The organism is Kitasatospora sp. NPDC101157 (assembly GCF_044768255.1).
In the GTDB taxonomy this organism is placed as follows: Bacteria; Actinomycetota; Actinomycetes; order Streptomycetales; family Streptomycetaceae; genus Kitasatospora.
This window is the reverse complement of record NZ_JBIWPL010000004.1, coordinates 1-112,284: the sequence shown is the minus strand read 5'-3', so window position 1 is coordinate 112,284 and position 112,284 is coordinate 1. Positions and strand designations below refer to the sequence as shown.

Annotated in this window: 102 protein-coding genes, 1 pseudogene and 3 riboswitches (1 of these 106 only partly in view); of the genes and pseudogenes, 62 read left to right on the top strand and 41 right to left on the bottom strand. The window is 73.2% G+C overall.

Annotation, left to right across the window (positions count from 1 at the left end; genetic code table 11):
* Together ACIRVF_RS10240 and ACIRVF_RS10235 are read left to right on the top strand one after the other, a co-directional pair.
* Positions 1-823: the 3' portion of an ACP S-malonyltransferase gene (locus ACIRVF_RS10240; RefSeq protein WP_402815854.1), read on the top strand. The gene continues 125 nt to the left of window position 1, outside the view; the window shows 823 of its 948 coding nt (coding positions 126-948); the start codon falls outside the window, past its left edge; its stop codon occupies positions 821-823.
* Positions 823-1,221, top strand: a complete 399-nt coding sequence (locus ACIRVF_RS10235; protein ID WP_402815853.1) for a PPOX class F420-dependent oxidoreductase — start codon at positions 823-825, stop codon at positions 1,219-1,221. Before ACIRVF_RS10240 ends, ACIRVF_RS10235 begins: the two co-directional genes overlap by 1 nt.
* A 207-nt stretch (positions 1,222-1,428) precedes the next feature.
* On the opposite strand, the gene ACIRVF_RS10230 is transcribed toward ACIRVF_RS10235, so the two are convergent.
* The gene (locus ACIRVF_RS10230) at positions 1,429-2,190 is read right to left on the bottom strand and encodes a 3-hydroxybutyrate dehydrogenase (protein WP_402815852.1); all 762 of its coding nucleotides are present in this window, start codon (positions 2,188-2,190) and stop codon (positions 1,429-1,431) included.
* Between the two features lie 310 nt (positions 2,191-2,500).
* Here ACIRVF_RS10230 and ACIRVF_RS10225 point away from each other — a divergent pair, with 310 nt between their 5' ends.
* Positions 2,501-4,390 (top strand): regulator, encoded by a 1,890-nt coding sequence (locus tag ACIRVF_RS10225; protein ID WP_402815851.1) that lies wholly within the window; start codon positions 2,501-2,503, stop codon positions 4,388-4,390.
* Positions 4,391-4,569: 179 nt separating this feature from the next.
* Here the strand turns inward: ACIRVF_RS10225 and ACIRVF_RS10220 are convergent, their stop codons facing one another.
* Positions 4,570-5,901: an NAD(P)/FAD-dependent oxidoreductase gene (locus ACIRVF_RS10220; protein WP_402815850.1), complete on the bottom strand. Its 1,332-nt coding sequence runs from the start codon at positions 5,899-5,901 to the stop codon at positions 4,570-4,572.
* 473 nt (positions 5,902-6,374) lie between these two features.
* Positions 6,375-7,280, bottom strand: a complete 906-nt coding sequence (locus ACIRVF_RS10215; protein WP_402815849.1) for a TIGR01777 family oxidoreductase — start codon at positions 7,278-7,280, stop codon at positions 6,375-6,377.
* A gap of 65 nt (positions 7,281-7,345) precedes the next feature.
* On the opposite strand from ACIRVF_RS10215, the gene ACIRVF_RS10210 reads away from it, so the two are divergent.
* Together ACIRVF_RS10210 and ACIRVF_RS10205 are read left to right on the top strand one after the other, a co-directional pair.
* Positions 7,346-7,846 (top strand): GNAT family N-acetyltransferase, encoded by a 501-nt coding sequence (locus ACIRVF_RS10210; RefSeq protein WP_402815848.1) that lies wholly within the window; start codon positions 7,346-7,348, stop codon positions 7,844-7,846.
* 131 nt (positions 7,847-7,977) lie between these two features.
* Positions 7,978-9,054 (top strand): DUF2510 domain-containing protein, encoded by a 1,077-nt coding sequence (locus tag ACIRVF_RS10205; RefSeq protein WP_402815847.1) that lies wholly within the window; start codon positions 7,978-7,980, stop codon positions 9,052-9,054.
* Between the two features lie 7 nt (positions 9,055-9,061).
* On the opposite strand, the gene ACIRVF_RS10200 is transcribed toward ACIRVF_RS10205, so the two are convergent.
* The 7 genes and pseudogenes from ACIRVF_RS10200 to cobU form a co-directional block, all read right to left on the bottom strand.
* Positions 9,062-9,580 (bottom strand): DUF4240 domain-containing protein, encoded by a 519-nt coding sequence (locus ACIRVF_RS10200; protein ID WP_402815846.1) that lies wholly within the window; start codon positions 9,578-9,580, stop codon positions 9,062-9,064.
* Between the two features lie 126 nt (positions 9,581-9,706).
* Positions 9,707-11,512: a 2-oxoglutarate dehydrogenase, E2 component, dihydrolipoamide succinyltransferase gene (gene sucB, locus ACIRVF_RS10195; protein ID WP_402815845.1), complete on the bottom strand. Its 1,806-nt coding sequence runs from the start codon at positions 11,510-11,512 to the stop codon at positions 9,707-9,709.
* Between the two features lie 66 nt (positions 11,513-11,578).
* On the bottom strand, positions 11,579-12,967 hold the full coding sequence (lpdA, locus tag ACIRVF_RS10190; protein ID WP_402815844.1) for a dihydrolipoyl dehydrogenase: 1,389 nt from the start codon (positions 12,965-12,967) through the stop codon (positions 11,579-11,581).
* A gap of 445 nt (positions 12,968-13,412) precedes the next feature.
* Positions 13,413-14,918, bottom strand: a complete 1,506-nt coding sequence (locus ACIRVF_RS10185; RefSeq protein WP_402815843.1) for a leucyl aminopeptidase — start codon at positions 14,916-14,918, stop codon at positions 13,413-13,415.
* Positions 14,919-15,174: 256 nt separating this feature from the next.
* Complete coding sequence (locus ACIRVF_RS10180; RefSeq protein ID WP_402815842.1) at positions 15,175-15,966, bottom strand: adenosylcobinamide-GDP ribazoletransferase; 792 nt, start codon at positions 15,964-15,966, stop codon at positions 15,175-15,177.
* Positions 15,967-16,136: 170 nt separating this feature from the next.
* Entirely contained in the window at positions 16,137-17,252 is a 1,116-nt protein-coding gene (locus ACIRVF_RS10175) for a nicotinate-nucleotide--dimethylbenzimidazole phosphoribosyltransferase (RefSeq protein WP_402815841.1), read from the bottom strand.
* A gap of 11 nt (positions 17,253-17,263) precedes the next feature.
* A pseudogene (gene cobU / locus ACIRVF_RS10170) lies at positions 17,264-17,836 on the bottom strand (bifunctional adenosylcobinamide kinase/adenosylcobinamide-phosphate guanylyltransferase); the annotation flags it as partial.
* Between the two features lie 109 nt (positions 17,837-17,945).
* On the opposite strand from cobU, the gene ACIRVF_RS10165 reads away from it, so the two are divergent.
* Positions 17,946-18,146, top strand: coding sequence for a hypothetical protein (locus ACIRVF_RS10165; RefSeq protein ID WP_380415405.1), 201 nt, complete (start codon positions 17,946-17,948; stop codon positions 18,144-18,146).
* A gap of 19 nt (positions 18,147-18,165) precedes the next feature.
* Here ACIRVF_RS10165 and ACIRVF_RS10160 read toward each other — a convergent pair whose 3' ends face one another.
* A complete protein-coding gene (locus ACIRVF_RS10160) occupies positions 18,166-18,906 on the bottom strand; it encodes a class I SAM-dependent methyltransferase (RefSeq protein ID WP_402816255.1) in 741 nt (246 codons plus the stop codon).
* 179 nt (positions 18,907-19,085) lie between these two features.
* Entirely contained in the window at positions 19,086-19,685 is a 600-nt protein-coding gene (locus ACIRVF_RS10155) for a DUF3043 domain-containing protein (protein WP_402815840.1), read from the bottom strand.
* A 324-nt stretch (positions 19,686-20,009) separates the two neighbouring features.
* Here ACIRVF_RS10155 and ACIRVF_RS10150 point away from each other — a divergent pair, with 324 nt between their 5' ends.
* Both ACIRVF_RS10150 and ACIRVF_RS10145 read left to right on the top strand, forming a co-directional pair.
* The gene (locus ACIRVF_RS10150; RefSeq protein WP_402816254.1) at positions 20,010-20,804 is read left to right on the top strand and encodes a PspA/IM30 family protein; all 795 of its coding nucleotides are present in this window, start codon (positions 20,010-20,012) and stop codon (positions 20,802-20,804) included.
* A 40-nt stretch (positions 20,805-20,844) separates the two neighbouring features.
* Positions 20,845-21,144: a hypothetical protein gene (locus ACIRVF_RS10145; RefSeq protein WP_402815839.1), complete on the top strand. Its 300-nt coding sequence runs from the start codon at positions 20,845-20,847 to the stop codon at positions 21,142-21,144.
* Between the two features lie 100 nt (positions 21,145-21,244).
* On the opposite strand, the gene nadA is transcribed toward ACIRVF_RS10145, so the two are convergent.
* Positions 21,245-22,429 carry a quinolinate synthase NadA gene (nadA, locus tag ACIRVF_RS10140; RefSeq protein WP_402815838.1) on the bottom strand — a complete coding sequence of 395 codons (1,185 nt, stop codon included), beginning with the start codon at positions 22,427-22,429 and terminating at the stop codon, positions 21,245-21,247.
* A gap of 191 nt (positions 22,430-22,620) precedes the next feature.
* Between nadA and ACIRVF_RS10135 the strand changes: the two genes are divergently transcribed.
* The 3 genes from ACIRVF_RS10135 (at position 22,621) to ACIRVF_RS10125 (ending at position 25,709) form a co-directional block, all read left to right on the top strand.
* A complete protein-coding gene (locus tag ACIRVF_RS10135; RefSeq protein WP_402815837.1) occupies positions 22,621-23,544 on the top strand; it encodes an NADP-dependent oxidoreductase in 924 nt (307 codons plus the stop codon).
* A gap of 148 nt (positions 23,545-23,692) precedes the next feature.
* A complete protein-coding gene (locus ACIRVF_RS10130) occupies positions 23,693-24,157 on the top strand; it encodes an Lrp/AsnC family transcriptional regulator (protein WP_270147404.1) in 465 nt (154 codons plus the stop codon).
* A gap of 184 nt (positions 24,158-24,341) precedes the next feature.
* Complete coding sequence (locus ACIRVF_RS10125; RefSeq protein WP_402815836.1) at positions 24,342-25,709, top strand: pyridoxal phosphate-dependent decarboxylase family protein; 1,368 nt, start codon at positions 24,342-24,344, stop codon at positions 25,707-25,709.
* A 145-nt stretch (positions 25,710-25,854) separates the two neighbouring features.
* Here ACIRVF_RS10125 and ACIRVF_RS10120 read toward each other — a convergent pair whose 3' ends face one another.
* Positions 25,855-26,718: a GNAT family N-acetyltransferase gene (locus ACIRVF_RS10120; RefSeq protein ID WP_402815835.1), complete on the bottom strand. Its 864-nt coding sequence runs from the start codon at positions 26,716-26,718 to the stop codon at positions 25,855-25,857.
* A 248-nt stretch (positions 26,719-26,966) separates the two neighbouring features.
* Between ACIRVF_RS10120 and erpA the strand changes: the two genes are divergently transcribed.
* On the top strand, positions 26,967-27,320 hold the full coding sequence (gene erpA, locus ACIRVF_RS10115; RefSeq protein ID WP_030282750.1) for an iron-sulfur cluster insertion protein ErpA: 354 nt from the start codon (positions 26,967-26,969) through the stop codon (positions 27,318-27,320).
* 102 nt (positions 27,321-27,422) lie between these two features.
* On the opposite strand, the gene ACIRVF_RS10110 is transcribed toward erpA, so the two are convergent.
* Together ACIRVF_RS10110 and ACIRVF_RS10105 are read right to left on the bottom strand one after the other, a co-directional pair.
* Positions 27,423-28,118: a hypothetical protein gene (locus ACIRVF_RS10110; RefSeq protein WP_402815834.1), complete on the bottom strand. Its 696-nt coding sequence runs from the start codon at positions 28,116-28,118 to the stop codon at positions 27,423-27,425.
* 89 nt (positions 28,119-28,207) lie between these two features.
* Positions 28,208-28,420, bottom strand: coding sequence for a hypothetical protein (locus tag ACIRVF_RS10105; RefSeq protein ID WP_402815833.1), 213 nt, complete (start codon positions 28,418-28,420; stop codon positions 28,208-28,210).
* Between the two features lie 276 nt (positions 28,421-28,696).
* On the opposite strand from ACIRVF_RS10105, the gene ACIRVF_RS10100 reads away from it, so the two are divergent.
* Entirely contained in the window at positions 28,697-29,674 is a 978-nt protein-coding gene (locus tag ACIRVF_RS10100; RefSeq protein ID WP_402815832.1) for a carbohydrate kinase family protein, read from the top strand.
* Positions 29,675-29,696: 22 nt separating this feature from the next.
* On the opposite strand, the gene ACIRVF_RS10095 is transcribed toward ACIRVF_RS10100, so the two are convergent.
* Positions 29,697-31,076: a cysteine desulfurase/sulfurtransferase TusA family protein gene (locus ACIRVF_RS10095; protein WP_402815831.1), complete on the bottom strand. Its 1,380-nt coding sequence runs from the start codon at positions 31,074-31,076 to the stop codon at positions 29,697-29,699.
* Between the two features lie 395 nt (positions 31,077-31,471).
* Between ACIRVF_RS10095 and coxB the strand changes: the two genes are divergently transcribed.
* The 4 genes from coxB to ACIRVF_RS10075 all read left to right on the top strand — a co-directional run bounded on the left by coxB (position 31,472) and on the right by ACIRVF_RS10075 (position 35,947).
* Positions 31,472-32,326: a cytochrome c oxidase subunit II gene (coxB, locus tag ACIRVF_RS10090; protein WP_402815830.1), complete on the top strand. Its 855-nt coding sequence runs from the start codon at positions 31,472-31,474 to the stop codon at positions 32,324-32,326.
* Positions 32,323-34,098 (top strand): cytochrome c oxidase subunit I, encoded by a 1,776-nt coding sequence (ctaD, locus tag ACIRVF_RS10085; protein WP_402815829.1) that lies wholly within the window; start codon positions 32,323-32,325, stop codon positions 34,096-34,098. The genes coxB and ctaD overlap by 4 nt, the downstream gene beginning before the upstream one ends.
* Positions 34,098-34,514 (top strand): cytochrome c oxidase subunit 4, encoded by a 417-nt coding sequence (locus ACIRVF_RS10080; protein WP_402815828.1) that lies wholly within the window; start codon positions 34,098-34,100, stop codon positions 34,512-34,514. The genes ctaD and ACIRVF_RS10080 overlap by 1 nt, the downstream gene beginning before the upstream one ends.
* A gap of 179 nt (positions 34,515-34,693) precedes the next feature.
* Positions 34,694-35,947 (top strand): Ig-like domain-containing protein, encoded by a 1,254-nt coding sequence (locus ACIRVF_RS10075; protein WP_402815827.1) that lies wholly within the window; start codon positions 34,694-34,696, stop codon positions 35,945-35,947.
* A gap of 24 nt (positions 35,948-35,971) precedes the next feature.
* Here ACIRVF_RS10075 and ACIRVF_RS10070 read toward each other — a convergent pair whose 3' ends face one another.
* The 5 genes from ACIRVF_RS10070 to ACIRVF_RS10050 form a co-directional block, all read right to left on the bottom strand.
* Complete coding sequence (locus ACIRVF_RS10070) at positions 35,972-36,343, bottom strand: GntR family transcriptional regulator (RefSeq protein WP_402815826.1); 372 nt, start codon at positions 36,341-36,343, stop codon at positions 35,972-35,974.
* Positions 36,344-36,446: 103 nt separating this feature from the next.
* Entirely contained in the window at positions 36,447-38,105 is a 1,659-nt protein-coding gene (locus ACIRVF_RS10065) for a cytochrome bc complex cytochrome b subunit (protein WP_402815825.1), read from the bottom strand.
* Positions 38,102-39,154 carry a Rieske 2Fe-2S domain-containing protein gene (locus tag ACIRVF_RS10060; RefSeq protein WP_402815824.1) on the bottom strand — a complete coding sequence of 351 codons (1,053 nt, stop codon included), beginning with the start codon at positions 39,152-39,154 and terminating at the stop codon, positions 38,102-38,104. The genes ACIRVF_RS10065 and ACIRVF_RS10060 overlap by 4 nt, the downstream gene beginning before the upstream one ends.
* A gap of 8 nt (positions 39,155-39,162) precedes the next feature.
* On the bottom strand, positions 39,163-39,972 hold the full coding sequence (locus tag ACIRVF_RS10055) for a c-type cytochrome (RefSeq protein WP_402815823.1): 810 nt from the start codon (positions 39,970-39,972) through the stop codon (positions 39,163-39,165).
* A 187-nt stretch (positions 39,973-40,159) separates the two neighbouring features.
* A complete protein-coding gene (locus ACIRVF_RS10050) occupies positions 40,160-40,780 on the bottom strand; it encodes a heme-copper oxidase subunit III (protein WP_350515899.1) in 621 nt (206 codons plus the stop codon).
* Between the two features lie 396 nt (positions 40,781-41,176).
* Here ACIRVF_RS10050 and ACIRVF_RS10045 point away from each other — a divergent pair, with 396 nt between their 5' ends.
* The 3 genes from ACIRVF_RS10045 (at position 41,177) to ACIRVF_RS10035 (ending at position 44,460) form a co-directional block, all read left to right on the top strand.
* Entirely contained in the window at positions 41,177-41,602 is a 426-nt protein-coding gene (locus ACIRVF_RS10045) for a hypothetical protein (protein WP_402815822.1), read from the top strand.
* Positions 41,603-41,720: 118 nt separating this feature from the next.
* Positions 41,721-42,797, top strand: coding sequence for an anthranilate phosphoribosyltransferase (trpD, locus tag ACIRVF_RS10040; RefSeq protein ID WP_402815821.1), 1,077 nt, complete (start codon positions 41,721-41,723; stop codon positions 42,795-42,797).
* Between the two features lie 134 nt (positions 42,798-42,931).
* Positions 42,932-43,049, top strand: a riboswitch (SAM riboswitch).
* A gap of 52 nt (positions 43,050-43,101) precedes the next feature.
* Positions 43,102-44,460: an aminotransferase class V-fold PLP-dependent enzyme gene (locus ACIRVF_RS10035; RefSeq protein WP_402815820.1), complete on the top strand. Its 1,359-nt coding sequence runs from the start codon at positions 43,102-43,104 to the stop codon at positions 44,458-44,460.
* A gap of 7 nt (positions 44,461-44,467) precedes the next feature.
* Here ACIRVF_RS10035 and ACIRVF_RS10030 read toward each other — a convergent pair whose 3' ends face one another.
* Both ACIRVF_RS10030 and ACIRVF_RS10025 read right to left on the bottom strand, forming a co-directional pair.
* Positions 44,468-44,749, bottom strand: a complete 282-nt coding sequence (locus ACIRVF_RS10030) for an Lrp/AsnC ligand binding domain-containing protein (protein WP_030240061.1) — start codon at positions 44,747-44,749, stop codon at positions 44,468-44,470.
* Between the two features lie 42 nt (positions 44,750-44,791).
* Positions 44,792-45,574: a rhomboid family intramembrane serine protease gene (locus ACIRVF_RS10025; RefSeq protein ID WP_402815819.1), complete on the bottom strand. Its 783-nt coding sequence runs from the start codon at positions 45,572-45,574 to the stop codon at positions 44,792-44,794.
* A 201-nt stretch (positions 45,575-45,775) separates the two neighbouring features.
* On the opposite strand from ACIRVF_RS10025, the gene ACIRVF_RS10020 reads away from it, so the two are divergent.
* The 6 genes from ACIRVF_RS10020 to ACIRVF_RS09995 all read left to right on the top strand — a co-directional run bounded on the left by ACIRVF_RS10020 (position 45,776) and on the right by ACIRVF_RS09995 (position 53,036).
* Complete coding sequence (locus ACIRVF_RS10020) at positions 45,776-46,039, top strand: hypothetical protein (RefSeq protein ID WP_402815818.1); 264 nt, start codon at positions 45,776-45,778, stop codon at positions 46,037-46,039.
* Positions 46,040-46,351: 312 nt separating this feature from the next.
* The gene (locus ACIRVF_RS10015) at positions 46,352-47,665 is read left to right on the top strand and encodes an NYN domain-containing protein (protein ID WP_402816253.1); all 1,314 of its coding nucleotides are present in this window, start codon (positions 46,352-46,354) and stop codon (positions 47,663-47,665) included.
* Between the two features lie 210 nt (positions 47,666-47,875).
* Positions 47,876-48,913 (top strand): NlpC/P60 family protein, encoded by a 1,038-nt coding sequence (locus tag ACIRVF_RS10010; protein ID WP_402815817.1) that lies wholly within the window; start codon positions 47,876-47,878, stop codon positions 48,911-48,913.
* A gap of 339 nt (positions 48,914-49,252) precedes the next feature.
* Positions 49,253-49,406, top strand: a riboswitch (cyclic di-AMP (ydaO/yuaA leader).
* Between the two features lie 10 nt (positions 49,407-49,416).
* Positions 49,417-50,541 (top strand): NlpC/P60 family protein, encoded by a 1,125-nt coding sequence (locus ACIRVF_RS10005; RefSeq protein ID WP_402815816.1) that lies wholly within the window; start codon positions 49,417-49,419, stop codon positions 50,539-50,541.
* A 225-nt stretch (positions 50,542-50,766) separates the two neighbouring features.
* Positions 50,767-51,813, top strand: coding sequence for an NlpC/P60 family protein (locus ACIRVF_RS10000; protein WP_402815815.1), 1,047 nt, complete (start codon positions 50,767-50,769; stop codon positions 51,811-51,813).
* A 53-nt stretch (positions 51,814-51,866) separates the two neighbouring features.
* A complete protein-coding gene (locus ACIRVF_RS09995; RefSeq protein ID WP_402815814.1) occupies positions 51,867-53,036 on the top strand; it encodes a hypothetical protein in 1,170 nt (389 codons plus the stop codon).
* A gap of 22 nt (positions 53,037-53,058) precedes the next feature.
* Here ACIRVF_RS09995 and ACIRVF_RS09990 read toward each other — a convergent pair whose 3' ends face one another.
* Complete coding sequence (locus tag ACIRVF_RS09990; RefSeq protein WP_402815813.1) at positions 53,059-54,414, bottom strand: glycosyltransferase 87 family protein; 1,356 nt, start codon at positions 54,412-54,414, stop codon at positions 53,059-53,061.
* 215 nt (positions 54,415-54,629) lie between these two features.
* Between ACIRVF_RS09990 and ACIRVF_RS09985 the strand changes: the two genes are divergently transcribed.
* Positions 54,630-55,766, top strand: coding sequence for a glycosyltransferase family 4 protein (locus ACIRVF_RS09985; protein ID WP_402815812.1), 1,137 nt, complete (start codon positions 54,630-54,632; stop codon positions 55,764-55,766).
* Between the two features lie 52 nt (positions 55,767-55,818).
* Here ACIRVF_RS09985 and ACIRVF_RS09980 read toward each other — a convergent pair whose 3' ends face one another.
* Positions 55,819-57,612 (bottom strand): AMP-dependent synthetase/ligase, encoded by a 1,794-nt coding sequence (locus tag ACIRVF_RS09980; protein ID WP_402815811.1) that lies wholly within the window; start codon positions 57,610-57,612, stop codon positions 55,819-55,821.
* Positions 57,613-57,935: 323 nt separating this feature from the next.
* Between ACIRVF_RS09980 and ACIRVF_RS09975 the strand changes: the two genes are divergently transcribed.
* From ACIRVF_RS09975 to ACIRVF_RS09955, 5 genes are all read left to right on the top strand, one after another.
* Entirely contained in the window at positions 57,936-58,370 is a 435-nt protein-coding gene (locus ACIRVF_RS09975; RefSeq protein ID WP_402815810.1) for an SRPBCC family protein, read from the top strand.
* Between the two features lie 38 nt (positions 58,371-58,408).
* Entirely contained in the window at positions 58,409-59,581 is a 1,173-nt protein-coding gene (locus tag ACIRVF_RS09970) for an ArsA family ATPase (RefSeq protein WP_402815809.1), read from the top strand.
* Positions 59,582-59,674: 93 nt separating this feature from the next.
* Positions 59,675-60,088 (top strand): DUF5304 family protein, encoded by a 414-nt coding sequence (locus ACIRVF_RS09965; protein ID WP_402815808.1) that lies wholly within the window; start codon positions 59,675-59,677, stop codon positions 60,086-60,088.
* 192 nt (positions 60,089-60,280) lie between these two features.
* Positions 60,281-61,222 (top strand): ROK family glucokinase, encoded by a 942-nt coding sequence (locus ACIRVF_RS09960; RefSeq protein WP_402815807.1) that lies wholly within the window; start codon positions 60,281-60,283, stop codon positions 61,220-61,222.
* A gap of 184 nt (positions 61,223-61,406) precedes the next feature.
* Positions 61,407-62,159, top strand: a complete 753-nt coding sequence (locus ACIRVF_RS09955) for an endonuclease/exonuclease/phosphatase family protein (protein WP_402815806.1) — start codon at positions 61,407-61,409, stop codon at positions 62,157-62,159.
* Positions 62,160-62,168: 9 nt separating this feature from the next.
* Here ACIRVF_RS09955 and ACIRVF_RS09950 read toward each other — a convergent pair whose 3' ends face one another.
* Together ACIRVF_RS09950 and ACIRVF_RS09945 are read right to left on the bottom strand one after the other, a co-directional pair.
* Complete coding sequence (locus tag ACIRVF_RS09950) at positions 62,169-62,984, bottom strand: hypothetical protein (RefSeq protein ID WP_402815805.1); 816 nt, start codon at positions 62,982-62,984, stop codon at positions 62,169-62,171.
* A gap of 10 nt (positions 62,985-62,994) precedes the next feature.
* A complete protein-coding gene (locus ACIRVF_RS09945; protein ID WP_402815804.1) occupies positions 62,995-63,789 on the bottom strand; it encodes an alpha/beta hydrolase in 795 nt (264 codons plus the stop codon).
* 175 nt (positions 63,790-63,964) lie between these two features.
* Between ACIRVF_RS09945 and ACIRVF_RS09940 the strand changes: the two genes are divergently transcribed.
* The 3 genes from ACIRVF_RS09940 (at position 63,965) to ACIRVF_RS09930 (ending at position 66,833) form a co-directional block, all read left to right on the top strand.
* Positions 63,965-64,807 (top strand): lysophospholipid acyltransferase family protein, encoded by an 843-nt coding sequence (locus ACIRVF_RS09940; protein WP_402815803.1) that lies wholly within the window; start codon positions 63,965-63,967, stop codon positions 64,805-64,807.
* 122 nt (positions 64,808-64,929) lie between these two features.
* Positions 64,930-66,108, top strand: a complete 1,179-nt coding sequence (gene macS, locus ACIRVF_RS09935; protein ID WP_402816252.1) for a MacS family sensor histidine kinase — start codon at positions 64,930-64,932, stop codon at positions 66,106-66,108.
* 14 nt (positions 66,109-66,122) lie between these two features.
* Positions 66,123-66,833 (top strand): response regulator, encoded by a 711-nt coding sequence (locus ACIRVF_RS09930; RefSeq protein WP_402816251.1) that lies wholly within the window; start codon positions 66,123-66,125, stop codon positions 66,831-66,833.
* A gap of 42 nt (positions 66,834-66,875) precedes the next feature.
* Here the strand turns inward: ACIRVF_RS09930 and ACIRVF_RS09925 are convergent, their stop codons facing one another.
* Positions 66,876-68,834 (bottom strand): anthranilate synthase family protein, encoded by a 1,959-nt coding sequence (locus ACIRVF_RS09925; RefSeq protein ID WP_402815802.1) that lies wholly within the window; start codon positions 68,832-68,834, stop codon positions 66,876-66,878.
* A gap of 300 nt (positions 68,835-69,134) precedes the next feature.
* Here ACIRVF_RS09925 and ACIRVF_RS09920 point away from each other — a divergent pair, with 300 nt between their 5' ends.
* Complete coding sequence (locus ACIRVF_RS09920) at positions 69,135-70,484, top strand: class II 3-deoxy-7-phosphoheptulonate synthase (RefSeq protein ID WP_402815801.1); 1,350 nt, start codon at positions 69,135-69,137, stop codon at positions 70,482-70,484.
* A gap of 161 nt (positions 70,485-70,645) precedes the next feature.
* Positions 70,646-70,954: a bacterioferritin-associated ferredoxin gene (locus ACIRVF_RS09915; RefSeq protein ID WP_402815800.1), complete on the top strand. Its 309-nt coding sequence runs from the start codon at positions 70,646-70,648 to the stop codon at positions 70,952-70,954.
* A gap of 110 nt (positions 70,955-71,064) precedes the next feature.
* Here ACIRVF_RS09915 and bfr read toward each other — a convergent pair whose 3' ends face one another.
* Positions 71,065-71,544, bottom strand: a complete 480-nt coding sequence (bfr, locus tag ACIRVF_RS09910) for a bacterioferritin (protein WP_045692153.1) — start codon at positions 71,542-71,544, stop codon at positions 71,065-71,067.
* A gap of 242 nt (positions 71,545-71,786) precedes the next feature.
* On the opposite strand from bfr, the gene ACIRVF_RS09905 reads away from it, so the two are divergent.
* Positions 71,787-72,416, top strand: coding sequence for a sulfite oxidase-like oxidoreductase (locus ACIRVF_RS09905; protein WP_402815799.1), 630 nt, complete (start codon positions 71,787-71,789; stop codon positions 72,414-72,416).
* A 13-nt stretch (positions 72,417-72,429) separates the two neighbouring features.
* On the opposite strand, the gene pknB is transcribed toward ACIRVF_RS09905, so the two are convergent.
* From pknB to thiO, 4 genes are all read right to left on the bottom strand, one after another.
* Complete coding sequence (gene pknB, locus ACIRVF_RS09900) at positions 72,430-74,211, bottom strand: Stk1 family PASTA domain-containing Ser/Thr kinase (protein ID WP_402816250.1); 1,782 nt, start codon at positions 74,209-74,211, stop codon at positions 72,430-72,432.
* A gap of 79 nt (positions 74,212-74,290) precedes the next feature.
* Positions 74,291-75,097 (bottom strand): thiazole synthase, encoded by an 807-nt coding sequence (locus tag ACIRVF_RS09895; protein ID WP_402815798.1) that lies wholly within the window; start codon positions 75,095-75,097, stop codon positions 74,291-74,293.
* 3 nt (positions 75,098-75,100) lie between these two features.
* Complete coding sequence (gene thiS / locus ACIRVF_RS09890) at positions 75,101-75,340, bottom strand: sulfur carrier protein ThiS (protein WP_402815797.1); 240 nt, start codon at positions 75,338-75,340, stop codon at positions 75,101-75,103.
* A complete protein-coding gene (gene thiO, locus ACIRVF_RS09885; RefSeq protein WP_402815796.1) occupies positions 75,337-76,512 on the bottom strand; it encodes a glycine oxidase ThiO in 1,176 nt (391 codons plus the stop codon). The genes thiS and thiO overlap by 4 nt, the downstream gene beginning before the upstream one ends.
* 3 nt (positions 76,513-76,515) lie before the next feature.
* Positions 76,516-76,628: riboswitch (TPP riboswitch) on the bottom strand.
* A 103-nt stretch (positions 76,629-76,731) separates the two neighbouring features.
* Here thiO and ACIRVF_RS09880 point away from each other — a divergent pair.
* The 3 genes from ACIRVF_RS09880 to thiE are packed head-to-tail and all read left to right on the top strand — an operon-like array spanning position 76,732 to position 78,989.
* Positions 76,732-77,940: an NAD(P)/FAD-dependent oxidoreductase gene (locus ACIRVF_RS09880; protein WP_402815795.1), complete on the top strand. Its 1,209-nt coding sequence runs from the start codon at positions 76,732-76,734 to the stop codon at positions 77,938-77,940.
* Positions 77,941-77,973: 33 nt separating this feature from the next.
* Positions 77,974-78,339, top strand: a complete 366-nt coding sequence (locus ACIRVF_RS09875; protein ID WP_402815794.1) for an Rv2175c family DNA-binding protein — start codon at positions 77,974-77,976, stop codon at positions 78,337-78,339.
* On the top strand, positions 78,339-78,989 hold the full coding sequence (gene thiE, locus ACIRVF_RS09870; protein ID WP_402815793.1) for a thiamine phosphate synthase: 651 nt from the start codon (positions 78,339-78,341) through the stop codon (positions 78,987-78,989). The genes ACIRVF_RS09875 and thiE overlap by 1 nt, the downstream gene beginning before the upstream one ends.
* Positions 78,990-79,025: 36 nt before the next feature.
* Here the strand turns inward: thiE and ACIRVF_RS09865 are convergent, their stop codons facing one another.
* Positions 79,026-80,132 (bottom strand): polyprenyl synthetase family protein, encoded by a 1,107-nt coding sequence (locus tag ACIRVF_RS09865; RefSeq protein ID WP_402815792.1) that lies wholly within the window; start codon positions 80,130-80,132, stop codon positions 79,026-79,028.
* 184 nt (positions 80,133-80,316) lie between these two features.
* On the opposite strand from ACIRVF_RS09865, the gene metF reads away from it, so the two are divergent.
* The gene (gene metF, locus ACIRVF_RS09860) at positions 80,317-81,234 is read left to right on the top strand and encodes a methylenetetrahydrofolate reductase [NAD(P)H] (RefSeq protein WP_402815791.1); all 918 of its coding nucleotides are present in this window, start codon (positions 80,317-80,319) and stop codon (positions 81,232-81,234) included.
* Between the two features lie 184 nt (positions 81,235-81,418).
* Complete coding sequence (locus ACIRVF_RS09855) at positions 81,419-82,306, top strand: hypothetical protein (RefSeq protein WP_402815790.1); 888 nt, start codon at positions 81,419-81,421, stop codon at positions 82,304-82,306.
* Positions 82,307-82,328: 22 nt separating this feature from the next.
* Here ACIRVF_RS09855 and ACIRVF_RS09850 read toward each other — a convergent pair whose 3' ends face one another.
* Positions 82,329-83,828, bottom strand: a complete 1,500-nt coding sequence (locus ACIRVF_RS09850; protein ID WP_402815789.1) for a phytoene desaturase family protein — start codon at positions 83,826-83,828, stop codon at positions 82,329-82,331.
* An 11-nt stretch (positions 83,829-83,839) separates the two neighbouring features.
* The gene (locus ACIRVF_RS09845) at positions 83,840-84,457 is read right to left on the bottom strand and encodes a DUF4126 domain-containing protein (RefSeq protein WP_402815788.1); all 618 of its coding nucleotides are present in this window, start codon (positions 84,455-84,457) and stop codon (positions 83,840-83,842) included.
* A 577-nt stretch (positions 84,458-85,034) separates the two neighbouring features.
* On the opposite strand from ACIRVF_RS09845, the gene ACIRVF_RS09840 reads away from it, so the two are divergent.
* The 3 genes from ACIRVF_RS09840 (at position 85,035) to ACIRVF_RS09830 (ending at position 87,257) form a co-directional block, all read left to right on the top strand.
* Entirely contained in the window at positions 85,035-85,616 is a 582-nt protein-coding gene (locus tag ACIRVF_RS09840) for an SAV_6107 family HEPN domain-containing protein (protein WP_402815787.1), read from the top strand.
* A gap of 45 nt (positions 85,617-85,661) precedes the next feature.
* Complete coding sequence (locus ACIRVF_RS09835) at positions 85,662-86,414, top strand: methyltransferase domain-containing protein (RefSeq protein ID WP_402815786.1); 753 nt, start codon at positions 85,662-85,664, stop codon at positions 86,412-86,414.
* A 453-nt stretch (positions 86,415-86,867) separates the two neighbouring features.
* Entirely contained in the window at positions 86,868-87,257 is a 390-nt protein-coding gene (locus tag ACIRVF_RS09830; RefSeq protein WP_402815785.1) for a DUF3040 domain-containing protein, read from the top strand.
* Positions 87,258-87,393: 136 nt separating this feature from the next.
* On the opposite strand, the gene ACIRVF_RS09825 is transcribed toward ACIRVF_RS09830, so the two are convergent.
* The 4 genes from ACIRVF_RS09825 to ACIRVF_RS09810 all read right to left on the bottom strand — a co-directional run bounded on the left by ACIRVF_RS09825 (position 87,394) and on the right by ACIRVF_RS09810 (position 92,982).
* Positions 87,394-89,832, bottom strand: a complete 2,439-nt coding sequence (locus ACIRVF_RS09825; protein ID WP_402815784.1) for a transglutaminaseTgpA domain-containing protein — start codon at positions 89,830-89,832, stop codon at positions 87,394-87,396.
* Positions 89,829-91,151, bottom strand: a complete 1,323-nt coding sequence (locus tag ACIRVF_RS09820; protein ID WP_402815783.1) for a DUF58 domain-containing protein — start codon at positions 91,149-91,151, stop codon at positions 89,829-89,831. The genes ACIRVF_RS09825 and ACIRVF_RS09820 overlap by 4 nt, the downstream gene beginning before the upstream one ends.
* A gap of 1 nt (position 91,152) precedes the next feature.
* The gene (locus tag ACIRVF_RS09815; protein ID WP_402816249.1) at positions 91,153-92,124 is read right to left on the bottom strand and encodes an AAA family ATPase; all 972 of its coding nucleotides are present in this window, start codon (positions 92,122-92,124) and stop codon (positions 91,153-91,155) included.
* A 315-nt stretch (positions 92,125-92,439) separates the two neighbouring features.
* Entirely contained in the window at positions 92,440-92,982 is a 543-nt protein-coding gene (locus ACIRVF_RS09810) for a beta-class carbonic anhydrase (protein ID WP_402815782.1), read from the bottom strand.
* A gap of 539 nt (positions 92,983-93,521) precedes the next feature.
* Here ACIRVF_RS09810 and rsmH point away from each other — a divergent pair.
* The 16 genes from rsmH to ACIRVF_RS09730 all read left to right on the top strand — a co-directional run bounded on the left by rsmH (position 93,522) and on the right by ACIRVF_RS09730 (position 112,117).
* Entirely contained in the window at positions 93,522-94,496 is a 975-nt protein-coding gene (rsmH, locus tag ACIRVF_RS09805; protein WP_402815781.1) for a 16S rRNA (cytosine(1402)-N(4))-methyltransferase RsmH, read from the top strand.
* A 132-nt stretch (positions 94,497-94,628) separates the two neighbouring features.
* A complete protein-coding gene (locus ACIRVF_RS09800; protein WP_402815780.1) occupies positions 94,629-95,174 on the top strand; it encodes a cell division protein FtsL in 546 nt (181 codons plus the stop codon).
* Entirely contained in the window at positions 95,171-97,438 is a 2,268-nt protein-coding gene (locus tag ACIRVF_RS09795) for a penicillin-binding transpeptidase domain-containing protein (RefSeq protein WP_402815779.1), read from the top strand. Before ACIRVF_RS09800 ends, ACIRVF_RS09795 begins: the two co-directional genes overlap by 4 nt.
* Positions 97,439-97,444: 6 nt before the next feature.
* Entirely contained in the window at positions 97,445-99,097 is a 1,653-nt protein-coding gene (locus ACIRVF_RS09790; RefSeq protein WP_402815778.1) for a UDP-N-acetylmuramoyl-L-alanyl-D-glutamate--2,6-diaminopimelate ligase, read from the top strand.
* Entirely contained in the window at positions 99,094-100,497 is a 1,404-nt protein-coding gene (gene murF, locus ACIRVF_RS09785) for a UDP-N-acetylmuramoyl-tripeptide--D-alanyl-D-alanine ligase (protein ID WP_402815777.1), read from the top strand. Before ACIRVF_RS09790 ends, murF begins: the two co-directional genes overlap by 4 nt.
* A complete protein-coding gene (gene mraY, locus ACIRVF_RS09780) occupies positions 100,497-101,558 on the top strand; it encodes a phospho-N-acetylmuramoyl-pentapeptide-transferase (protein WP_380415546.1) in 1,062 nt (353 codons plus the stop codon). Before murF ends, mraY begins: the two co-directional genes overlap by 1 nt.
* Complete coding sequence (gene murD, locus ACIRVF_RS09775; protein WP_402815776.1) at positions 101,555-102,997, top strand: UDP-N-acetylmuramoyl-L-alanine--D-glutamate ligase; 1,443 nt, start codon at positions 101,555-101,557, stop codon at positions 102,995-102,997. Before mraY ends, murD begins: the two co-directional genes overlap by 4 nt.
* A 76-nt stretch (positions 102,998-103,073) precedes the next feature.
* Entirely contained in the window at positions 103,074-104,414 is a 1,341-nt protein-coding gene (gene ftsW / locus ACIRVF_RS09770; protein ID WP_402815775.1) for a putative lipid II flippase FtsW, read from the top strand.
* A 6-nt stretch (positions 104,415-104,420) separates the two neighbouring features.
* Positions 104,421-105,527 carry an undecaprenyldiphospho-muramoylpentapeptide beta-N-acetylglucosaminyltransferase gene (gene murG / locus ACIRVF_RS09765; protein ID WP_030282889.1) on the top strand — a complete coding sequence of 369 codons (1,107 nt, stop codon included), beginning with the start codon at positions 104,421-104,423 and terminating at the stop codon, positions 105,525-105,527.
* Complete coding sequence (locus tag ACIRVF_RS09760) at positions 105,520-106,296, top strand: cell division protein FtsQ/DivIB (protein ID WP_402815774.1); 777 nt, start codon at positions 105,520-105,522, stop codon at positions 106,294-106,296. The genes murG and ACIRVF_RS09760 overlap by 8 nt, the downstream gene beginning before the upstream one ends.
* A 363-nt stretch (positions 106,297-106,659) precedes the next feature.
* Positions 106,660-107,895 (top strand): cell division protein FtsZ, encoded by a 1,236-nt coding sequence (ftsZ, locus tag ACIRVF_RS09755; protein ID WP_402815773.1) that lies wholly within the window; start codon positions 106,660-106,662, stop codon positions 107,893-107,895.
* The gene (gene pgeF, locus ACIRVF_RS09750; protein WP_402815772.1) at positions 107,892-108,623 is read left to right on the top strand and encodes a peptidoglycan editing factor PgeF; all 732 of its coding nucleotides are present in this window, start codon (positions 107,892-107,894) and stop codon (positions 108,621-108,623) included. Before ftsZ ends, pgeF begins: the two co-directional genes overlap by 4 nt.
* Positions 108,623-109,435, top strand: a complete 813-nt coding sequence (locus tag ACIRVF_RS09745; protein ID WP_402815771.1) for a YggS family pyridoxal phosphate-dependent enzyme — start codon at positions 108,623-108,625, stop codon at positions 109,433-109,435. Before pgeF ends, ACIRVF_RS09745 begins: the two co-directional genes overlap by 1 nt.
* 296 nt (positions 109,436-109,731) lie before the next feature.
* Positions 109,732-110,340, top strand: coding sequence for a cell division protein SepF (locus ACIRVF_RS09740; protein WP_030282899.1), 609 nt, complete (start codon positions 109,732-109,734; stop codon positions 110,338-110,340).
* Between the two features lie 98 nt (positions 110,341-110,438).
* On the top strand, positions 110,439-110,720 hold the full coding sequence (locus tag ACIRVF_RS09735) for a YggT family protein (protein WP_030282903.1): 282 nt from the start codon (positions 110,439-110,441) through the stop codon (positions 110,718-110,720).
* 59 nt (positions 110,721-110,779) lie between these two features.
* A complete protein-coding gene (locus ACIRVF_RS09730) occupies positions 110,780-112,117 on the top strand; it encodes a DivIVA domain-containing protein (protein ID WP_402815770.1) in 1,338 nt (445 codons plus the stop codon).
* The last annotated feature ends 167 nt before the right edge of the window (positions 112,118-112,284 follow it).

The window sequence follows — 112,284 nt, the reverse complement described above, 5'->3', positions numbered from 1 at the left end:
CGACCTGCTGGAGGCCGGCCGTGACGCCGCCGCGATGGCCGACACCGCCGTCGCGCAGCCGCTGATCACGGCGACGGCGCTGCTGTCGCTGGAGCGGCTGCGGGCCCGGCTGGACGTGGACCCCGACCGGGTGCTGTACGCCGGGCACTCCGTCGGCGAGCTGGCCGCGGCCGCGGGTGCGGGCTACCTGTCCCCGGAGGCGGCGGTCGCCCTCGCCCGGGAACGCGGGAAGGCCATGTCGGCGGCGTGTGCGACGGCCCCGACCGGCATGGCGGCGTGCATGCCGTCCAAGCGGGACGGCGCGGCGGACGAGGCGATCGTCGACGCGATCCGGGCCGGGGGACTGTCCGTGGCCAACTGGAACGGCAGCCACCAGTTCGTGGCGGCCGGTCCCTCGGCCGCGGTCGAGGCCTTCGGCGCGAAGCCGCCGGCCGGCGTGCGGGTGGTCCGGCTTGAAGTGGCCGGGGCCTTCCACACCGAGGCGATGGCTCCGGCCCTGGAGCCCTTCGCCCGCGCCGTGGCCCGGGCGCCGTGGCGGTCGCCGGACTCCGCGATGCTGGGCAACGGTGACGGCGCCCTCGTCGGCGGACCGGACGACCTCCGGCAACGGCTGGTCGCGCAGCTCACCTCGGCCGTGCGGTGGGACCTGTGCGCGGAGTCCGTCGCCCGGCACTCCTCGGCGCGGACGCTCCACGTCGAGCTGGCGCCCGCGGGGCCGTTGACGAAGCTGGCCGAGCGGGCCCACCCCTGGATGCGGACGGTGGCCCTGCGTTCGGCGGACGACCTGGACGCGGTACCCGCTCTCGCCGGCAGTGGCGCCTGATGGCCCGCCAGGTGGTGCCGGCCGGCCACGAGGACCTGCTGATCCGGCCGCTCTTCTGCCATCTGGGCACCCTCCGGGCGGACGGCGCCCCGCAGGTCAACCCGATGTGGTTCCTGTGGGAGGAGGGTGAGTTGTCGTTCAGCACGTCCACCACCCGGGTCAAGTACGCCAACGTCCGGCGGGACGACCGGGTCTCCGTGTCGGTCAACGACCCGGAGCAGCCGTACCGCTACCTGGAGGTCCGGGGCCGGGTGCACCGGATCGTGCCGGACACCGAGGGCGAGTTCTTCCGGCGCCTGGCCGGCCGGTACGGCCGTGAGCTCAACGGGCAACTGCCCCCGGACGTCCTCACCCGGGTCCGCCTGGTCGTCCGGCCGGAGGTGGCCCGGTACCAGTGACTCCGGGGACCCGGCGGCCGTAGGGCCACTGATCGACCGCGACCGGCGGTGCGCCGGCGGTGGTCCCCGTGGACGAGGCGTCCGCGGGGGGCACCGCCGGTTCTTTCGTCCAGGGGCGCCGGTGTCGTGCGCGGTCTCGTCCGCGGTCGCGATGCGCCCCCGTGTCGGTGTGCCCGTTCGGTGGGCCCCGTGTCGGTGAGCCCCGTGTCAGTGCGCCGTCCAGCCGCCGTCGATGGGAAGGCTGGCGCCGGTGATGTACGCGGCGGGCGGGGTGCAGAGCCAGAGGGCGAGTTGTGCGACCTCGTCCGGTTCGATGAGGCGCTTGACCGCGGTGCGGTCGAGCATGATCCGTTCGACGACCTCGTCCTCCGGGATGCCGTGGGCCAGGGCCTGGGCGGCGATCTGCTTCTCCACCAGGGGGGTTCGGACGTACCCGGGGTTGAGGCAGTTGCTGGTGACGCCGTAGGGGGCGCCCTCCAGCGCGACGGTCTTGCTGAGGCCCTCCAGGGCGTGCTTGGCGGTGACGTACGCGGACTTGAAGGCGCTGGCGCGCAGGCCGTGGACGGAGGAGACGTTGACGATCCGGCCCCACTCCCGCTCGTACATGTGCGGGAGCGTGCGGCGCAGGATGCGGAACGGGGCCTCGACCATGACGCGTTGGATGAGGGTGAAGCGGTCGACGGGGAACTCGTGCACGGGCGCCACGTGTTGGAGCCCGGCGTTGTTGACCACGATGTCGGCGTCGGCCGGCAGGGCGTCCACGGCCCCGGGATCGGCGAGGTCCGCGACGATCGCGTGCCCGCCGATCCGGTCCGCGAGCTCCCGGGCCGGGCCGGCCGCGAGGTCGACGACGTAGACCCGGGCGCCTGCCCCGGCGAGGGCTTCGGCGCAGGCCCGGCCGATACCCGAGGCGGCCCCGGTGACCAGGGCCGTGCGGCCGTCGAGCGGGCGGGCAGTAGAGGTGTCCATGGCCGAGAACGGTAGGAATCCGGCGGCGCGGCTCCCATGTGGCGGACCGACACAGCAGGACCGCTGACCATGGCGTCAACCACTACGAGTGTCGATCGACGGTTCGACCCCGGAAGGCCAAACCCATCGTGACCTCGCTTCCCCACAATGGGCGCGGTTGCTTCACCCGTTCGGAGGATTGCTCGGTCAGATCCACCCATAGCGCCCGAATGCTCGCTACATTCACGCCGATTCCCGACAGGGGGCGCCGCCCCGGGCGAGCCGAAGTGCTGGTGGAGCCCGGTGCGACGTCCGAGAGGTGTTGACTGACATGCCCCAACGGCCTGCAACCGACAGCCCGGCGTACGGACCGCTCGACCCGCTCGGCCAGCGCCGAGGCCAGGTCGGCCGGGGCCTTCCGGACGCCCCCGACGCCCTGACCGCCGACACGCTGACCGGCGACACGCTGACCGCTGACACGCTGACCGCCGACGCCCCGACCGCCGACGAGCTGCGGCTGCCCGCGCAGACCACACCCGCCCGGCACGAAGCCACCGCCGCCCCCGCGACCACCAGCGGTCACGGCAGCCACACCGGCCACTCCGGCCCGTCGCCGCAGAACGGCCAGCTCGCCGCCCTGATCGAGGAGGCCGGCTTCTCGCACGCCGGGCTGGCCCGCCGGGTCGACCAGCTCGGCCTGGAGCACGGCCTCGACCTGCGCTACGACAAGACCTCGGTCACCCGCTGGCTGCGCGGGCAGCAGCCCCGCGGCGCCACCCCGGCGCTGATCGCCGAGGTCTTCACCCGCCGCCTCGGCCGCCGCCTCACCGCCCAGGACCTCGGCCTGGACGCCTGCGCCCCGGTCTACGCGGGCCTGGAGTTCGCCGAGACCCCGCAGGAGGCGGTGGACATCGTGGCGAGCATGTGGCGCAAGGACAACGGCCCGCAGTCCGAGCTGCGCCGGATCGCCTTCACCCCGGCCGGCCTGGTCGTCCCCAGCCGGGACTGGCTGATCGGCCGCACCGACGAGCGGGTCGCCCGGGACGGCTCCACCCTGGCCCGCCCGGACGCCGGTCCGCCCGGCGCCGCCCCCGGCGCACCGGCGCCCGCCGTCCCGGGCACGCCCGCCCTGAGCCCGGCGCGCCCCCAGCCCGTCGGCACCCCCGGAGCCCCGGGCAGCCCCGGCGCCCGCAGCACCGCCGGAACCACCGGCACCGCCGCCACCATCGGCCGGGTGCCCACCCAGAGCCGCCGCCCGCCCACCGCCGTCGAACCGCCGTACACCGACCCGACCCGCGAGGCCCGCCCCGCCCTGCGGGTCGGCCGCGGCGACATCGCCGCCATCCGCGCCGTCGGCGACCTCTTCCGCGCGCTCGACCACGCCTACGGCGGCGGCCACGCCCGCCAGGCGCTGGTCCGCTACCTGGAGAGCGAGGCCGAGCCGATGCTGCGCGGCCGCTACGGCGAGCAGATCGGCCGGGCCCTGTTCGGCGCCGTCGCCGACCTGACCAGGCTGGCCGGCTGGACGTCCTTCGACATCGCCGCGCACGGCCTCGCCCAGCGCTACTTCGTCCAGGCGCTGCGGCTCTCCCAGGCAGCCGGGGACCGCGCGCTCGGCGGCTACGTCCTGGTGACGATGAGCCAGCAGGCCGTCCACCTGGGCCACGGGCGGGAGGCCGTCCAGCTCGCCCGGGTCGCCCAGCAGGGCGTCGGCACCGCCGTCCCGCCGGTGGTCCAGTCGCTGATGCACGCCGCCGAGGCCCGCGGGCACGGCCTGCTGGGCGACGTCCGCTCCTGCACCACGGCGCTGGTCCGGGCCGAGCGCTCGCTCGCGGCCTCCCGCACCGGCGACGAACTGCCCTCCTGGGCGCGGTACTTCGACGAGGCCCAGCTCTCCGACGAGTTCGCCCACTGCTACCGCGACCTCCAGCAGTGGCGCACCTCCGCGCAGCACGCCGAGAAGTCGCTGCGGCTGCGCTCGCCCGCCTACGCGCGCAGCCGGATCTTCTGCCGGCTGGTGCTGGCCACCGCCCGGCTCGGCATGGGGGACCTCGACGAGGCCTGCACCATGGCCACCGACGCGCTGCGGGCGGCGGGGGAGATGCGCTCGGCCCGCTCGCTGGAGTACGTCCGGGACTTCCACCGCCGCCTCACCCCGTACCGGGGGAGCCAGGTGGCCCGCGCCTTCGAGGAGACGGCCCGCCAGGCGGGGGTGATCTGAACCGCGCACCCCGGCCGGACGACCCGGAAGGTGACCGGGCCGGGAGCCCACCGGCTCCCGGCCCGGAGCCTCGGGGTCCGTCGGTCCGTCGGTCCGTCGGTCCGTCACCCCGGCCGGACCGCTCCCGTGCTTGCACCGGGCGGAGCACGTCCCGGAGAACCGCTCGACGGACACGGCGCTCAGGCCGCCGCCTCCGCCTCCCGGGAACCGGCCGGCAGCCCCAGGTCGCCCAGCACCGCCTGCGCCGCCCGCCGTCCGGAGACCAGCGCACCCTGCACGGTGCTGGTGTCCCGGTGGTCCCCGGCGACGTACAGCCCGGCCAGCAGCCGCACCGGGCGGCGGAGGTTGTGCGGGGGCGGCATCGCGGGCACCGCGTCCGGGACGTGCCGCACGTTGAGGAACTGCCAGTCCGCCGTCGGGGTGCCGTACAGCTCCGCGAGCCGGGCCCGGACGGCCGGTTCCAGCCCGGCCGGGCCGCCCGCGTCGAAGGAGCGACGACCGAGCACGGTGGTGGCGATCAGCGCCTGCCCGGCCGGGGCGTAGGACGGGTGCAGCTCGCTGAGCACCAGCGAGTGCGAGACCAGCGGCGGGTTCCCGTTCGGCCGGTCGGCGTCGAGCAGCAGCACCGCCTCGTTCAACGGGGCGCGGTCGGCGGCGTGGAAGAAGGTGGTGACCGGGTGGAAGTCCGGCAGCCGCAGCCCGGGCAGCAGTTCGGCGGCGGAGCGGGCGTCGGTGGCGACCACCACGGCCTGGGCGCCGATCCGCCCGTGGGCGAGGGTCTCCACGCCGTCGGCGCCGATCGAGGTGACCCGCACCCCGGTCCGCACGGTGCCGGCGGGCAGCGCGGCGGCCAGTTGGGCCGGCACGGCCGCGATCCCGTCGGCGGGCAGACAGAGCCGGCCGCGCGCGTAGGAGCGCAGCACCAGCTCGGCGATCCGGCTGCTGGTGCCGAGGGCCGGATCACCGAGCAGGGCACTGAGCAGCGGCCGCAGGAAGCCGTCGATGCTGCGCGGGGCGAGCCCGTGGCCGGTCAGTGCGCGGGCGGCGGTGGTCTCGGGCCGGGCCTTCAGCCGGCCGGCCGGGGCGGTGGCGATCCGGCCGAGCCAGCTGCCGAGGCGCGCCTTGTCCAGCGGGCTGCCGAGCGGGGCCCGGAGCGCGGCCTGCCGGGCGGCGGTGAGCTGGGGGTCCCCGGCGCGGTAGCGGCGGCCGGCGCTGTGCACGAGTACTCCGGGCGCGAGCGGGCGCAGGTCCAGGCGGTCGAGGTCCAGGGCCCGGCGCAGCTCCGGGAAGGCGGTGTTCAGCAGGTGGCTGCCGTCGTCGAGGCGGAAGCCGTCCACTGAGCGGGTGGCCATTCGGCCGCCGATCCGGTCGGTGGTCTCCAGGACCTGAACGGTGAGGCCGCGGCCGGTGAGTGCGCGGGCGGCGGCCAGGCCCGCGAGTCCGGCGCCGACCACGACGACGTCCGGGTCGGACGGTCGCCGGGCGCGGCGGGTGAAGTCGTACGTGGGCACTGGCGTGCTCCCTCCCTGGTCCCGGGGCTCCGGCCGACGCAGGCAGCGGGGTGCCGGGACACGGTCCGAGGAAGGTGATGCCCAGTCAGTGTGAGCGTCAGACAAGTGCGATGAGCCCGATGCGGGGGTCGGAAGGGGTTGTGCGGCACCGGGTGGGGGCGCGGTCACGGACAGTGCGCCGTACTGGCCGGGTTGCCCGGCAGACGGGCGCGCACGGTCACCGGGGGCGTGCGACGCGCCCGCTGTGTGCTCCCGTGCGCCCCCTCCCGGAGCCCCTCCCGGAGACCCCTCCGACCCCGCCCGGCATATGCCCCTGGCCAGGGCGAACGCCGTAGTCGGACTACGCAGGACGACGCCTCACCGCCGTGGCGGGCGAGCCCGCCGTCGCGCGCCAACCCGCCCCGCCCGCGAGGCCCACGCCGTGCCGCCCGCACCCGGCACGGCGCCCGCGCCCGGCACGGCGCACGGGCCCGTCACAGCGCCGCCCGCACCGCCGAGTCCAGGTCCGGGTGGGCGAAGCGGAAGCCCGCGTCCAACAGCCGCCGCGGCACCACCCGGTGGCTGCCCACCACCTCGACCGCCAGCTCCCCGAGCACCAGCTTGAGCACGGCCTCCGGCACCGGGAACGGCGTCGGCCGCCCCAGCGCCCGGCCGATCGCCGCGGTCAGCTCCGCGTTGGTGGCCGGCTCGGGCGCGGTGAGGTTGAAGGCGCCGGAGAGGTCCTCGCGGTCGATCAGGAACCGCAGTGCGGCGACCTCGTCGGCCAGTGAGATGTAGCTCCAGTACTGCCGGCCGCTGCCGAGCCGACCGCCCAGGCCCAGCTTGAACAGCGGGAACAGCCGGCCGCCCGCCCCGCCCGCGGCGGAGAGCACCATCCCGGTGCGCGGGTGGACGACCCGGATCCCGGCCCGTTCGGCCGGCCGCGCGGCCGCCTCCCACTCCAGGCAGACCTCGGCCAGGAAGTCGTCCCCGGCGGGGGAGTCCTCGTCGATCACCCGATCGCCGGTCTGCCCGTACCAGCCGACCGCGGACGCGCTGACCAGCACCCGCGGCGGCTCCTTGAGCGCCGCCAGTGCCACCGCCAGGGTCTCGGTGCCGTACACCCGGCTCTCCCGGATCTCCCGCTTGTAGGAGTCCGACCAGCGCCGGTCGCCGACCCCGGCCCCGGCCAGGTGCGCCACCGCCTCGACCCCGGCCAGCCCGTCCCGGTCGACCTCGCCGAGCAGCGGGTTCCAACCGATCGCGGTGCTGCCGTCGGGCTGCGGGCCCGTCCTGGAGCGGTGCCGGACCAGCCGGACCACCTCGTGGCCGTCCGCCAGCAGGGAGCGGACGAGCGCCGAACCGATCAATCCCGTGGAGCCTGTGACAGCGATGCGCATGGGCTCATCCTCGCAGTACTTATCAGCTGTCACCTTTCGCACGCGCCCTATTAGCATCACGCGGCATGACCCGCGATGACGATCTGACCATCCGCCCGGCCCGGCCCGAGGACGAGCGCGGACTCGCCGAGCTCAACCGCGCCGCCTGGTCCACACTGTCCGACGTCTCCCCGGAGCCGTCCGCCGAGGAGGGCGTCTTCGACGAGCGGCACACCCCCGACCAGTACCTGCTCGCCGTCCTGGACGGACGGATCGTCGGCTACGTCCGCCAGGTCCCCGCGACCCCGCTGGCCGCCAACCGGCACGTCCGGCAGATCCAGGGCCTGGCCGTCGACGGCACGGTGCGCGGCCGGGGCATCGGCCGACGGCTGGTCGAGGCCGCCTGCGCGGCGGCCCGGGCCGCCGGCGCCCGCAAACTGACCCTCCGGGTGCTCGGCTGGAACACCCCGGCCCGCCGGCTGTACGAGAGCTGCGGCTTCGTGGTCGAGGGCTCGCTGGCCGAGGAGTTCCTGATCGACGGCCGTTACGTGGACGACGTCTGGATGGCCCGCCGACTCACCGCCTGACTCCTCCCCAACCCGGCCCGAACCCCCGCCCCGGCCGCCCGAAAGACCTGACGGACCGTCAGGTCGGGTGCTGCAGAGTCGTGACGTACCCGCCCTGTCTGGAGCGGCACGCCGCCGGGTACCGTACGCCCGTGAGCAACTCGACGCCTCCCGGGTGGTACCCGGTCCCCGGTGCGGACGGCGCGCCCGGTCACGAGCGCTGGTGGGACGGCAACGCCTGGACCAGCGAGGTCCGGCCGCTCCAGGGCGGCGCCGGACAGGTCGCCGACGCGCCGACCCAGACCTGGCAGCCCCCCACCCCGCACCAGCAGCAGCCGGGCTACGGCTACCCGGCGCAGAGCGGCTCACCCGCCCCCGGCAGCTACGGCTACCCGGTGCAGGACGCGGCCCAGGGGCCCGGCTACGGCTACCCCGGCCAGGCACCGTACCCGGGCCAGTCGCCGTACCCCGGCCAGGAGGCCTACCCGGGCGCCGCCTACGGCTACCCGCCGCCGGCCGGCCCGGGGCGCAACAGGACCGGCGTGATCGCCGGCGTCGCCGTCGCCGTGCTGGTGGTGGGCGGGATCATCGCCGGGCTGGTGCTCGGCAACGGCGGGGACCCGAAGGCGGACCCCACCCCGAACCCCACGGTCACCGTCACCCGGAGCGACAGCCCCTCGCCGAGCCCCACCCCGACCCGGTCCGCCCCGACCCCCAAGCCGGTGCCGTCCCTCAAGACCACCGTGCCGGACCCGCAGCACGCGATCACCGTCCCGGTGTTCGACGGCTGGGACGCGGCGGCCAACTCCGCGCACTCCACGGTCTACCTCGGCAGCGGCCGCTACACCTGCGCCGACGGCAACTCCTGCATCCGCGGCCAGTTCTCGATCGAGAAGGACACCGTCCAGGGCGACACCCCGAAGGGCGCCGCCGACGCCGCGATGCCGGCCTACGCCGGGACGATCTTCAGCGGGATCTCCTCCCACACCGACTCCGGCTCCGGCTACGTCAGCGTCGCCGGCGTGCTCGGCTACGCCACCCGCTGGCACGTCCGCACCTCGGACGGCACCCAGGGCTACGTGCTGCTGGCCGCCGTCCCGGCCAAGGGCGGCGGCTACGTGGTCTTCGAGGGCGGCGTGGACGACGACCCGGCCGCGCCGGACGCCTCGGTGCTGGACCAGATCCTCAAGGGCATCAAGCAGGACAGCTCCTCCGGCAGCAGCACCTGAGCCGCTCCTACTGGTCCCCGTAGCGCTCCCAGAGCTTGGGGAAGCGTTTCGCCATGACCTCCGGGTCCTCGAAGTCCAGCGGGGCCCCGGACGGCTCTCCCGCCTCCCGGCCGCCGACGTCCGGCAGCGGCAGGCCGGTCAGCTGCTCGTACGCCTCGTCGGCGGCGTAGCCGAGGTCCTCGGCCTCGCCGTCCTCCTCCTCGTCGAACTCCGGCAGCAGGTCCGCCAGGTCGTCCGGTTCGGCCAGCCCGCCCTCGAAGACCTCCCGGCCCTGGCCGATGAGCCAGCAGCGGAAGTAGTCGAAGGTCTCCTCGGAGGCGCCGTCCAGCAGCAGGTGGGCCGCGCCCCACAGGTCGTAGCGGTGGGCCCGCTGGAACCGGGCCTCGAACAGCCGGGCGAAGTCGATCACGTCGTCCGGGGTCAGCTGCACGAGGCGCTCCACCAGCCGCTCGGCCTGTTCGTCGGGATCGCCGGCGGCGGCCTCCCAGGTGTCGTCGATGATCTGCCAGAAGTCGGTCTCGTCCATCACCGCTCAAGCATCCCTGTTCCGCCGCCTCCACGCATGCCATGACCCGGCGGAAAGCGCACCCGGAACGGCGGGAGCCCCGCGCCGTCCGGGGACGACGCGGGGCTCCCGAGGTGCTGGGACGCCTTACAGGCCGAGCTCGACCTCGAACTCGCCGGCCTCCAGGATCTCCTTGACCGCGACCAGGTAGCGGGCGGCGTCGGCGCCGTCCACCAGGCGGTGGTCGTAGGAGAGCGACAGGTAGGTCATGTCGCGGATGCCGATGGCGGTGCCGCCGTCGGCCTCGATGACCACCGGGCGCTTGACGGTCGCGCCGATGCCCAGGATGGCGGCCTGGTTCGGCGGCACGATCACGGTGTCGAACAGCGCACCGCGCGAGCCGGTGTTGCTGATGGTGAAGGTGGCGCCGGACAGCTCGTCCGGGGTGATCTTGCTGTCGCGGACCTTGGCGGCCAGCTCGGCGGTCTTCTTCGAGATGCCGGCGATGTTGAGGTCGCCCGCACCCTTGATGACCGGGGTCATCAGACCCTTCTCGGAGTCCACGGCGATGCCGATGTTCTCCGAGTCGAAGTAGGTGATGGTGCCCTCGGCCTCGTTGATCCGCGCGTTGACGACCGCGTGGACCTTCAGCGCCTGGGCGGCGGCCTTGACGAAGAACGGCATCGGGGAGAGCTTGACGCCCTCGCGGGCGAGGAAGCCGTCCTTGGCCTTGGCGCGCAGCGACATGATCTTGGTGACGTCCACCTCGACCACGCTGGTCAGCTGCGCCTGCTCGTGCAGGGCCTTCATCATGTTGTCGCCGATGACCTTGCGCATGCGGGTCATCTTGACCGTCTGGCCGCGCAGGGCGGACGGCGCGGCGGCGGCCTTCGGCGCGGCGGCCGGGGCGGCAGCGGCGGCCGGGGCCGGGGCGGCCTTGGCGGCCTCAGCGGCGGCGATGACGTCCTGCTTGCGGATGCGGCCGCCGACGCCGGTGCCGGCGACGGAGGACAGCTCGACACCGTGCTCGGCGGCGAGCTTGCGCACCAGCGGGGTGACGTAGGCGTCACCGTTGTCGGCCACCGGGGCGGCCGGAGCGGCCGGGGCGGCGACGGGGGCCGGAGCGGCAACCGGGGCGGGGGCGGCAACCTGGGCCGGAGCCGGAGCCGGAGCCGGAGCCGGAGCCGGAGCCGGAGCCGGGGCGGCCGGGGCAGCGGCCGGAGCCGGAGCAGCGGCAACCGGAGCCGGGGCCGGGGCGGCCGGAGCCGGAGCGGCAGCGGGAGCCGGGGCAGCGGCCGGGGCCGGGGCGGCAGCCGGGGCCGGAGCGGCAGCGGCGGCACCCGGGGCACCGATCAGCGCGAGCTGGGCGCCGACCTCGGCGGTCTCGTCCTCGCCGACCAGGATCTTGACGACGACACCGGCGACCGGCGACGGGATCTCGGTGTCGACCTTGTCGGTCGAGACCTCCAGCAGCGGCTCGTCGACCTCGACCGTCTCACCCTCGGCCTTCAGCCAGCGGGTGACGGTGCCCTCGGTGACCGACTCGCCCAGGGCGGGCAGCAGCACCGGGGTGGCGTCGCCGGCCGGCGCGGCCGGGGCGGCAGCCGGGGCAGCGGGGGCGGCAGCCGGAGCAGCCGGGGCCTCGGCGGCCGGAGCCGGAGCGGCGGCCGGAGCGGCCTCGGCGGCCGGGGCGGCGGCAGCGGCCGGAGCGCCCGAGCCGTCGTCGATGATCGCCAGCTCGGCGCCGACCTCGACGGTCTCGTCCTCGCCGACCTTGATCGAGGAGAGGATGCCGGAAGCCGGGGCCGGGATCTCGGTGTCGACCTTGTCGGTCGACACTTCGAGCAGCGGCTCGTCGACCTCGACACGCTCACCCTCGGCCTTCAGCCAACGGGTGACGGTGCCCTCGGAAACGCTCTCGCCCAGCGCGGGCAGTGTTACTGAGACCGCCATGGTTTCAGCGACTCCTATCAAGTCTTGCGTACGGGAAGTACTGGAAACGGGGGGAGGTGGGCGCGATCAGTCGTGCGCGTGCAGCGGCTTGCCGGCCAGCGCCAGGTGCGCCTCGCCCAGGGCCTCGGACTGGGTCGGGTGGGCGTGGATGAGCTGCGCGACCTCGGCCGGCAGGGCCTCCCAGTTGTAGATCAGCTGGGCTTCGCCGACCTGCTCGCCCATGCGGGCGCCGACCATGTGGACGCCGACCACGGCGCCGTCCTTGACCTGGACGAGCTTGATCTCGCCGGCGGTCTTCAGGATCTTGCTCTTGCCGTTGCCGGCCAGGTTGTACTTCAGGGTGACGACCTTCTCCTTGCCGTACAGCTCGACGGCCTTGGCCTCGGAGATGCCGACGGAGGCGACCTCCGGGTTGGAGTAGGTCACGCGCGGGACGCCGTCGTAGTCGATCGGCATCGGCTTGAGGCCAGCCAGGCGCTCGGCGACCAGGATGCCCTCGGCGAAGCCGACGTGGGCGAGCTGCAGTGTCGGGACGAGGTCGCCGACGGCGGAGATGGTGGGCACGTTGGTGCGCATGTACTCGTCGACCAGGACGTAGCCGCGGTCCATCGCGACGCCGTTCTCCTCGTAGCCGAGGCCGGCCGAGACCGGGCCGCGGCCGATGGCGACGAGCAGCAGGTCGGCGTCGATCTGCTTGCCGTTCTCGGTGGAGACGCGGACACCGGTCTCGGTGTACTCGACGCCCGAGAAGCGGGCCTTCAGCTCGAACTTGATGCCGCGCTTGCGGAACGCGCGCTCCAGCAGCTTGGAGGAGTTCTCGTCCTCCAGCGGGACGAGGTGCGGCAGCGCCTCGACGATGGTGACCTCGACGCCGAAGGACTTCCAGACCGAGGCGAACTCGACGCCGATGACGCCGCCGCCCAGGATGACGGCCGACTTCGGGATCCGGTCGAGCTTGAGGGCGTGGTCCGAGGAGATCACGCGGTTGCCGTCGATCTCCAGGCCCGGGATCGAGCGCGGCACCGAACCGGTGGCGAGGACGATGTGGCGGCCTTCGATGCGCTGGCCGTTCACGTCCACCGAGGTCTGCGAGGAGAGCTTGCCCTCGCCCTGGATGAAGGTCACCTTGCGGGAGGCCACCAGGCCCTGCAGGCCCTTGTACAGGCCGGCGATGACGTCGTCCTTGTACTTGTGGACGCCGTTGATGTCGATGCCCTGGAAGGTGGCCAGAACGCCGAACTCGGCGGCCTCCTTCGTCTCGTCCGCGATCTCGGCGGCGTGCAGCAGAGCCTTGGTCGGGATGCAGCCGCGGTGCAGGCAGGTGCCGCCCAGCTCACCCTTCTCGACCAGGGCGACGCTCAGACCCAGCTGAGCGGCGCGGAGCGCCGCGGCGTAACCGCCGCTTCCGCCTCCGAGAATGACTACGTCGAAAACGGTGCTGGCGTCGTTCGCCACGTCACGTCCTCCATGCAATGGGGTGGGTCGCCGGGCCGGTCGCGGTCCGGTGGGTCGGAAGCCTTTGTGGGGCGCCCAGTCGTGCCGGAAATACATCTTCGCACTTGTTCGCGGTGGCTGATGTCCGGGTCCGCCCCAGGGGTGTCCCGAGGAGTGGTCACCGGGGCGGTAACACCCTCGACGGAAGGGCATCATCGCAGCTCAAGGCCTTGTTGACAGCCGCCGGACGGGCGTCTTCCGCCCCCTGCGGGGCCGCCGCTTCCGCAGTGCGGAACAAAGTTTCGCCCGTGGCGAACAGAGGTGCGGTGGGCCGTCCCGGCCTACTCGCAGGTAACCCGCGCGGGAACGCCGACGGGGGCCCGGCGCACACGCGCCGGGCCCCCGTCCGGGCTCGGGTCCGCAAGGACCGGGCCATGGATCAGGCCAACCGGTCGGCCCTGCGGGATCAGGCCTTGCCGTTGGCCGCCGTCTGCTCCGCGAAGCGGACCAGGGTGCGCACCGCGCTCGCGGTGCCGCCCTTCGGGGTGTAGCCGAACGGCGCGCTCTCGTGGAACGCCGGGCCGGCGATGTCCAGGTGCGCCCAGTCGATGCCCTCGGCCACGAACTCCTGCAGGAACAGGCCGGCCACCAGGCCGCCGCCCATCCGCTCGCCCATGTTGGCCAGGTCGGCGATGGTCGAGTCGGTCATCCCCTTCTTGAGATCGGCCGGCAGCGGCATCGGCCAGGACTGCTCGCCGACCTCGCCCGCGAGGGCGTGCAGGTTCTCCCGCAGCTCGTCGCTGTTGGCCATCACGCCGAAGGTGCGGGTGCCCAGGGCCAGCACCATCGCGCCGGTCAGGGTCGCCACGTCGATGATGACGTCCGGGTTGTCCTCGCCGGCCTTCACGATCGCGTCGGCCAGCACCAGGCGACCCTCGGCGTCCGTGTTCAGGACCTCGACGGTCTTGCCGCCGTACATGCGCAGCACGTCGCCCGGGCGGGTGGCCGAGCCGGACGGCATGTTCTCGGCCAGCGCCAGCCAGGCGGTCACGTTGACGGTCAGGCCCAGGCGCTTGGCGGCGACCACGGCGGCGAACACGGCGGCGGCGCCGGCCATGTCGCACTTCATGGTCTCGTTGTGGCCGGCCGGCTTCAGCGAGATGCCGCCCGAGTCGTAGGTGATGCCCTTGCCGACGAAGGCCAGCGAGGCCTTCGCCTTCGGGTGGGTGTAGGCCACCTTGACCAGCCGCGGCGGGTTGGTCGAGCCGTTGCCGACGCCCAGCAGACCGCCGAAGCCGCCCTTGGTCAGCGCCTTCTCGTCCAGCACCTCGACCTTGAGGCCGTGCTCCTTGCCGGCCGCCTGGGCGATCGCGGCGAAGCTCTTCGGGGTCAGGTCGTTCGGGGCGGTGTTGACCAGGTCGCGGGCCCGGTTCATCTCCTCACCGATCGCGGTGGCCCGCTCCACGGCGGCCTTGGCGTCCTTGCTGCCCTTGCGGACGGTCAGTACGACCAGCTCGCCGACCGGCTCCTTGCCGTTGCCGTTGCCCTTGTAGGTGCCGAAGGCGTACGAGCCGAGCAGGCCGCCCAGCGCGACCGCCTCGACCTCCTCCGCGGACTCGGCCGGCAGGGCCAGCGCGGCCTTCTTGGCACCGGCCAGGGCACGGGCGGCGACACCGGCGGCGCGGCGCAGCGCCTCCGGCTCGTAACCGCCCTCGGCCGCCTCGCCGAGGCCGACCGCGAGCACGAGCGCGGCCTTCAGGCCTGCGGGGGAGGCCACCTTGACGGTCTCGCCCTCGGCGCCGGTCGCGCCCAGGGTGCCGAGGACCTCGGCCAGCTTGCCCTCGAACGCCTCGTTCACGGCCTCGGCGCCGGGGGCCAGCACAATGCCCTTGGGGCCCTTAGCGACACCGACCACCAGGGCGTCCGCGCGCAGCGAGGCGGCGGAGGAGGTGCTCACAGACAATGCAGTCACGTAATGCGTCCTGTTCTTTCGCGGTCCACGGCCGGTCGCGGCGTGACTGCCGCACCGGCGCAACCCGCCGTCGCAGGCCGTCCGCCGGCGGGCCCTGCGGTTCCGGGCCCCCTGGCGCGCGCGTCCGCCGGCAGCGGCCGCGCACACCAGAGGCCCCGGCTCCTCGGCGCGCCGGGCGGGCAGGACCTGCCACGGTGCAGGGCTGCGGTGCTTCACGCATGGTAGTCCGCATGGTGGGATCACGCGCCGCCCGGTGTCAGCCGAGCAACGCCAGGGCGAACAGCGTTCCGGTCGCGGCGGTCTCCGCCATGGCGCCGAGCACGTCCCCGGTGATCCCGCCGAACCGGCGGACGCACCGTCCGAGCAGCAGCCCGGCGCAGCCCGTGCCGAGCACAACCGCCAGTGGCAGCCGCAGGGCTGACCACCCGTCGAACGAGCCGGCCGCGGCCAGGCCGAGCGCCGCGAGGGCCGTTCCGGCTGCGGCCCCGACGGGCCGGACGGTGCCCGCCACCATCGCTCCGAGCCCGCCCGGACGGGCGGCCGGCACCGACCGCAGGCAGCCCCGGGCGAGCGCGCAGCGGGCGGCCACCGCCGAGGCGAGCACCGCGAGCGCGCCGCGCGGCACCGAGTGCCCGAACTGACCGGCCAGCGCGGCGACCTGGGCCAGCAGGACCAGGAGCAGGGTCAGCACGCCGAACGGCCCGATGTCGGACTGCTTCATGATCCGCAGCGCGTCCTCGGCCGGCTTGCCGCTGCCCAGCCCGTCGGCGACGTCCGCCAGACCGTCCAGGTGCAGGCCCCTGGTCAGCGCGGCCAGGACGCCCACCGCCGTCACGGCCCCGAGCAGGCCGCCCGCCCGCCACGCCACCAGCGCCCCCGCCCCGGCCGCGATCCCGCCCAGCACGACCCCGACGACCGGGGCCGCCGTCATCGCCCGGCCCCCCGCCGCCCGGTCCCACCGCTCCACCCGCACCCGCAGCACCGACAGCGTCCCGAACGCGAACCGCAGCCCCTCGCCCCAGGTCGCCCGCTCGCCGCCGTCGGCCATCACTCCCACTCCTTCACCGCACCGCACCCCACAACAGAAGACCCCGGGCCCCGGACAAGCAGAATCCCCGCGCCCCGAAAGGGGGCGCGGGGACCGCGCGGGGCGGAAGGCCACGGGCCCGGAGCCCGAACGGCGACGCCCGGTCGCCGGATCGTCCGGCCTTCCCGCCGCTACAGCCGCCGCAGCAGATCGGCCGCCGAGGGCAGCTTCGGCTGCTCCTTCGGCGCCGACGGCACGAACGGCCGCGGCGCCTCCTCGGCGAGCGCGTCGCCCGCCGCCTGGAGCAGCGGCAGCGCGAGCACCGCGCCGACGCCCTCGCCCATGGTGATCCCCTGGTCCTGCAACGGCGTCAGGGTCAGCCGGTCGTACGCCTTCGCCTGGGCCGGCTCGGCGCTGGACTGACCGGCCCGCCACCACTCCGGCGCCCGGAAGGCGATCCGCTGCGCGACCAGCGCGCAGGCCGAGGACACCACGCCGTCGAGCACCACGGGCAGCCGTCGGACGGCCGCCTGCAGCAGGAACCCGGTGATGGCGGCGAAGTCCGCCCCGCCGGTGGCGCCGAGCAGTGCCAGCTGGTCGCCGAGCACCGGCCGGGCCCGCCGCAGCGAGTCCCGGATGGTGGCGCACTTGACCATCCACACCCGGTCGTCGATGCCGGAGCCGCGTCCGCAGACCGCCGCCGCGTCCGTCCCGCACAGCGCGCCGACCAGGACGGCGGCCACCGTGGTGGAGCCGACCCCGAGGTCGCCGAGCAGCACCAGGTCGGTGCCGGAGTCGGCCTCCTCGTCGGCCACGGCCATGCCGGCCCGGAAGGCCCGTACGGTCTCCTCCGGGGTGAGCGCGTCCTCGACGTCGATCCGGCCGGAGCCGCGCCGGATCCGGTGGGCGACCACCTCGTCCGGGAAGTCCGCGGGGTCGGTGTCCACCGCGACGTCGACCACCCGCAGGTCCGCGCCGTAGCGGGCGGCCAGCCGGGCGACCGGCGCGCTGCCGTCGAGCACCGCCCGCACCCGGGCCGCGGTGCCGCCCCGGGCGGGCAGCCGGGAGACCCCGAGCGCGGCCACGCCGTGGTCGGCGGCGAACAGCAGCACCTTGGGCGCCGACACCGGCCGCACGGGGGAGCGCCCCTGCACGGACGAGAGCCAGCTGCCCAGCTCCTCCAGCCTGCCGAGGCCGCCGCGCGGCCGCCCGGCCTCCTGCCAGCGCTCCTCGGCGGCGCGCCGGGCGCTGTCGTCGGGGCGCTCGACGAGCGAGGAGAACGTATCGAGATCCACGGTCGTGTCCATCGACCGGAAGGCTACACGCCGCAGGTGTGCGGGCCGGGCTTGACCGTCAGAACCTGTCCCGCGACGACCAGGAGCACCCGTTCCGAGGCATCCGCCACGGCCATGTTGAGCCGGCCCAGGGTGTCGCGGAAGCGCCGCCCGGCGGCGGTGGCGGGGACGACGCCCATGCCGACCTCGTTGCTCACCGCGACGGCCGTGCGCGAGGTGGCCGCCCAGGCCGCGGCCAGCGACCGGCAGCGGCGCTGCACCGCCTCCTCGGCCCCGTTCGCCCAGGCCTCGTCGTCCCAGGCGTCGCACTCGTCCATCACCGCGGTCAGCCACAGCGCCAGGCAGTCGATCAGCACCGGCGCCGGGTCGGCGGTGTCGGCCAGTACGGCCTCCAGCTCGCAGGTCTCGGCGGTGCGCCAGCTGTCCGGCCGGCGGTCCCGGTGCAGTGCGATCCGCTGGGCCCACTCGGCGTCGCCGTCCCGGGTGCCGCCGGTGGCCACGTACAGGACGTCCGGCCGGTCGGCGAGCAGCTGCTCGGCGCGGGTGGACTTGCCGGAGCGCGCGCCGCCGAGCAGCAGCGTGCGGGGGAGCGGGGGGTGGGTCGCCATGGCGACCATCCTGCCGGACAGGCATACGGAAGATCGGGCCGGGCAAGCTATGGTGCGCAGCACACAAGGCAGGCAGCGTCAGTGGGAGGAGCCGGGCATGGTCTGGACGTGGCGGTACGAGAAGGCGGACGGCAGCGCGGTGACGTCGAGCCTCGGCCAGGAGGAGTTCGCCGGCCAGGGCGACGCCGAGACCTGGATCGGGGAGACCTGGAAGCAGCTCGCCGAGGAGGGCGTGGACACCGCGGTCCTGCTGGAGGACGGCGGCAAGGTCTACGCGATGAGCCTGCACGAGGGCTGAGCCCCCGGGGCCCCGGGCCCTACTTCGACCCGATCACGTGCAGCAGCGCCGCGACCTGCCGGTAGGGGTCGGTGCGGCCGGCCCGGTCCTCGGCCTCCAGCAGCTGGGCCAGCTGCCGCCCGTCCACCGGCGGGGCGGCGTCGTCGGGCGCGTTGTCGGTGAAGACCCGGACGCCGTACCAGTGCCGCAGCGGCACGGACACCTCGGAGAGGGTGACGGACAGGTCGGCGAGCCGGTCGGCGCGGGCGGCCAGCCCGAGCCGGTTGTAGTACCGGTCGCTCTCGAAGGCGTGCAGGGCGGCCCGCCAGTCCCCGGCGGCGGCGGGCCGCAGCGCGAGCGCGTCGCGGTTGCGGACCAGCAGCGAGAGCAGTCCGCCGGGCGCCAGCAGCCGGGCCAGCGAGGCGATCATCGGGTCCGGGTCGGGCAGGTACATCAGGACGCCGTGGCAGAGCACCACGTCGAAGCTGCGCGGGCCGAACCAGCGCCCGCACTGGTGGCCGTCGCCGCTGAGCAGCTGCATCCGGCCGCGCACCTCGGGCGGCTCCTCGGCGAGCGCCCCCTGGGCGACGCCGAGTGCGACCGGGTCGGAGTCGATCCCGGTGACGTAGTGGCCGGCCCGGGCCAGCCGCAGGGCCTGGGTGCCCTGCCCGCAGCCGATGTCGAGGACGCGCTGCGCGGTGCGGCCTGCGAGCTGTTCGGCGAGCTGCCGGGAGACGAGTTCCTGCCGGACGAAGTTGCGCAGTCCGCCGAGCCGGTCCAGCCAGGCGCCGGTGCCGCCGGCGAAGGAGCCGCTGCGGGAGGGCAGCCGGCGTTCCTGGCCGAGCCGGTCGTGCCCGCCGTCGCCCTGGCCGGGGAGCGTGCCGCCCTGCCCGGGCAGGGCGTAGAGGCCGGGCCCCTCCCAGGACGGCGGGGCCCAGCCGGAGTCCACCGGTTCGGCGGTCAGGGCTTCTCCCCGCGCCGCACCTGCGGCTTGGGCAGGCGCAGCCGGCGCATCTGCAGCGTGCGCATGATGCCGTACGCGACCACGCCGCGGGTGTTCTGCCCGGCGAAGCGCTCGCCCAGCTGCTTGCGCAGGCCGAAGCCGAGGCGCGCGAAGTCGAGGATCACCATGACGAAGAACAGCAGGAACAGCAGCGTGGACAGCAGCTGCAGGGTGGGCACCTTGATGATGCTCAGCACCAGGATGACCACGGCGGCCGGCAGGAAGAACTCGGCGAGCGACCAGCGGGAGTCCACGTAGTCCCGGGCGAACTTGCGCACCGGGCCCTTGTCACGGGCCGGCAGGTGGCGCTCGTCGCCGTCTATCAGCGCCTGGCGCTGCTTCTCGCGCTCGACCCGCATCCGGTCGCGGGCCTGGCGGGAGGCCTCCTTGCGGTCCTTGGGCACCGTGACCCGGGTACGCCGGTTGGCCTCGGCCTCGCTGCGCTTGGGGGTGGGGCGGCCCTTCTTGGCCTGCGGGTGGCGGGCCTGGGGCGTCTCGTCCTGCTTCTCCAGCACGGTGGCGGAGGCGGCGGCATCATCTGAACGGCGTCGGAACACACCCCCAGCGTACGGGGTGCGGCGCGGCGACCACGGGTCCCCTCGGACCCAAACGCATATCGATCCGTCCGGCCGAGTCGCGAACCGGGGTTCCCGGCCCCTTCCCGTAGGGGATCAGTCGGATGGACCATGGGGAGGATGAGAGGCGGATCCACCCCGGGGATGAGGAACTGCCGCTGGTCGCTGTAGCAGTCTTGTTGCAGGCAGGTGCACTGCGGCGACGGGCTCGCTGCACATACACTCGTCGTGTCTGGTAACGAGATTAAGACCGCAGGCCGGAGAAGGGGGCACCCGAGGCCCATGAGCGACGGAATCATGAAGCGTATGGGGCTGATCTTCCGCTCCAAGGCGAACAAGGCCTTGGATCGGGCGGAGGATCCCCGTGAGACGCTCGACTACTCCTACCAGAAGCAGCTCGAACTGCTGCAGAAGGTACGGCGTGGTGTCGCGGACGTCGCGACCTCGCGCAAGCGCCTGGAACTCCAGCTGACCCAGCTCCAGCAGCAGTCCGCGAAGTACGAGGACCAGGGCCGCAAGGCGCTGTCCCTCGGCCGCGAGGACCTCGCGCGCGAGGCGCTGACCCGCAAGGCCAACATGCAGTCCCAGATCAACGACCTGGAGACGCAGTACCAGCAGCTGCAGGCCGAGGAGGAGAAGCTCACCCTCGCCTCCCAGCGCCTCCAGGCCAAGGTGGACGCCTTCCGCACCAAGAAGGAGACCATCAAGGCCACCTACACCGCGGCGCAGGCGCAGACCCGCATCGCCGAGTCCTTCTCCGGCATCTCGGAGGAGATGGGCGACGTCGGCCTGGCGATCCAGCGTGCCGAGGACAAGACGGCGCAGATGCAGGCCCGGGCCGGCGCGATCGACGAGCTGCTGGCCTCCGGCGCGCTCGACGACGCCAGCGGTCTCGGCCGCAAGGACGACATCGAGGCCGAGCTGGAGCGGGTGGCCGGCGGTTCCGACGTCGAGCTGGAGCTGGCCCGGATGAAGGCCGAGCTGTCCGGTGGCCCCGCCGCCGGTCCGGCCGCGATCGAGCAGGGCAAGCCGGCCCAGCAGCCCCAGCAGCCGCAGGACGCGCAGTCGCAGGACACCCCGCGCATCAACTACAACAAGTGACCTCAGCTCGACCCCCACGAGGACCAGGGAGACGCACGGCATGATCATGAGGGTCATGGGTGAGGGGCAGTACGAGGTGGGCGACGACCACCTGAACCTGCTCAACCAGCTCGACGACGAGCTGCTCACCGCGGTGGAGTCGGGCGACGAGGAGAACTTCCGCCAGGCCTACGGGAAGCTGCTGGACGCCGTGAAGCTGCACGGCATCCGGCTGCCGGACGACTCGCTGGAGCCGTCCGAGCTGATCCTGCCGAGTGCCGAGGCCACTCTCGACGAGGTCCGCGCCCTGCTGCTCTCCGAGGGCGAGGGCGTGATCCCGGGGTTCCCCGAGTACGAGTAGGCCGCGCGGCCGCTGCCAGACGAAAGGGCGGGTCCCCTCCGGTGGGAGGGGACCCGCCCTTCGTTCGCGCGGTGCGCGCGACCCGCGCGGCGCGGCCGGACTACGGCAGGGCCAGCATCCGGTCCAGCGCGGCCTTGGCGTACTTCTCGGTCTCCGGGTCGACGGTGATCACGTTCGGCACCCGGCCCTCGACCAGCGACTCCAGCGCCCAGACCAGGTGCGGCAGGTCGATCCGGTTCATGGTCGAGCAGAAGCAGACCGTGCGGTCCAGGAAGACGATCTCCTTGTCCGGGTGCGCCTTGGCCAGCCGGCGGACCAGGTTCAGCTCGGTGCCGATGGCCCACTTGGAACCGGGCTCTGCGGCGTCCAGGGCCTTGATGATGTACTCGGTCGAGCCCACCATGTCGGCGGCCGTGACGACCTCGTGCTTGCACTCGGGGTGCACCAGGACGGTCACGCCGGGGATCCGCTCGCGGACGTCGTTCACCGAGTCCAGGCTGAACCGGCCGTGCACCGAGCAGTGGCCGCGCCAGAGGATCATCTTGGCGTCCCGCAGCTGCTCGGCGGTCAGGCCGCCGTTCGGCTTGTGCGGGTTGTAGAGGACGCAGTCGTCCAGCGAGAGGCCCATGTCCCGCACGGCGGTGTTGCGGCCGAGGTGCTGGTCGGGCAGGAAGAGCACCTTCTGGCCCTGCTCGAAGGCCCACTCCAGGGCGCGCTGGGCGTTGGAGGAGGTGCAGATGGTGCCGCCGTGCTTGCCGGTGAAGGCCTTGATGTCGGCGGAGGAGTTCATGTACGAGACCGGGACGGTCACGTCGGCTATGCCGGCGTCGGTCAGGACGTCCCAGCACTCCGCGACCTGCTCGGCGGTGGCCATGTCGGCCATCGAACAGCCGGCGGCGAGGTCGGGCAGCACGACCTGCTGCCGCTCGCTGGTGAGGATGTCCGCGGACTCGGCCATGAAGTGCACGCCGCAGAAGACGATGTACTCGGCCTCCGGGCGGGCGGCGGCGTCGCGGGCGAGCTTGAACGAGTCGCCGGTGACGTCGGCGAACTCGATGACCTCGTCGCGCTGGTAGTGGTGGCCGAGGATGAAGACGCGGTCGCCGAGCGCGGCCTTGGCCGCCCGGGCGCGCTCGACCAGGTCGGGGTCGGAGGCCGGGGGGAGGTCGCCCGGGCACTCGACTCCGCGCTCGCTGTTCGGGTCGGCCTCCCGGCCGAGCAGCAGCAGAGCGAGCGGCGTCGGGGTGGGGTCGACGCCGTAGGTCTCGGTGATGGTCGTGGTCACGGGCGGGTGCCCTTCTGTGCGGCCGAGCTAGCGGTGGGGCCTTTTCGTCTATCTGACGCTATCTATTCTAACCGGTTAGCGTCAGAGTGACGATGGCCATCCTGTCGATGTGACGAGAACCGCTCGGCGAAACGGATGCTTCCCGCCGTCGCCGAATCGATATTTCGAAGCCCACGGGTATGGCTGGGCCCATGAAAGCAATCGCGATCAACCACTACGGCGGTCCCGAGGTCGTCGAGTACACCGACCTCCCGGACCCCAAGGTCGGACCCGACTCCGTGCTGGTGCAGGTCCGGGCGGCCGGGGTGAACCCGGTGGACTGGAAGGTCCGCGACGGCGCCCTGGACGGCCTGCTGGACGTGCACTTCCCGCTGGTCATGGGCTGGGACGTGGCGGGCGTGGTCCGCGCCGTCGGTGGCGGGGTGACGGAGTTCGCCCCCGGCGACGAGGTGTACGGCTACGTCCGCAAGGACGCCGTCGAGCACGGCACCTACGCCGAACTGGTCTCCGCCCCGGTCCGCACCCTCGCCCGCCGCCCCGCCGCGCTGGACTGGGCGCAGTCCGGCGGCCTGCCGCTGGCCGGGCTCACCGCTCTGCAGAGCCTCAACGCCCTGCGGATCGGGGCGGGGGAGACGGTCCTGGTGCACGCCGCGGCCGGCGGGGTCGGCCACCTGGCCGTCCAGATCGCCCGGGCCCGCGGTGCCCGGGTGATCGGCACGGCGGGCGAGCGCAACCACGACTACCTGCGCGGCCTCGGCGCCGAGCCGGTGACGTACGGCGAGGGCCTGGCCGAGCGGGTCCGGGCGCTCGCCCCGGACGGTGTGGACGCGGCCCTGGACCTGGTCGGCCACGGCGCCGTCCAGGTCTCGACGGACCTGGTGGCCGACCCGGGACGGATCGCCTCGATCACCGACTTCGGGGTCAAGGCCCTCGGCGGCCACTACGTCTGGGTCCGCCCGGACGCGGCGGGCCTGGCGGAACTCGCCGCCCTCGCCGACGACGGCCGGCTCACCGTCACCGTCGCCTCCACCTTCCCGCTGGCCCAGGCCGCCTCCGCCCAGGCCCTCAGCGCCGAGGGCCGCACGAGGGGGAAGATCGTCCTCCTGGTGGAGTGACCGCCTCCTCGCCGTCATCCGTCGGCGATGAACTCGTTCAACTCATCCGCCAGAATGGGTGGCGAACCGTTTCGGCAGCGGCGCCGACAGCACCGGCCGCCGGGACGCCCCCTCGATCCCCCCGCACGACCCGTGGAGCCCCGCACCGATGACCAGCAGCCGAGCGCACGAGGTGATCGGGGCCGACCTGGACGAGACCGACCGGCAGCTCCTCGCCCGCCTCGGCAGCGACGGCCGCGCCTCCTACGCCGAGATCGGTCTCCAGGTGAACCTGTCCGCCACCGCCGTGCGCCGCCGGATCGACCGGCTCCGGGCGCGCGGCGTGGTGCGGGGCTTCACCGTGGTGCTCGACCCGGCCGTGCTCGGCTGGCAGACCGAGGCCTTCGTCGAGGTCTACTGCCGCGAGCGCACCGCCCCCGAGGAGATCCTGGCAAGCCTGCGCCAGTTCCCCGAGGTGGTCGCCGCCTGGACGGTCACCGGTGACCCGGACGCCCTGGTCCACCTGCGGGCCGCCGACATGCGCCACCTGGAGGCCGTCATCGAGCGGATCCGGCGCGAGCCCGGCGTCCAGCGCAGCCGCTCCTCGGTGGTCCTCTCCCAGCTGATCGGCTGACCCGCGCAGGGGTACGCAGGAATCCTGCGCGGTCCCCTCCGAAGACGCTCGAAACCTGCCTGACCAGCCGCGTTCCGACGCGCGGCGGAGCGCCGCCGCTGCCTACGCTGATCACGTCCGGTCAGCGCGGTGAGGCGTCCCGCGGACCGGATCCCCCCGACACCCACAGCCGAGAGGGACAGCCGTGTCCGCAGCACCCGACCGCATGCACCGGCCCGACAACGAACTGGTCGACCTGGTTTTCGACTACATGCGGGAGCGGCTGCAGTACGACCCCGTTCCGCTCGACCACCCCGGTGACGGCGAGCACCTGCGCACCCAGCTGGCCGGCCTGCTCAACCAGGACGGCAACGACCCGGCCGACGTGCTCAAGCTGTACGACCACGAGCTGTCCCGCGCGGTCATCTCTGCCGACAGCCCCCGCTACCTGTCCTTCATCCCGTGCGCCCCGACCAAGGCCGCGCTGCTGTTCGACATGGTCGTCTCCTGCGCCTCGCTCCAGGGCATCTCCTGGCTGGAGGCGGCCGGCGCCATCGCCGCCGAGAACCAGGTGCTGCGCCTGATCGCCGACCGGGCCGGACTGCCCGCCTCGGCCGGCGGCTGCTTCGTCTCCGGCGGCTCGGCGGGCAACCTCTCCGCCCTGGTGGTCGCCCGCGACACCGCCCGCCGCCGCCTCGGCGTCGGCCCCGAGGCCCGGCTGCGGATCGCCGTCGCCGACCAGGTGCACTCCTCGGTCAAGAACACCTTCAACATCATCGGCGTCGAGGCCTTCAAGGTGCCGACCGTGAACCGCCGGTTCACCGGCGAGGCGCTGCGCGCCGCCCTGGCCGCCGACCCGAACCCCGAGACGGTGATCGCCGTCGTCGGCACCGCCGGCACCACCAACGAGGGCATCGTCGACGACCTGGCCGGCCTGGCCGAGGTCGCCCGCGAGCGCGACCTGTGGTTCCACGTGGACGGCGCCTACGGCGGCGCGGGCCTGTTCGCCCCGTCGGTGCGCGAGCGCTACAACGGCATCGAGCACGCCGACTCCTTCGTGGTCGACCCGCACAAGTGGCTGTTCGCCCCCTTCGACTGCGCCGCGCTGATCTACCGCAACCCGCAGCTCGCCCGGGCCGTGCACACCCAGGACGCCTCCTACCTGGACGTCCTGCACACCGAGGGCGACGAGTGGAACCCCACCGACTACGCCTACCACCTGACCCGGCGCGCCCGCGGCCTGCCGCTCTGGTTCTCGCTGGCGGTCCACGGCGTCCAGGCCTACACCGACGCCATCGAGACCGGCCTCCAGCTGGCCCGGGACACCGCCCAGCTGATCCGCGACACGGAGCACCTGGAGCTGCTGTTCGACCCGCAGCTCTCCGCCGTCTGCTTCAAGCGCACCGGCTGGACCAACGACGACTACTACCGCTGGTCGCAGCAGCTGCTCGCGGACCAGATCGGCTTCGTCACCCCGACCGGCTGGGACGGCGAGACGGTCGCCCGCTTCGCCTTCCTGCACCCGGGCACGACCATGGCGATGGTCAAGGAGATCCTGGACACCATGGCCTGATCGAGGCCCCGTCGTCCGTACGGCCCCCACCGGTCCGCCGGTCGGGGCCGTACGCGTTCTCAGCCGTACGCGTTCTCAGCCGTACGCGCTCAGCCGTGCGCGCTCCGAGCCTTACGGACCGCCGACCGTTCGCCGGCCGTTCGCGCTACAGGAACGCCCCGCTCGGCAGGTACGGGCTCGGCGGCCGCATCCCGCGCACCCCGACGAAGCCGCTGCTCTCCGGGGTCAGCCCGACCTCCAGCCCGACGTCCAGCGCCCACTCCTGCTCGGCGGTCAGGTACTCCACCCGCGCCTCGACCCCGTCCGGCACCCGGGCCAGCGCCTCCCGCAGCAGCCGGGCCCCGATCCGCTTGCTGGTCGCCGCCAGCAGCCGCACCGTGCCGCCGTCCCGGTAGCAGTAGCCGCTGCCGGCCAGCGCGTCGGCGACGAGGAGCTCCTCGAAGTGCCCGAGCATCAGCTCGTGGTCGGGCCCGTGAGCGGACCCGCGCAGCCGGCGGTCCACCGAGTCCAGCAGGTGCAGGTGACGGGCGGTGCCCGGGTGCACCGGTATGTCGCCCGGGTCGACCAGCCCCTCCCGGTCCACCCGCCCGGTCAGCCGCATCGCCGGGTGCAGGGTGAACCCGGCCAGCCGGTAGCGGCGGGCCGCCGCCGGGGAGTCGGCGGCGCAGACCATCCCGCGCAGGCAGCCCCGGGCGTGGGCCAGCGCGCGCTCGAACAGCAGCCGTCCGACCCCCTGGCCCTGCGCCGAGGGCCGGACCGCGAACAGCGAGGGCGTCCACAGGCCCTCGCGGCGCATCGACAGCACCACCCCGACCGCCTGCCCGCCGCTCTCCGCCAGCCAGCAGCCCCCGGGATCGGTGCGCGCCAGGTGCCTGGTCCTGGCCAGCTGCAGCGGCGTCGGCGTCGGCGGCCGCGCGGGGTCGGCGGACGGTGCGGCGAACGCGGCGAGGGACAGCTCCGAGACGACCTCCGCGTCCGCGGCGGTGTCCCTGACCTGGCGAAGGATCATGCCGACCATCCTGGCGCCCGGGGCGCGGCCGCGGGGGCCGTTCAGCCGGATCCACGACCTGGGCGGTGACCCGTCCTCCCGGGTTGTGCGAGCATGGGAAGCGTATGGGGACACGGGTGGCATACCCGGCCCACGGAAGATCCGCCGTCGAACAGGCCGAAGAATTCCATCGCCGTCCGGGAAATGAAACCGGAGGGTCGTTGGTTGGCACTGGCGGCAGACCGTCGTCAAAGACCGGGAGAAAGCAGATGACCGTCCAGGACGAGACCACCGTCGAGAGTGGCATCCTCCTCACCGATGCCGCCGCGGCCAAGGTCAAGGCCCTGCTGGAGCAGGAAGGCCGCGAGGACCTCGCGCTGCGCGTCGCCGTCCAGCCCGGCGGCTGCTCCGGCCTGCGTTACCAGCTGTTCTTCGACGAGCGTTCGCTCGACGGCGACGTGGTGAAGGACTTCGGCGGCGTCAAGGTCGTCACCGACCGCATGAGCGCCCCGTACCTGGGCGGCGCCACCGTCGACTTCGTCGACACCATCGAGAAGCAGGGCTTCACGATCGACAACCCGAACGCCACCGGCTCCTGCGCCTGCGGCGACTCCTTCAGCTGAGCCGAAGGCTCACTGAGCGGGAAGCGGTGAGGCGGCCCCCGGGACATCCCGGGGGCCGCCTTTCGCGTTCCAGCGGTTCCAGCGGCACCACCAGGGCCTGTCCTAGCGCGCCGCGCCGTCCGGGGTCACCGGGTCCAGGCCCGCGTGCGGGTCGCCCTCCATCGGCACCTCCTGGCCGCTCGTCCGGTCCACCACCGTCCGCCCCGCCAGCGGCGAGCGCAGGTCGACGGAGACGGCCTGCCGCTTGGCCATCGCGGTGCAGACGTGGCCCGGCTGGACGGTCGGCGGACCGGGCACGACCGTGACGCCCACCTGGCCCTGCTGCGACTCGTCCGCCTTCACCGCGTAGGTGGTGCAGACCCCGCCGAAGAAGTAGACGGTCAGCTTGTTGCTGCCGTCCAGCCGGTAGCTGACCGGCGGCCGCACATTGGGGTTGGCCGTCCCGTTACCGGCCGGGTCCGGCTCGCCGGGCGCGATCCCGTTGACCGGGGGAGTGGCCGCCGTGGAGGGCCGCCCGGGGGCGGGCTCGGCCGGCGTCGGGGACCAGCCGGTCGGCGCCTGGCCCGACGGGCTCGCCGTCGCGGCCCCCGCGGACGGCGAACCGGAGGCGGTCGGGGCCTGCGGGGAGGCGCTCGCCGGGGCCGGGGAACTCGCGGAGGCCGTGGCGCTGCTCGCCGCCGAGTCCCCGGAGCCCTTGCCGGCCCCGCTGCAGCCGGCCAGGGTCACCACCGCCGCCAACGCGGCCACTGCCAGGGCAACCGCCCGCCGACCGCGGCGGGGCATCGTCTCCAGATCCATCTGCACATCCTCCCGAGGGCTCAGCGGCGCCGTCCCGGCCGTTCCGCGCGGATGTGACGTGCCCCGGTCGGATCCGGTTCCCCCTCCCCTCAGAGGCCGTACTCGGCCATCCCGGCGACCAGCCGCTGCGCCCCGGTCGGCACCCGGACGCCGACGGAGACGGGGGCGGCGGCGGGCTCCGGCCCGGCCGCGACCTGGGGCCAGAACCGGCGCAGCCGTCGGGAGGAGCTGACCAGCGCGTCGAGGGTCTCGCTGTCCGCGTCGGACCGGAGGGCGGTCAGCGGGGAGTACTTGGACATCATCGGGCATCGCTCCGATCCAGAGCCGTGGCCGCAACCGCCACGGTCGCCGACGGCCCCACCGGTCCGGCGGGCCTCCTGCGGCCGACCCTAGGCCCGGCTCCGGGGGCCCACCAGTGCTACCCGGAGGTAGTACACGTTCGAGGGTCCGGGGTGCCACCCGCCGCGGGACCGGTGGCGGCAGCTTGCCGGACTCTTGCTGGCGGGCCGTCCCGGACGGGTACCGTGGGTGGGTTCATCCGTGCCCGCTGGCCCTGTTGCCATCCTGAGGAGACCTCCGTGCGTATCGCCGTCGCCGGCTCGATCGCCACCGACCACCTGATGACGTTCCCCGGTCGGTTCGCCGACCAGCTCGTCGCCGAGCAGCTGCACACCGTGTCGCTGTCGTTCCTGGTCGACGCCCTGGACATCCGCCGCGGCGGGGTCGCGCCGAACATCTCCTTCGGCATGGGCGTGCTCGGGCTCCGGCCGATCCTGGTCGGTGCCGCCGGCGCGGACTTCGCCGAGTACCGCAGCTGGCTGGAGCGCAACAACGTGGACTGCGAGTCCGTCCACATCTCCGAGACCCGGCACACCGCCCGCTTCATGTGCACCACGGACGAGGACCACAACCAGATCGCCTCGTTCTACACCGGTGCCATGGCCGAGGCCCGCAACATCGAGCTCAAGCCGATCGCCGACCGCGTCGGCGGCCTCGACCTCGTCCTGGTCGGCGCCGACGACCCCCAGGGCATGGTCCGCCACACCCAGGAGTGCCGCACCCGCGGCTACGCCTTCGCCGCCGACCCCTCCCAGCAGCTGGCCCGCCTCGACGGCGACGACATCCGCGAGCTGGTGGACGGCGCCTCGTACCTGTTCACCAACGAGTACGAGGCCGCGCTGATCGAGACCAAGACCGGCTGGGACGCCGAGGAACTGCTCACCCGCGTCGGCACCCGGGTCACCACCCTGGGCAGCAAGGGCGTCCGGATCGAGCGCAAGGGCGAGGCCCCGATCGTGGTCGGCTGCCCGGTCGAGGAGGCCAAGGTCGACCCGACCGGCGTCGGCGACGCCTTCCGGGCCGGCTTCCTGGCCGGTCTGTCCTGGGAGCTCGACCTGGAGCGCGCCGCCCAGCTCGGCTGCATGCTCGCCACCCTGGTGATCGAGACCGTCGGCACCCAGGAGTACGAGCTGCGCCCGACCGGCTTCCTGAAGCGCTTCGAGGCCGCCTACGGCGCCGAGGCCGCCGCGGAGATCCGCGCGCACCTGGTCAAGTAGTCCTCCGTACCGCCCGCTCCGGTCAGGAGCGGCGCAGCACCAGGTAGGCCGAGCCCCGGTCGCCGCCGTAGTCGGCGGCCGGGGCCTCGCCCGCGTACTCCTGCCCGCGCATCCCGCACCAGGCCGGGACGTCCAGCCGGGCCGCCTCGTCGTCCGACAGCACGGCGACCGTGCCCCCCACCGGCACCTCGCCGATCCGCTTCGCCAGCTCGATCACCGGCAGCGGACAGCGCTTTCCGAGCGCATCGATGACCAGCAGCGACTCCGTGGCGCCCGCCGGCGCGGGCAGGTCCAGCCCGAGCGGTGCCCGGACGCCGGCCACCAGGTCCGGGAGCACGGCGAGGAAGCGCTCCACGTCCGCCTCGGCCGTCCCGTACGGCAGCGAGACCCGGACGTTGCCCTCGGTGAGCACGCCCATCGCGGCCAGTACGTGGCTCGGCGTCAGGGTGGAGGAGGTGCAGGAGGAGCCGGAGGAGACCGCGAAGCCCGCCCGGTCCAGTTCGGTCAGCAGCACCTCGCCGTCCACGTAGAGGCAGGAGAAGGTGACGATGTGCGGCAGCCGCCGCACCGGGTCGCCGACCACCTCCACCTCGGGCACCAACTGCGGTACCCGGCCGCGGATCCGCTCCACCAGCGCGTGCAGCCGGGCGTTCTCCCGCTCGGCCTCGGCCCGTACGGCGCGCAGCGAGGCGGCCGCGGCCACGATCGCCGGGACGTTGACGTAGCCGGGCACCCGCCCGCCCTCGCGCTCGTCGGCCGGCAGCGGGGAGGCGTACCGGACGCCCTTGCGCACGGCGAGGACGCCGACGCCGGGCGGCCCGCCCCACTTGTGCGCGCTCGCGGTCAGCAGCGACCAGCCCGCCGGGACGTCGACCCGTCCGGCGCTCTGGGCGGCGTCCACCAGCAGCGGCACCCCGGCCCCGGCGCAGAGCTCGGCGACCTCGGCGACCGGCTGGACGGTCCCCACCTCGTGGTTGGCGCTCTGCAGCGCGGCCAGTGCGGTGTCGGTGCGCAGCAGGGCGCCGAAGGCCGCCGCGTCCACCCGCCCGGCGCGGTCCACCGGGGCGACCGAGACCTCGCCCCCGCCCGCCTCGTGCCGTTCGGCGACGTGCAGCACGCTGGAGTGCTCCACCGCGGAGTGCACCAGGTGCCCGCCGCGGCGCCGGTTGCCGGCGAGCGCCCCCAGCAGGCCGAGTTGGACGGCCTGCGTCCCGCTGGCGGTGAAGGAGATCTCGTCGGGCCGCGCGCCCAGGACGGCGGCGACCGTCTCGCGGGCGGCGTCCAGCAGCATCCGGGCCTGCCGGCCGGAGCGGTACAGCCGGGCCGGATCGGCCCAGCCCTCGTCCAGGGCGGCGGTCAGCGCCTGCCGCGCGACGGGGTGCAGGGGGGCCGTCGAAGCCACGTCGAAATACACGGTGACATTTAACGGCACGCGTTCGACGACACACCCGGGAGCGCGCTGCTCCGCCCGGATTGCTCACCGGCCGTCAGTCGATCACCCCGAATGTCCGCTTCGTCCGGTACCGACGGGCCGTCAGCCACGTTGTTCGAGGTCATCCCCCGATCGGGCGTATGGACCTCGAATGCCTACGATGACCTGCGGCGCAGCCGCTGCCGGGCCTGATCGGGCGACCGGGCGGCGCGTTACCGGGGGCTGCCCGTCAGGAGCGCATAAGGCTGGAGTAGGGTTTGGCCCGCATAAGCATTCAAACCGTGCCCGTGGACGGGTCGCCGGAGGGGCTCACACTCCCCTCCCGGTGCGACGCGAAGGCGGGCGAGACTTCGGGAAGGCGCTACGTGAGTCCCAACGGCTCCGACCGCTCGCCGCGGCGCACGATGCGGCGGAAGCTGCCTCAGGCGCTGGCACTGGGCCTCGTCATCGCGACCGCCACCGGCTGCTCGGCCAACGACCTCCCCAGGCTTGGCCTCCCGAGCCCCGTCACCAAGGAAGGACCCATGGTCCTCCAGATGTGGCAGGGCTCCTGGATCGCGGCGCTGGTGGTCGGCGTACTGATGTGGGGTCTGATCATCTGGAGCGTGATCTTCCACCGGCGCAAGCGCACCGGTGTGGAGATCCCCCCGCAGACCCGGTACAACGTGCCCATCGAGGCGCTCTACACCGCGGTCCCCATCATCATCGTCTCCGTCCTCTTCTACTTCGTCGCCCGCGACGAGGCGAAGCTGACGCAGGTCTCCGCGAAGCCGCAGCACTACGTCAACGTGGTCGGCTTCCAGTGGAGCTGGGCGTTCAACTACGAGAACACCGAGACCCCCGACCCGGCCAACAAGGACGCCGCGTACGACGTCGGTACGCCCAAGGACGCTCCGACGCTCTGGCTGCCGGTCAACGAGACGGTGCAGTTCCGGCTCACCTCTCGTGACGTCATCCACGACTTCTGGCCCGTCAACTTCATGATGAAGATGGACGTCGTGCCGGGCGTGGTGAACAAGTTCGAGGTCACCCCGACCGTCAAGGGCGACTACATGGGCAAGTGCGCCGAGCTCTGCGGCGTCGACCACTCGCGCATGCTGTTCAACGTCAAGGTCGTCGATCGCGCCGACTACGACAAGCACCTGGCCGAGCTTCGCGCCAAGGGCCAGAACGGCGCGGTGCCCTCCGGCGTCATCACCATGGGAAGTGAAGCGAAGTGACCATCCTCAACGAGCCCGCCGCGGCCGGCGGGGGCGCCGAGGCCGTCACGGTCGGGGCGCAGCGGACCCGGAAGCCGGGTTCGACCATCATCAAGTGGCTGACCACCACTGACCACAAGACGATCGGCACCCTGTACCTGGGCACGTCGTTCGCGTTCTTCCTGATCGGCGGCATCCTCGCCCTGGTCATGCGTGCCGAGCTGGCTCGTCCCGGGACCCAGATCCTGTCGAACGAGCAGTTCAACCAGGCGTTCACGATGCACGGCACGATCATGCTGCTGATGTTCGCGACGCCGCTGTTCGCCGGTTTCGCGAACTGGATCATGCCGCTGCAGATCGGCTCCCCGGACGTGGCCTTCCCGCGTCTGAACATGTTCGCGTACTGGCTGTACCTCTTCGGTTCGAGCATCGCGGTCTGCGGCTTCCTGACCCCGAACGGCGCGGCCGACTTCGGCTGGTTCGCCTACTCCCCGCTGTCGGACGCGGTGCACTCGCCCGGCGTCGGCGGCGACATGTGGATCATGGGTCTGGCCTTCTCCGGCTTCGGCACGATCCTCGGTGCGGTCAACTTCATCACCACGATCATCTGCATGCGCGCTCCGGGCATGACGATGTTCCGGATGTCGATCTTCGTCTGGAACGTCCTGCTGACCTCGGTACTGGTCCTGCTGGCCTTCCCGGTGCTGGCCGCCGCGCTGTTCGCCCTGGAGGCGGACCGCAAGTTCGGGGCACACGTCTTCGATCCCGCCAACGGCGGGGCGATGCTGTGGCAGCACCTGTTCTGGTTCTTCGGCCACCCCGAGGTGTACATCATCGCGCTGCCGTTCTTCGGCATCGTCTCGGAGATCGTCCCGGTCTTCAGCCGCAAGCCGATGTTCGGCTACTCCGGCCTGATCGCGGCCACCATCGCGATCGCCGGTCTGTCCGTGACGGTGTGGGCGCACCACATGTACGTCACCGGACAGGTGCTGTTGCCCTTCTTCTCCTTCATGACCTTCCTGATCGCGGTCCCGACCGGTGTGAAGTTCTTCAACTGGGTCGGCACCATGTGGAAGGGCTCGCTGAGCTTCGAGACGCCGATGCTCTGGACGGTCGGCTTCCTGGTCACCTTCCTCTTCGGTGGTCTGACCGGTGTCCTGCTGGCCTCGCCGCCGATCGACTTCCACGTCTCGGACTCGTACTTCGTCGTCGCGCACTTCCACTACGTGGTCTTCGGCACCGTCGTGTTCGCGATGTTCGCCGGCTTCCACTTCTGGTGGCCGAAGATGACCGGCAAGATGCTGGACGAGCGTCTCGGCAAGATCACCTTCTGGACGCTGTTCTTCGGCTTCCACACCACCTTCCTGGTGCAGCACTGGCTCGGCGCGGAGGGCATGCCCCGCCGTTACGCCGACTACCTGGCCTCGGACGGCTTCACCACCCTGAACACCGTCTCGACCATCGGCTCCTTCGTGCTCGGCCTGTCGATCCTGCCGTTCCTCTACAACGTCTGGAAGACCGCCAAGTACGGCGAGAAGGTCACCGTGGACGACCCGTGGGGCTTCGGCCGCTCGCTGGAGTGGGCGACCTCCTGCCCGCCGCCGCGGCACAACTTCCTCACCCTGCCCCGGATCCGCTCCGAATCCCCGGCCTTCGACCTCCACCACCCGGAGATCGCCGCGCTGGACTACCTGGAGAACCACGGCGAGCCGGCCAAGCACCTCGCCGGTGTGACCCCGGCGAAGTACGACGCCCCGAAGCTGGGCAAGGGCAAGCAGGAGGGTGACGCCTGATGAAGGAACAGGGAAAGATCTTCCTGGGCCTGTCGGTCTTCGTGCTGGCGATGGCCATCACCTACGGCCTGTGGACCAACCATTCGGGCCCGGGCCTGGAGGCCGCCGGCACCACGGCGCTGTTCCTCGCCTTCGGCCTGTGCGCCTTCATCGGGTACTACCTCGCCTTCACCGCCCGCCGGGTGGACAGTGGCGCGGGTGACAACCCCGAGGCCGAGGTCGCGGACGACTCCGGCGAGCTGGGCTTCTTCGCCCCGCACAGCTGGCAGCCGCTGTCGCTGGCGCTCGGTGGCGCGCTCGCCTTCCTGGGCGTGATCTTCGGCTGGTGGCTGATGTTCTGGGCCGCCCCGATCATCCTGATCGGCATCTTCGGATGGGTCTTCGAGTTCTACCGGGGCGAGAACCAGAACCAGTAGGTTCCCGCTTCCGACCACAGGGCCGGTCCTCCCGCACGGGGGGACCGGCCCTGCTGCGTCCCCGGGGTGACGGCCTCACTCACCCGGGTCAACGGAGGGTCGCCCGGATGTCGCCGGCTCCGGGCCGTTCCTACGATCTGAGCAATCGTGCGAATAGTGCAGACCCCTCGGAGGCGGTCATGGGCGACAGGCGCGGAACCGCAGGCATCGGCAGCATCTCGCTGGCCCTGGCAGTGCTGGCCCCGCTGGCCGCCTGCTCGTCCGGGGACGAGTCCTCCGGGCCGCACCGGATCGACGCGGGACCGCTCGTCCACCTCTCGGCCGAGGGCAAGGTCGACCCCTCGAAGCCGGTCACCGTGACGGCCGTGGAGGGCAGCCGGCTCACCGACGTCACCGTGGTCGGCCCGGACGGCCGGGTGGTGGCCGGCAAGCTGGCCGACGACCAGCGCAGCTGGCAGACCACGGGACGGCTGAAGGCCAACACCGCGTACACCGTGCGGATCGCCGCCGACGACGGGAAGAACGGCCGCGGCGACACCACCGAGAACTTCAGCACCCTGGCCGCCCAGCGCCTGCTCACCGCCAAGCTCGGCCCGGACTCCTCCGGCAGCGGCGTCTACGGGGTGGGCCAGCCGCTGACCGTCCAGCTCTCCGAGGCGGTCAAGGACCCGCAGGCCCGTCAGGCGGTCGAGAGCGCGCTGACCGTGACCTCCCAGCCGGCCGTCACCGGCGCCTGGTACTGGGTGGACGACAAGAACCTGCACTTCCGCCCGCAGGAGTACTGGCCGGCCGGCACCACCGTGTCGCTGGCCTTCGACGACACCGGCAGCCGGATCGCCGACGGCCTCTACGGGGGCGACCGCAGCTCGCTGCGGCTGCGGATCGGCGCCCGGGTGGAGACGGTGATCGACGCGGCCGCCCACGAACTCACCCTCAAGCGTGACGGCCAGCCGGTCCGGAGCATCCCGGTCACCACCGGCAAGCCCGGCTTCGACACCCGCAACGGCATCAAGGTGGTGCTCGGCCAGGAGCGCTCGGTCCGGATGAGCGGCGAGACGATCGGCATTGCCGCGGGCAGCTCGGAGTCCTACGACCTGAACGTCGAGTGGGCCACCCGGGTGACCTGGAGCGGCGAGTACGTCCACGCGGCACCCTGGTCGGTCGGCTCGCAGGGCGTGGACAACGTCAGCCACGGCTGCACCGGCATGAGCACCGAGAACGCCAAGTGGTTCTACGAGAACACCCGGGTGGGGGACCTGGTGACGGTGGTGAACAGCCACGGCGCCACCATGGAGCCCTTCGGCAACGGCTTCGGGGACTGGAACGTCTCCTGGACCGACTGGGTCAAGCACAGCGCCCTCGGAAAGCCCCTCAGCACCACCACGCCCGCCGCCCAGGCCCCGGCCGCGGGGATGATGCGCCCCGAGCTCTGAGGCCGCTCCCTCCCCTCCGGAGGGTCAGGCCTCCGGGTAGGCCACGCCCAGGGCGGTGACGGCGGCGGCCAGGGCGTCCGCGTGGGACAGGCCCAGCCGGCTCGCGCGCTCGGCGTACTCGGTGGCGGCCTCGGCGGCCAGCCGGTGGGCGGCGTCCCCGGTGGCGGCGATCAGGGTGCCGCGCCGGCCGTGGGTCTCCACCACTCCGTCCGCCTCCAGCTCCTTGTAGGCCCGGGCGACCGTCCCGGCGGCCAGCCCCAGCTCCTCGGCCAGGGCCCGTACGGTGGGCAGCCGCAGCCCGGTGGGCAGCGCGCCCGAGCGGGCCTGCTCGGCGATCTGGGCGCGGATCTGCTCGTACGGGGGAGTGGCGGCGGCGGGGTCGACGGACAGCTGCACGGGGGGGCTCCTGGAAGCGGTGCGGGTACGAGAAAGCCCGAGGGCCGCCGACCAGACGAACTCTGGTCAGCGGCCCTCGGGGTGACGCGGGGTGCGTACGGGATCAGTGGTGGCCGTGGCCGCTGGTGATCTCGTGGTGCTCCTCGGCGGTGGGCTTGGGGATCTGGCTGCCCTCGCCGTAGAAGCCGCGGGAGAGCTTGGCCCGGGTGCGGGTCAGGGCGCCGGCCTTGCGGGCCACGCCGTTCCCGTCCGTCTGGGCCGGCAGCTCGATCGGCTGGTTCTGCTCGTGCGCCGTGAGCGTGTGCAGGTCCTTCTGCGGCAGCTGGGCGTGCACCTCGACGTACTCACCGTGCGGCAGGCGCTTGATGACGCCGGTCTCGCGGCCGTGCAGCACCTTCTCCTTGTCACGGCGCTGCAGGCCGAGGCACCAGCGCTTGGTGACGATGAAGGTGATGACCGGCACCACGAAGAAGCCGGTGCGCACGAAGTAGGTGATCGAGTTGAGCGACAGGTGGAAGTGCGTGGCGAACAGGTCGTTGCCACCGCCGACCAGCAGGACCAGGTACAGGCTGATCCAGGCCGCACCCAGGGCGGTGCGGACCGGGGCGTTGCGCGGGCGGTCCAGGATGTGGTGCTCGCGCTTGTCGCCGGTGATCCAGCCCTCGATGAACGGGTAGACCGCGATCGCGACCAGGACCAGCGGGAAGATCATCAGCGGGATGAAGACACCCAGGTTCAGGGTGTGGCCCCACAGGCTGATCTCCCAGCCCGGCATGACGCGGATCAGGCCCTCGGAGAAGCCCATGTACCAGTCGGGCTGGGCGTCGGTCGACACCTGGTCCGGACGGTACGGGCCGTACGCCCAGATCGGGTTGATCGTGGCGATCGCCGAGATGGCGGCGATGATGCCGAAGACCAGGAAGAAGAAGCCACCGGCCTTGGCCATGTAGACCGGCATCAGCGGCATGCCGACGACGTTCTTCTCGGTCTTGCCCGGGCCCGCCCACTGGGTGTGCTTGTGGTAGAAGACCAGGATCAGGTGCGCGACCAGCAGGCCGAGCATGATGCCCGGGATCAGCAGGACGTGGATGGTGAAGAACCGCGGCACGATGTCGTGGCCGGGGAACTCGCCCCCGAACAGGAACATCTGGATGTAGGTGCCGACCAGCGGGACCGCGAGGATCGCGCCTTCCATGAAGCGGATACCGGTACCCGACAGCAGGTCGTCCGGCAGCGAGTAGCCGAAGAAGCCGTCGAACATGCCCAGGACCAGCAGCAGGAAGCCGAAGACCCAGTTGATCTCACGCGGCTTGCGGAACGCGCCGGTGAAGAACACGCGCATCATGTGCACGAGCATCGCGGCCACGAAGACCAGCGCGGCCCAGTGGTGGATCTGGCGGATCAGCAGACCGCCGCGGATCTCGAAGCTGATGTCCACCGTCGAGGCGTACGCCTCGGACATCCCGATGCCCTTGAGCGGCACGTACGAGCCGTTGTAGACGACCTCGGCCATCGACGGCTTGAAGAACAGCGTCAGGTAGACACCGGTCAGGATGATGATGACGAAGGTGTAGAGGCAGATCTCGCCCAGCATGAAGGACCAGTGGTCCGGGAAGATCTTGCGCAGGTTGGCCTTGGCGAGGGAGTAGATCCCCAGCCGGCCGTCCGTCCAGTCAGCCGCGGCCTCCCACTTGTTGGCGGGGTTGGCACGCGTGCTGGAGGGCTTGGCGGCACCGGTCGTGGTGCTGCTCGCGCTACTCATCGAGCACGCTCCCAGAAGCTCGGGCCGACAGGCTTCTCGAAGTCGCCGGTGGCGACCAGGTTGCCCTTGTCGTCAGTGGTGATCTTCAGCTGCGGCAGGGGGTGGCCGGCCGGGCCGAAGATGACGCGCGCGCCGTCCGCCAGGTCGAAGGTCGACTGGTGGCAGGGGCAGAGCGCGTGGTGGGTCTGCTGCTCGTACAGGCTGATCGGGCACCCGACGTGGGTGCAGATCTTGGAGTAGGCGAGGATGCCCTCGAAACCCAGCTCCTTGGACTTGTCGTCCTTGATGTCCTCCGGCGCGATGCGCACCAGCATCAGGGCGTCCTTGGCGATGCGCTGCTGGAAGTCCTCGTCGTGGGTGGTCAGACCCTCCGGCATGGCGAAGGTCAGCGAGCCGACCACGAGGTCCTCGGGCTTCATCGGCTGCATGGTGCTCATGTTGACGAGCGCCAGCGGCTTGGCCGGGGTGGCCTCGCTCCAGCCCGTCTCCTGGAGCTTCTTCTCCGGCAGCGGGCCCAGGTCGCGGAGCAGGACCACGCCGGAGAGCGGGACCAGCGCCATCGACCCGATGAGGGTGTTGCGGATCATCTTGCGGCGACCGAAGCCGGACTCGGCGGCACCGGTCTTGAACTGGTCGATGACGTCGTTGCGGACCTCGTCGGAGGCCTCGATCGGGTGACGCTCGGACGGCATCTCGACGTCCGACATCAGGGTGCGGGCCCAGTGGACCGCGCCCGCGCCGATCATGAACAGCGCGACGCCCAGGGTCAGGCCGAGCGCGAAGTTCAGCGCGCTGACGTGACCCAGCGGGAAGATGTAGACGATCTTGTCCGGGTCGATGGCCACGTACGAGGCGATGAAGCCGATGGTGGCGAGCATCGAGACCACGAACATCAGCGAGACCTGGCGCTCGGCCCGCTTGGCGGCCCGCTCGTCGATGTCGGTGCGACGGGGCTCGTGGGCCGGCAGGCCCGGGTCGGCGAACGGGTTGCCGTGGTCGGCCACCTCGCCGGCGGAGCCGTGCGGCTCGGGGAGCTTCTCTTCTGACATGTCGTGGCTCATGACTTCTTGGCCTTGGTGGTGTGGGCGGCGACCCAGATCGCGACCGCGATGAGCGTGCCGAGGCCGAAGATCCAGCCGAACAGACCCTCGGTCACCGGACCGAGGCTGCCCAGGGTGAGACCGCCGGGGTTGGGCTCATCGTTGGTGGTGTGGCGGACGAAGGCCACGATCTGCTTCTTCTGCTCCTCGGGCATGGTGCTGTCCGGGAACGACGGCATGTTCTGCGGGCCGGTCTGCATGGCCTCGTAGATGTGCTTGGCGTCCACGCCCTCCAGCGACGGGGCGTACTTGCCCTTGGTCAGGGCACCGCCCTGGCCCGCGAAGTTGTGGCACTGGGCGCAGTTGGTGCGGAACAGCTCGCCACCCTTGGAGATGTCCTGGGGGTCGGTCGAGTTGTACTGCTCCGGCTTCGGCGCGATCGGGCCGGGGCCGAGCGAACCGATGTACGCGGCGAGCTGGTCGATCTCGCCCTGGGTGTAGATCTTCGGCTTGCGCGGCACCTGGGCGCCGGGCTGCTGGGCCGGCATGCGGCCGGTGCCGACCTGGAAGTCGACGGCGGCGGTGCCGACGCCGACCAGGCTCGGACCCTCGCTGCCGCCCTGGCCGTTGATGCCGTGGCAGGAGGAGCAGCCGACGGCGAAGAGCCTCTTGCCCTCATCGATCGCGAGCGACTGCGCGGCGACGTCGGCCTGCGCCTTGTCGGCGGGCGCGAACGCGGCGTACAGCCCCCCGGTTGCCGCCAGGGCGAGAAGTAGGACGACCAGCGCCGCCAATGGGTGGCGCCGTCGTGCGGAGAGCTTTTTCACGGAATAACCCCGGTGTCAGGATCTGGTCGACTGGTGGGTGCACCCGGCGGCCGGTCTGGCCGGCACGAGGCTGCCTGTCCAAGGCTGCGCGCGCGGTCGGTCGGTGGGAGCGTCGGCACCGGCAGAAGCGGCCCGTCGCCGGTGAGGGCGGGGGCCGCAGCCGGTGGCCAGCGACCTGATCAGCTGGTTACTTGATCAGGTAGATGGTCGCGAACAGGCCGATCCACACGACGTCGACGAAGTGCCAGTAGTAGGACACGACGATCGCGGCGGTGGCCTGCTCGTGCGTGAAGCGCTTGGCTGCGTACGTCCGCCCCAGGACCAGCAGGAAGGCGATCAGACCGCCCGTCACGTGCAGACCGTGGAAGCCGGTGGTCAGGTAGAACACCGTGCCGTACGGGTCCGAGGACAGCGAGAGGCCGTCGTTCTTGACCAGCTCGGTGTACTCGTAGACCTGGCCGCCGATGAAGATCGCGCCCATGAAGAACGTGAGGGCGAACCACGCGCGGAGCTTCTTCACGTCACCGCGCTCGGCGGCGAACACGCCGAGCTGGCAGGTGAGCGAGGAGAGCACCAGGATCGTGGTGTTGATCGAGGAGAACGTCACGTTGAGGGCGTGCGCCTTCTCGGCCCAGAACTCGGCTCCCTTGACGGAGCGGAGCGTGAAGTACATCGCGAAGAGCGCCGCGAAGAACATCAGCTCGGAACTGAGCCAGACGATCGTTCCGACGCTGACCATGTTCGGTCGATTGACCGATCCGTGCGCGTGCCCGGTTTCTGTTGCTGTTGCTGTCGCCACGACGGACATTATGTCGGTCCCTTATTCCGTCTTCACGTCGGGGGGTGTCCCTCGGAGTGTCCGGTGCGTGCGGTATGCCCGCTTGGGGGGCGACGGGGTGCCCGTACGGGGGCTGAGCAGCGGCGTGTCCCTTTTCTGACGGTTCCTCGGGCGGGTGTGCTACCCCCTTGCCCGGTGCGTCGTTGCACGGACGGCGCAGCGCCGGGGTGTAGGGGAGAGGATGCCGTGTCCGCCGTCCGGGTGGACCGACGGGGTCCGGGTGACGGGCCGTCCTCCGGGTGGGTGAGCCGCGGGCGGGGCGGCTCGGGGAGGAACGTGCGCGAGGGGGACCGGCGACGGGGGAAACGGGAGTAGCATCCGGGTCAGGTGAACGTGGTCCGGATCACACTTGAGGGAGCAGGGTCCATGGCGTACACGACCGACGAGACGCTCACCGTCCTCGTCTACAGCGACGACCGCAACACCCGCGAGCAGGTGCTGACGGCACTCGGCCGTCGGCCCGCCGAGGATCTTCCGGAGCTGTCCTACCTGGAGTGCGCGACCACCCCCGCGGTGATCAAGGCACTGGAGAAGGGCGGCATCGACCTCTGCGTGCTGGACGGCGAGGCGGTCCCGGCCGGCGGGCTCGGCCTCGGGCGCCAGCTCAAGGACGAGATCTACGGCTGCCCGCCGGTGCTGGTGCTGATCGGCCGGCCGCAGGACTCCTGGCTCGCGGCCTGGAGCCGGGCCGACGCCGCGATCTCCCACCCGGTCGACCCGGTGGCGCTGGCCGGGGCGGTGGCCACCCTGCTGCGGGCGCGGCTGGCGAAGCGGGCCCCGGTCGCACGCTGAGCGGTGTCGTCTCACTACGGGAGAGACCGGGGCCCGGGCGCCCCACCGGTCGATAGGCTGGCTCCATCCGTACGGACGTCCCCCGGTGCGGGGGAACCGACAACAGCTGGAGTCAGCCATGGTGAACGTGAACCCTGCGAACGGTGGTACCGACCCCGCGCAGGTGGTCCGCACCTGGCCGGACCTCCTGGCGGCACTGTTGAAGGGGGAGGACCTCGACCGCTCGTCCACCGCGTGGGCGATGGACCGGATCATGAGCGGCGAGGCGTCCCCCGTCCAGGTGGCCGGGTTCATGGTGGCGCTGCGGGCCAAGGGCGAGACGGTCGACGAGATCGCCGGTCTGGTCGACGCGATGTACGAGCACGCCGAGCCGCTGGACATCCCCGGCCCGGCGGTCGACATCGTCGGCACCGGCGGCGACCGGGCGAAGACCGTCAACATCTCCACCATGTCGGCGATCGTCGCGGCCGCCGCCGGCGCCAAGGTGGTCAAGCACGGCAACCGGGCCGCCTCTTCCTCCAGCGGCTCCTCGGACGTGCTGGAGAAGCTCGGGGTGGCGCTCGACCTGTCGGCCCGGCGGGTGGCCGAGGTGGCCGAGGAGGTCGGGCTCACCTTCTGCTTCGCCGCGAAGTTCCACCCCTCGATGCGGCACGCGGCCACCGCGCGGCGCGACCTCGGTGTGCCGACCGCCTTCAACATCCTCGGCCCGCTGACCAACCCGGCGAAGGTCACCTCGCACGCCATCGGCTGCTTCGACACCCGGCTCGCCGGGCTGATCGCGGGCGTGCTGGCCCGGCGCGGGGCGACGGCGCTGGTGTTCCGCGGTGACGACGGACTGGACGAGCTGACCGTCACCACCACCTCGCGGGTGTGGGTGGTGCAGGACGGGGCGGTCACCGAGACCGGCTTCGACCCGCGGGACGTCGGCATCGAGCTGGTCGGGATCGAGGCGCTGCGCGGGGCCGACGCCGCGTACAACGCCGAGGTCGCGCGCCGGCTGCTGGCCGGGGAGCGCGGGCCGGTGCGGGACGCCGTCCTGCTGAACACGGCGGCGGCGCTGGTCGCTATGGACCTCGGCGACGCGCCGCTGACGGATCAGCTCGCGGCGGGGATGGTCCGGGCGGCCGAGGCGATCGACTCGGGTGCGGCGCAGGAGCTGCTGCGGCGCTGGTCGGAGGCCACCAGCCGGATCTGAGACGGCAGTTGAGGGCCCGTGCCGTTCGGTCGGCACGGGCCCTCGGGCTGCCGCCCGCCGCGGGGGCGGGAGCGCCGTCCGGATGGTGGATGCCTGTTTGACCGTCCGACGCACCCGACCTAGAGTCTTCGCCAGGTCATGAGTGACAGCGCCAAGCCCCAGCTGGCTGTCCGGCAACCCTCCGTCCGTGGCGGGGTGCCCTGGGTGAGGACCGGGTCGCCGGGCAAGCCGTCCGCGCGACAAGCGCGGACGCCGGACGACGAGCACTCCCGGGGTCCCTTACCCCCAGAAGGAGTGCATCCTCATGTCCCTCGCAACCGAGACCTCCGCCCCGCTCGCCGTCCTCGGCCACGACGTCCAGGTGCCGCTCGCCAGCGGTGAGAAGGTCGGCTACGCGGCGCTCGACTACGCGGCCAGCGCGCCGGCGCTCCAGCGGGTCTGGGACGACGTCGCCGCCTACGCGCCGTACTACGGGAGCGTGCACCGCGGCGCCGGGTACCTGTCGCAGCTGTCCACCGACCTGTTCGAGCAGAGCCGCCGGACCGTCGCCGAGTTCCTCGACCTGCGCGAGGGCGACCAGGTGGTCTTCACCCGTGCCACCACCGACTCGCTCAACCTGCTGGCCTCGGCCGTGCCGGCCGGCACCCGGGTGTTCGCCTTCGAGACCGAGCACCACGCCTCGCTGCTGCCCTGGGCGCACGCCGGGCTGGAGGTCGGCTACCTGCGGGCGCCGCGCTCGCGGGCCGAGGCGGTGGCCGCGCTGGAGGCGGCGCTCGCCGCGGCGCCCGAGGGGCCGAAGCTGCTGTGCGTCACCGGCGCCTCCAACGTGACCGGCGAGCTGTGGCCGGTCGCCGAGCTGACCGAGGCCGCGCACCGGTACGGCGCCCGGGTGGTGCTGGACGCCGCCCAGCTGGCCCCGCACCACCGGGTCTCGGTGCGCGAGCTGGGCGTCGACTGGATCGCCTTCTCCGGCCACAAGCTGTACGCGCCGTTCGGCGCCGGGGTGCTGGCCGGGCGGGCGGACTGGCTGGATGCGGCCGAGCCGTACCTGGCCGGCGGCGGGGCGACCCGGACGGTGGCCCGGGAGCAGGACGGCTCGGTGGCGGTGCAGTGGCACACCGGCCCGGCCCGGCACGAGGCCGGCTCGCCGAACGTCATCGGCGCCTACGCGATCGCCTCGGCCTGCCGGGCGCTGACCGAGGCCGGCTTCGACGCGCTGGAGGCCCGGGAGCGGCAGCTGGTCGAGCGGCTGACGGCGGGGCTGGCGGAGATCCCCGAGGTCAAGGTGCTGAACCTGTTCGGCGAGGGCTCCGCGAGGGTCGGCGTGCTGTCCTTCGTCGTCCGGGGCTGGAACAGCTCGCACTTCTCGGCCGCGCTGTCCGCCGAGTACGGCATCGGCGTGCGCGACGGGCTGTTCTGCGCCCACCCGCTGGTGCGGACGCTGCTGGGGGACGAGGACGTGGCGCCGTCCGAGTGCGGGGCTCCTGAGCCGTCGCTCCCGGGGGAGCGCAGCCTCAACGCGATCCGGGTGAGCTTCGGGGCCGGCACGCCGGACGAGCACGTCGAGCGCTTCCTGACCGCCGTCCGCGAGCTGGTCACCGAGGGCGCGGCGTGGAACTACCGCAACGAGGGCGGCCGTTGCGTCGCCGACAGCCGCCGCTAGGGCGGGACTACTCGTCCAGGCCGAGGGCGAATGCGGCTTCCAGGTCGTGCTGGGAGTAGGTGCGGAAGGCGATCTGGGTCTCGGTGTGGGCCACGCCCGGGACCTTGTTCAGCCGGCCCGGGATGACCTCGGCCAGGTCGTCGTGGCGGCGCACCCGGACCATCGCCACCAGGTCGTAGCCGCCGGTCACCGAGTAGACCTCGCTGACGCCCTCGATGGCGGCGATGGCCTCGGCGATCTCCGGGATGCGGTCGACGCTGGTCTTGATCAGGACGATGGCGGTGATCACTGTTCAGGGCTCCTTCGTGGGGTGCGGCCAGCGTATCGGGCCTCAGCCGGGCCGTCTCGGGGGGTGGCCGACGACGGTGCAGGCGTAGAGGAAGCCGGCCGAGAAGCCGATCACGTGCACCAGGTAGGCCACCCCGGGGCCGGCCGAGTGCACCGACCACCACTGCAGGGCGAACCAGAGGCCGAGCACCAGCCAGGCCGGGAAGCGCAGCGGGAGGAAGAGGAGCAGCGGCACCAGGGTGGTCACCCGGGCCCTCGGGTGGAAGCGCAGGTACGCCCCGAGCACGGCGGAGATCGCGCCCGAGGCACCGATCAGGACCCGGGTGGAGTCGGGGGAGTGCGCCTCGGCGAGCGCGAAGCCGTACGAGGCGAGGCTGCCGGCGGCCAGGTAGAAGAGGAGGTACCTGGCCCGGCCGACCCGCCGTTCGACGGTGGGGCCGAAGACGTGGAAGAAGAGCAGGTTGCCCAGCAGGTGCAGCCAGCCGGCGTGCAGGAACAGCCCGGTGAGCGCGGAGACCGCCGGGTGTTTGCCCGGGGTGGGGGAGGCGGGGCAGCCGGGGACCGGGTCCGGGCCGGCGGCCAGTTGCTCGGCGGTGAGCGGGTGGCCGGTCAGCAGCTCGGCGGGGACGGCGCCCCAGCGCTGCTCGTACCGCTGCTCGGCGCAGACCCGGGCCTGGCCGGTGCCGTACAGCGGGTTGAGGCCGGCGGCCGGGCCGAGCAGGAAGACCAGGGTGTTGACCGCGATCAGGGCGTAGGTGACCGCCGCTGCGGGCACCGCCGGGCGGTCTCCCCGCGCTTCCGCGTACTGGGGGGCCGCGAGCGCCATGCGGCCAAGCATCCCTCCGCGCGCGGCAGGTGACACGGCGGTTTACGGCAAGTGGACCAGCCGCCGTGTTCCGGCAACCGGTGGTCGGGGTGGTTGCCCCAGGCAATAGGCTTGGGCCGGGCAATCCCGTCTCCCGCCGCCGACGCCGGGGCTCCGGGGGGAGCGCCTAGCCCACCCAGGGACCAGCCGAGAGGATCCCCGATGACCGTCCCCGCACTGACCGCCGAGACGCGCTGGCGCTGCACGCTGTGCGGCAACCTCACCCGCTTCGACGTGACCCGCACCGCGCGGGTGACCGAGTTCCTGCACTTCGACCTGGCCGGGGAGTCCAAGGTCGAGGAGACCGAGGTGCACAGCGAGACGATCGAGTCGGTGCGCTGCCGCTGGTGCAACGCCGTGGACCAGGTCGAGCTGGTGGCCCGCCCGGGCGCCGAGGGCGCGGAGGCCCCCGCCGAGCAGGGCTGACCCCGCCGGTGGCGGTGGGCGGTGCGCGACGCGGCCGTCCACCGCACGGGACAATACAGACAAGACGCACGGAGCGTGACGACAGGGGCGGCCGCGGGCCGCACCCGCTGGACCAGGATCGGAGCCGAGGACGTGGTGGACGCAGCGAGGGAGCCCGGCGAAGCGCAGGGGCTTCAGCCCGCTGCGCAGGCACCGGAGCAGGCCGCCGGGGCGGTCCCGTCCGAGACCGCCGCGGCGGAGGAAGCCGCCGGTTCCGGCGCTGCGGGCTCCGACACCGCCGGCTCCGGCCCCGCCGGTGCCGCCGCGGAACGCGTGGTCGAGAAGCTGGACCGGCCGCTGCCGGAGGGGGTGCGCCGGCGCGTGGTCGGGCTGGCCTCCGACGCGCTGGGCGGGTTGCCACCCGCGGAACTGCCGCAGAGCCTGCGCCAGTACGTCAAGTTCACCCCGGTCCGGCGGGCCAAGTACGCGGCCACCGCGCTGGCGGCGGCGCTGGAGTCCGAGCCGGCCTTCCGGGTGCGGATAGCGGAGCGGCTGCGGCTGGGCCAGCCGGACCTGGTGAAGGCGCTGGAGTCGGGCACCGTCCCCGGCGCCGCCGATCCGATGGACGTCGCGGCCGCCGCCTACCTGGTGCGCTCGGCAGGCTGGAGCCGACTGGTCACCGAGGCCGGCGAGGAGGCCGAGCGGGCCGGCGCCGAGGACGCGGCGGCGGAGGCAACCCGGCTGGTGGAGAAGCTGCAGGCCGAGCTGGCCGAGGTGCGGGCCGCGGCGCGGGCGGACCTGGACCGGCAGCGCGCGGAGTTCGAGGGCGTCCGGCGGGAGGTCGAGTCGCTGCGCAAGAAGGTGCGGTCGCTGGAGAGCGACACCCGCCGGGCGCAGGCCGAGACCCGGCGGGTGACCGGGGAGCTGGAGGCCGCGAAGGCGCAGGCCGCGGGCGAGCGCAGTGCGGCCGAGGGCGAGGCCCGACGGCTGCGGCACCGGGTGTCCGAGCTGGAGACCGCCGCCGAGCAGGGCCGCCGGTCGGCCCGCGAGGGGCGCAGCGTCGAGGACATGCGGCTGCGGCTGCTGCTGGACACCGTGCTGCAGTCGGCGCAGGGACTTCAGCGCGAGCTGGCGCTGCCGGTCTCCCAGATCCGCCCGGCGGACCTGGTGGAGGCGGTGGTCCCGGGGGCGGCCTCGCCGCACGACGTGGCCCGGCGCGGTCTGGCCGAGGACGATCCGGCGCTGCTGGACCAGCTGCTGGCGATCCCGCAGGTGCACCTGGTGGTGGACGGCTACAACGTGACCAAGACCGGGTACCCGACGCTGCCGCTGGAGCAGCAGCGGATCCGGCTGCTGGGCGGTCTGGCGATGCTGGCCCAGCGCACCCAGGCGGAGGTCACCTGTGTGTTCGACGGGCAGGACCTGGACGTGCCGGTCATCATGGCGCCGCCGCGCGGGGTGCGGGTACGGTTCAGCCGGACCGGGGAGACCGCGGACGAGCTGATCCGCCGTCTGGTCCGGGCCGAGCCGCAGGGCCGTCCGGTGGTGGTGGTGTCCACCGACCGGGAGGTCGCGGAGGGCGTGCGGAAGGCGGGTGCGCGCCCGGTGGCCTCGGTGCTGCTGCTGAACCGGCTCGCCCGTCCCTGATCCGGGCCGGTGGCCGTGACCCCTGGTCAGTGCCCTTTTCGGGCGCTTTCCGTGGTGGTGTGCGGATCCGGTGAAGCCGGCGTGGGAAGCGGAGTTCACGCCTTCGGGGGAGTGGCAAAACGGATAGATCTTCACTAGGGTCTGGCGTCAAACCTATTTTCCGGAACCTCACCCGAACAGGTGAGTCCATTGGAAGAAGGAGCCGGTCACTTGGCCTCCCACCGCCGTCCCAAGCAGCCGAGCCGCGCGCGGGTCTCCGTGCTCACCGCTGCCGCTGCGACCGCGGTCGCCCTCTCCGCCCAGGTGGCCGCGCACGCCGCGCCGCAGCCGAACACGTCCGACGTCAAGGCGCAGATCGACCAGCTCCAGCAGGAGCAGGAGCAGGCGGCGGAGAAGTACAACGGCGCCAAGGAGCGGGCCGACCAGCTCCGCAAGCAGGCCGACCAGCTGCAGGACCAGGTGGCCCGCAGTCAGGACCAGATGAGCCAGCTGCAGACCGGGCTGGCCCAGGTCGCGGGCGAGCAGTACCGCACCGGGGGCATCGACCCGTCCGTCCAGCTGATGCTCTCCTCCGACCCGTCCGGCTACCTGGACAAGGCGTCGAGCGTCCAGCAGGCCAGCCAGAGCCAGACCGAGGCGCTCAAGGGGCTGCTCGACCAGCAGCGCCGGCTGGACCAGGAGAAGGCCGAGGCGGCCGCCGTGCTGGCCTCGCTGGACTCCACCACCAAGGACCTCAACCAGGCCAAGTCGGACGTCAACCAGAAGCTGAAGGCCGCGCAGGACCTGCTGAACTCGCTCAGCGCCACCGAGCGGGCCGCGCTGAAGGCCCAGCAGCAGCAGGACGACCGCGCCTCGCGCGGCGCGGCCCGGGTCGACCTCAGCAGCCTGCCGCCGGCCAGCGGCTACGCGGCCGTGGCCGTGGCCAAGGCGATGAGCAAGCAGGGCTCGCCGTACGTGTGGGGCGCCACCGGGCCGAGCACCTTCGACTGCTCGGGCCTGATGCTCTGGTCGTACGCCCAGGCCGGCGTCTCGCTGCCGCGCACCTCGCAGGAGCAGGGCGACGTCGGCACCCGGGTGCCCTCGCTGGACCAGGCCCAGCCGGGCGACCTGGTGATCTACGGCAGCGACCGGCACCACGTCGGGATGTACATCGGCAACGGCATGGTGGTCCACGCGCCGCACACCGGTGACGTGGTGAAGGTGATGAAGGCCGACGCGATGCCGATCAACACGATCCGCCGGGTCTGACGGCCCGACACCCTCCTCGGGGCCCGACTCCGGCCCTGTGATACGCGCCACCTCCCGATCGGGGGTGGCGCTTCGGGTTTTGCCCGCTACCGGCCAACCGATGAGTGTTGATCAGCTTTGCGTACAGCGGCGATCACGATCAGTCATTTTCACAAGAGAACATGGGTAATCTTCCGTCTTTTTTCTGACAAGGATTTGAACGGATCACGGTTCAGTTACTAGGGTCGTGCCCCGAACCACCGCACTGTCGATCACCCAGCCTGGGTGGCGGCGGTGGTTTCCGTCGAGTTCGCGAAACAGCGGGGCAGGTCGAAGCGACTGCCCGACAGGGGAGCCCAGTGGTCGGGGGCGCTGCGGAGCGGAGCCGGGGAACCACGTTCCTCCGGGGTGAATCGGCGCCAGGTCGGCCGTTGGTGAGGCCGTGAGGCGTCGTAGGGCATGCTTCCGGCCCGAACCCGTCAGCTCACCCGGTAGGCGGAGGTAGGAAGAAGGAGTCCGCCTTCGTGGCGTCCCATCGTCGTCCCAAGCCAGCCAGCCGCGCTCGTGTCTCGATCCTGACCGGTTTCGCCGCCGCGGCCGTCGCCCTCTCCGCGCAGACCGGCGCGCACGCCGACCCGCAGCCGACCAAGGAGCAGGTCAAGGAGCAGGTCGACCAGCTCAACGAGCAGGCCGAGCAGGCGACCGAGAAGTACAACGCGGCGCAGGAGAAGCAGCAGGAGCTGGAGAAGCAGGTCTCCGGCCTGCAGGACCAGGTGGCCCGTCAGCAGGCGCAGGTGACCGACCTGCAGGGCGGCCTCGCCGAGATCGCCGGCGAGCAGTACCGGAACGGGGGCATATCCCCGACCGTCCAGCTGATGCTCTCCTCCAGCCCGGACAACTTCCTCAACCAGGCCGGGGCGCTGAACCAGGCCGGTGACACCCAGAAGAACCAGCTGAAGCAGCTCCAGGAGCAGCAGCGCAAGCTCGACCAGGACCGTACCGAGGCCCAGGGCAAGCTCGCCGAGCTGGAGTCCACGACCACGCAGCTGAAGGCGTCCAAGGAGGACGTCCAGAACAAGCTGAAGGCCGCCCAGGACCTGCTCAACACGCTGACCGAGCAGGAGCGCCAGGCGATCAAGGCGGCCGAGGAGAAGGCCGCCGCCGACGCCAAGGCCAAGGCGGACGCCGCCGCGCAGGCCTCCCAGTCGGGCTCCGGTGACCGCGCCTCGCGTGACAGCGGCCGCTCCGACCTCGGCTCGGGCTCCTCGAACGCGCCGGTCAAGATCGCCCCGGGCAGCTCGCACGGTGCCGCCGCGCTGGCCGCCGCCGCCACCAAGGTCGGCAGCCCGTACGTCTGGGGCGCCACCGGCCCCAGCTCCTTCGACTGCTCCGGCCTGATGGTCTGGGCGTTCAACCAGGCCAACGTGTCGCTGCCGCGCACCTCGCAGGAGCAGGCCGGCGCCGGTACCCGGATCGGCACGGACCTCTCCCAGGCCCAGCCCGGCGACCTGCTGATCTTCTACAGCGACGCCCACCACGTCGGCATCTACGCGGGCAACGGCCAGGTGCTGCACGCGCCCAAGCCGGGCGCGTCGGTGCGCTACGAGGCCGTCTCCAACATGCCGCTGGCTTCCATCGTGCGGGTCTGATCCCCGCCCGGTCCGACGGGCCCGGTCCTCCACCACGGAGGGCCGGGCCTGCGGCTTTTCCGGCGACGCGCTCTGGTGTCCGAATAAGGGTCAAATATTCGGGTCGGGAGGGGTTTGGACTCACTTGCCCGGACTCGCTAACGTCTGCCACCGGACTCCCGCTCGACGGCCGCCCACCGGGGCGCGGCCGCGGGGCCGCGCCGCAGGACTGGAGCCGCTGCCGCCATGCCCGTGCACCGCCGTTCCCAACTGCTCGTCCGTGCGCTGGTACTGACCGCTGCCGCCACCACGGCCCTGGGTGTGGCGACCGGCGGCAGCGCCCAGGCCGCCCCCGGGGCGCCGGACAAGCCCGACCGCAAGGACGTCAAGGCGCAGGTCGAGCAGCTGTACGACGAGGCCGAACAGGCCTCGGAGAAGTACAACGCCGCTCAGGAGGCGCAGAAGCGGCTCCTGAACGAGACCGCGAACCTGCAGGGCGAGGTCGCCGCCGCCCAGGACCAGCTCAACCAGCTGCGCGGAGACCTGGCCACGGTGGCCGGGGCCGAGTACCGGGGCGGCGGGATGGCCCAGACCGCCCAGCTGATGCTCTCCAGCGACCCCGAGGCCTACCTCGCCCGCGCCCGTACCCTCGGCCAGGCCGCCGAGCGGCAGCAGGAGACCCTGCACGAGCTGGTCACCCGTCAGCGCAGGCTCGACCAGCGCCGCACGGAGACCGCGGCCAAGCTCGCCGAGCTGGACCAGGCCCGCCGCTCGCTGGCCGAGAACAAGCAGCAGATCCAGCAGCGGCTGGCCGCGGCGCAGAAGCTGCTGAACGGTCTGGGCGCCGCGGAGCGGGCCAGGATGGCCGTCCAGGACGCCCGGGAGGCCGAGCAGCGCGCCACCCGCGGCACCGACCGGCTGGACCTCGGAACCACCCCGCCCGCCTCCGAGCGCGGAGCGGCCGCGCTGGCCGCCGCGGTGCGGATGATCGGCTCGCCCTACGTCTACGGATCCACCGGACCCCGTGCCTTCGACTGTTCCGGTCTGATGTACTACAGCTGGCGGCAGGCCGGAGTGACCCTGCCGCGGACCTCGCAGGCCCAGGCGTACGCCGGGCAGCGGATCAGCCTCTCCGAAGCACGGCCGGGAGACCTGGTGATCTTCTACCGGGACATGCACCACGTCGGGATGTACGCCGGCGGCGGGGTGATGGTGCACGCCCCCTACCCGGGCGCCAAGGTCCGCTACGAGAGCGTCAACTCGATGCCGGTCTCGGGGGTGGTCCGGCTCTGAGCGCGACGCCTTCCGGCGCGGCCGAGCCGCACCCGATAGACGCGGCCGGCCGCGTGCTGTCCCGGCGCGGAGCGCTGCTGCTGGCGGCCGGCGGGCTGGTCCAGCTGTCGCTGCCCCCGGCCGCCCCCGCGGCGGCGCCGGACGCGCGGGACGCCGACCGGCGCACCGAGGTGGCCGCGGTGCTGGCGGAGCGGGCGCGCTCGCTGCCCGTCTGGTCCGGGCTCACGGGGGCCGGGGCGACGTACCGCAACCTGGTGCTGTCGCCCGGGCCGGCGGCCCCGACGGCCGACGGGCCGGAGCGGCTGACCGCGTCCGTCGAACTGGAGGTGCGGATCGCCGGGTACGACGAGTACCCGGCGGTGTACCCGCGCCGGATCGAGCTGGTCCGGGACCGGGGCGGCTGGCGGGTCGAGCACGAGGAGGGCACGGCCGGACCCCCGGCGTTGTGGGACCTCGGCCCCGCCCGTACCGCCCCCGGCACCCGGTGCCTGGTGCTGGGCCTGGCCGCAGGGCCCGACCCGGCCGAGCTGGTCGCGGTGGGGGACCAGGCGGTGCCGGCCGTCAGCGCGGTCTGGGGCGGCGGCTGGCCCGGTCGGCTGCTGCTCGAACTGCCCGCCACCGAGCCGGAGTTCGCCCGGCTGCTGGAGGCCGACCCGGCGGGCTGGACGGGCATGGCGGCGGTCACCGTCGCCGCCCCCGGCGCCCCCTGGCACACCCCGGCGGACCGGGTGGTGATCAACCCCGAGGCGTTCGGGCGGCTCAGCGACTTCGGCCGGCAGGTGGTGGTCACCCACGAGGCCACCCATGTCGCGACCCGGGCCGACACCCGGGCCTGGACCCCGCTGTGGCTCTCCGAGGGCGTCGCCGACTGGACCGCCTACCGCGGGTCCGGCCGCCGCCCGCAGCAGATCGCCCCCGAGCTCACCCGGGACGTCGCCGCCGGGAAGCTGCCGACCGCCCTGCCCGCCGACGGGGACTTCGCCGCCGGCGCCACCGGCATCGCCCAGGCCTACGAGCAGGCCTGGCTCGCCTGCGAGCTGATCGCCCGCCGCTACGGGACGGACCGGCTGGTCGCCTTCTACCGGGCGGTCGGCGCGGCCGACGGGCAGGGCGAGGACCGGGACCGCCGTACCGACCGGCTGCTGCGCGCCGAACTGGGCATCGGACTGGCCGAGTTCACCACGCTCTGGCTGGCCGAGGTGCAGTCGCTGAAAGCCGGCTAGGGCGGCCCTCGTCGGGCGGGCCCTAACGACCGGCCGGGTGGTCGATGCCGTCCAGCAGGTCCTGCTCGTAGGCGATGCCCGGGCGGACGGGGTAGGCGGAGGCGGGCGGCAGCGCGGCGGGCTCGGACAGCACCACGGTGGGCGGCAGGGGCGCCGCGGCGCGGGTGGAGCGCCAGAGCCGGACGGCGGAGAGCACGGTGGCGGTCAGCAGCAGCAGGTTGCGCAGGCCCAGCACGGTGATCGCCAGCGGATCGCTGTTCAGGACCTGGGTGAACATGGTCGGGAATTCGAGCAGGGTGAGCGGGCAGGCGACCAGGATCAGCAGCGCCACCGGCCGCTGGCTGGTGCCGCGCACGGTCAGGCAGACCGCCGCCACGCCGACCAGCCAGACCAGGTACTGCGGGCTGATCACCCGGCTGGTCACCACGAACACCAGCAGCGCGCACAGCGCCGCGTCGTACATGGTGGCCGCGTTGCGGCGGCGGGCGGTGAAGCGCCACAGCAGCAGCCAGAGGAAGCCCAGCACGGTGCCGGCCATCATCACCTTGCTGATCACGCTGACCCACGGTCCGAGCATCTCGGGGGAGCCGTAGTTCATGGTGACCCTGCCGTTCCAGCCCCCGGCGATCCGGGCCAGGTGCAGCGGCAGGGCGCCGACCGACTCGACCTCGATGCCGCGGTCCTTCTGGAAGGCGAGGAAGCCGAAGGCGCCGTTCATCCCGGCCGCGAGCAGGAAGCCCACCGAGACGGCGGTGGCCGCGGCCAGCGTCCAGGAGCGGCGGGTGCGGCGGCCGGACGGGGTGCCGATCAGGCCGAGCAGCGGCCACACCTTGACGATGCCGCCCAGGCCCAGCAGCAGCCCGCCGACCGCCGGGCGGCGGATCAGCGCGAGCAGGCCGGCCAGGGCGAGCGCGGTGACCAGCAGGTCGAAGCGGTTGTAGATCATCGGGCCGAGCAGCGGCACGCCGACCACCCACATCCAGGCGCCGGTCAGCACCCGGCCCCTGCGCAGGCCGGTGCGGATCAGCAGCGCGGCCGCGGCGGCGTCGGCGATGCCGCAGATCACCCAGAACGAGGTCAGGTACGACCAGGGCAGCAGGCCCGGCAGCAGGATCACCAGGGCGGCGCCGGGCGGGTACTGCCAGGTCACGTCGTCGAACGGGAAGGTGCCGGTCTGCAGCACGCCGTACCAGGCGTGGTAGATCATCCAGACGTCGGCCGTGACGTCGCCGCCGGGCGACTTCAGCACGCCGGTCATCAGCAGCACCAGTACGGTGCGGGTGGCCACCCAGGTCGCCCCGAGGGCGGCGAGCGCCCCGAGCGGGCGGCCGAGGCGGCCGCGCGAAGTACCGGACTCGGTGGCCGGGGCCAACTCCACTGCGCTCCCTCGTTCGTCTCGACGTCCTCACCGGAGGCGTCGTACTGACGGACGCCCGGGCCGCCGCGTCCGCAGCAGCCTAGGTACTAGGACTGACCCGGGGGTCAAACGGTTGCCGTGTGCGGTTCCGTTCCCGGCGGGTCATGGTGTTGACCTATCGTACGGATCACCCAGCGGTACACCGAGCACCCCCCGACCGAGCGAGCCGTGGCCTGATGCACAGAACCTTGATCGTCACCAATGACTTCCCGCCCCGCCCGGGAGGCATCCAGGCCTTCGTGCACAACATGGCCGTCCGTCAGCCCGCAGGGAGCGTCGTGGTGTACGCCTCGACCTGGCGGGACGGCACCGAGGTGCGGCGCTTCGACGCCGAGCAGCCGTTCCCGGTGATCCGGGACCGTACGAAGGTGATGGTTCCCACACCGCGGGTCACCCGGCGGGCCGCCGAGATCCTGCGCGCGGAGAAGTGCGACTCGGTCTGGTTCGGCGCCGCCGCCCCGCTCGGCCTGATGGCGCCCGCGCTGCGCCGGGCCGGGGCCGGGCGGCTGCTCGGCATGACCCACGGGCACGAGGCCGCCTGGGCGCAGCTGCCGGGCTCCCGGCAGCTGCTGCGGCGGATCGGGGCGGGCACCGACGTGCTGACGTACCTGGGCGAGTACACCCGCTCGCGGATCGCCGCCGCGGTCGGGCCGCGGGCCGCGGCCCGGATGGTGCAGCTGCCGCCGGGTGTCGACGAGTCGACCTTCCACCCGGCCTCGGGGGGTGCCGAGGTGCGCCGGCGGCTGGGGCTGGCGGACCGGCCGGTGGTGGTCTGCGTCTCCCGGCTGGTGCCGCGCAAGGGCCAGGACACCCTGATCGAGGCGATGCCGCAGATCCTGGCGGACGTGCCGGACGCGGTGCTGCTGGTCGTCGGCGGCGGACCGTACCGCGCGGACCTGGAGAAGCTCGCGGAGGCGAGGGGCGTACGGGCCTCTGTGCGGTTCACCGGCTCGGTGCCGTGGGAGGAGCTGCCCGCCCACTACGGGGCCGGGGACGTCTTCGCCATGCCCTGCCGGACCAGGCGCGGCGGGCTGGACGTGGAGGGCCTGGGGATCGTCTACCTGGAGGCCTCGGCGACCGGCCTGCCGGTGGTCGCGGGGGACTCCGGCGGGGCTCCGGACGCGGTGCTGGAGGGCGAGACCGGGTACGTGGTGCCGGGCGGCTCGGCCGCGGCGGCCGCGGAGCGGATCGTCCGGCTGCTGGGGGACGAGGAGCTGCGGCGGCGGATGGGTGAGGCCGGGCGGCGCTGGGTGGAGCGCTCCTGGCGCTGGGACCTGCTGGCCGGGCGGCTGACCTCGCTGCTGGCGGGCTGAGACGCGGACGGGCCCCGCCCCCCCTCTCGGGGGCGGGGCCCGTCCGCATCCACTACTTCTTGTAGAGCGCCTCGATCTCGGCGGCGTAGTCCTTGAGCACCACGTTGCGCTTGAGCTTGAGCGAGGGCGTCAGGTGGCCGCTCTCCTCGGAGAACTCGGTGTCCAGCAGGCGGAACTTCTTGACCGCCTCGGCGTGTGAGACGGCCGCGTTGCCGTCGTCCACCGCCGACTGGAGGGCGGCCAGCAGGTCCGGGTCGTCGGCGAGCTCGGCGACGGTGGCGGTGGCGGGCTTGCCGTTGAGCTCCTTCCACTTCGGGAAGAAGTCCGGGTCGACGGTGATCAGGCAGGCGATGAAGGGCTTGCGGTCGCCGACCACCATGACCTCGCCGACCAGGGCGTGGGCGCGGATCCGGTCCTCGATCACGGCCGGGGCGACGTTCTTGCCCCCGGCGGTGACGATGATCTCCTTCTTGCGGCCGGTGATGGTCAGGTAGCCCTCGGAGTCCAGCGAGCCGAGGTCGCCGGTGGCCATCCAGCCGTCCTTGAGGGTGTCGGCGGTGGCCTGCGGGTTGTTCCAGTAGCCGGTGAAGACGTGCGGGCCCTTGAAGTAGACCTCGCCGTCCTCGGCGATCCGGACGGAGGCGCCGGGGACCGGCTGGCCGACCGTACCGATCTTCGGCTTGTCCCACGGGTTGAAGGCGGTGGCCGCGCAGGTCTCGGTGAGCCCGTAGCCCTCCAGGACGGTGAAGCCGATGCCCCGGTAGAAGTGGCCGAGCCGCTCGCCGAGCGGGGCGCCGCCGGAGATCGCGTGGGTGGCCCGGCCGCCGAGGGCGGCGCGCAGCTTGCTGTAGACCAGCTTGTCGAACACCGCGTGCTTGAGCCGCAGGACCAGGCCCGCGCCGCCGGCGTCCAGCGCCCGGCTGTAGGCGATCGCGGTCTCGGCGGCCTTGTCGAAGATCTTGCCCTTGCCGTCGGCCTGGGCCTTGGCGCGGGCGGTGTTGTAGACCTTCTCGAACACTCTGGGCACGCCCAGGATCAGGCTCGGCCTGAAGGCGGCCAGCTCGGCGGTGACGTCCTTGATGTCGGAGACGTGGCCCAGCTTGATCGGGGCCATCGCCGGGGCGATCTCGGCGATCCGGCCGAGCACGTGGGCCAGCGGCAGGAAGAGCAGGACCGAGCTGTCGCCGGTGCGGAACAGCGGGGCGAGGCGCTCGACCACGTTGCCGCACTCGGCGAGGAAGTTGCCGTGGGTCAGCTGACAGCCCTTCGGGCGGCCGGTGGTGCCCGAGGTGTAGACGATGGTGGCGATGTCGTCGGGGCCGGCGATCGAGCGGCGCTCCTGCACCGTCGCGTCCGGGACGTCCCGGCCGGCCTCGGTCAGCGCGGCGAGCGCGCCGCCCTCGATCTGCCAGGTGTGCTTCAGCTCCGGCAGCCGGTCGCGGACCTCGGCGACCACCTTGACGTGCTGGTCGGTCTCGGTCAGGACGGCGACCGCGCCCGAGTCCCCGAGGATCCACTCGACCTGCTCGGCGGAGGAGGTCTCGTACACCGGCACGGTGATCGCGCCGGCCGTCCAGATCGCGAAGTCCAGCAGCGTCCACTCGTACCGGGTGCGGGACATGATGCCCACCCGGTCGCCGGGCTCGATGCCCGCGGCGATCAGGCCCTTCGCGGCGGCGTGCACCTCGGCGAGGAACTGGACCGAGGTCAACTCCTGCCAGCGGCCGTCCACCTTCCGGCTGAGCACCGCGACGTCCGGGTGCTCCTCGGCGTTCCGGTGCACAGGGTCGGAGAGGTTACCGCCGCTCGGTACCTGGTAGAGGGCCGGAAGGCTGAAGTCGAGCAAGACTGCTCCTCGTTCGCGACGCTGCGGGACGGCAGGACGTTACTGCCCGGTAGGCAGCTTCGACCAGGGGGGTCGGCCCCGGTGTTCGAAGTGTCACACCGGGGCGGGTCGGACCAGGCCGTGACCGGGTCGTTCGACTGGCACCCTACGGCAGCCCCCGGTGACCGGCCGGTAGCATGCCCCGCCGCCCGCCCCGCAGCGCCCGCGCCCGGTGCCCGCGCGGCCGAGCCGATCGCCGGTCGCGATAGCCTGCTCCGGGCGGATCGGGTCGAGCGTGCCTCGGCCGGGCCGGCAGGCAGCGGGACGACGCGGAGGGTCATTCCATGGCGGAGCACACCAGGTCGAGCATCACCATCGACGCGACCCCGGCCGAGGTCATGGCCGTGATCGCCGACTTCGCCGCCTACCCGGCGTGGACCGGCGAGGTCAAGGAGGTCGAGGTCCTGGGGACCGCCGAGGACGGCCGCGCCACCGAGGTCCGGCTGCTGCTGGACGCCGGCGCCATCCGCGACGAGCACACCCTCTCCTACGCCTGGGACGGCGACCGCGAGGTCCGCTGGACCCTCGTCCGCAGCCAGATGCTCCGCTCGCTGGACGGCTCCTACACCCTCGTCCCGCTGGCCGGCGGCCGCACCGAGGTCACCTACCAGCTCGCCGTGGACGTCAAGATCCCGATGCTCGGCATGATCAAGCGCAAGGCCGAGAAGGTCATCATCGACCGTGCCCTGGACGGCCTGAAGAAGCGCGTCGAGGGCTGACGGGAACGGCACGGCACGGCGGAACGGGGGCAGACGGCATGACGGCGACGCGCACCATCCTGGTCAGCGGTGACGCGGGCGCGCCCACCGTGGCCGCTGCCACCGCCCTGCACGCCGCCCAGAGCGGCCACCGCACCTGGCTGCTGGCCGCCGACGACCCGCACCGCACCCTGGACGCCGTCCTCGACACCCGCCTGGAACCCGAACCGATCCGCTACGCGCCGGGCCTGACGGTCTCCCGGATCGACGAGCAGGCCGCCTTCCGCTACGCCGTCGGCGAGCTCACCGGCCGGCTCAAGCCCGCCCTCGACCTGCTCGGCGCCGAACAGCTCGACCCCGAGGAACTGAGCGCCCTCCCCGGCATCGCCCGGCTCGCCCTGCTGCGTGCCCTGCCCGCCGCCGACCAGGACGTCCTGGTGGTGCTCGCCCCGCCGCCCGCCGAGCTGATCGCAACCCTCGCCCTGCCCGAGCAGCTGGCCCGCTACCTGGACCGCCTGGTGCCCGAGCAGCGGCAGGCCGCCCGCGCGCTGCGCCCGCTGCTGGCGGGGCTGGCCGGCGTCCCGATGCCCGCCGAGTGGCTGTACGAGGGGCGCACCAAGGCCGCCGCGGTGCTCGCGGAGTCCCGCGCCGCGATCAGCGACCCGGGAACCAGCGTGCGCCTGGTCGTGTCGGCCGACGGCCACCCCTACGAGGAACTGCGCCGGATCAGGGCCGGGCTCGCGCTGTACGGGCACCGGCCGGACGCCGTCGTGGTGCACGGTGCGCTGCCGCCGGCCGCCCTGGCCTCGCCCGACGCCTGGCTGGCCGCGCTGGCCCGCCGCCGCCAGGAGGAGCTGGACCGGCTCACCGCCGTGACCGACGCCCCGGTGCTGGTCACCGGCCTGGCCGAGGGCACCCTGGAGGCCGTCGCCGACCGACTGTACGGCGACGGGCCGGGGCCCGAGCGGCTGGACCCGGAGCCCTGGGCGGTCGAGGACCGGCTCGCCGGGGACGGCCTGCTGGTCTGGCACCTCGACCTGCCCGGCGCCGACCGGGCCGGGCTGGACCTGGTCCGCCGGGGCGACGACCTGGTGGTCGGCCTCGGCGCCCACCGCCGGGTGCTGCCGCTGCCCGCCGCGCTGCGCCGCTGCACCGTCGCCGGGGCGGGGCTGCACGAGGGCGTGCTGTCGGTGCGGTTCGCGCCCGACCCTTCGCTCTGGCCGCAGGGCTGACGGGTTCTCCGGTCTTTTCGGGGGCCGCCGCCGGTCGGGTAGCGTCGGGCCGGAGGGCCGCGGGGTGCGGCCACGGCTGAGGAGGCGCCCGCGATGACCAGCACCGACGACCGTACCGAGCCCGGCGCGGAGCAGGGGAGCGGGCAGTCCCACCCGTTCGGGCCGGAGCTCGGCCCGCTGGTCGACGAGGTGCGCAGGTTCGCCACCGCCGTCGGCGAGAAGGCGCAGGAGACCAGCGCCACCACCCTGATCGCCCTCTCCGGGCTGGCCGACCGCCTGCGCACCCAGCAGCCGGAGGTCTACTCCCACCTCGCCGCGGCCGGCTCCGGGCTTGCCGCCGCGGGCGCCGAGCTGCTGGCCGCCTACCGGGCCGCGGTGGCCGGGCACGAGCAGCGCTGGACCGCGGGGGAGGGCGCCCCGGTGGAGAAGATCGACCTCGACGGGCCCGGCCGGGCCGGGGACGCCGACGGGGCGGACGGGACTGACGAGACGTCCGCCAAGCAATGAATCCGTAACCTTCGGAGGGTGATCGCGCTGCTCTCGTACGTCACGAAGCCAGAGATTAGATAAGACTTTTGAAGCTTCGCGGCCCGGTTTTCCCAGAATTGTCTTCGGATAATGTATGCGAGGCTGTGTACGGGGGCTGGGTTGGACGGTACCGTTCCGTCCAGCGGGAACGAGTGAATAGCTGAGGGACACATGGCTCTGACCATCGGCGTCGATGTCGGCGGGACCAAGATCGCGGCAGGCGTGGTCGACGAAGCGGGTGCGATCCTGGCGCGGACCCGGGTCCCCACCCCGGCAGACCCCCAGTGGGCGGTCGACGCCATCGCGCAGGCCGTGCGCGAGCTCAAGGAGCAGCACCCCGACGTCACGGCGGTCGGCGTCGGCGCCCCCGGCTTCGTCGACAGCAACCGCTCCACGGTGATCTTCGCTCCCAACATCGACTGGGAGAACGAACCGCTGCGCGGCCGGATCGAGGAGCTCACCGGCCTGTCCACGGTGGTCGAGAACGACGCCAACTGCGCCGCCTGGGCGGAGTTCCGCTTCGGCGCGGCCGCCGACCACCAGGACATGGTGCTGATCACCGTCGGCACCGGCATCGGCGGCGGCATCGTCCTCGACGGGCGGCTGCACCGCGGCCGCTTCGGCGTGGCCGGCGAGATCGGCCACCTCAACATGGTCCCGGACGGCCTGCAGTGCGGCTGCGGCGGCAAGGGCTGCTGGGAGCAGTACGGCTCCGGGCGCGCGCTGCGCCGCTACGGCCGGGAGCGGGCCGCGGCCGACCCGGTGCGCGGCCGGCGGATGCTGGAGCTCAACGACGGCGTCGCCGAGACCATCCGCGGCATCCACATCACCGAGGCGGCCGAGGGGGGCGACCCGCTCGCCCTGGAGTGCTACGCCGAGCTGTCCGACTGGCTCGGCCGCGGCATGGCCGACCTCGCCGCGCTGTTCGACCCGGGCGTCTTCGTCCTCGGCGGCGGCGTCTCCGACTCCGGCCGACTGCTGCTCGACCCGGTCGCCAAGGCCTTCGAGCACTACCTGACCGGTGGGGTGCACCGCCCGCGCGCCGAGGTCGTACTCGCCTCGATGGGCTCCGCTGCGGGCATCGTCGGCGCCGCGGACCTCGCCCGCACCTGATAGCCGCTCTCCTGCACAGACCCGCCGGCGGCGGTGCGACCGGGCCCCGACCGATCCCGGACGCGCCGCCGCCGTCGTCGTCGCGCCTGTCCGACCGACCCCGCCGCGCGCGCTGGTCCTGCGCGAACGGTCGGACACGCCCTACCGTCCTTCCCAGTGACACCGCACAGGGGAGGACCGTGAGATGACCGCCGCGCCCATCGCTCCGCCGCCGGGCGGCCCGCGCCGGCTGCGCCTGCTCAGCTACAACATCCGCTCGTTGCGCGACGACCGGCGTGCGCTGGTGCGGGTGATCCGGGCCTGCGCGCCCGACCTGGTCTGCGTCCAGGAGTCGCCGCGCTACTGGCGCCCCGAGGGACAGGCCGCCTGGCTGGCCCGGAGCACCGGGACGGTGGTGCTGTCCGGCGGCGGCCGGACCGCCGCCGGGCCGCTGCTGCTCGGCCGGCCCGGCGCGGTGGAGGTGCTCGGCCGGTACGACCGGCTGTTGCCCAAGACCCGCGGCCTGCACGCGCGCGGCTTCGCCACCGCGCTGCTGCGGGTGTCGGGCGCGGCGCCGTTCACCGTCACCAGCTGCCACCTCAGCCTGGACGCCGAGGAGCGCCGCGGGCAGTTCGAGCTGCTGCTCGACCAGCTCGCGATCGCCGAACAGGGCGTCGTGGCAGGGGACTTCAACGAGCATCCGGACGGGCCGGGCTGGCGGCTGCTGGCCTCCCGGATGTGGGACGGATACCCGACGGCGCCCTGGGGCGGCGAGTTCACGTCCGTCCCCGAGAACCCCTACCAGCGGATCGACGCAGTCTTCGCCACACCCGGGATCACCGTCCTCGGCTGTGGGGTGCCGCACGGCCTGCCCGGCGTCACCGAGGCCGACCTGCGGGCCGCTACCGACCACCTGCCGGTGCTGGCGGTCGTCGAACTGCCCGAGGCCGGCCGATGAGCAGGCCGGTCAGACCACGGCGCCGTGGTCCGGGTCCTCCGGCTCGTCCTCGTCGCGGTCCTTCATCCGGGCGACCAGGGTGACGAAGCCGCCGAGGAAGGCGGTGACCCCCACCCAGGCGGGCCAGCCGGAGATCTCCCGCCACACCACCGCGTCGATCAGCAGCAGGGCGGGGCCACCGAGCACCGCCAGCCACGCGAACTTCGCGGTGGTGTCGGCGGGCGGCAGCGGCGGGGGCTCCGGCGGGACGTAGTGGCCCTCGTCGGTCTCCTCGGCCAGCTCGAAGTCGCGCGGACCCGAGGTGGCGGCCGGGAGCACGGGGCGGCCGGAGCGGGAGCGGGGCTGGGGGGCGAGGTCGGAGAGGTCGTCCGGGGCGCCCCGGTCGGCCCTGGGGCCGGTGCCGTCCTTGAGGCCGCCCTTGAGCTCGTTCTGCGCTCGGAGGTTCTCGACCTCGGGCCAGTTGGGGTTGGTGAGGTCGACCGGGTCGTCGAACTGGGCGACCAGGGCGGCGAAGATCGCGTCCTGCTCGGCCTGGCTGCGCTCGGGGGCGCTGCGGCGCGGGCGGGGCTCCACGGGTGCGGGGGCGTCCGCCTCGGTCGGCTCCCCGGCCGGGACGGTCGGCGCGCCGCCGGCTGCCGCACCTCCCGAGGCCGGGCCGCCCTGGACGGTGCCGTCCCCGTGGACGGTGGCGTCACCCGGAGGGTTCGGGGTTCCCTCGGCGCCGGCGTCCCCCCGGCCGGTGGCGTCCGTCGGCGCTCCGTCCGTCCGCGCGCCGTCCTCGCGGGGCTTCTCGTCCCCGCTGCCCGCCGTGCTGCTCTCGTGCACTTCCGGCCCTTCAGCCATGGTGATCGTCGGATTCGGCCAAGTCCGCCCCCGCCACATGCGCGGGAGCCAGCCGTCGGATGAAGTCCTGGCTCGCCGCGAATATTTCCGCCGCGTCGTGGTCCAGCGTCGCGACGTGGAAGCTGCGTTGGCACAGCCGCTCCGTCACGTCGGTCGAGGATATCCGGGCCAGCACCAGTTCCGAGTTGGCCGGCGAGACGACGTGGTCCTGCGGGCTGTGGAAGAGCAGCACGGGCTGGGTCACCTCGGGCAGCCGCCGCTGGACCTCCCGCCACAGCCGGCCCAGCGACCAGGCGGCGTGCAGCGGCGTCCGGTCGTAACCGACCTCGCGGGCGCCCGGCTTGTGGATGTCGTTCGCGACCCCCGCGATGCTCGGGACGAGGTGCCGGAGCACCGGGAGCAGCACCCCCGCGGGGTTGTCCGAGCGCACCGACGGGTTGACCAGCACCAGCCCGGACACCGTCGGGCCGTGCAGCGCGGCCAGCCGCAGCGCGAGGGCACCGCCCATCGACAGCGCGCAGACGAAGACCTGCTCGCACTCCTCGGCGAGGGCCAGCAGCTCGCGCTCGACCTCCGCGTACCAGTCCTCCCACCGGGTGACCTGCATGTCCTGCCAACGGGTGCCGTGCCCCGGCAGCAACGGCAGCGAGACGGTGAACCCGGCCGCCGCCAGCTCCTCGGCCCAGGGCCGCATCGACTGCGGCGAGCCGGTGAAGCCGTGGCAGAGCAGCACCCCGACCGGTCCGCCGCGGTGGCGGTACGGTTCGGCACCGGGCAGCAGCGGCATGGCGGACTCCTTCGCGGGCGGGTGACGCTGGGGGAGGGACGCTGGGAGGGGAGCTGCAGGAATCCGCATCGTCCCATGCCCCGAGCCGGGACGTACACCCCCTACGGCGGGCCCGGGCACAGCCGACGGCCGCGGGGCATTAGGATCGACCGGTCCGCATAACAGGAGGCCCGGGTTGTTCTACCGACTGATGAAGATGATCGTCGCGCCACTGCTTCGGATCTTCTTCCGGCCGTGGATCGAGGGTGAGGAGAACATCCCCACCGAGGGTGCGGCGATCATCGCGAGCAACCACCTGTCCTTCTCGGACTCGTTCTTCTTCCCCGCGCTGATCAAGCGCCGGGTGACCTTCATCGCGAAGGCCGAGTACTTCAACACCCCGGGCCTCAAGGGCCGGCTGACGGCCGCCTTCTTCAAGGGCGTCGGCCAGCTGCCGGTGGACCGCTCGGGCGTGCGCGGCGCCGGCGAGGCCGCGATCCGCAGCGCCATCGCGGTGCTGGACCGCGGCGAGCTGTTCGGCGTCTACCCGGAGGGCACCCGTTCGCCCGACGGCAAGCTGTACCGCGGCAAGGTCGGCGGTCTGGCCCGCGTCGCGCTGGCCACCGGCGCCCCGGTCATCCCGGTCGCCATGATCGACACCGAGAAGGTGCAGCCGCCCGGCCAGGTGATTCCGAACTTCGGCATCCGCCCGGGCATCCGGATCGGCCGCCCGCTGGACTTCTCCCGCTACCACGGCATGGAGAACGACCGCTTCATCCTCCGTTCGGTGACGGACGAGGTGATGTACGAGATCATGCGGCTCTCCGGCCAGGAGTACGTGGACATCTACGCGACCGCGGCCAAGCGGCAGATCTCCGACGAGAAGAAGAAGGCCGAGGCCGAGCGCCGGGCCGCCGCCAAGGCGGAGAAGGCCGAGGCCGCCGAAGCCGAGAAGGCCGCCGAAGCCGCGAAGGCCGTCGAGGCGGAGAAGGCCGAGCAGCAGGGCCGGCAGGAGCAGAACGGCACCGGGTCGGCCTGACCGACCCGGACGGGTCCAGGGGGAGGGGCCGGGACATGGCGGACGGCGCGAGAACGGGCGGGACGGGATCGGGCGGCACGGGAACGGTCGGCGCGGTCGGCGGAACGCTGGCGGCCGGCGGCATGTCCGTCGAGCTGCCGCTGTGGAAGGCCATCTCCTACTTCCGGGTGCTGGCCCTGTGCTACGCGCTGTTGCGGTACTTCAACTCCTACCTGCACTTCCTGCACCCGGTCGCCGGCTGGATCTACTTCGGCGCGCTGATCCTCTGGACGCTCGCCAGCACCCGGGCCTTCGCCAACCCGCAGCGCTGCACCTGGTACGTCCTCGGCTTCGACCTCGCCCTGGCCGTGACCGGCATCGTGCTGAGCGGGCTGACCGACGCGCCGGCCCGGATCAGCCACGGCGCGCCCACCCTGCCGACCATCTGGGCCGCCGGTACGGTGCTCGGCTTCGCCGCCAAGGGCGGCTGGCGCCCGGCGGCGGCCTCCGGCGCGGTGATCGGGGTGGCCAACATCCTCGGCCACGGCGGGCCCACCGGCGACAACGTCCACAACATCGTGCTGCTGCTGGTGGCCGGCTGTGCGATCGGGTACGTGATCGAGCTGGCCCGCGCCAGTGAGGCCACCCTCACCCGGGCGCTGCAGGTCGAGGCGGCCACCCGGGAGCGCGAGCGGCTCTCCCGCGACATCCACGACGGCGTCCTCCAGGTGCTCGCCCTGGTCCAGCGCCGGGGCGCGGAGCTGGGCGGCGGTGCCCGCGCCGGCGGCGGCGCCGACGGTGCGGACTTCGCCGAGCTGGGCCGCCTCGCCGGTGAGCAGGAGCGCGCGCTGCGGGCCCTGATGACGGGCGGTCCGCTCCCGGCGCAGCGGCTGCCGGAGGCCGGGGCGGAGGAACCCGACCCGGCCGGACCGCGCGACCTCACCGCGCTGCTGCGCCCTTACGCCGGCGAGCGGATCACGCTCTCCGCCCCGGGCACCCCGGTGCTGCTGCCGGGCCCGGCCGCGGGCGAGCTGGCCGCGGCGGTCGGTGCGGCCGTCGACAACGTCCGCCGGCACGCCGGGGAGGGCGCCCGGGCCTGGATCCTGGTGGAGGACGAGCCGGAGGCCGTCACGGTCAGCATCCGCGACGACGGCCCGGGCTTCGCGCCGGGGCGGCTCGGCGAGGCGGAGCGGGCCGGGCGGCTGGGCGTCTCCCAGTCCATCCGCGGCCGGGTGCTGGACCTCGGCGGCACGGCCGATCTGTACTCGGCGCCCGGGGAGGGCGTCGAGGTCGAACTGCGCGTCCCGAGGAAGGCCTCCTGATGACCAACCAGCCGATGACCGAACAGCTGGCCGCCGAACAGCCGGCCGCCGAGCGGCCGGACACCGAGCGGCCGGTGCGGGTGATGGTGGTGGACGACCACCCGATGTGGCGCGACGCCGTCTCCCGCGACCTCGCCGAGGCCGGCCTGGACGTGGTGGCCACGGCGGGCGACGGCGAGGAGGCGGTGCGCCGCGCCCGGGCCTGCTCGCCGCAGGTCGTCGTGCTGGACCTCAACCTGCCCGGCCTGCCCGGCGCCGAGGTGTGCCGCCAGGTGGTCGCGCACGACCCGGCGGTGCGGGTGCTGGTGCTGTCGGCCAGCGGCGAGCACCAGGACGTGCTGGAGGCGGTGAAGTCCGGCGCGACCGGGTACCTGGTGAAGTCGGCCGGGCGGGAGGAACTGCTGGACGCGGTGCGCCGTACGGCCGTCGGCGACGCGGTGTTCACCCCCGGCCTGGCCGGGCTGGTGCTGGGCGAGTTCCGCCGGCTGGCCGCCGAGCCGGCCCCGGCCTCGGCACCGGCCGCCCCGCAGCTGACCGCCCGGGAGACCGAGGTGCTGCGGCTGGTGGCCAAGGGCCTGTCGTACCGGCAGATCGCGGACCGGCTGGTGCTGTCGCACCGGACGGTGCAGAACCACGTGCAGAACACCCTGGGCAAGCTGCAGTTGCACAACCGGGTGGAGCTGGTCCGGTACGCGATCGAGCGGGGGCTGGACGAGGAGCTGTGAGCGGGCCCGGGCGGGGTTTGCCGCCCGGGCCGCCTCGACTCCTCAGCCCCGTACGGCCGTCGCCTCCCGCAGCAGGCCCGCGACGATGTCCACGCCGTCCCGGGTGAGCACCGACTCCGGGTGGAACTGCAGGCCCGCGAAGCCGGGGCCGCGCAGCGCGTGGACGTCGCCGGTGGCGGCGTCCCGGGAGACCTCGACGCCCGCGGTGGCCAGCCGGGCCGCGTCGGCGTCCGAGCAGCGCGCGGTGAAGGTGTTGTAGAAGCCGACCGTCCGCTTGGTGCCGAACAGGTCGATGCGCTCCTGGGCGCCCTGGTACGGGACGGCCTTGCGGCCCAGCGCGAGCCCGAGTTCTGCGGAGAGCAGCTGGTGGCTGAGGCAGACCGCGAGCAGCGGGGCCGTGCGGGCGCCGGAGCGGACGGCGGCCAGGGCGTCCGCGACGACCGGTCGCAGCACCGCCATCTTGGGGTCGCCGACGAGTGCCGGGTCGCCCGGGCCGGGGCCGAGCACCAAGGGGCCGCGGTGCGCCGCGACCAGCTCGCGCAGGCCCGGCCGGTCGAAGCGGACCACGGTGACCCGGTGGCCGAGCGAGGTCAGCAGGTGGTCGAGCATCGAGGTGAAGGTGTCCTCGCCGTCCACGATCAGGGCCGGTTCGGCCTCGGTGACCCGGGAGGGCGCCTGCATCCGTAGCCAGAACGGCGCCAGGTCGGCCCGGCGGGCGTCCAGGGCGGCCTGCACCCGGTGGTCGTCGGCGAGCCGGGGGCCGCCGGGGTGGGGCAGCCGGGCGGGCGCGGGCCGGGCGCCGATCGCGGTGAGCACCCCGGCGGCCTTGGCGTGGGTCTCGGCGACCTCGGACTCCGGGACGGAGTGGCGCACCAGGGTGGCGCCGACCCGGACGACCAGCCGCCCGGTGGCCGGGTCGATGTCGGCGGTGCGGATGCAGATCGGGGAGTCCAGCAGCTGCCCGCCGCTCGCGGAGCGGCCGATCAGGGCGAGCGCGCCGGAGTAGTAGCCGCGCCCGCCGGGCTCGTAGCGCCGGATCACCCGGGCGGCGTTCTGCACCGGGCTGCCGGTGACGGTGGCGGCGAACATCGTCTCGCGCAGCACCTCGCGGACGTCCAGCGAGGTGCGCCCGCGCAGCTCGTACTCGGTGTGGGCGAGGTGGGACATCTCCTTGAGCCGGGGGCCGAGCACCTGGCCGCCGAGGTCGCCGACGGTGCACATCATCTTCAGCTCCTCGTCGACCACCATGGTCAGCTCCTCCAGCTCCTTGGGGTCGTGGAGGAAGCGGAGCAGCGAGTCGATGTCGGAGCCGCCGGCCGGGTAGCGGTAGGTGCCGGAGATCGGGTTCATCACGACGGTGCCGCCGCTCTGCCGGACGTGCACCTCGGGGGACGCGCCGACCAGCACCCTGTCGCCGGTGTGCACCAGGAAGGTCCAGTACGCGCCGCGCTCCTGGTCCAGCAGCCGGCGGAACAGGGTGAGCGCGAGCTCGGGCCCGCAGCGTCCGCCCTCGACTCCGCCGGGGGCCCCCAGGGTGGCGTGGAAGTCCCGCCGGATCACGAAGTTGGCGCCCTCGCCGTTGCCGATCTCGTCCTCGATCACCCGGCGGACGATCTCCGCGTACGCCTCGTCGTCCACGTCGAACACGCCGCCGGACAGCGTGACCGGCAGCTGCGGCAGGGCGGCGGTGAACTCGGCCAGCGGCAGGGCGTACTGCTCGGTCACCGCGAGGGCCCGCAGCGGGGTGCCGTCGTCGTGCGTCTCGAAGCCGCGCTCGCGGATCTGCCGGTACGGGACCAGCGCGAGCAGGTCGTGGACCGGCCCGGCGGCCGGGATGCCGGCCCGGACCGGCAGGTCGGCGAGGTGCTCGTAGCTGTCGACGGTGCCCAGCAGCACCTCGACGGTGTCCGGGGCGTGCCGGGGCGTGCGGCGGTGCAGCAGGGCGAAGGCGGGCGCGCCGGGGGCGGTGAGGCGGGCGAGCAGCTCGGCTGGGGTGGTCACGAGTACGGCTTCCTTCCGGGGAGGATGGCGAGGCGGTGCTGTTCCGCTCCCGGAGGGCCGTCTGCTCGGACGCACGACGGCCGCCCCGAGGGGCGGCCGTCGTGTTCGTCTAGGAACGCGCGATCTGTGGGCCACCCATGGGGGAGGCCCACCACCAGGAGTGGGTGTGGGGCGCGTGCATGGGGCGAGCCTAGCCGATTCGACCGGGCGGGTGAGGCCGATGCCGGGCATTGTCCGGGACGTGTCTCATCCCTCGGGCAATGGTCACGGATCGCTCGCGGGACCCCGTAGCCTTACCGTGTGACCGCTACGACTGAGACAACGAGGACCGGCCACTCCTGGCAGTCCCTGCCCGCGGCGCAGCAGCCTGAATGGCCGGACCAAGAGGCTCTGCGCAAGACCCTTGCTGAGCTCGCCTCCTATCCGCCGCTCGTCTTCGCCGGCGAGTGCGACCAGCTGCGCGCCCGGCTCGGAGCCGTGGCGCGCGGGGAGGCGTTCCTCCTGCAGGGCGGCGACTGCGCCGAGGCCTTCGACGGCGTCTCGGCGGAGCACATCCGGAACAAGCTGAAGACCCTGCTGCAGATGGCGGCCGTGCTGACGTACGCCGCCTCGGTGCCGGTCGTGAAGGTCGGCCGGATCGCCGGCCAGTACTCCAAGCCGCGCTCGAAGTCGACCGAGACCCGGGACGGCGTGACCCTGCCGGTCTACCGCGGCGACTCGGTGAACGGCTTCGAGTTCACCCCGGAGTCCCGGATCCCGGACCCGGAGCGCCTGAAGCGGATGTACAACGCGTCCGCCGCGACGCTGAACCTGGTGCGCGCCTTCACCACCGGTGGTTACGCGGACCTGCGCCAGGTGCACGCCTGGAACCAGGACTTCGTGCGCAACTCGCCGGCCGGCCAGCGCTACGAGCAGCTCGCCCGGGAGATCGACAACGCCCTGGCGTTCATGAACGCCTGCGGTGTGGCGCCGGAGGAGTTCAAGACCGTCGAGTTCTTCTCCTCGCACGAGGCGCTGATCCTCGACTACGAGACCGCGCTGACCCGCGTGGACTCGCGCACCGGCGACCTGTACGACGTCTCCGGCCACATGGTGTGGATCGGTGAGCGGACCCGGCAGCTGGACCACGCGCACATCGAGTTCGCCTCCAGGATCCGCAACCCGATCGGGGTCAAGCTGGGCCCGACCACCTCGGTGGACGAGGCGCTCACCCTGATCGAGAAGCTGGACCCGGAGCGCGAGCCCGGACGCCTGACCTTCATCACCCGGATGGGCGCGGGCAAGATCCGCGACCACCTGCCCACCCTGGTGGACAAGGTCACCGCTTCCGGCGCCAAGCCGGTGTGGATCTGCGACCCGATGCACGGCAACACCTTCGAGGCCTCCAGCGGTCACAAGACCCGCCGCTTCGACGACGTGCTGGACGAGGTCAAGGGCTTCTTCGAGGTGCACCGCTCGCTCGGCACCCACCCGGGCGGCATCCACGTGGAGCTGACCGGCGACGACGTCACCGAGTGCGTCGGCGGTGGCGACGAGGTGCTGGTCGACGACCTGCACCAGCGCTACGAGACGGCCTGCGACCCGCGGCTCAACCGCAGTCAGTCGCTGGACCTGGCGTTCCTGGTGGCGGAGATGTACCGCGGCCAGTGATGCGTCGGCCCTGATGTGACGAAGGCCCCTCCGGTTTCGAAGCCGGAGGGGCTTCTTCGTGCCCGGGTCGCCGGGTAAGGTGAGGCTTAGTGAACTAAGGCGAGCCTTAGTCAAGATCCACTCCGCGCTTCACCTGCGCCGCACCCCCGGGAGAGACCGCGATGTACGTGTGCATGTGCCATGCGGTCACCGAGGACCAGGTGAAGAAGGCGATCGACGGGGGCGCCGGTACCCCGCGCCAGATAGCCAAGGGCTGCAAGGCCGGCACGGACTGCGGGTCCTGCGTCCGCCGGATCCAGGCGCTGCTCGGCGAGCACGGTGCCCGGCCCTGCCCGACCGCCCGGCTGGCCGCCAAGCTCGGCCTCGCCGACCCGGAGGCCCAGGACGTTCCGCTGCCGGCCGCTCCGAAGCCGGGCCCGACGGCTCCGCCGGGCCCGGTCGCGCCGGTGATCCCGCTGCGGGTGGCCTGAGCCGGAGCCGTTCCAGGACTGCCGTTCCAGGACTGCCGTTCCAGGACTGCCGTTCCAGGGCTGCCGTTCCAGGGCTGCCGTTCCAGGGCTGCCGTTCCAGGACTGCCCTTCTAGGACTCCGGCTGCTCGATCAGCTGGGCGATGTAGAGCGCCTCGCCGAGCTTCTCCAGGAGCTCCAGCTGCGTGTCGAGGTAGTCGATGTGGTGCTCCTCGTCGGCCAGGATGTCCTCGAAGATGTTCGCCGAGGTGACGTCGTTCTTGGCCCGCATCACCACGATCCCGCGCTTGAGCCGGTCGATCGCCTCGACCTCGATCTGGCGGTCCGCCTCGAACATCTCCTTGACCGTCTGGCCGATCCGGACGTGGAACAGCCGCTGGTAGTTGGGCAGCCCCTCCAGGAACAGGATCCGGTCGGTGAGGGTCTCGGCGTGCTTCATCTCGTCGAAGGACTCGTGCCGGGTGTACTTGGCGAGCTTCGTCCAGCCGAAGTTCTCCTGCATCTTGGCGTGCAGGAAGTACTGGTTGATCGCGGTGAGCTCGGCCGTGAGCTGCTCGTTGAGGAACTCGATGACCTCCGGGTCGCCCTGCATGGTGCTGCCTCCCTGCGTTACGTCCTGCGGTGAGTCCTGCGGTGAGTCCTGCGCTGGGCATCCTGGCACCGTATCGGCAGGAAATTCCAGTAAGTTCACACTCACTAGGACATGTGTCGGAATATCCGATTTGGGTGGAGATTCGGGGGTGTGCGATCGACCGTTGGCCCGTACGGGCGGGGCGCGAACCGGGGCCAAGGGGCGCACGTCGGGGCTCGCCCGCCGTCTGTCACCATGGAGCCATGGGTCAGTCCGAAAGAGAACCGCTTCCGCCGTCTGACCCGAGGCTCCCCCCGGGACAGCGCGTGCAGCGCGGCTGGCCCGCCCTGCACTACGGGCCGGTGCCCCGCTTCAAACCGCTGACCTGGGACCTCCAGGTGTTCGGCGCCACCGCCTCGGCCGAGAAGCACAGCTGGGACTTCGAGGAGTTCAACGCCCTGCCGCGCACCACCGTCGTCGCGGACCTGCACTGCGTCACCAAGTTCTCCGTGCTCGGCAACGAGTGGACGGGCGTGCCCGCGGGCCTGCTGCTCGACCTGGTGCCCCCGGCACCCGGCGTCACCCACGTCATGGTCTGGGCCGAGTACGGCTACAGCGCCAACCTGCGGCTGGCCGACTTCGCCGACGCCCGCACCCTGCTCGCCACCCACCGCAACGGCGAGGCACTGACCGCCGAGCACGGCTTCCCCGTGCGGCTGGTGGTGCCGAGGCTGTACGCCTGGAAGGGCCCCAAGTGGGTGCGGGCGGTCGAGTACATGCGGGCCGACCGGCGCGGCTTCTGGGAGGAACGCGGCTACCACAACCTCGCCGACCCGTGGCGCGAGCAGCGCTACTCCTACCAGGAGGAGCCGGGCGACGGGCCGCTGCGCTGAGCCCCCGAACCCGCTAGAACAGCGAGAAGTTGACCGTCACCACGGTCTTCTGCGGGCGCCGCTCGCCGGCCGCCGGGGACTGGCTGCTCACCTTGCCCATGCCGAGCGTCCAGTCGGTGGAGGCCTTCATGGTGAAGCCCGCCGCCTGCAGCGCCTTCTGCGCGTCGTCCCGGCCCATCCCGGTGACGTCCGGGACCGGCACCATGCCCTTGCTGACCACCAGCGAGACCGCGGCGTTCTCCTGCAGCATCTGCCCGGCGGCCGGCGCAGTGCTGATCACCGAGCCCTCCGGCACGGTGTCGTTGTAGGCCTGGGTCACCGTGCCCCTGGTCAGCTGGGCGGCGGCCAGCGCGGCGGCCGCGTCGTCCGCGCTCTTGCCGGTCAGGTCCGGCACCGCGATCCGCTTGGGGCCCTTGGAGACGGTGACCGTCACCGAGTCGCTCTTGCGGGTGCGCGCGCCGACCCCGGGGTCGGTGGAGATCACCTGCCCGGCCGGGACGGACTCGCTGAACGCCTCGACGAACCTGCCGTGCATGCCCGCGTCGTCCAGGATCCGCTGGGCCTCGCCCCGGTCCTTGCCGAGCACGCCCGGCACCGATCCGTACAGCCCCTCGGAGATCCCGTAGGTGGCGCCGCCGACCGCCAGCACCAGGGCGGTCAGCGCGGCCGCCCAGATCAGCGGCTTGCGGGGGAGGCGGCGCAGCCGGCCCGGCCGCTTCACCCGGACCGGGGTCGGCTCGTCGTACGGGCGGGGCTCGGCGAGCAGCTGGTCCATCACCTCCGCCGGTACGTCCAGCACGCTGGTGCGCTCCGGCGCGGGGGCGGCGTCGGCGGGTCGGGGTAGCGGCTCGATCACCGAGGTCGGCTCGTTGGTCGGGTAGCGCGGGCTGGGCCGGGTGGAGGCCGGCGGTTCGGCGTCCAGCTCGGCCGGGGTGAGGGCGCGGCGCACCCGCTGGAGGGCGGCGAGCAGTTCCACCGCGTCGTACGGGCGGGCGTCGACGACCCGGGCGCAGGCGCCGGCCACTATGGCGTCCAGCGCGGGGGCGACGGCGGGGGCGGCCAGCGAGGGGGCGGGGACGTCCTCGTGCAGGTGCTTGTACATGACCTGGACGGGGTTGTCGCCGGTGTGCGGACGGCGGCCGGTGAGCATCTCGTACAGCAGGATGCCGGACGCGTAGACGTCGACCCGCTGGTCGGTGGGGGCGTCCGGGAGGATCTGCTCGGGGGCCAGATAGGAGACGGTGCCCATGACGGTGCCGCCGGTGGCGGTGCTGGTCGAGGTGGGGGCGCCGTCGGCGCTGCCGAGCACCCGGACCAGGCCGAAGTCGGCGACCTTGACCAGGCCGCTCTCGGTGATCAGCACGTTCTCCGGTTTGACGTCCCGGTGGACCAGCCCGGCGCGGTGGGCGGCGCCGAGGGCGGCGAGCACCGGCTCCAGGACGTCCAGCGCGGCCCGCGCCGACAGCGCGCCGCGGTCGCGCAACAGGTCGCGCAGGGTGCGGCCGGGCACGTACTCCATGGCGAGGAAAACGTTTCCGCCGTCCGCGCCCTGGTCGAAGACGTTGACCACGTTGGGGTGGGTGAGCTTGGCGACCGCCTTGGCCTCGCGGATGAAGCGGGCGGTGAAGCCCTCGTCCCCGGCCAGCTGGGGGTGCATCACCTTGAGGGCGACCACCCGGTCCAGCCGGGTGTCGGTGCCCTTGTAGACGGTGGACATCCCGCCGGTCGCGATGCGCTGCTCGACCCGGTACCGGTTGTCGAGCAGGGTACCGATCAGAGGGTCGTGCAATGCCATGTCCACCCGGGGGAGTCTAGTGGGGCGGGCGGACGCCGGTCCCGGAGGACACCGCTCCGGGACCGGCTTGTGACATGCCCTACACGGACCCGAAGGCGGGCCGCTCCCGGGTGTCCAGGTCGGCGCGGCCGGCCATCGCGGAGGAGGCCTCGGCGTGGAAGCGGCGCGGGATTCGGCCGGCCCGGTGGGCGAGCCGGCCCGCCTCGGCGGCGTGCCGCATCGCCTCGGCCATCAGCACCGGGTCCTGAGCCCGCGTCACCGCGGAGGCGAGCATCACCGCCGAGCAGCCCAGCTCCATCGCCAGCGCGACGTCGGAGGCGGTGCCGGCGCCCGCGTCCAGGATCACCGGGACTCCCGCACCCTCCACGATCAGCTGGAAGTTGTGCGGGTTGCGGATGCCCAGGCCGGAGCCGATCGGCGAGCCCAGCGGCATGATCGCCGCGCAGCCGACGTCCTCCAGCTTGCGGGCCAGCACCGGGTCGTCGTTGGTGTAGGGGAGCACCGTGAACCCGTCGTCGACCAACGTCTCGGCGGCGTCCAGCAGTTCGATCGGGTCGGGCAGCAGGGTGCGCTCGTCGGCGATCACCTCCAGCTTCACCCAGTCGGTGCCGAGCGCCTCGCGGGCCAGCCGGGCGGTCAGCACGGCCTCTCCGGCGGTGAAGCAGCCGGCCGTGTTGGGCAGGACGCGGATGCCGTTGCGCGTCAGCACGTCCAGGACGGAGCCCTGGGTGGTGGCGTCGACCCGGCGCATGGCCACGGTGGTCAGCTCGGTGCCGGAGGCGAGCAGGGCGCGCTCCAGGACCTCCAGGCTCGGCGCGCCGCCGGTGCCCATGATCAGTCGGGAGGAGAAGGTCGTCCCGGCGATGGTGAGAAGGTCGTCGGCCATGGTTCAGCCTCCCTGGACAGCGGTGAGGATCTCGATCCGGTCGCCGCTGTTCAGCGGCGTCGCGGGCCACGAACTGCGCGGCACCACGGCCTCGTTGAGGGCGGCGGCGACACCGGTGTTGGCGGCGCTGACGGTGGCCACCAGCTCGGCGAGGGTGGTGGCGGCGGGCAGCCGGCGGGGCTCGCCGTTGACGGTCAGGGCGATCTCGGTCGGGGTGCTCTCGGTCGGGGTGCTCTCGGTCATGCGGAGGCCTTCGTGGTGGGGGCGTCGGGGGAGAACCGGGTGGGCGTGAACGGCCTTGCCAGCTCGGGGACTTCGCCGGTCGTCAGGTAGTCGGCGAGCAGGTCGGCGGTCACCGGGGTGAGCAGCACGCCGTTGCGGTAGTGGCCGGTGGCGGCGACCAGTCCGGGCAGCGGGGTAGGGCCCAGCAGCGGGGCGTTGTCCGGCGAGCCGGGGCGCAGCCCGGCCGCCGTCTCCCGCAGCGGGAGTTCGGTGATGCCCGGGACCAACTCGTGGGCGTCGCGCAGGAGTTCGTACACCCCGCCGGCGGTGACGGTGGTGTCGTAGCCCTGCTCCTCGGTGGTCGCGCCGATGACCAGCTCGCCGTTCTCCCGGGGCACCAGGTAGAGGTGCTGGCCGCGCACCACCGCGCGGACGTTGCGGGAGAGGAACGGCCGGTAGGCGTCGGGGACCTGGAGGCGCAGCACCTGCCCCTTCACCGGGCGGACCGGGGGCAGCGCCCCCTCGGGCAGGCCCGGCAGCCGGTGGCTGTGCGGCCCGGCGGCCAGGACGACCTGCTCGGCGGTCACGGTCTCGTCGGTGCTCAGCCGGGCCCCGACCGCGCGGCCGTTCTCGACCAGCAGCTCGACGGCCTCGGCCCGGTGCAGCAGGACGCCGGCCCGCTCGCAGGCGGCGACGAGGGCGGTGAGCAGCCGGCGGGGGTCCACCTGGTGGTCGTCCGCGACGTGCAGGCCGCCGCGCACACCGGGGGCGAGCATCGGCTCCAGCTTGCGGGCCTCCCGGCCGGTGAGCCAGCTGGAGTCCAGGCCCAGCCGCTGGTGGAAGGCGTGCAGTTCGCGCAGTTCCTCGCGGTCGTCGGAGTCCAGCGCGACGGCGATGGTGCCGCAGCGGCGGTAGCCGGTGTCCAGGCCGCCGGCGGCCTCGGTGAGCTCGGCGGCGAAGGTCCCGTACCGCTGGTTGGAGGCCATCCCGAGGTGCAGCAGCGGCTCCTCGCCGTACTGCAGCTCGGTGACCGGGGCGAGCATCCCGGCCGCGACCCCGGCCGCGCCCCCGCCGTGGCCGGGGTCGACCACGATCACGTTCCGCGGCCCGCGCTGTGCGGTGCGCCAGGCGACGGCGAGGCCGATGACGCCCCCGCCGATCACCAGCACGTCGGCGCGGCTGTCCGTTGGCAAGCGTGACAAAGCTGCTCTTCTCCCTTCGCCGGTATGACCCGGATCAGGTTCGGACGGTCGCGGGCCGTGCCAGCCCGCCTCTCAGCCCGGTTCGCCGGGCTCCCGTGTGGTGCCCCCACCTTAACGCCGGGGGTCGGCCCGGCCGAAGGGCCGTACGAGGAGCGGACGAGGGCCGGACGGCCGCCCGGGCCCGCCCGGCCGGTGAGTACAGTGACGGGCGTGGCAGAGCTGAGCGGAACGGACCAGGTGGTCGTCGTCGTCGGAGCCGGGCTGGCCGGGGCGCAGTGCGCCCTGAAGCTGCGGCAGGGCGGCTGGCGGGGGCGGATCGCCCTGGTCGGCGAGGAACCGCACGCCCCGTACGACCGGCCGCCGCTCTCCAAGGACGTGCTGCGCGGCAAGGCCGACGCCACCACCCTGGACATCGACTACGAGGGGCTCGGCATCGAGCTGCTCGCCGGCCGCCGCGCCACCGGCCTCACCCCCGGCGTGCTGCACACCGACGGCGGCGACCTCCGGTACGACTCCCTGGTGATCGCCACCGGCGCCGTCCCGCGCGTCCTGCCCGGGGCCGAGCGCGCCCACCTGCTGCACACCCTGGACGACGCCCTGGCGCTGCGCGCGCTGCTGCGCCCCGGCCTGCGGCTGGTGCTGGTCGGGGCGGGCTGGATCGGCGCCGAGGTGGCCACCGCCGCGCGGCAGGCCGGCTGCGAGGTCACCGTGGTCGAGGCCGGTCCGGCGCCGGTACCGGGTGCGCTGCCGACCGAGGTCGGCGCGGCGATGGCCGCCTGGTACGCCGAGGCCGGGGTCGACCTGCGCTGCGGCGTCGGCGTGGCCGCCGTCGAGCCCGGGGCGGTGCTGCTCGCGGACGGCTCCCACCTGCCCGCCGACGAGGTGGTGGTCGGCGTCGGCGCCCGCCCCGCGACCGGCTGGCTGGCCGGCTCGGGCGTCGAGCTGGACGCCGCCGGCGCGGTGGTGGTGGACGGGCGGCTGCGCACCGGCCTGCCCGGGGTGTTCGCGGCCGGGGACTGCGTCAGCTACCCGTCGGCCCGCTCCGGCGCCCGGCTGGCCGTCCAGCACTGGGACCACGCGCTGCAGTCGGGCGGGGCCGCGGCCCTCGCCGTGCTCGGGGCGGACGCGCCGTACGACCCGGTGCCGTACTTCTGGTCCGAGCAGTTCGGGCGGATGGTCCAGTACGCGGGCCGGCACGCCGAGGGCGACGAACTGCTGTGGCGCGGCAGCCCGCGGGACGCCGCCTGGTCGGTGCTGTGGCTGCGCGACGGGGTGCCCAGCGCGCTGCTCGCGGTGGACCGGCCGCGCGACCTCACCCAGGGCCGGAAGCTGATCGAGCGCGGGGCGGCGGTGGACCCGGCCCTGGCGGCGGACCCGTCGGTCGCGCTCAAGGCAGCGCTCAGGGGGGCCACCGCTTAGCGCCGGGCCGCGCCGAGGTGGCAGTCTGGTGGCGTGAGCGAGATCGAAAGCAAGATTGAAGCCCTGGTCCCCGAGTGGATGTACCTCCCCGACATCTCCGAGCAGTGGGGGGTGCTGGTCACCGAGGTCCGGAACATGGTCAAGAGGGGCGAGCTGATCGCCGTCCGGCGGGGGCCGAACAAGTCGCTGCAGATCCCTGCGGCGTTCATCGACGGCCCGGGGTTGGTCAAGCACCTGCCCGGCACCCTGACCGTGCTGCGCGACTGCGGGTACAACGACGTGGAGATCCTGGAGTGGCTCTTCACCGAGGACCCGTCGCTGCCCGGCAGCCCGATCCAGGCACTGCGGGAGAACCGTGGCACCGAGGTCAAGCGTCGCGCCCAGGCGATGCTGATCTGATGGCGACGGACACGCTGCGCGCCCGCCTGGCCGACGCCCGGCTCTACCTGTGCACCGACGCCCGGCGCGAGCAGGGCGACCTGGCCGAGTTCCTGGACACGGCGCTGGCCGGCGGGGTGGACATCGTCCAGCTCCGCGACAAGGGCCTGGAGGCCAAGCAGGAGCTGGCGGCGCTGGAGGTCTTCGCCGACGCCTGCCGCCGTCACGGCAAGCTGCTGTCCGTCAACGACCGTGCCGACGTCGCCCACGCGGCCCGGCCGGACGTGCTGCACCTCGGCCAGGACGACCTGCCGGTGCCGGCCGCCCGGGCGATCCTCGGCGAGGACGTGCTGATCGGACGCTCCTGCCACGCCGAGTCCGAGGTGGACGCGGCGGTCGCCGAGCCGGGCGTGGACTACTTCTGCACCGGCCCGGTCTGGCCGACCCCGACCAAGCCGGGCCGCCCGGCGCCGGGCCTCGGCCTGGTCTCGTACGCGGCGAAGCAGGTCACCGACCGGCCGTGGTTCGCGATCGGCGGGATCGACCTCGGCAACGTGGACGAGGTGCTGGCCGCCGGCGCCCGCCGGATCGTCGTGGTCCGGGCCATCACGGCGGCGGAGGACCCGCGGGCCGCCGCCGCCGAGCTCGCCCGCCGGGTGCGCGCGGCCTGACGTCCTTCCCCGGACCGCCTTCCGGGGCCGTCGCCGTCAGTACTTGCGGACGGTGGCGGCCTCGGCCAGCGCCAGCAGCACCGTACGGGCCTGCTCGTCGGCGAGCGGCGCCGCCGCCAGTGCGGCCAGCGACTGGCCCATCAGCTCCTCGATCCGCCGCTCCACCAGCTCGGGCGCACCGCTGCGGGCGATCAGCTCGCGCAACTCGGCGACCTCCTCGGCGGCCAGGTCCGGCGCGCCGAGCCGGGCGTCGAGGTGCCGGGCGTCGGCCTGGGGCAGGCCGCGCATCGCGTGGGCGACGAGCAGGGTGCGCTTGCCCTCGCGCAGGTCGTCCCCGGCGGGCTTGCCGGTGACGGCCGGGTCCCCGAAGACGCCGAGCAGGTCGTCCCGCAGCTGGAAGGCCTCGCCCAGTGGCAGCCCGAACGCCCCGAGCGCCTCGACCAGCTCCGGCCCGGCCCCGGCGAGCAGGGCACCGACCTGCAGCGGCCGCTCGATGGTGTACTTCGCCGACTTGTAGTGCAGGACGGTCCGGGCCCGCTCCAGCGCGCCCTCGTCGGCCGAGTCGCCGGCCACCGGCTCCAGCACGTCCAGGTACTGGCCGAGCATGACCTCGGTGCGCATCAGGTCGAACACCGGCTTGGCAGCCAGCACGGCGGCCGGGTCCAGCCCCGAGCGCAGGAACAGCTCGTCGCACCAGATCAGCAGCAGGTCGCCGAGCAGCACCGCGGCCGAGGCGCCGTACTGCTCGCGGTCGCCGCGCCAGCCGTTGTCCCGGTGCAGCGCCTCGAAGCGGCGGTGGACCGAGGGCAGGCCGCGGCGGGTGTCGCTGCGGTCCATCAGGTCGTCGTGCACCAGCGCGCTGGCCTGCAGCAGCTCCAGCGCGGCGGCCGCGGTGGCGATCCCCCCGTCCCCGGCCGGGCCGCCGGCGGCGCGCCAGCCCCAGTAGCAGAAGGCCGGGCGCAGCCGCTTGCCGCCGTCCAGCAGGAAGTCGCGCAGGGCGTCGGCGGCGGGCACCAGCTGCGGCGAGATCTTGCCGAGCAGCGCGGACCGGTCGTCCATGAACACGGCGAGGGCGGCGTTGACGCGGGTGCGGACGTCCTCCACGTCAATGGGGTTGGCCGGCCGGTTGCTGGACGAGGTCACGATGAGGCTCCGCTGGTTCGCTGGGGGTGCAGCAAGCGTAGCGGGGCAGCCGGGAACGGGCGTGCGAGCGGGCCGGTGGGGGCCCGAGGGGCCGGCGGGACGGAAGCGGAAGGCGGTCCATTACTTGTCCCGAATCGTGGAATCGGGTTGTCCGGCCCCTTCGGGGGCCGGATAACCTGCCAGCATGGCACTCGGCATCGCTTCCACGAGATCGGACCGCGCACTCACGGTCCGCGAGCTCCTGGCGGCCGGAAAGCGCTCCTTCTCCTTCGAGTTCATGCCGCCCCGGACCGAGGTCGGCGAGCAGAAGCTCTGGGACGCCATCCGTCGACTCGAACCGCTGGACCCGAACTTCGTCTGCATGACGTACGGCGCCGGCGGCTCCTCGCGCGAGCGCACCGTCAACATGGTCGGCCGGATCGCCACCGAGACCACCCTCACCCCGGTCGCCCACCTGACCGCGGTGGACCACTCGGTCGCCGAACTGCGCAACATCATCGGCCAGTACGCCGACCAGGGCGTACGGAACGTTCTCGCGGTCCGGGGCGACCCGCCCGGTGACCCGATGGGCGAATGGGTCCGCCACCCGGACGGCGTCACCTACGCGTACGAGCTGGTGGAGCTGATCAGGGGCATCGGCGACTTCTGCGTCGGCGTCGCGGCCTCGCCCAACATGCACCCGCGCTCGACCGACTGGGACGAGGACATCCGGCACTTCATCGCCAAGGTCCGCTCCGGCGCCGACTACGCGATCACCCAGATGTTCTTCGAGGTGGACGACTACCTGCGGTTCCGCGACCGGGTCACCGCGGCGGGCTGCGAGACGCCGATCATCCCGGAGATCATGCCGGTCACCAACGCCAAGCAGCTGGAGCGCTTCCCCCAGCTCAGCGGCTCGGCCTTCCCGGCCGACCTGGAGGCCCGGCTGCGGGCCGTCGTCGACGACCCGGCGGCGCTGCGGGCGGTCGGCATGGAGCACGCCACCGCGATGGCCGAACGGCTGCTCGCCGAGGGTGCGCCCGGCCTGCACTTCATCACGCTCAACCACTCGACGGCGACGCTGGAGATCTACCAGAACCTGGGGCTGCACCAGCGCCCGTAGGGCGTGTCGCACACGACTCGGCACGGCGTTCACGAGCCCGTCACCGTTCCGCGGTGGCGGGCTCGGTCGTGTGCGCCCCGTGCCGCAGACGGCGGGAACGCGATGCGGTACCCCGGCCGTTGAACCGGTACAGTCGCCGCACACGCGCGGCGCGCGCGGGCACGCGACTGGAGGTAGCGCGCGGATGGGCATCGGATACCTGCTGCTGTACGTCGCGTTGACGGTGGTGGCGCTCTGGCTGGTGGCCGAGGTGCTGCTGCAGAACCGGGCGCCGCTGCACTGGCGGGTGCTCGCCCTGGCCGGCTTCCTCGGCGTGGCCGTCGGGATGGGCCTCGGCTCGGTCGTGGTGATCGGCGCCGGAGCGGGCCTGTTCGCGGTCGGCCAGGCCTTCGTGACGCTGTCGGTCAAGAAGGGCTACCAGAACGGCTGGTCCCTGCGGAAGGCCGACGGCAGCCTGCCCGGCCCGCTCGCCAAGGTGCCCCTGCTCGGCGCCCTGACCGGCGGCGCGGCGGTCGCGGCCGTCGCGGCGGCGGAGGAGAAGCGGGTCGGCGAGGTCAGCGCGGTCGAGGAGGCTCCGACCCCGGGCGCGGCGCCCGCCGAGCAGCCGGAACCGGAGCCGTTCGCCGAGGAGGTCCCGGCGGTCGAGCAGACCGCCGCCTTCGAGATGCAGGAGCTGGCCCAGGACGGCGTCTACGCCCCGGCCTACTACGAGCAGCAGCAGGCCCAGCAGCCGCAGGACCCGTACGCCCCGGCCTACGAGTCCGGCTACGACCAGCAGCAGTGGCAGACCCAGCAGCAGCCCGCCTACGCCTACGACCAGCAGGACCCCTACGGCGGCTACGCCCAGCAGCAGGACCCGTACGGCGGCTACCAGCAGCAGCCCCAGGACCCGTACCAGGGCTACCCGCAGCAGGCCTGGGACCCGAACGCCCAGCAGCAGCACCAGCAGCACGAGCAGCACCAGCAGTGGCAGCCCCAGCCCGACCAGCAGGGCCACGGCATCCCGCAGCAGCCGGTCTACGACCAGAGCGGCTACGGCTACCAGCAGCAGAACACCTGGCACCAGGGCTGAGGCCCGGGCGCCGCCCGGGCGCTCAGGCCGGGCCGATGAGGTTGGCCGTGATGCAGGCCGACATGCCGACCCGGGCGAGCCCGCCGCCCGGGTGGGCGGCGCCGCCGATCAGGTAGTAGCCCGGGTACTCCTCGGTGGCGGCCTGGAGGTAGGCGCCGCGGGCGCCCGGCAGAGCCGGGCGGGGGACGGCGCCGTGGAGGGAGCCGTGCTCGCGCCGGGTGTCGGCCGGGGTGCGGACCACCCGCCACAGCACGCGCTCACCGAGGCCGAGGCCGGCCGCGTCCGCGTGGGCGAGCATCCGGTCGGCGAAGCGGTCGGCGGCGCCGGGGGCCGACCAGTCGTGCGCCCCGGTGGAGGGGACGGTCGCGGTCAGGACGGCGGTGTGGTGGCCCGCCGGGTACAGCGAGGGGTCGTCCGGCCGGAGCACCTGGACGGTCGGGCGTTCGGCGAGCGGGGCGCCGCGGTCGAAGATCCCGGCCCGTTCGGCCGCCGGGTCGGCGGCGTGGACGACGGTGCGGTGCACGGTGCCCGCCGGGCGCTCCCCGCGCAGGGCCAGCAGCACCACGACCCGGCCGGGGACGTCGTCGGCGCGGTGAGCCGAGGCCGGCCGGTCGTCCGGGGTCCCGGCGGTGCCGGTCAGCTCGTGGAAGCGCACGTCGGCGTCCAGGGCGGAGATCACGACGTCCGCCTCGACCGGGCCGGCGGTGGTGCCGATCCCGCGGGCGCGCCCGTCCGCGGTGAGCACCTCCTCGCACCGGGTGTCGAAGCGGAACTCGACCTTGCGCTGCTCGCAGCGGCGGTACACCGCGTCCGCCAGCGCGCGCAGACCGCCCTTGAGGTACCAGACGCCGAAGGACTGCTCCATGTACGGGAGCACGGTGGCCGATGCCGGGGTGCTGCGCGGGTCGAAGCCGAAGCGCAGCGCGTGCTCGGCCAGCAGGGCGGTCAGGCCCGGGTGGCCGCCGAGTTCCCGGGCGGCGACGTCGGAGAGCGTCCAGCGGCCGGTGGGCCGCAGCCGGGCCAGGCCCCGCCGGGGCGGCACGGGGTACGGGTCGGTGTGCAGCGGCGTTGGGTCGGCCGGGAGCGGCTCCTCCAGCAGCGGACGGCGGGTGGCCTCCCAGACCGTCCGGCCGCGGTTGATCATCGCGTTCCAGCGCTCGCCCGAACCGGACCCGAAGGCGGCGTCCAGGGCCTGGCCCACGCCGCCCCGGGAGGCGTTGGGCAGGGCGAGGTCGCCGCCGTCCGGGAACAGGTGCCGGCTCTCCGGGTCGACCGGCGCCAGGTCGACCAGATCCTCCAGCGGCTCCCGGCCGGTCTTCAGCGCGAGGTCGCGGTAGACCGCCGGAAGGGTGAGCAGGCCGGGCCCGGTGTCGAAGGCGAACCCGTCGCGCTCGTACCGGCCGACCATGCCGCCGTACGTGCCGCTCGCCTCGCAGACCGTCACCCGGTGGCCCAGGGTGGCCAGCCGGGAGGCCGCCGCGAGCCCGCTCATTCCTGCGCCGATGATGACGATCCGTGCCATGGCACCCGATCCTAGGCCCGACCTGCAAAAGCCCCCTCAGCGGCCGCCCCGGCCGCCCTGCGTTCGCGGCGGCGGGCCCGGAACGCCCGGATCCGGCTGATCACCAGCCGGACCAGCAGCAGGCCGATCGCCAGCAGCACCGCGGCGATCGAGGCGGCCGCCCACGGGTGGAAGATCGCCAGGGTGACCAGGCCGGCCACCGAGAGGTCCTCCAGCAGGCTGACCACGATGTTGCTGGCCGGTTCGGGTGAGGTGTTGACGGCCATCCGCAGCGAGGCCTTGACCAGGTGGGTGACCAGCGCGGTGGTGCCGCCCATCGCCCCGGCCGCGACCTCGCTGAGCGAACCCGGGTCGTTGCCCGCGATCAGCACGCCGACCACGGCGCCGGCGATCGGCCGGATCACCGTGTGCACGGCGTCCCAGACGGTGTCCACGTACGGGATCTTGTCGGCGACCGCCTCCAGCAGGAACAGCACGGCCGCCGCGATCAGCACGTCGGTGCGCTCCAGCGCGTGCGGCACCGACTCCGCCCCGGCGAACCGGCCCAGCAGGCCGAGCAGCAGCACCACCGCGTACGCGTTGATGCCGCTGGCCAGTCCGCTGGTGAAGATCAGCGGCAGGACCGTCATCGCGTCCCCCTCCTCGCTCTCCCGGGTCCTCCGACCCCGGCCGGGACCGCCCGGCCCCGCCGTACCGTACCGGGACCCGGGACGTCGCGGGCCACCGCCGCGGTTCCGCGCCCGGCGGGACCGGGGCCGACTGAGTACGGGTACTCAGATCCGCGGTTGAGTACGTCAGCGGATGGCCTCCGACCTGCTGGGACGGGAGAGTGGTGGCACCCGGGAGGACGGCGCGTCGGGCGCCGCCCTCCCGAGTGGCGGATCCGTCCGCCCCCCGGCCGGGAGGGCCTGGGGCGGCGGCCGGGATCCGCGAACGGGCGCCGGTCTCGGGCCCCGCACCGCCGGCACGGGGCGGCGGAGCGGGCCGGGGGGAGGCCGGTCACCGAACGGGGGAGAACGGGGGGAGTTCGCCACCGCCGCCCGGTGGGGGGTGGGCGGGGCGACGGCAGACGGCGGCGGCGCGGACCGGGGGGACCGCGACCGCCGCCGGTACGCCCGTTCCCGGGGCCGGATTGTCAGTGGTGCGGTTCACGATGGGGGAGCACGGACCACCCGGTCCGCGCGCTGCCTCGGAACGGGGGAGACCATGACCATCAGCCATCCTGAGCCCGTCACCGCCCGCCTCCACTCCGCCGCCCTTCCGCACGTCCCCGGGGCCGCCGGTGGCCGCCCCGCCGGGCGGGACGTCCACCCGGTGCTGCGCCGGATCGCCGCGCCGCCCGCCGCCCTCGACCTGCTCGCCGACGCCCACCGCACGCTGGCCCGCGCCCGCGAGCTGGAGGACCCGCTGGAGCGCTACGCCACCGCCCACCTGGCCGCGCTGCGCACGGTGGCGGCCGTGCTGGCCGTCCGCGGGCGGCCGGAGAAGAACCCGCGGCGGCGCAAGGCCATCCGCAGCGCCTGGGAGGTGCTGCCCGAGGTGGCCCCCGAACTGGCCGAATGGGCGGTCTACTACGGCGCCGGCGCCCGCCGCCGGGCCGCCGCCGAGGCCGGGATCCGGGGCGCCGCCTCGGCCCGCGACGCGGACGACCTGATCCGCAACTCGGCCCTGTTCCTGCGCCTGGTCGAGCGCCTGCTCGGCCTGCGCCCGGCCCCGCCCGCCCCCCGCCTGCCGCTCGACGGCGGGGAGCCGGGCGGCGCGGGCGAAGCCGCCACCGGTCAGGCATAAGGTGGAGGCAACCTGATCGATCTGCACGTGCCGAGGAGCCCCGCCTTGTACCCGACGCGTCCCCGCAGCGCCCTGCGTACCGCCGTGGTGTGGGAGGTGGTGCGGACAGCCCTGGAGAAGCGGGCCGCCGAGCTGGACCAGCCGGTGCTGGACGTGGTCGACACCGGCGGCGGCACCGGCAACTTCGCCGTGCCGGTGGCCAAGCTCGGCCACCGGGTCACCGTGGTCGACCCGAGCCCGGACGCGCTGTTCGCGCTGGAGCGCCGGGCCGCCGAGGCCGGGGTGACGGACCTGGTCCGGGCCGTCCAGGGCGACACCCAGACGCTGCCCGAGCTGGTCGCTCCCGGCACCGTGGACGCGGTGCTCTGCCACGGCGTGCTGGAGGTCGTGGACGACCCGGCCGAGTCGCTGGGCAGCCTGGCCGCCACCCTGCGCAAGGGCGGCCTGGTGAGCCTGCTGGCCGCCAACCGCAACGGCGCGGTGCTGGCCCGCGCGCTGGCCGGCCACTTCAACGAGGCCCGCACGGTGCTCTCCGCCGTCGACGGCCGCTGGGGCGAGCAGGACCCGATGCCGCGCCGCTTCACCGGTGAGGAGCTGGGCCGGCTGGCCGAGGGCGCGGGCCTGCGGGTGGAGTCGGTGCACGGGGTCCGGGTCTTCGCCGACCTGGTGCCCGGGGTCCTGGTGGACACCGAGCCGGGCGCGATGGAGGCGCTGCTGAAGCTGGAGGAGGCCGCCGCCGCGCAGCCCGCCTTCCACGCCGTGGCCACCCAGCTGCACCTGCTGGCCACCCTGGTCTGAGGCCGCCTCCCGGAGCGGACCGGAGCACTCCGCGGCACCCCGGATCCCCCGCCCGCCGCCGGACGGTTCGCACACCGTACGGCGGCGGTTCGCTTCCCGGACGGCCGTCGGCCCCCCGCTCCTCGCCCGGGTGCGCTCGCCGAGCTGCCCAGGTCCGGGCCGATTCCATCGGCTCGGGCACTTGTCCGAGTCGTCCGGCGTTGAGCGGGGTGCGGTACCGGCCGCCCGAAGTGGCCCGGCCCACGCGGCGCAGACCACTCCGTTACGGGTCCACGGACCGTATGATCTGGGTAAAGCCGGAAAGCATGACAGCCGGACGCGTGGGGCATATGGACGACACGGGCCGGGTCCCCCACACGGGCGTCCGACCGTGTGCCCAAGGCTGATTGGACTGGCCTCCCCGACCGGGGTGGCGGACCGGTCGCACCCGCGACCGACGAGTAGGAGGACTCCGTGCCGCTCTCGGAGCACGAGCAGCGACTGCTCGACCAGATGGAGCGAGCGCTGTATGCCGAAGATCCCAAATTCGCGTCGGCGCTTGAGGGAACCGGGCTGCGCACCTACACCCGTCGGCGGGTCTACCTGGCCGTCGCCGGATTCGTGGTGGGGATCGGCCTGCTGATGGGCGGCATGGTCGTTCCGGACCAGATCTGGGTCAGCGTCGTGGGGTTCCTGGTGATGCTCGGGTGCGCGGTGTTCGCCGTGACCGGCTGGCGTCGCGGGCCCGCGGGCCAGGGCTCCGGCCCCCGCCAGGCCGCCGCCCCGCGCCGCAGGGCCGGGATGATGGACCGGGTGGAGCAGCGCTGGCAGCGCCGCCGGGACGAGCAGACCGGCGGCCTCTGAGCCCTACCGGTCAGGGCCGGGAACACCAGCCGGCCCGGGACCGACCCGGAACCACGTCGGGACCGCCGAGGACCGTTGCGAACGAGAGCCGGGGCGGGCAGTCGATCGACTGCCCGCCCCGGCTCTCGGCGTCCCGTCAGGCCTCGGGGCCGGACCGCTCGCGCCGGGTGAACAGCCGCCGCACCGGGCCGGTGACCGCGTCGACGGCCCGTCCGGTGCGGGTGGCGACGGCCGTCCGGGCCGACCGCACCGCGTCCGCGATCCGCCACCACAGCTGGGCCGAGGACGGCGGCAGCAGCAGCGCCCGGATCCGGCCGCGCCGGCCGGCGTCGGCCTGGAGGGCGCGCCGGGCGGTGCGGACGTCGGCGGCCAGCGGTGCCGTGGTGACCTGCCCGGCCGGGGCGTAGAGCACGCGCTCGGTGGCCAGCGCCAGTCGCCCGGCGGCGGCCGCCGCCTCCGGGTCCAGGTGCGCCGTCTCGGTGATCCGGCGGGCGGCCGAGCGCGGGGTGCGTGACTCGTCCGGGGGAATCCCGAGGTCCCAGGCGGAGTCGACCAGCTCGTCCCAGGCGGCCAGCACCTGGGCGTCGGTGAGTTCGGTCGGGCCGTCCCCGCCGGGTCGGCGCCGCCCGCCGCCGCCGAGCCGGCGACGGCGCACGGCGGTGCGCCAGAACATCGGGACGAGCAGCAGGGCGATCAGTGCCAGCACCGCGGCCAGGGTGCCGAGCACCTGCCCGGACAGCAGCCAGGACTCCTCGGCGGCCTGGCTGACGGCCTTGCCCTTGGGACCGCAGTCGCCCAGCTGGCGCTGCTTGGCGGTGCAGTCCGAACTGCTGGACGGCGCCGGGGCGGCGGCCGCGCTGGTCGCCGCGACGGTCGGCTGCTGGGTGGGCGCCGTGGTCGGGACGCTGGACGCCTCGGTGTACCGGGCCGGGACGCCCCGGCTCGGGGTCGGTTCGAAGCGCAGCCAGCCGTAGCCCGAGAAGTACAGCTCGGGCCAGGCGTGGTACATCCGGCCGGTGACCGAGTAGATCTTGCCGTCCTTGGTGTCGCCGGGGGTGAAGCCGACCGCGACCCGGGCCGGGATCTTCAGCACCCGGGCCATCGCCGCCATCGTCGAGGCGAAGTGCACGCAGAAGCCCCGGCGGTCGCGCAGGAAGACCGCGATCGCGTTGCTGCCGGTGCCGCCCTCGACCGAGGTGTCGTACTTGAACTCCGGGCCGGTGAACCAGTTCACCAGCGCCGTCGCCCGGTCGTAGTCGGTGCGGGCGTTGGCGGTGACCGCCCTGGCCTGGTCCGCGACCACCGACGGCAGGTCGGAGGGGAGGGCCGTGTAGTGCTCCCGGATGTCCTGGGGCGCGAGCGGCGCGGTGCGCAGCTCGTCGGCGGTGGGCCGCAGGTCCAGCGCGCTGACCTGGTAATGCAGCCCGCGGATCGCCTTGTCGTTGACCGGCACGACGGTGCGGGTCAACGGGTCGAGCTTCCACTCGTTGCGGTTGGGGAGCGTGACCGAGGCGGCCGGGTACGGCATCGGCAGCCAGCTCTTCTCCAGCTGGTCGCTGACCGTGAAGTCGCCGTTGATCCGGGGGACGTTGGGGTCGTGCAGGCCCTCGGGGGCGGGCAGGGTGACCGGGAGGTCGCTGACCACGGGGCTGCTGAGCTTCCAGTTGGTGCCGTCGAACTGGTCCAGCGAGCCGGTGCGCAGGTAGGTCTGCTCGGCGAGGTCGCTGTCCAGGGTGTAGGTGAGCAGCTCGTTGTTGCTCGGCTTGGTGATCGCGGACTCCAGGCTGACCATCGGGTCGAGGCTGGTCGCCACGCTGCCCCCGGTGCCGCTGCCGGACGACCCGCCGGAGCCGGAGTCCAGCAGACCGAGGTCCCAGCGCGGCAGGAAGACCGGCAGCAGCATCGCCAGCGCCAGCGCCAGGACGCCGACCTGCTGGCCGCCCAGGCTGACGTGGTGGGAGGTGACCGTGCCGCGCGCACCCCCGCGGAAGACCCGGCCCCAGCGGGAGACCCGGTCCTGGCCCTCGGCGAACAGCAGCGCCAGGTAGCCGGCCGCGGCGAGGCAGAACCAGACCCAGCTGCCGTGCTCCGCGGCCAGGGCGTTGCCGATCGAGAACAGCGCCAGCAGCGGCAGCCCGGCCAGCGCCGCGCGCCGGTAGGTCACCGCGATGGTGTCCACCAGTACGGCGATCAGGCCGACCGCCGAGACCAGGATCAGCCGCAGGCCCGCCGTCGGCGGGGCCGGGATGGCGTACTGCCCGATGTCGTCGATGCCGGAGGAGAACACCCGGCCCAGCACGCGCAGCGCGTTCGCCCCGGGCAGCACGCCCGCGGTCATCCCGGAGCCGGCGAAGCCGATCAGCATCAGCAGGAGCAGCACCAGCAGCTGAACCACCGGCACCGACCAGCGGTACAGCGGGGAGCGGCGCATGCCCACGCCGACGGCCGAGATCACCCCGATGACGAGGACGGCGTGGGTGAGCCAGCTGCGGGTGGTCAGCAGCGGCAGCATGCACAGCGAGGCGAGGGTGGTGGCCAGCGCCGAGTAGACGGTCAGTTTGGCCCGGGTGGTCACGCGCCGGCCTCTTCTCGGTAGGGGGCGGTGGTCTTGGCGCCGTCGGCGGCCCGCCACAGGTCCGGCAGGGAGTCGCCGGCCCGGACCGGCAGGACCGTCCAGCCGGCCGCGCGCAGCTCCCGCACCCGGTCGCGGAACGGGTCGCCGCCGGTGTCGGGGGCGATCATCCGCAGGCCCGCCCAGGTGCCGGTGTCGAGGAGGAGGGCGATGGCCCCGCCGGTGCGGCTGCGCAGCCGGGCCAGCCGCGCGGCCTGGGCCTGGTCCAGGTCGCCGAGGACGGCGACCAGCAGTCCCTCGCCGCCGGCCCGCAGCGGCTCCTCGGCGCGGGAGAGCCCGGCGCCCTCGGACAGGTCGGCGACCGCCAGGGCGTCCAGGATCAGCCCGGAGGTGTCGGCGGCGAGGTTCTGGCCGCCGGCGCCGGGCCCGGGCACCGACTGGCCGGTGTCGGTGAGCAGCTGGGTCTGGTAGCCGCGCTCCAGCAGGTGCACGGCGACGGACGCGGCGCAGCTGACCGCCCACTCGAAGGAGGAGGCCGGGCCGCTGCCCCGGTGGCCCACCTCGCGGGTGTCCAGCAGGACGGTGGCGCGGGCCTTCTGCGGCTGCTCCTCGCGGCGCACCATCAGCTCGCCGTACCGGGCGGTGGAGCGCCAGTGCACCCGGCGCAGGTCGTCGCCGGGCCGGTACTCGCGCAGGATCACGTCGTCGTCCCCGGCCAGCGCCAGCGTACGGGCGTGGTTCTCGCCCTGGCCGATCCACTCGCCGGTCAGCCGCACCTGCGGCAGCGTCTGCACCTGGGGGACGACGGTGAGCACGTCGGAGGCGGCAAAGCCGCGGTTGACCTCGCACATCCCGAACGGGTCGGACAGCCGCAGCTGCAGCGGCCCGAGCGGGTAGCGGCCGCGCAGGTCGGAGCGGACCCGGTAGGAGACCTCGCGGAAGCCGCGCGGCTCGACCCGGTCCAGTACGAAGCGCGGGCGCGGCCCGAGCACGTACGGGACCTTGTCCTCCAGGAGCAGCAGCCCGGTGGGCACCCGGGAGACGTTGTCCACCCGCAGGTGGACCCGGGCCTCCTGGCCGGCGATCGCCCGGTGCGGGCTGAGCCGGCGTCCGCTGGCCACCCGGTAGCGGGTGTTGGCGACCACCAGGGCGGCGGCCAGCGGCAGCGCGGCGAGCAGCACGCCGACCCGCAGCAGCGCGTCCTGGTCGAGCACGTAGGCGCAGACCACCGCGGTCAGCCCGGCCGCCAGGAAGGAGCGGCCCCGGGTGGTGAGGCCGCGCAGTCCGTCCCGCAGTCCGCCGGGCCGGTCGGATGGGGCCACCTCAGCCCCTCCGGACGGCCGGGCCGCCCTGCGGGCGCGGCAGCGGCAGCCGGGCGACCAGGTCGGTCACGATCTGCTCGGAGCTGCGGCGGCCGAGCTGGGTCTCGGCGGTCGGCATCAGGCGGTGGGCCAGGACCGGGACGGCAAGGCGCTGGATGTCGTCCGGGGTGACGTAGTCGCGCCCGTCCAGCGCGGCGGCGGCGCGGGCGGCCCGGACCAGGTGCAGGGTGGCGCGCGGCGAGGCGCCCAGCCGCAGCTCGGGGCTGGTGCGGGTGGCACCGACCAGGTCGACGGCGTAGCGGCGGACCGGGTCGGCGATGTGCACGGTGCGGACCAGGTCGACCAGCTTGAGGATGTCGGCGGCGTGCGCGACCGGCTGGAGGTCGTCCAGCGGGTTGGTGCCGCCGTGCACGTCGAGCATCGCGAACTCGGCCTCGGGGCTGGGGTAGCCGATCGAGATCCGGGCCATGAAGCGGTCCCGCTGGGCCTCCGGGAGGGGGTAGGTGCCCTCCATCTCGACCGGGTTCTGGGTGGCCACCACCATGAACGGCGAGGGCAGCTCGTAGCTGGTGCCGTCGATGGTGACCTGGCGCTCCTCCATGGACTCCAGCAGCGCGGACTGGGTCTTGGGCGAGGCGCGGTTGATCTCGTCGCCGACCACGATCTGGGCGAAGATCGCGCCCGGGCGGAACTCGAAGTCGTGCCGCTGCTGGTCGTAGATGTTGGTGCCGGTGACGTCCGAGGGCAGCAGGTCGGGGGTGAACTGGATGCGGCGCACGGTGCAGTCCACGGACCTGGCGAGCGCCTTGGCCAGCATGGTCTTGCCGACGCCGGGCACGTCCTCCAGCAGCAGGTGGCCCTCGGCGAGCAGCACGGTCAGGGCGATCCGGACCGCCTCCGGTTTGCCCTCGATCACGCTCTCGATGTTGGCGCGGACCCGGTCCACGACCGCAGCGAGCTCGGCGAGCCCGATCCGCTGGTACCCGTTCGCCCTCTGTTCGCCCCCCGCAGGACTGCCGAGACCGGCCTGATCGCTGTAGCTCGTCACCCGTTTACGCTCCCTGGCACGCTGCGCCCGCCTCACCCGAGGCCGGACCCCACCCCATGCTTGACGCGACCGCCCCGGAGGCGGTTCCGATGGAGGATCCGGCGCCGGGCTGGCGGCCTGCGGCCCGGCCACCCCAGGTGGTTCGGGGTCTGACCGGCAGGCGCATTCTCCCCCGTCCGGGGGCCGGAAGTCACCATTCGGCCCCCGTCGAATGCTGCCACCCGCCCGCCCGGGGGCCCGTCAGCTGATCTCGCGCAGGAGTCCGGTGTGGACGTCGAAGACGAAGCCGCGGACGTCGTCGGTGTGCAGCAGGAAGGGGGAGGTACGGACCCGCTGCATGGACTGGCGGACGTCGCCGTCCAGGTCGACGAAGGACTCCACCGCCCACTGCGGGCGCTGGCCGACCTCCAGCTCCAGTTCCCGGCGGAAGTCCTCGGTGAGCCCGAGCAGGCCGCAGCCGGTGTGGTGGATCAGCGCGACCGAGCGGGTGCCCAGGGCGCGCTGGCTGATGGTCAGGGACCGGATGGTGTCGTCGGTGACGACGCCGCCGGCGTTGCGGATGACGTGGGCGTCGCCCAGTTCGAGGCCGAGCGCCGCGAAGAGGTCGAGACGGGCGTCCATGCAGGCCACCACGGCGATCTTCTGGACGGGGCGGGCGTCCATGCCGCCGTCGCGGAAGGTCACCGCGTACTCGCGGTTGGCCGTGACGAAGCGGTCGATGATGGTCGGTCTCGGGGAGTCGGCAGCGGCGTTCGGCGTGGGCCGGTCGGGAGTCACTGTCATGGGGGCGACGTTAGTGCGAACCGGGGCCGCGCGGTGGGGCGGAGAGCTACAGAACGCGTTGCTGTGATCGAGCGCATAGCGACAACTGCCCGGTTCGTCCGGACTGGTCCCGGAGTGGGTTGGTGCCCGGTCGCTCGACGGGGCGCGCGGCGCTCGCCGGAGGCCCCCGGCCGGCGGCCCCGCCGGACCGCCCCGACGGCCGCGACCTGCGGTGATCCGTACCGCCGCCCGGGTGGTGCGCCGGAGCGGACCATTGACTGCAAGGGCCCGCGCGATAGAGTTGCGGCGCGTTGGAGCACACCCGCCGGAGCCCGTCAACCGGGCGTCAGCCGTGCGGTGTGGCCCGTCCGATGCGGCCCGTGGCCTCCACCCGCTCCGTGTTCACCTGGCGCACCTTCCCCGGTGCCGGGCGGCCACGACCTTCCCCCTGAGCGGGCGGGGACCACGGGCCGCGTCGTCGTGCCGGCGGGCGGTGGGCGAGAATGGTCGGAGCTCCCGGACGACGGGCTGCTCCGCACCGAGGAAGGGCGCCACCGCGCATGACCACCAACGAACCGGGTCCCAAGCACGTTCCGGTGATGCTGCAGCGGTGCATGGACGCCTTGGCCCCGGCGATCTCGCGCCCCGGCGCCGTGGTGGTGGACGCCACCCTCGGCCTCGGCGGGCACAGCGAGGCGCTGCTGACCCAGTTCCCGGAGGTCCGGCTGGTCGCGGTGGACCGCGACCCGCAGGCGCTGAAGCTGTCCGGCGAGCGGCTGGCCCCGTTCGGGGACCGGGCCACCCTGGTGCACGCGGTGTACGACGAGATCCCCGAGGTGCTGGAGCGGCTGGGCATCGACCGGGTGGACGGCGTGCTGTTCGACCTCGGCGTCTCCTCGATGCAGCTGGACGAGGCCGACCGCGGCTTCGCCTACGCCCAGGACGCCCCGCTGGACATGCGGATGGACCAGACCCGGGGGATCAGCGCGGCGGAGGTGCTCAACACCTACAGCCACGGCGACCTGGCCCGGATCCTCAAGGTGTACGGCGAGGAGCGGTTCGCCGGGAAGATCGCCTCGGTCATCGTGCGGGAGCGGGAGAAGGAACCGTTCACCAACAGCGCGCGTCTGGTCGAGTTGGTGCGCAACGCCATTCCGGCGGCGACCCGCCGGACCGGCGGGAACCCGGCCAAGCGGACCTTCCAGGCGCTGCGGATCGAGGTCAACGGCGAGCTGGAGGTCCTGGACCGGGCGATCCCGGGGGCGCTGGACGTCCTCGCGCTGGGCGGCCGGATGGTGGTGATGTCGTACCAGTCGCTGGAGGACCGGCTGGTGAAGCAGTACTTCGCCGCCGGGGCGACCAGCACCGCCCCGCCGGGGCTCCCGTTCATCCCGGAGGAGCACCAGCCCTGGCTCAAGCTGATCACCCGCGGTGCCGAGCTGGCCACCGAGGAGGAGATCGAGGAGAACCGGCGCGCCGCGCCCGTGCGGCTGCGGGTGGCGGAGAGGATCAGGGACCGAAGCAAGCGGGGCTGAGGATCGGCTCCGGCGGGGTCCGAAGGGCGGAGGAGAGCGGTGGGGCCGGTGGCCGGTGAGGTCCGGGCGGGGCGGGGAGGACTCCCCGGGCAGGGCAGGGCGCGGATCACGGTCCGGCCGGGGCGGCGCCCCGTGCGGGGGCGCACGCCGTTCGCGGTGCTCGTGGTGGTGCTGCTGGCGGCGGGACTGCTCGGGCTGCTGGCGCTGAACACGGCCCTCAACGAGGGCTCCTTCGAGCTGTCCCGGCTGCAGAAGCAGACCACCAAGGCGACCGACGAGCAGCAGAGCCTCCAGCTCGAAATCGACCAGAGTTCGGCCCCCGACGCGCTGGCCAAGCGGGCCGGCGAGCTGGGCATGGTCCCGGCCGGCGGGATGGCCTTCCTGGACGTGCCGAACGGCGGCAAGGTGACCGGCACGCCCGGCCCGGCCCAGGACAGCCCGCCGGTGAGGAAGTCGACGGTCGATCCGTGGCCGACGAAGCCCACGCCGGGGGCCCAGAAACCGGCCCAGGCCCAGCCCTCGGCCCAGCCGAGCAGCTCACCGAGCGCCCAGCCGTCGGCACAGCCGACCGGCCAGGCATCCGCGCCGCCGACCCCGGCGGCCTCGGCCGGTGACTCGGTGATCCAGCTCAGCCCGGTGTCGCCCGCACCGGCCCAGCACGGGGGTGGTACCCGATGACGACGCCCCGTCAGCCGTCCGGTTCCGATTCGGGCTCCGGCCGTCGGCAGCCGCCGCGCACCGGGGCGGCCCGACCCGTCGCCGGGCGCGGCCAGCCCGCGAAGGGGCAGCCGGCCAAGGGCCAGGCCGCCAAGGGGCAGGCCCCGAAGAGCCAGCCGGTGAAGCCCCAGCCGGCGAAGAGCCAGCCCGCGAAGCCCCAGCCCGCGAAGGCCCAGCCCGTGCGGAGCCAGTCGGCCAAGGCGCAGCCCGCCAAGACCGCCGCCGCGGGCCGCACCCCGCGCGCGCCGCAGCAGCGCCGCCCGGAGGGCCGTCCGCCGACCCGTAGCCAGGCGGCGGTGCGACCGCGCCCGAAGTCCCGGCCGCCGCAGCGCCCCAGTGCGCTGAAACTGGCCGAGCCGAAGCGCCGGCTGCGGGTGATCACGGTGGCGCTGTCGCTGGTGTTCTCGGTCTTCGCCGGGCGCCTGGTGCAGCTCCAGCTGGTGGACGCCGACGCGCTGGCCGCCGACGCGAACACCAACCGCTACCAGAACATCCCGATCACCGCCGAGCGCGGCTCGATAACGTCCTCCGACGGCGTGGCGCTGGCCGCCACCGTGGACGCGTACGACATCACCGCCGACCCGGCGATGTTCACCCCCGAGGCGACCGGCATCCCGGACGCGCCGGAGCAGGCGGCCGCGCTGCTGTCGCCGATCATCGGCGTGGCCAAGGACAGGATCGCCGCCGACCTCCACACGCCCAAGACCCGCTACAAGCGGCTCGCCGCCCAGCAGACCCCGGCCGCCAAGAACCAGATCAGCGACCTCAAGTCGAGCCTGGAGAAGCAGGCCGGCTCGCGGGCCTGCCAGGCGCAGAAGAAGCTGCTCGGCAAGCCCGCCGACCAGGGCGGGCGCACCCGGGTCGACAACGAGTGCGCCAACCCGCTGGCCGGGGTGTTCAACCGGGAGACCCAGAAGCGGATCTACCCGGCCGACGGGCTGGCCGCCAACCTGGTCGGCTTCGTCAACGGCGAGGGCGAGGGCGCCGGCGGGCTGGAACTGCAGTACCAGAAGCAGCTGGCCGGCAAGGACGGCCACAGCAGCTACGCCCAGGCGGGCGGCCGGCTGGTGCCCACCGCCGGCGGCTCGATGGATCCGGCCGTGCCCGGCAGCGACATCAAGCTGACCATCAACCGGGACGTCCAGTGGGCGGCCCAGCGGGCGATCACCGACCAGGTGGCCAACTCCGGCGCGGAGAAGGGCTACGTCGTCGTCCAGGACGTGAAGACCGGCCAGGTCATCGCGATGGCCAGTTCGCCCGGCTTCAACCCCAACGACCTGAGCCTCGCCAAGCAGTCCCAGATGGGCAACCCGGCCCTGGTGGACGCCTACGAGCCGGGCAGCACCGCCAAGCTGATGAGCCTGGCCGCCGTCCTGGACTCGGGCAAGGCCAACTGGGACACCAGGGTCACCGTGCCCGGCACGCTGGTCCGGGCCGGGCAGCAGTTCAAGGACGACGTCCCGCACGGCGACTGGTACCTGACCCTCGCCGGGGTGCTCGCCAAGTCCTCCAACATCGGCACCATCGAGGCGGTCGAGGCCCTCGGCGACGGCGACCAGCTGAAGGCCAACCAGATCCTGGACGGTTACATGCGCAAGTTCGGGGTGGCCCAGCCGACCGGCCTGAACTTCCCCGGGGAGACCCCGGGCAAGCTCAAGAAGCCGGAGGACCTGGTCGCCTCGGAGAAGTACAACATCGCCTTCGGCCAGGGGCCGCTGCAGGTGAACGCGATGCAGGCCACCTCGGTGTACTCGACCATCGCCAACGGCGGGGTCCGGGTCGCGCCGAGCATCGTCCAGGGCGTCACCGGGCCGGACGGCAAGTACACCGCGACCCCGCCGGGCGAGCAGACCCGGGTGGTCAGCGAGCAGACCGCGAAGACCCTCACCTCGATGCTGGAGTCGGTCGTCGACGACGAGCAGGGCACCGGCGGCAAGGCCGCCATCCCCGGCTACCGGGTCGCCGGCAAGACCGGCACGGCCAACCGGGGGGCCGCCGACGGCAAGGGCTACGACGGCTACACCGCCTCCTTCATCGGCTTCGCCCCGGCCGACGCCCCCCGCTACACCGTCTCCTGTACCCTCCAGGGCCCGGTCAACGGCCACTTCGGCGGCCAGCTGTGCGGCCCGGTGTTCAAGCAGGTGATGGAGTTCACCCTGAAGACCATGCAGGTCCCGCCGAGCGGGAGCCCGGCACCGAACCTGCCCGTCGAGTGGAAGCCGTGAGCGAGGATGAGCAACCAGCGGGCCGGTCTGGACGGCGGCGCGGCGAAGGCCCGGTTTGGCCCTGGGCACCCTTCGGCGGATAGCCTTCCCGCCGTGCCGAAACCCGATCAAACCACCGTGAGTCCGCCCCGCCCGACCGGGACCGCCGCCCTGCCGCTCGCCGAGCTGGCCGCCCGGCTCGGTCTGCCGCCCGTCGAGGGCGGCGCCGTCACCGGCGTCACCCACGACTCCCGCGCGGTGCGCCCCGGTGACGTGTACGTGGCCTTCCCGGGCGCCAACCACCACGGCGCGGCCTTCGCCGGCAAGGCCGCGGAGGCCGGCGCGGTGGCCGTGCTGACCGACCCGGCGGGCGCCGAGCTGGCCGCCCCCACCGGCCTGCCGCTGCTGGTCGTCGACCGGCCGCGGGCCCGGATGGGCGAGCTGGCCGCGATCGTCTACGCTCACCCGTCCGAGCGGCTGCTGATGATCGGGCTGACCGGCACCAACGGCAAGACCACCACCTCGTACCTGGTCGAGGGCGGTCTGCGCGGCGCCGGGCGCAGCCCGGGCGTGATCGGCACCGTCGAGATGCGGGTCGGCCAGGAGCGGATCAAGAGCGAGCGCACCACCCCCGAGGCCACCGACCTGCACGCGATCCTCGGCGTGATGGCCGAGCGCGGCGCGGACGCGGTGACCATGGAGGTCTCCAGCCACGCCCTGGTCTTCGGCCGCACCGACGGGGTGGCGTACGACGTCGCGCTGTTCAACAACCTCACGCCCGAGCACCTCGACTTCCACCCGGACATGGAGGACTACTTCCAGGCGAAGGCCCGGCTGTTCCAGCCCGGCAAGTCCCGCCACGGCGTGGTCAACCTGGACGACGAGTACGGCCGCCGGCTCGCCGCCGAGGCGAAGATCCCGGTGACCACCTTCTCCGCGACCGGCGACGCCGGGGCGCACTGGCGGGCCCTGGACGTCCAGCTCGGCCCGACCGGCTCCACCTTCCGGGTGGTCGGCCCGGACGGCGCCGAGGCCGACGCCTCCGTTCCGCTGCCCGGTCCGTTCAACGTCGCCAACGCGCTGGCCGCGATCACCGTGCTGGTCGCCGCCGGGCTGCCGCTGGAGCGGGCGGTGGCCGGGGTCGCCGCCGTGGCCGGCGTGCCGGGCCGGCTGGAGCGGGTGGACGCCGGACAGCCGTTCGTCGCGGTGGTCGACTACGCCCACAAGCCGGACGCCCTGGAGGCCGTCCTCGGCTCGTTGCGCGAGGTCACCAAGGGCCGGCTGCACGTCGTGGTCGGCTGCGGCGGCGACCGCGACCCGCACAAGCGCGGCCCGATGGGCGCCATCGCCGCCCGGCTCGCCGACACCGCCCTGCTGACCAGTGACAACCCGCGCAGCGAGGACCCGCTGGCGATCCTCGCCAGCATGCTGACCGGCGCCGCCGCGGTGCCCGAGGCCGAGCGCGGGGACGTCCTGGTCGTGCCCGACCGGGCCGAGGCGATCGAGCTCGCGGTGGCCCGCGCCCAAGCGGGGGACACCGTGCTGGTGGCAGGCAAGGGCCACGAGCTCGGCCAGTACGTACGAGACGAGATCCGCCCCTTCGACGACCGGGAGGTGCTGCGCGAATCCATCGCGCGGACCACGGCCGCCCGGGGCGACCGAGGAGTAGAGCAGCAGTGATCGCACTGACCCTCGCCGAGGTGGCGGCCGCAGTCGGAGGCACCCTGGCCGGAGCCGACCCGGACACCCTGGTCACCGGCCCGGTCGAGGTCGACTCGCGGAAGGTGAGCCCCGGCGGCCTGTTCGCGGCCTTCGTCGGCGAGAACGTGGACGGCCACGACTACGCCGTCACGGCGGTCGAGGCCGGCGCCGTCGCGGTGCTGGCCTCCCGCCCGGTCGGCGTGCCCGCCGTCCTGGTCGACAGTGTGGTGGAGGCGCTCGGCCGGCTGGCCCGGGCCGTGGTCTCCCGCGCCGCGGGCACCGCCGTGGTCGCGCTGACCGGCTCGGCCGGCAAGACCAGCACCAAGGACCTGATCGGCCAGCTGCTCCAGCGCCACGGCGAGACCGTCTTCCCGCCCGGCTCGCTGAACAACGAGATCGGCCACCCGATGACCGCGCTGCGGGTCGAGGAGAGCACCCGGCACCTGGTGATGGAGATGGGCGCCCGGCACAAGGGCGACATCGAGTACCTCACCTCGATCACCCCGCCGCGGATCGGCCTGGTCCTCAACGTCGGCACCGCCCACCTCGGCGAGTTCGGCTCCCAGGAGGCGATCGCCGAGGCCAAGGGCGAGCTGGTCGAGGCGCTGCCCGCCGACGGCGCCGCGATCCTCAACGCGGACGACCGGCTGGTGCGCGCGATGGCCTCCCGCACCAAGGCGAAGGTGGTGCTGTTCGGGGAGTCCCCGGACGCCCACGTCCGGGCGACCGACGTTCGCCTGGACGCCACCGGACGGCCATCTTTCACGCTCACCACCCCGGCCGGTTCCGCGCCCGTGCAGCTGCGCCTGTACGGTGAGCACCACGTCTCGAACGCCCTCGCCGCCGCCGCGGTGGCGACGGAGCTCGGGATGTCCGTCGACGACACCGCGGCAGCCCTGGGCGAGGCGGGTGCGCTGTCCCGCTGGCGCATGGAGGTCGTCGACCGGGCCGATGGTGTCACCGTCGTCAACGACGCCTACAACGCGAACCCCGACTCGATGCGGGCCGCGCTGCGGGCGCTGGTCTCGATCGGCGGCCGCGGTCCGGAGCGCCGCCGCACCTGGGCGGTGCTCGGCGAGATGCGGGAGCTCGGCGAGGACAGCCTGGCCGAGCACGACGCCATCGGGCGGCTCGCCGTCCGGCTGGACGTCACCAAGCTGGTGGCGGTCGGCGGACGCGAGGCGGCCTGCATGGAACTCGGCGCGAGGAACGAAGGTTCGTGGGGTGAGGAGTCGGTGCTGGTGTCCGACGCGGACGCGGCGGTCGAGCTGCTGCGCAGTCAGCTTCGGCCGGGGGATGTGGTCCTGGTGAAGGCGTCCCGTTCGGTGGGGCTGGAGAAGGTGGCCGAGGCCCTCCTGGCGGACGGTGCTGCCCGATGATGAAGCAGATCCTCTTCTCCGGGATGATCGGCCTGATCCTCTCGCTGGTCGGCACGCCCGCCCTGATCAAGCTGCTCGCCCGGCAGGGCTACGGCCAGTACATCCGTGACGACGGCCCCAAGGCGCACCACAGCAAGAAGGGCACGCCCACCATGGGCGGCATCGCCTTCATCCTGGCGACCCTGATCGCGTACTTCGCCACGAAGGCGATAACGGGCGACACCCCGACCGCCTCGGGGCTGCTGGTGCTCTTCCTGACCGCGGGCCTCGGCCTGGTGGGCTTCCTGGACGACTACATCAAGGTCGTCAAGCGCCGCTCGCTCGGCCTGCGGGCCAAGGCGAAGCTGGCCGGCCAGTCGATCGTCGGCCTGGTGTTCGCCATCCTGGCGCTGCAGTTCCACGACGACCGCGGGCTCAGCCCGGCCTCCGAGAAGCTCTCCTTCGTCCGCGACTTCAGCTGGTCGATCGGCCCGGTGCTGTTCGTCATCTTCGCGTACTTCATGATCGCGGCGACCTCCAACGGCGTGAACCTGACGGACGGTCTGGACGGCCTCGCCACCGGTGCCTCGGTGATGGCCTTCGGCGCCTACACCTTCATCGGCGTCTGGGAGTACACCCAGAGCTGCGCGTACTTCATCTCCGCCACCGGCGCCTGCTACGACGTCCGGGACCCGCTGGACCTCGCGGTGGTCGCCTCGGCCCTGATGGGCTCCTGCTTCGGCTTCCTGTGGTGGAACACCTCGCCCGCCAAGATCTTCATGGGTGACACCGGCTCGCTCGCCCTCGGCGGCGCCCTGGCCGGCCTCGCGATCTGCTCGCGCACCGAGCTGCTGCTGATCATGCTCGGCGGCCTGTTCATGATCATCACCCTCTCGGTGATCATCCAGGTCGGCTCGTTCCGGATGACCGGCAAGCGCGTCTTCAAGATGGCGCCACTGCAGCACCACTTCGAACTCAAGGGCTGGAGCGAAGTCCTGGTCGTGGTCCGCTTCTGGATCATCCAGGGCCTGTGCGTGGCCGTCGGCCTCGGCCTCTTCTACGCGGGATACCGGACCGGATGACAAACCCCGACTTCGACAACCTGCCCGTGGTGGTCGCCGGCCTCGGCGTCTCGGGCATCAGCGCCGCGCGCGTCCTGAACGGCCTCGGCGCCCGCGTCACCGTGGTGGACGGCGGCAGCGGCGGGGGCCTGCGGGCCCGCGCCGCGGAGCTGGAGGCCGCCGGCATCGCGGTGCGCCTGGGCGACGGCGCGAGCCTGCCCGAGGGCACCGAACTGATCGTCACCTCGCCCGGCTGGGCCCCCGACAGCCCGCTGTTCGCCGCCGCGGAGGCGGCCGGGGTGCCGGTCTGGGGCGACGTCGAGCTGGCCTGGCGGCTGCGCAAGCCGCTGCCGGGCACCGGCGAGCCCGCCCCCTGGCTGGCCGTCACCGGCACCAACGGCAAGACCACCACCGTCCAGATGCTCGCCTCGATCCTCACCGCCGCCGGCAAGCGCACCGCCGCCGTCGGCAACGTCGGGGTCTCGGTGCTGGACGCGGTCCTCGCCGAGGAGCCGTACGACGTGCTCGCCGTCGAGCTCTCCAGCTACCAGCTGCACTGGGCGCCCTCGCTGCGCCCGCACTCGGCGGCCGTGCTCAACCTGGCTCCGGACCACCTCGACTGGCACGGCTCGATGGAGGCGTACGCCGCCGACAAGGGCCGGATCTACGAGGGCAACGCGGTGGCCTGCGTGTACAACCTGGCCGATCCGGCCACCGAGGCGCTGGTCATGGAGGCCGACGTCGAGGAGGGTTGCCGGGCGATCGGTTTCGGCCTCGGCGCGCCGAGCCCGTCGAACTTCGGCGTGGTGGACGGCCTGCTGGTGGACCGCGCCTTCGTCGAGGACCGGGCCAAGAACGCGGCCGAGCTGGGCTCGGTCGAGGACGTGAACCCCCCGGCCCCGCACAACATCGCCAACGCGCTCGCGGCGGCCGCGCTGGCCCGGGCGTACGGGGTCGAGCCGAAGGCCGTCCGGGAGGGCCTGCGGGCCTTCCGTCCGGACGCCCACCGGATCGCCGAGGTCGGTACGGTCCGCGAGGTCACGTACGTCGACGACTCCAAGGCCACCAACACCCACGCCGCCGCGGCCTCGCTGGCGGCCTACCGGCCGATCGTCTGGATCGCCGGGGGACTGGCCAAGGGCGCGACCTTCGACGACCTGGTGCAGGGCGCGGCCGAGCGGCTGCGCGCGGTCGTGCTGATCGGGCAGGACCGGGCGCTGATCCGCGAGGCGCTGGAGCGACACGCTCCGGATGTGCCGGTGATCGAGGCGGCCGAGGGCCAGACTGGCGCGGTGGCGATGGCCGAGGTCGTTCGAACGGCCGCGTCGCTCGCTCGATCGGGTGACACGGTGCTGCTGGCTCCGGCCTGCGCGTCGATGGACATGTTCACCAACTACGGCGAGCGCGGCGACCTCTTCGCGGCGGCCGTCCGGGAGCTGGCGGACTCCGGCGGCGAGTGAGAGGCCTTTCGGGGCGGACGGGCCGCATGAAGAGGAACGGGGAGCGGTGGCGGGGCAGGGCAGGGCGGATTCCGGCGTGACGAAGCAGGACGCCGCCGAGCCGTGGCGAGTGATCTCCGCCACCACGACCAAGTACAAGTCGGCCGGTCCGCTGGGACGGTTGCGGGCCTTCCGGGCCCGCGTCCGGTACTGGCTGGACCGGCCGCTCACGCCGTACCTGCTGGTGGTCGGGAGCACCCTGCTGCTGGTCGTGCTCGGCCTGATGATGGTCTTCTCGGCCTCGCAGATCCTGGCGCTGAACCAGCACCACACCGCGCAGTACTACTTCCTCAAGCAGCTGATCGCGGCCATCCTCGGCCTGGTCCTGCTGGTCGGCTTCGCCTCCGTCCCGGTGGCGGTGCTGCGGGTGATCGTCTACCCGGTGATGTTCGGGGTGATCGGGGCGCTCGCGCTGGTCGCCGTGCCCGGCATCGGGGTGCGGATCAACGGCAACCAGAACTGGCTGGATTTCGGCTTCTTCCAGTTCCAGCCCTCCGAGTTCGCCAAGCTCGCCCTGGTGCTCTGGGGCGCCGACCTGCTCGCCCGCAAGCAGAAGGCCGGCACCCTCAGCTCCTGGAAGCACCTGCTGGTGCCGCTGGTGCCGGGCGCCCTGCTGCTGCTCGCGCTGATCATGATCGGCGGTGACATGGGCACCTCGATGATCCTGGTGGCCATGGTGTTCGCGCTGCTGTGGATGGTCGGCGCACCGCTGCGGCTGTTCGTGGCCACCCTCGGGGTGGCGGTCGTGGTCTGCACCGCCCTGGTGATCACCGTCCCGCACCGGGCCGAGCGGCTGGGCTGCATCGGAGTCACCAAGCTCGACCCGGAGGGCGCCTGCTTCCAGGCCCTGCACGGCGTGTACTCGTTCGCGCTCGGCGGCGGCTTCGGCACCGGCCTGGGCGCCGGCGTGGAGAAATGGGGCCAGCTGCCCGAGGCGCACACCGACTTCATCTTCGCCGCGACCGGCGAGGAACTGGGCCTGGTGGGGACGCTGTCGGTGATCGGTCTCTTTGCGGCACTAGGCTACGCGGGTATCCGTGTGGCCATCGGCACGAAGGATCCCTTCGTCAGGTACGCCGCGGGAGCCGCCACCACCTGGATCATGGCGCAGGCCATGATCAACCTGGGGTCGGCGCTGGGACTGCTGCCCATCGCGGGCGTCCCGCTCCCGCTGTTCTCCTACGGCGGTTCCGCCATGCTGTCGGCCATGTCCGCGATCGGGGTGCTGCTGTGCCTGGCACGCAGTTCCTCGGGCGCGAAGGCGGCCCTGGCCGCCCGGAGCAAGAACTCCCGGATCAGGAAGCGACTGGCCCGGGTGCTGCCACGACGACGAACCACAGCGCGCCCGGCCCCCGGGCCGGCACGCAGGGAGCGGTGAATTTCGGTGCATGTCGTACTCGCCGGCGGGGGGACCGCCGGTCACATCGAGCCGGCCATGGCCCTCGCGGACGCCCTCCGCAGGCACGACCCGTCCATCGGGATCACCGCCCTGGGCACCGAGAAGGGGCTGGAGACCCGACTGGTGCCCGAGCGCGGCTACCAGCTGGAGCTCATCCCGGCCGTCCCGCTGCCCCGCAAGCCCACCCCCGAGCTGATCACCGTCCCCGGCCGGCTGCGCGGCACCGTGCGGGCCGCCCAGGAGATCATCGAGCGGGTCAACGCCGACGCCGTGGTCGGCTTCGGCGGCTACGTCGCGATGCCCGCCTACCTGGCCGCCAAGCGGGCCGGCGTGCCGATCGTGGTGCACGAGGCCAACGCCCGCCCGGGCCTGGCCAACAAGATCGGCGCCCGCTACACCGACTTCGTAGCGGTCTCCACCCCGGACAGCAAGCTGCGCGACTCCCGGTACATCGGCATCCCGCTGCGCCGGACCATCGCCACCCTGGACCGCAATGCCACCCGGCCGGAGGCCCGCCAGTACTTCGGCCTCGACCAGCGGCTGCCCACCCTGCTGGTCTCCGGCGGCTCCCAGGGCGCGCGCCGGCTCAACGAGACCATCACCGCGATCGCCCCGCGGCTGCAGCAGTACGGCGTGCAGATCCTGCACGCGGTCGGCCCGAAGAACGAACTGCCGCAGGTCGCCGACGTCCCCGGGATGCCGCCGTACCGGGCGGTGCCGTACGTCGACCGGATGGACCTCGCCTACGCGGCGGCCGACCTGATGCTCTGCCGGGCCGGCGCCATGACGGTGGCCGAGCTGGCGGCCGTCGGCCTGCCCGCCGCTTTCGTGCCGCTGCCGATCGGCAACGGCGAGCAGCGGCTGAACGCCCAGCCGATGGTCAAGGCCGGCGGCGGCCTGCTGGTGGACGACGCCGAGCTGACCCCGGACTGGGTGCTGCAGAACGTGCTGCCGGTGCTCACCGACCCGCAGCGGCTGTGGGACATGAGCCGGGCCGCCGCCGAGTTCGGGCGCCGGGACGCCGACGACCTGCTGGTCGGCATGGTCTACGAGGCGATCCAGGCGCACCGCGGCGGTCGCCGCCGTGGCTGACGGCCGGCTCGCCGACCCGTTGGAGGAGGAGCTGGAGGAGGAGGAGTCCGCTCCCCGCCTCCGGCTCTCCCGGCGGGGCATCGTGGTGCTGAGCGTGCTCGGCGCCGCGTTGCTGGGCGTGCTGGCCTGGGTGGTGTTCTTCTCGTCGGTGCTGGACGTGCGCGACGTCGCCGTCCAGGGTGCGACCGACGACAAGCTGACGTCGGACCAGGTCCGCGACGCGGTCGGCGGGCTGGCCGACGGCCCGCTGGCCCGGGTCGACCTGGACGGCGTCCGGCAGCGGGTGGAGGCGATCCCCCGGGTGGCGAAGGCCGAGGTCTGGCGGGGCTGGCCGCACACCCTGCAGGTCAAGGTGGTGCAGCGGACCGCGGTGGCCGCCGTCAAGGGGGATGACGGCCAGTTCACCCAGGTGGATGCCGCCGGCGTGAGCTTCGCCACCGAGGCGGCCGCGCCGCAGGGCGTGCCGGTGGTGGAACTGCGGCTCAGTCAGCCCGCGAAGGACGTGGACGGGGTGATCTCCCGGGCGCAGCTGGTGCAGGGCGCGGTGGCGGTGGCCGCCGGGCTCCCGCCGGAGATCGCCAAGCGGGCCGGATCGGTCCTGGTCCACTCCTACGACGACATCGAACTGCAGCTCAGCGGGGGTACGACGGTGCGTTGGGGGAGTCCCGAGCAGACCGATCGGAAGGCCCGGGTGCTGCTGGCGCTGATGAAGCAGAAGGGCACCGTGTTCGACGTGACCGCGCCGGAGGCGCCGGCGGTGTCGGGTTGATCCGCTAGATTCTGTGCCCGAGGGAGGGGTTGACGCCTCGAAGTGTCGGCCCGACCCTTGGTGGTCACCCCGGTTTCCATTGCCGGCCGATGATCACATAGGCTCAAAAGAAAAAGGGAAGCTCGGCGTGTTCGTTGAAACGCGTGCCCGGAGCCACCTAGTGTCCTGTGTCACCAGACTGTGTCCGTTGGTGATGTGACGGAGGCACAGGACTAACCCTAAAGGTCAAGTTTAGGGTTGGGGTCGGCGGTCGGCATTTCGGACATTCAGTCAGAAACCAGGCTCCCTACCCATCGACATCCGTCGGTACGGCCCACCGTCGGGCCGCACCGACCCGGAAATTCGAGGCGAGAGGCCTTCGACGTGGCAGCACCGCAGAACTACCTCGCAGTCATCAAGGTCGTCGGAATCGGCGGCGGTGGTGTCAACGCCATCAACCGGATGATCGAGGTCGGTCTCAAGGGCGTCGAGTTCATCGCGATCAACACCGATGCGCAGGCCCTCCTCATGAGCGACGCCGACGTCAAGCTCGATGTGGGCCGTGAACTCACCCGGGGCCTCGGCGCCGGCGCCAACCCCGAGGTCGGCCGCAAGGCCGCCGAGGACCACCGCGAGGAGATCGAGGAGGTCCTCAAGGGGGCCGACATGGTCTTCGTGACCGCCGGCGAGGGTGGTGGCACGGGCACGGGCGGCGCGCCCGTCGTCGCCAACATCGCCCGCTCGTTGGGCGCCCTGACCATCGGCGTGGTCACCCGCCCCTTCACCTTCGAGGGCCGCCGCCGGGCCAACCAGGCCGAGGACGGCATCGCCGCCCTGCGCGAAGAGGTCGACACCCTCATCGTGATCCCCAACGACCGGCTGCTGTCCATCTCGGACCGCCAGGTCAGCGTGCTCGACGCGTTCCGCTCGGCGGACCAGGTCCTGCTCTCCGGTGTCCAGGGCATCACCGACCTGATCACCACCCCGGGTCTGATCAACCTCGACTTCGCGGACGTCAAGTCCGTCATGTCGGACGCCGGTTCGGCGCTCATGGGCATCGGCTCGGCCCGCGGCGAGGACCGCGCCAAGGCGGCCGCCGTGATGGCGATCTCCTCGCCGCTGCTGGAGGCCTCGATCGACGGCGCCCGTGGCGTGCTGCTGTCCATCTCGGGCGGTTCCGACCTCGGCCTGTTCGAGATCAACGAGTCGGCCCAGCTGGTCAGCGAGGCCGCCCACCCCGAGGCGAACATCATCTTCGGTGCCGTCATCGACGACGCGCTCGGCGACGAGGTGCGGGTCACCGTCATCGCGGCCGGCTTCGACGGCGGTCAGCCGCCGGCGATCGTCCGCGACCCGGTGGTGAAGTCCACCACCCCCGCCGCCCCGGCCACCCCGCCGGCCGCCCCCGAGCGCCCGGCCGGCCGGCCGTCGTACGGGAGCATCGGCTCGGTGACGTCCCGCTCCGAGGGGGAGGCCCCGGCCGCCCCGGCGCGTTCGACCGAGACCACGGCCGGCACGGCCACCACCGCTCCGGTGCCGCCGCAGGTGCAGCAGTCGACCCGGCAGCCGTTCGTGGAGAGCCCGGCCGAGGAGCTCGACGTCCCGGACTTCCTTAAGTGATCGATCACGCGGTCCGCGCGGGTGCTCACTTCGCCTTCACCGATCGGTGGGGCGGGGTGAGCACTTCGCCGTACGGGGAGCTCAACCTCGGCGGTGCGGTCGGGGACGACGCGGAGGCCGTCCGGGAGAACCGGGCGATCGCGGCCCGGGAGCTGGGGCTGAACCCGGCCGACGTGGTCTGGATGAACCAGGTGCACGGCGCCGAGGTGGCCGTGGTGACGGAGCGCCAGCCGCTGGGGGAGGCCCCGACGGTGGACGCGGTGGTCACCGACCGGCCGCTCGCGCTCGCGGTGCTGACCGCGGACTGCACGCCGGTGCTGCTGGCCGACCCGGTGGCGGGCGTGGTGGGCGCGGCCCACGCGGGCCGGCCCGGGCTGGCAGCCGGAGTGGTGACCGCGACCGTCGGGGCGATGGTCGAACTGGGGGCCGAACCGGCGCGGATCACCGCCGCCACCGGTCCCGCGGTCTGCGGCCGTTGCTACGAGGTGCCGGCCGAACTGCGCGCCGAAGTCGCCGGGGTCGTCCCGGCGGCCTTCGCCGAGACCTCCTGGGGGACCCCGGCGCTGGACGTGCCGGAGGGAGTCGCGGCCCAGCTGGCCGCGGCGGGGGTCACCGAGCTGGTGCGCTCACCGGTCTGCACCCTCGAATCCGCCGATCACTTCTCCTATCGTCGCGAGCAGCGCACGGGCCGGCTCGCGAGCTACGTCTGGTTGGGCTCTGATCACTGATGACGAACGACATCTACGGACCGTTCCCGGGCAGCCCGGAGTTCCTGGAGGGGCTGACCGAGGGCCAGCGGGCCCGGTACGAGGAACTCGGCACCAACCTCGAAGTGGTCGAGCGCCGGATCGTGGACGCCTGTGCGGCCGCCGGACGTCCGCGCGAGGACGTCACCCTGATCGTCGTCACCAAGACCTACCCGGCCGAGGACAGCGCGCTGCTGGCCGGACTGGGGGTCACGGACGTCGCGGAGAACCGGGACCAGGACGCCGCGCCCAAGGCGGAACAGTGCAGAAACCTTCCTCTTGACTGGCACTTCGTCGGACAGCTGCAGACCAACAAGGTCCGCTCGGTCGTCCGGTACGCGAACCACGTGCACTCGGTGGACCGGCTGCGGCTGGTCGAGTCGCTCTCGGCGGCCGTGCTGAAGTCCGGGCGCCCGGAGCTGGGTTGCCTGGTGCAGGTGGCGCTGGACAAGGAAGCGTCGATCAGCGGCTCCGCCGCGGGCGGCGAGAGCGCGCACCGGGCCGGGGTCGCCCCCGAGGACGTCGCCGAACTCGCCGACGCGATCGCCGACACGCCCGGGCTCCGCCTGGACGGTGTGATGACCGTCGCTCCGCTGGCCGGTCCGCTGGCCGGAGACCCGGCCCGCGCCTTCGAGCGGCTGGCGGAAATCGCAACCGCCGTACGGGCGGCCCATCCGGCTGCCACCATGGTCTCCGCAGGGATGAGCGGTGACCTTGAGCAGGCGATTGCCGCCGGAGCGACACATGTGCGCGTCGGAACGGCGGTACTCGGAGTGAGGTCACCCCTCGGGTAACGTCACCGGGTAGTAGATCAGACTGCAGGACAAAATAGGACAGAAACTAGCAGCTTTCAGAAGCGCTAGCCAACCGTGGATCGCAGTTTCACGGCCCCACCCCAAGAACCCTGACGGCGTGTCGCCTTGACGGGCCGTCGCGGGCGGGCCGAGGAATCCGCAGGCAGGGCCGCGGCCCCGGCCGCAGGGACGGTTCGCACGGAGCGAGCGGAGCGAGCGACCGATGGAAGGTGCGCGGCTTCGCGGAGCAGCCACCGAGCGCCAGCGAGGTGGCCATGAGCGGAGGAGACAGGAGCATGGCCGGCGCAATGCGCAAGATGGCGGTCTACCTCGGCCTCGTGGAGGACGAGACGTACGACGGCCAGGGGTACGACCCCGACGACGACTACGACGCGGACCCCGAGCCGATCCGTACCGGGCAGCGGACCGAGGACATCCCCCGGCCGGCAGCCGCTCCCGCCCCCGCCCCGGTCTCCTCGATCACCCCGCAGCCGGTTCCGGCCGCGGTGCCGATCCGGCAGGAGACCCCGAGGATGGCCCCCGTGTCGTCCATCACACCCGAACGCCGCCACAACCTGGAGAAGAGCGCACCGGTGATCATGCCCAAGGTAGTGAACGAACGAGAGCCCTACCGCATCACCACGCTGCACCCCCGGACCTACAACGAGGCCCGTACCATCGGGGAACAGTTCCGCGGCGGTACCCCCGTGATCATGAATCTGACCGAGATGGACGACACGGACGCGAAGCGGCTCGTAGACTTCGCCGCTGGACTCGTCTTCGGTCTGCACGGCAGTATCGAGCGCGTGACACAGAAGGTGTTCCTGCTGTCGCCTGCTAACGTCGATGTCACGGCGGAGGACAAGGCTCGGATCGCCGAGGGTGGGTTCTTCAACCAGAGCTGACCCGGCCACGACTTTACGTGTGGATCTGATCAACAGTGGTTGGCGACAGGTGACGAGCGGCAGGCCCTAGGGCCCGGGACCGGGGAGAGGGAAACGCGATGGACATCGTGTGGGCGGTGCTCTACTACGCCCTGACCGTCTTCCTGGTGTTCCTGCTCGTTCGACTGGTCATGGACTGGGTCTTCCAGTTCGCGCGTTCGTGGCGGCCTGGCAAGGCCATGGTCCTGGTCCTGGAGGCCACGTACACTGTCACGGATCCGCCGCTCAAGCTTCTTCGGCGGTTCATTCCGCCGTTGCGTTTCGGGGGCGTGGCGCTCGACCTGTCCTTCTTCGTACTGATGATCATTGTGTATGTCCTGATCTCGCTTGTGCACCCCTAGTCGTAGGTGAGCGATGCGACAGGATGCCGGTGTGCCGACGATCACGTTGAGGTGAAGAGATGCCATTGACCCCCGAGGACGTTCGGAACAAGCAGTTCACGACCGTCCGCCTGCGTGAAGGCTATGACGAGGACGAGGTCGATGCCTTCCTCGACGAGGTCGAGGCGGAGCTGACCCGCCTCCTCCGGGAGAACGAGGACCTGCGCGCCAAGCTGGCCGCCGCGACTCGCGCGGCCGCGCAGAACCAGGCCAACATGCGGAAGGAACCGCCGCAGGACGCCCAGCGTCCGGCCGCGCCCGTCCCGGCTGCCATATCCGGCCCGCCGGTCCCCGGCCAGCAGGGTCCGGGTGGCCCGCAGCAGATGGGCCCCGGCGGCCCGCAGCAGATGGGCCCCGGTGGTCCGCAGCAGCAGCAGCAGATGGGCAACCAGCCGCTCGGCCTGCCGTCCGGTGCGCCGCAGCTCCCGGCCGGCCAGGGTGGTCCGATGGGCCCCGGCGGCCCGCAGCAGATGAACCAGACCATGGGCGGCCAGCAGCAGCTGGTCCAGCCGATGGGTGGTCAGATGCTCCAGCCCATGGGCGGTCCCGGTGGGCCGCAGCAGATGGGCAACCCGATGGGCCAGGGCATGGGCCAGCAGCAGCAGATGCAGCCGATGGGCGGCCCCATGGGCGGCCCGCCGCAGCAGATGGGCGGCCCGCTCGGCGGCCCGATGCAGCAGCAGGGTCCCGGTGGCGACAGCGCCGCCCGCGTGCTGGCGCTCGCCCAGCAGACCGCCGACCAGGCGATCTCCGAGGCCCGTTCCGAGGCCAACAAGATCGTCGGCGAGGCGCGCAGCCGGGCCGAGGGTCTGGAGCGGGACGCCCGGGCCAAGGCCGACGCCCTGGAGCGGGACGCGCAGGAGAAGCACCGCGTCGCGATGGGGTCGCTGGAGTCCGCGCGGGCCACGCTGGAGCGCAAGGTCGAGGACCTGCGGGCGTTCGAGCGCGAGTACCGGACGCGTCTGAAGTCGTACCTGGAGACCCAGCTGCGTCAGCTGGAGTCGCAGGCCGACGACTCGCTCGCGCCGCCGCGGATCCCCGCCACCGCGTCGCTGCCGCCGGCGGCGTCGTCGATGGCGCCGGCCGGGGGGTCGATGGGCTCTGCGCCTTCCTTCGGCGGGAACCAGCCTTCGTTCGGTGGTAACTCGCCGTCGTTCGGCGGGCAGAGTTCCTTCGGTGGGAACGCGCCGGCGCCTTCCTTCGGCGGGCAGGGCGGTGGCAACAGTGGTGCGCCGCAGATGCAGCCGGCGGGGATGACCCAGCCGATGGCGGCCGTCCGGCCGCAGCCGCCGCAGCCCATGCAGCAGGCTCCGGCGCCTATGCGGGGTTTTCTGATTGATGAGGACGGCGACAACTGAGGTTGTAGCTGGGGTTTTTGGGGCGTCCCCTTTCTGGCCTTCGGGTTGGGGAGGGGGCGTCCTTTTTGGTGTTCGGGGTGGGGCTGTAGGGGGTGGGGGGTTGCTGTTGGGGGGGTGTTGGTTGTTCGGGGGGCTTTCGGGAGGGTGGGTGACGCCGGGGGGGGGGC

Excerpts from the sequence above, each read along its gene's own strand:
- ACIRVF_RS10235 (WP_402815853.1), top strand. The coding sequence starts at position 823 with ATGGCCCGCCAGGTGGTGCCGGCCGGCCACGAGGACCTGCTGATCCGG.
- ACIRVF_RS10230 (WP_402815852.1), bottom strand. The coding sequence starts at position 2,190 with ATGGACACCTCTACTGCCCGCCCGCTCGACGGCCGCACGGCCCTGGTC.
- ACIRVF_RS10225 (WP_402815851.1), top strand. The coding sequence starts at position 2,501 with ATGCCCCAACGGCCTGCAACCGACAGCCCGGCGTACGGACCGCTCGAC.
- ACIRVF_RS10215 (WP_402815849.1), bottom strand. The coding sequence starts at position 7,280 with ATGCGCATCGCTGTCACAGGCTCCACGGGATTGATCGGTTCGGCGCTC.
- ACIRVF_RS10210 (WP_402815848.1), top strand. The coding sequence starts at position 7,346 with ATGACCCGCGATGACGATCTGACCATCCGCCCGGCCCGGCCCGAGGAC.
- ACIRVF_RS10200 (WP_402815846.1), bottom strand. The coding sequence starts at position 9,580 with ATGGACGAGACCGACTTCTGGCAGATCATCGACGACACCTGGGAGGCC.
- sucB (WP_402815845.1), bottom strand. The coding sequence starts at position 11,512 with ATGGCGGTCTCAGTAACACTGCCCGCGCTGGGCGAGAGCGTTTCCGAG.
- ACIRVF_RS10180 (WP_402815842.1), bottom strand. The coding sequence starts at position 15,966 with ATGGCCGACGGCGGCGAGCGGGCGACCTGGGGCGAGGGGCTGCGGTTC.
- ACIRVF_RS10175 (WP_402815841.1), bottom strand. The coding sequence starts at position 17,252 with ATGGACACGACCGTGGATCTCGATACGTTCTCCTCGCTCGTCGAGCGC.
- ACIRVF_RS10165 (WP_380415405.1), top strand. The coding sequence starts at position 17,946 with ATGGTCTGGACGTGGCGGTACGAGAAGGCGGACGGCAGCGCGGTGACG.
- ACIRVF_RS10150 (WP_402816254.1), top strand. The coding sequence starts at position 20,010 with ATGGGGCTGATCTTCCGCTCCAAGGCGAACAAGGCCTTGGATCGGGCG.
- ACIRVF_RS10145 (WP_402815839.1), top strand. The coding sequence starts at position 20,845 with ATGATCATGAGGGTCATGGGTGAGGGGCAGTACGAGGTGGGCGACGAC.
- ACIRVF_RS10135 (WP_402815837.1), top strand. The coding sequence starts at position 22,621 with ATGAAAGCAATCGCGATCAACCACTACGGCGGTCCCGAGGTCGTCGAG.
- ACIRVF_RS10130 (WP_270147404.1), top strand. The coding sequence starts at position 23,693 with ATGACCAGCAGCCGAGCGCACGAGGTGATCGGGGCCGACCTGGACGAG.
- ACIRVF_RS10120 (WP_402815835.1), bottom strand. The coding sequence starts at position 26,718 with ATGATCCTTCGCCAGGTCAGGGACACCGCCGCGGACGCGGAGGTCGTC.
- erpA (WP_030282750.1), top strand. The coding sequence starts at position 26,967 with ATGACCGTCCAGGACGAGACCACCGTCGAGAGTGGCATCCTCCTCACC.
- ACIRVF_RS10110 (WP_402815834.1), bottom strand. The coding sequence starts at position 28,118 with ATGGATCTGGAGACGATGCCCCGCCGCGGTCGGCGGGCGGTTGCCCTG.
- ACIRVF_RS10105 (WP_402815833.1), bottom strand. The coding sequence starts at position 28,420 with ATGATGTCCAAGTACTCCCCGCTGACCGCCCTCCGGTCCGACGCGGAC.
- ACIRVF_RS10080 (WP_402815828.1), top strand. The coding sequence starts at position 34,098 with ATGAAGGAACAGGGAAAGATCTTCCTGGGCCTGTCGGTCTTCGTGCTG.
- ACIRVF_RS10075 (WP_402815827.1), top strand. The coding sequence starts at position 34,694 with ATGGGCGACAGGCGCGGAACCGCAGGCATCGGCAGCATCTCGCTGGCC.
- ACIRVF_RS10065 (WP_402815825.1), bottom strand. The coding sequence starts at position 38,105 with ATGAGTAGCGCGAGCAGCACCACGACCGGTGCCGCCAAGCCCTCCAGC.
- ACIRVF_RS10060 (WP_402815824.1), bottom strand. The coding sequence starts at position 39,154 with ATGTCAGAAGAGAAGCTCCCCGAGCCGCACGGCTCCGCCGGCGAGGTG.
- ACIRVF_RS10050 (WP_350515899.1), bottom strand. The coding sequence starts at position 40,780 with ATGTCCGTCGTGGCGACAGCAACAGCAACAGAAACCGGGCACGCGCAC.
- ACIRVF_RS10045 (WP_402815822.1), top strand. The coding sequence starts at position 41,177 with ATGGCGTACACGACCGACGAGACGCTCACCGTCCTCGTCTACAGCGAC.
- trpD (WP_402815821.1), top strand. The coding sequence starts at position 41,721 with ATGGTGAACGTGAACCCTGCGAACGGTGGTACCGACCCCGCGCAGGTG.
- ACIRVF_RS10035 (WP_402815820.1), top strand. The coding sequence starts at position 43,102 with ATGTCCCTCGCAACCGAGACCTCCGCCCCGCTCGCCGTCCTCGGCCAC.
- ACIRVF_RS10025 (WP_402815819.1), bottom strand. The coding sequence starts at position 45,574 with ATGGCGCTCGCGGCCCCCCAGTACGCGGAAGCGCGGGGAGACCGCCCG.
- ACIRVF_RS10020 (WP_402815818.1), top strand. The coding sequence starts at position 45,776 with ATGACCGTCCCCGCACTGACCGCCGAGACGCGCTGGCGCTGCACGCTG.
- ACIRVF_RS10000 (WP_402815815.1), top strand. The coding sequence starts at position 50,767 with ATGCCCGTGCACCGCCGTTCCCAACTGCTCGTCCGTGCGCTGGTACTG.
- ACIRVF_RS09985 (WP_402815812.1), top strand. The coding sequence starts at position 54,630 with ATGCACAGAACCTTGATCGTCACCAATGACTTCCCGCCCCGCCCGGGA.
- ACIRVF_RS09975 (WP_402815810.1), top strand. The coding sequence starts at position 57,936 with ATGGCGGAGCACACCAGGTCGAGCATCACCATCGACGCGACCCCGGCC.
- ACIRVF_RS09970 (WP_402815809.1), top strand. The coding sequence starts at position 58,409 with ATGACGGCGACGCGCACCATCCTGGTCAGCGGTGACGCGGGCGCGCCC.
- ACIRVF_RS09965 (WP_402815808.1), top strand. The coding sequence starts at position 59,675 with ATGACCAGCACCGACGACCGTACCGAGCCCGGCGCGGAGCAGGGGAGC.
- ACIRVF_RS09960 (WP_402815807.1), top strand. The coding sequence starts at position 60,281 with ATGGCTCTGACCATCGGCGTCGATGTCGGCGGGACCAAGATCGCGGCA.
- ACIRVF_RS09955 (WP_402815806.1), top strand. The coding sequence starts at position 61,407 with ATGACCGCCGCGCCCATCGCTCCGCCGCCGGGCGGCCCGCGCCGGCTG.
- ACIRVF_RS09945 (WP_402815804.1), bottom strand. The coding sequence starts at position 63,789 with ATGCCGCTGCTGCCCGGTGCCGAACCGTACCGCCACCGCGGCGGACCG.
- macS (WP_402816252.1), top strand. The coding sequence starts at position 64,930 with ATGTCCGTCGAGCTGCCGCTGTGGAAGGCCATCTCCTACTTCCGGGTG.
- ACIRVF_RS09930 (WP_402816251.1), top strand. The coding sequence starts at position 66,123 with ATGACCGAACAGCTGGCCGCCGAACAGCCGGCCGCCGAGCGGCCGGAC.
- ACIRVF_RS09915 (WP_402815800.1), top strand. The coding sequence starts at position 70,646 with ATGTACGTGTGCATGTGCCATGCGGTCACCGAGGACCAGGTGAAGAAG.
- bfr (WP_045692153.1), bottom strand. The coding sequence starts at position 71,544 with ATGCAGGGCGACCCGGAGGTCATCGAGTTCCTCAACGAGCAGCTCACG.
- ACIRVF_RS09905 (WP_402815799.1), top strand. The coding sequence starts at position 71,787 with ATGGGTCAGTCCGAAAGAGAACCGCTTCCGCCGTCTGACCCGAGGCTC.
- pknB (WP_402816250.1), bottom strand. The coding sequence starts at position 74,211 with ATGGCATTGCACGACCCTCTGATCGGTACCCTGCTCGACAACCGGTAC.
- ACIRVF_RS09895 (WP_402815798.1), bottom strand. The coding sequence starts at position 75,097 with ATGGCCGACGACCTTCTCACCATCGCCGGGACGACCTTCTCCTCCCGA.
- thiS (WP_402815797.1), bottom strand. The coding sequence starts at position 75,340 with ATGACCGAGAGCACCCCGACCGAGAGCACCCCGACCGAGATCGCCCTG.
- thiE (WP_402815793.1), top strand. The coding sequence starts at position 78,339 with ATGGCGACGGACACGCTGCGCGCCCGCCTGGCCGACGCCCGGCTCTAC.
- metF (WP_402815791.1), top strand. The coding sequence starts at position 80,317 with ATGGCACTCGGCATCGCTTCCACGAGATCGGACCGCGCACTCACGGTC.
- ACIRVF_RS09855 (WP_402815790.1), top strand. The coding sequence starts at position 81,419 with ATGGGCATCGGATACCTGCTGCTGTACGTCGCGTTGACGGTGGTGGCG.
- ACIRVF_RS09850 (WP_402815789.1), bottom strand. The coding sequence starts at position 83,828 with ATGGCACGGATCGTCATCATCGGCGCAGGAATGAGCGGGCTCGCGGCG.
- ACIRVF_RS09845 (WP_402815788.1), bottom strand. The coding sequence starts at position 84,457 with ATGACGGTCCTGCCGCTGATCTTCACCAGCGGACTGGCCAGCGGCATC.
- ACIRVF_RS09840 (WP_402815787.1), top strand. The coding sequence starts at position 85,035 with ATGACCATCAGCCATCCTGAGCCCGTCACCGCCCGCCTCCACTCCGCC.
- ACIRVF_RS09810 (WP_402815782.1), bottom strand. The coding sequence starts at position 92,982 with ATGACAGTGACTCCCGACCGGCCCACGCCGAACGCCGCTGCCGACTCC.
- rsmH (WP_402815781.1), top strand. The coding sequence starts at position 93,522 with ATGACCACCAACGAACCGGGTCCCAAGCACGTTCCGGTGATGCTGCAG.
- ACIRVF_RS09795 (WP_402815779.1), top strand. The coding sequence starts at position 95,171 with ATGACGACGCCCCGTCAGCCGTCCGGTTCCGATTCGGGCTCCGGCCGT.
- ACIRVF_RS09790 (WP_402815778.1), top strand. The coding sequence starts at position 97,445 with ATGAGCAACCAGCGGGCCGGTCTGGACGGCGGCGCGGCGAAGGCCCGG.
- mraY (WP_380415546.1), top strand. The coding sequence starts at position 100,497 with ATGAAGCAGATCCTCTTCTCCGGGATGATCGGCCTGATCCTCTCGCTG.
- murD (WP_402815776.1), top strand. The coding sequence starts at position 101,555 with ATGACAAACCCCGACTTCGACAACCTGCCCGTGGTGGTCGCCGGCCTC.
- ACIRVF_RS09745 (WP_402815771.1), top strand. The coding sequence starts at position 108,623 with ATGACGAACGACATCTACGGACCGTTCCCGGGCAGCCCGGAGTTCCTG.
- ACIRVF_RS09740 (WP_030282899.1), top strand. The coding sequence starts at position 109,732 with ATGGCCGGCGCAATGCGCAAGATGGCGGTCTACCTCGGCCTCGTGGAG.
- ACIRVF_RS09735 (WP_030282903.1), top strand. The coding sequence starts at position 110,439 with ATGGACATCGTGTGGGCGGTGCTCTACTACGCCCTGACCGTCTTCCTG.
- ACIRVF_RS09730 (WP_402815770.1), top strand. The coding sequence starts at position 110,780 with ATGCCATTGACCCCCGAGGACGTTCGGAACAAGCAGTTCACGACCGTC.